Annotated in this window: 111 protein-coding genes and 3 pseudogenes (2 of these 114 cut by a window edge); 70 read left to right on the top strand and 44 right to left on the bottom strand. The window is 69.1% G+C overall.

Annotation, left to right across the window (positions count from 1 at the left end; translation table 11 throughout):
• The 4 genes in view from kdpB to ACFXI3_RS09360 are tightly spaced (at most 5 nt apart) and all read left to right on the top strand, a layout consistent with a single transcriptional unit that may run on beyond the window.
• A protein-coding gene (kdpB, locus tag ACFXI3_RS09375; RefSeq protein WP_378399161.1) for a potassium-transporting ATPase subunit KdpB crosses the window boundary here: on the top strand, positions 1 to 517 show its 3' end. The gene continues 1,577 nt to the left of window position 1, outside the view; the window shows 517 of its 2,094 coding nt (coding positions 1,578-2,094); its start codon lies beyond the left edge, outside the window; the stop codon is at positions 515 to 517.
• Position 518: 1 nt separating this feature from the next.
• Positions 519 to 1,130: a potassium-transporting ATPase subunit C gene (locus ACFXI3_RS09370; RefSeq protein ID WP_378399160.1), complete on the top strand. Its 612-nt coding sequence runs from the start codon at positions 519 to 521 to the stop codon at positions 1,128 to 1,130.
• 5 nt (positions 1,131 to 1,135) lie between these two features.
• A complete protein-coding gene (locus ACFXI3_RS09365) occupies positions 1,136 to 3,694 on the top strand; it encodes a DUF4118 domain-containing protein (RefSeq protein WP_378399159.1) in 2,559 nt (852 codons plus the stop codon).
• Complete coding sequence (locus ACFXI3_RS09360; RefSeq protein WP_378399158.1) at positions 3,691 to 4,389, top strand: response regulator; 699 nt, start codon at positions 3,691 to 3,693, stop codon at positions 4,387 to 4,389. Before ACFXI3_RS09365 ends, ACFXI3_RS09360 begins: the two co-directional genes overlap by 4 nt.
• 22 nt (positions 4,390 to 4,411) lie before the next feature.
• Here ACFXI3_RS09360 and ACFXI3_RS09355 read toward each other — a convergent pair whose 3' ends face one another.
• Positions 4,412 to 5,524 (bottom strand): helix-turn-helix domain-containing protein, encoded by a 1,113-nt coding sequence (locus ACFXI3_RS09355; RefSeq protein ID WP_378399157.1) that lies wholly within the window; start codon positions 5,522 to 5,524, stop codon positions 4,412 to 4,414.
• Positions 5,525 to 5,602: 78 nt separating this feature from the next.
• Here ACFXI3_RS09355 and ACFXI3_RS09350 point away from each other — a divergent pair, with 78 nt between their 5' ends.
• Both ACFXI3_RS09350 and ACFXI3_RS09345 read left to right on the top strand, forming a co-directional pair.
• The gene (locus tag ACFXI3_RS09350; RefSeq protein ID WP_378399156.1) at positions 5,603 to 6,094 is read left to right on the top strand and encodes a glycine-rich domain-containing protein; all 492 of its coding nucleotides are present in this window, start codon (positions 5,603 to 5,605) and stop codon (positions 6,092 to 6,094) included.
• A complete protein-coding gene (locus tag ACFXI3_RS09345) occupies positions 6,091 to 6,972 on the top strand; it encodes a phosphotransferase family protein (protein WP_378399155.1) in 882 nt (293 codons plus the stop codon). Before ACFXI3_RS09350 ends, ACFXI3_RS09345 begins: the two co-directional genes overlap by 4 nt.
• A gap of 100 nt (positions 6,973 to 7,072) precedes the next feature.
• Here ACFXI3_RS09345 and ACFXI3_RS09340 read toward each other — a convergent pair whose 3' ends face one another.
• On the bottom strand, positions 7,073 to 7,756 hold the full coding sequence (locus ACFXI3_RS09340; RefSeq protein WP_378399154.1) for a hypothetical protein: 684 nt from the start codon (positions 7,754 to 7,756) through the stop codon (positions 7,073 to 7,075).
• Positions 7,757 to 7,915: 159 nt separating this feature from the next.
• Here ACFXI3_RS09340 and ACFXI3_RS09335 point away from each other — a divergent pair, with 159 nt between their 5' ends.
• The 5 genes from ACFXI3_RS09335 (at position 7,916) to ACFXI3_RS09315 (ending at position 13,817) form a co-directional block, all read left to right on the top strand.
• Positions 7,916 to 8,212 (top strand): acylphosphatase, encoded by a 297-nt coding sequence (locus tag ACFXI3_RS09335; protein WP_378399153.1) that lies wholly within the window; start codon positions 7,916 to 7,918, stop codon positions 8,210 to 8,212.
• Positions 8,213 to 8,391: 179 nt separating this feature from the next.
• Positions 8,392 to 11,994, top strand: a complete 3,603-nt coding sequence (gene smc, locus ACFXI3_RS09330; RefSeq protein WP_378399168.1) for a chromosome segregation protein SMC — start codon at positions 8,392 to 8,394, stop codon at positions 11,992 to 11,994.
• Between the two features lie 137 nt (positions 11,995 to 12,131).
• On the top strand, positions 12,132 to 12,680 hold the full coding sequence (locus ACFXI3_RS09325) for a hypothetical protein (RefSeq protein ID WP_378399152.1): 549 nt from the start codon (positions 12,132 to 12,134) through the stop codon (positions 12,678 to 12,680).
• A 168-nt stretch (positions 12,681 to 12,848) separates the two neighbouring features.
• The gene (locus ACFXI3_RS09320; RefSeq protein ID WP_344285964.1) at positions 12,849 to 13,190 is read left to right on the top strand and encodes a beta/gamma crystallin domain-containing protein; all 342 of its coding nucleotides are present in this window, start codon (positions 12,849 to 12,851) and stop codon (positions 13,188 to 13,190) included.
• Positions 13,191 to 13,328: 138 nt separating this feature from the next.
• Positions 13,329 to 13,817, top strand: coding sequence for a hypothetical protein (locus tag ACFXI3_RS09315; protein WP_344285965.1), 489 nt, complete (start codon positions 13,329 to 13,331; stop codon positions 13,815 to 13,817).
• A 50-nt stretch (positions 13,818 to 13,867) separates the two neighbouring features.
• Here ACFXI3_RS09315 and ACFXI3_RS09310 read toward each other — a convergent pair whose 3' ends face one another.
• Both ACFXI3_RS09310 and ACFXI3_RS09305 read right to left on the bottom strand, forming a co-directional pair.
• Positions 13,868 to 15,433: a sodium:solute symporter gene (locus tag ACFXI3_RS09310; protein ID WP_378399151.1), complete on the bottom strand. Its 1,566-nt coding sequence runs from the start codon at positions 15,431 to 15,433 to the stop codon at positions 13,868 to 13,870.
• A 9-nt stretch (positions 15,434 to 15,442) separates the two neighbouring features.
• A complete protein-coding gene (locus tag ACFXI3_RS09305; RefSeq protein WP_378399150.1) occupies positions 15,443 to 16,657 on the bottom strand; it encodes an anhydro-N-acetylmuramic acid kinase in 1,215 nt (404 codons plus the stop codon).
• Between the two features lie 140 nt (positions 16,658 to 16,797).
• On the opposite strand from ACFXI3_RS09305, the gene ftsY reads away from it, so the two are divergent.
• The 4 genes from ftsY (at position 16,798) to ACFXI3_RS09285 (ending at position 19,794) form a co-directional block, all read left to right on the top strand.
• Positions 16,798 to 18,153, top strand: coding sequence for a signal recognition particle-docking protein FtsY (gene ftsY / locus ACFXI3_RS09300; RefSeq protein WP_344285968.1), 1,356 nt, complete (start codon positions 16,798 to 16,800; stop codon positions 18,151 to 18,153).
• Positions 18,154 to 18,243: 90 nt separating this feature from the next.
• Positions 18,244 to 18,987: a hypothetical protein gene (locus tag ACFXI3_RS09295; protein ID WP_378399149.1), complete on the top strand. Its 744-nt coding sequence runs from the start codon at positions 18,244 to 18,246 to the stop codon at positions 18,985 to 18,987.
• A 10-nt stretch (positions 18,988 to 18,997) separates the two neighbouring features.
• Entirely contained in the window at positions 18,998 to 19,312 is a 315-nt protein-coding gene (locus ACFXI3_RS09290; protein ID WP_378399148.1) for a DUF4333 domain-containing protein, read from the top strand.
• Positions 19,309 to 19,794, top strand: a complete 486-nt coding sequence (locus tag ACFXI3_RS09285) for a GNAT family N-acetyltransferase (RefSeq protein ID WP_378399147.1) — start codon at positions 19,309 to 19,311, stop codon at positions 19,792 to 19,794. Before ACFXI3_RS09290 ends, ACFXI3_RS09285 begins: the two co-directional genes overlap by 4 nt.
• Here the strand turns inward: ACFXI3_RS09285 and ACFXI3_RS09280 are convergent.
• Positions 19,787 to 20,551: an IclR family transcriptional regulator gene (locus ACFXI3_RS09280; RefSeq protein WP_377870299.1), complete on the bottom strand. Its 765-nt coding sequence runs from the start codon at positions 20,549 to 20,551 to the stop codon at positions 19,787 to 19,789. The genes ACFXI3_RS09285 and ACFXI3_RS09280 overlap by 8 nt on opposite strands.
• 108 nt (positions 20,552 to 20,659) lie before the next feature.
• Between ACFXI3_RS09280 and aceB the strand changes: the two genes are divergently transcribed.
• Both aceB and ACFXI3_RS09270 read left to right on the top strand, forming a co-directional pair.
• Positions 20,660 to 22,234 (top strand): malate synthase A, encoded by a 1,575-nt coding sequence (gene aceB, locus ACFXI3_RS09275; RefSeq protein ID WP_378399146.1) that lies wholly within the window; start codon positions 20,660 to 20,662, stop codon positions 22,232 to 22,234.
• Positions 22,234 to 23,430, top strand: a complete 1,197-nt coding sequence (locus tag ACFXI3_RS09270; RefSeq protein WP_378399145.1) for a DUF6986 family protein — start codon at positions 22,234 to 22,236, stop codon at positions 23,428 to 23,430. Before aceB ends, ACFXI3_RS09270 begins: the two co-directional genes overlap by 1 nt.
• A 19-nt stretch (positions 23,431 to 23,449) precedes the next feature.
• On the opposite strand, the gene ACFXI3_RS09265 is transcribed toward ACFXI3_RS09270, so the two are convergent.
• Positions 23,450 to 23,869 (bottom strand): nuclear transport factor 2 family protein, encoded by a 420-nt coding sequence (locus tag ACFXI3_RS09265; RefSeq protein WP_378399144.1) that lies wholly within the window; start codon positions 23,867 to 23,869, stop codon positions 23,450 to 23,452.
• A 133-nt stretch (positions 23,870 to 24,002) separates the two neighbouring features.
• On the opposite strand from ACFXI3_RS09265, the gene htpG reads away from it, so the two are divergent.
• Positions 24,003 to 25,889, top strand: coding sequence for a molecular chaperone HtpG (htpG, locus tag ACFXI3_RS09260; protein ID WP_378399143.1), 1,887 nt, complete (start codon positions 24,003 to 24,005; stop codon positions 25,887 to 25,889).
• Positions 25,890 to 25,958: 69 nt separating this feature from the next.
• Positions 25,959 to 27,299, top strand: a complete 1,341-nt coding sequence (locus tag ACFXI3_RS09255; protein ID WP_378399141.1) for an 8-oxoguanine deaminase — start codon at positions 25,959 to 25,961, stop codon at positions 27,297 to 27,299.
• A gap of 33 nt (positions 27,300 to 27,332) precedes the next feature.
• On the opposite strand, the gene ACFXI3_RS09250 is transcribed toward ACFXI3_RS09255, so the two are convergent.
• The gene (locus tag ACFXI3_RS09250; protein WP_370939487.1) at positions 27,333 to 27,797 is read right to left on the bottom strand and encodes a ricin-type beta-trefoil lectin domain protein; all 465 of its coding nucleotides are present in this window, start codon (positions 27,795 to 27,797) and stop codon (positions 27,333 to 27,335) included.
• Between the two features lie 83 nt (positions 27,798 to 27,880).
• A complete protein-coding gene (locus ACFXI3_RS09245) occupies positions 27,881 to 29,275 on the bottom strand; it encodes an FtsW/RodA/SpoVE family cell cycle protein (protein WP_378399139.1) in 1,395 nt (464 codons plus the stop codon).
• Between the two features lie 161 nt (positions 29,276 to 29,436).
• Between ACFXI3_RS09245 and ACFXI3_RS09240 the strand changes: the two genes are divergently transcribed.
• The gene (locus tag ACFXI3_RS09240) at positions 29,437 to 30,123 is read left to right on the top strand and encodes a DUF998 domain-containing protein (protein WP_378399137.1); all 687 of its coding nucleotides are present in this window, start codon (positions 29,437 to 29,439) and stop codon (positions 30,121 to 30,123) included.
• Here the strand turns inward: ACFXI3_RS09240 and tatB are convergent, their stop codons facing one another.
• From tatB to ACFXI3_RS09205, 7 genes are all read right to left on the bottom strand, one after another.
• Positions 30,124 to 30,480, bottom strand: coding sequence for a Sec-independent protein translocase protein TatB (gene tatB / locus ACFXI3_RS09235; RefSeq protein ID WP_344285981.1), 357 nt, complete (start codon positions 30,478 to 30,480; stop codon positions 30,124 to 30,126). It abuts the gene before it with no gap.
• Between the two features lie 36 nt (positions 30,481 to 30,516).
• Entirely contained in the window at positions 30,517 to 31,125 is a 609-nt protein-coding gene (locus tag ACFXI3_RS09230; protein WP_378399135.1) for a TetR/AcrR family transcriptional regulator, read from the bottom strand.
• Positions 31,122 to 32,468, bottom strand: coding sequence for a nucleobase:cation symporter-2 family protein (locus ACFXI3_RS09225; protein ID WP_378399133.1), 1,347 nt, complete (start codon positions 32,466 to 32,468; stop codon positions 31,122 to 31,124). Before ACFXI3_RS09225 ends, ACFXI3_RS09230 begins: the two co-directional genes overlap by 4 nt.
• Positions 32,469 to 32,493: 25 nt before the next feature.
• Positions 32,494 to 33,384 (bottom strand): factor-independent urate hydroxylase, encoded by an 891-nt coding sequence (gene pucL / locus ACFXI3_RS09220; RefSeq protein ID WP_344285984.1) that lies wholly within the window; start codon positions 33,382 to 33,384, stop codon positions 32,494 to 32,496.
• Between the two features lies 1 nt (position 33,385).
• Complete coding sequence (uraH, locus tag ACFXI3_RS09215; protein WP_378399130.1) at positions 33,386 to 33,703, bottom strand: hydroxyisourate hydrolase; 318 nt, start codon at positions 33,701 to 33,703, stop codon at positions 33,386 to 33,388.
• A gap of 82 nt (positions 33,704 to 33,785) precedes the next feature.
• Positions 33,786 to 34,271 carry a 2-oxo-4-hydroxy-4-carboxy-5-ureidoimidazoline decarboxylase gene (uraD, locus tag ACFXI3_RS09210; RefSeq protein WP_378399128.1) on the bottom strand — a complete coding sequence of 162 codons (486 nt, stop codon included), beginning with the start codon at positions 34,269 to 34,271 and terminating at the stop codon, positions 33,786 to 33,788.
• 92 nt (positions 34,272 to 34,363) lie between these two features.
• Positions 34,364 to 34,840, bottom strand: a complete 477-nt coding sequence (locus ACFXI3_RS09205) for a helix-turn-helix domain-containing protein (protein ID WP_344285986.1) — start codon at positions 34,838 to 34,840, stop codon at positions 34,364 to 34,366.
• 108 nt (positions 34,841 to 34,948) lie between these two features.
• Here ACFXI3_RS09205 and allB point away from each other — a divergent pair, with 108 nt between their 5' ends.
• Positions 34,949 to 36,277 carry an allantoinase AllB gene (allB, locus tag ACFXI3_RS09200; RefSeq protein ID WP_378399126.1) on the top strand — a complete coding sequence of 443 codons (1,329 nt, stop codon included), beginning with the start codon at positions 34,949 to 34,951 and terminating at the stop codon, positions 36,275 to 36,277.
• Between the two features lie 4 nt (positions 36,278 to 36,281).
• Positions 36,282 to 37,301, top strand: a complete 1,020-nt coding sequence (alc, locus tag ACFXI3_RS09195) for an allantoicase (protein WP_378399125.1) — start codon at positions 36,282 to 36,284, stop codon at positions 37,299 to 37,301.
• A gap of 72 nt (positions 37,302 to 37,373) precedes the next feature.
• On the opposite strand, the gene ACFXI3_RS09190 is transcribed toward alc, so the two are convergent.
• The 3 genes from ACFXI3_RS09190 to ACFXI3_RS09180 form a co-directional block, all read right to left on the bottom strand.
• A complete protein-coding gene (locus tag ACFXI3_RS09190) occupies positions 37,374 to 39,425 on the bottom strand; it encodes a hypothetical protein (protein ID WP_378399124.1) in 2,052 nt (683 codons plus the stop codon).
• Positions 39,422 to 39,754 (bottom strand): type VII secretion target, encoded by a 333-nt coding sequence (locus ACFXI3_RS09185; protein ID WP_344285990.1) that lies wholly within the window; start codon positions 39,752 to 39,754, stop codon positions 39,422 to 39,424. The genes ACFXI3_RS09190 and ACFXI3_RS09185 overlap by 4 nt, the downstream gene beginning before the upstream one ends.
• Positions 39,755 to 39,890: 136 nt before the next feature.
• Positions 39,891 to 40,067: a hypothetical protein gene (locus ACFXI3_RS09180; protein ID WP_167441866.1), complete on the bottom strand. Its 177-nt coding sequence runs from the start codon at positions 40,065 to 40,067 to the stop codon at positions 39,891 to 39,893.
• A 70-nt stretch (positions 40,068 to 40,137) separates the two neighbouring features.
• Here ACFXI3_RS09180 and ACFXI3_RS09175 point away from each other — a divergent pair, with 70 nt between their 5' ends.
• The 3 genes from ACFXI3_RS09175 to ACFXI3_RS09165 are packed head-to-tail and all read left to right on the top strand — an operon-like array spanning position 40,138 to position 41,448.
• Positions 40,138 to 40,302 carry a ribbon-helix-helix protein, CopG family gene (locus ACFXI3_RS09175; RefSeq protein ID WP_344285991.1) on the top strand — a complete coding sequence of 55 codons (165 nt, stop codon included), beginning with the start codon at positions 40,138 to 40,140 and terminating at the stop codon, positions 40,300 to 40,302.
• A gap of 1 nt (position 40,303) precedes the next feature.
• Positions 40,304 to 40,630 (top strand): VOC family protein, encoded by a 327-nt coding sequence (locus ACFXI3_RS09170; RefSeq protein WP_344285992.1) that lies wholly within the window; start codon positions 40,304 to 40,306, stop codon positions 40,628 to 40,630.
• A complete protein-coding gene (locus tag ACFXI3_RS09165) occupies positions 40,627 to 41,448 on the top strand; it encodes a class I SAM-dependent methyltransferase (RefSeq protein ID WP_344285993.1) in 822 nt (273 codons plus the stop codon). Before ACFXI3_RS09170 ends, ACFXI3_RS09165 begins: the two co-directional genes overlap by 4 nt.
• On the opposite strand, the gene ACFXI3_RS09160 is transcribed toward ACFXI3_RS09165, so the two are convergent.
• From ACFXI3_RS09160 to ACFXI3_RS09140, 5 genes and pseudogenes are all read right to left on the bottom strand, one after another.
• Positions 41,441 to 41,812 (bottom strand): DUF6228 family protein, encoded by a 372-nt coding sequence (locus tag ACFXI3_RS09160; protein WP_378399122.1) that lies wholly within the window; start codon positions 41,810 to 41,812, stop codon positions 41,441 to 41,443. The two genes, ACFXI3_RS09165 and ACFXI3_RS09160, sit on opposite strands and share 8 nt — an antisense overlap.
• Before the next feature lie 5 nt (positions 41,813 to 41,817).
• Entirely contained in the window at positions 41,818 to 42,294 is a 477-nt protein-coding gene (locus tag ACFXI3_RS09155; RefSeq protein WP_378399120.1) for a CoA-binding protein, read from the bottom strand.
• Positions 42,291 to 43,577 (bottom strand): O-acetylhomoserine aminocarboxypropyltransferase/cysteine synthase family protein, encoded by a 1,287-nt coding sequence (locus tag ACFXI3_RS09150; protein WP_378399118.1) that lies wholly within the window; start codon positions 43,575 to 43,577, stop codon positions 42,291 to 42,293. The genes ACFXI3_RS09155 and ACFXI3_RS09150 overlap by 4 nt, the downstream gene beginning before the upstream one ends.
• 35 nt (positions 43,578 to 43,612) lie before the next feature.
• A pseudogene (locus ACFXI3_RS09145) lies at positions 43,613 to 43,897 on the bottom strand (GNAT family N-acetyltransferase); the annotation flags it as partial.
• A gap of 31 nt (positions 43,898 to 43,928) precedes the next feature.
• Positions 43,929 to 44,762, bottom strand: a complete 834-nt coding sequence (locus ACFXI3_RS09140) for a putative RNA methyltransferase (RefSeq protein WP_378399116.1) — start codon at positions 44,760 to 44,762, stop codon at positions 43,929 to 43,931.
• A 174-nt stretch (positions 44,763 to 44,936) separates the two neighbouring features.
• Here ACFXI3_RS09140 and ACFXI3_RS09135 point away from each other — a divergent pair, with 174 nt between their 5' ends.
• The 4 genes from ACFXI3_RS09135 (at position 44,937) to ACFXI3_RS09120 (ending at position 49,515) form a co-directional block, all read left to right on the top strand.
• A complete protein-coding gene (locus ACFXI3_RS09135; RefSeq protein ID WP_344285998.1) occupies positions 44,937 to 46,304 on the top strand; it encodes an ammonium transporter in 1,368 nt (455 codons plus the stop codon).
• Positions 46,301 to 46,639 (top strand): P-II family nitrogen regulator, encoded by a 339-nt coding sequence (locus ACFXI3_RS09130; protein ID WP_043827775.1) that lies wholly within the window; start codon positions 46,301 to 46,303, stop codon positions 46,637 to 46,639. Before ACFXI3_RS09135 ends, ACFXI3_RS09130 begins: the two co-directional genes overlap by 4 nt.
• Positions 46,640 to 46,642: 3 nt before the next feature.
• A complete protein-coding gene (locus ACFXI3_RS09125; RefSeq protein WP_378399114.1) occupies positions 46,643 to 48,952 on the top strand; it encodes a [protein-PII] uridylyltransferase in 2,310 nt (769 codons plus the stop codon).
• A 185-nt stretch (positions 48,953 to 49,137) separates the two neighbouring features.
• Complete coding sequence (locus ACFXI3_RS09120) at positions 49,138 to 49,515, top strand: hypothetical protein (RefSeq protein ID WP_378399112.1); 378 nt, start codon at positions 49,138 to 49,140, stop codon at positions 49,513 to 49,515.
• Between the two features lie 199 nt (positions 49,516 to 49,714).
• Here the strand turns inward: ACFXI3_RS09120 and ACFXI3_RS09115 are convergent, their stop codons facing one another.
• Positions 49,715 to 50,167 (bottom strand): MarR family transcriptional regulator, encoded by a 453-nt coding sequence (locus ACFXI3_RS09115; RefSeq protein WP_344286001.1) that lies wholly within the window; start codon positions 50,165 to 50,167, stop codon positions 49,715 to 49,717.
• Between the two features lie 9 nt (positions 50,168 to 50,176).
• Positions 50,177 to 51,970: an ABC transporter ATP-binding protein gene (locus ACFXI3_RS09110; protein WP_378399110.1), complete on the bottom strand. Its 1,794-nt coding sequence runs from the start codon at positions 51,968 to 51,970 to the stop codon at positions 50,177 to 50,179.
• Positions 51,971 to 52,179: 209 nt separating this feature from the next.
• On the opposite strand from ACFXI3_RS09110, the gene ffh reads away from it, so the two are divergent.
• The 19 genes from ffh (at position 52,180) to ACFXI3_RS09015 (ending at position 68,118) form a co-directional block, all read left to right on the top strand.
• Positions 52,180 to 53,724 (top strand): signal recognition particle protein, encoded by a 1,545-nt coding sequence (gene ffh, locus ACFXI3_RS09105; protein ID WP_378399108.1) that lies wholly within the window; start codon positions 52,180 to 52,182, stop codon positions 53,722 to 53,724.
• Positions 53,721 to 54,794 (top strand): amidohydrolase family protein, encoded by a 1,074-nt coding sequence (locus tag ACFXI3_RS09100; protein ID WP_378399106.1) that lies wholly within the window; start codon positions 53,721 to 53,723, stop codon positions 54,792 to 54,794. Before ffh ends, ACFXI3_RS09100 begins: the two co-directional genes overlap by 4 nt.
• A gap of 126 nt (positions 54,795 to 54,920) precedes the next feature.
• The gene (locus tag ACFXI3_RS09095) at positions 54,921 to 55,643 is read left to right on the top strand and encodes a CPBP family intramembrane glutamic endopeptidase (RefSeq protein WP_344286005.1); all 723 of its coding nucleotides are present in this window, start codon (positions 54,921 to 54,923) and stop codon (positions 55,641 to 55,643) included.
• A 104-nt stretch (positions 55,644 to 55,747) separates the two neighbouring features.
• Complete coding sequence (locus ACFXI3_RS09090) at positions 55,748 to 56,539, top strand: type II CAAX endopeptidase family protein (protein WP_344286006.1); 792 nt, start codon at positions 55,748 to 55,750, stop codon at positions 56,537 to 56,539.
• Positions 56,540 to 56,729: 190 nt separating this feature from the next.
• The gene (gene rpsP, locus ACFXI3_RS09085; RefSeq protein WP_344286007.1) at positions 56,730 to 57,176 is read left to right on the top strand and encodes a 30S ribosomal protein S16; all 447 of its coding nucleotides are present in this window, start codon (positions 56,730 to 56,732) and stop codon (positions 57,174 to 57,176) included.
• Complete coding sequence (locus tag ACFXI3_RS09080) at positions 57,173 to 57,412, top strand: RNA-binding protein (protein WP_003103110.1); 240 nt, start codon at positions 57,173 to 57,175, stop codon at positions 57,410 to 57,412. The genes rpsP and ACFXI3_RS09080 overlap by 4 nt, the downstream gene beginning before the upstream one ends.
• Before the next feature lie 25 nt (positions 57,413 to 57,437).
• Entirely contained in the window at positions 57,438 to 57,953 is a 516-nt protein-coding gene (gene rimM, locus ACFXI3_RS09075; protein ID WP_344286008.1) for a ribosome maturation factor RimM, read from the top strand.
• A gap of 10 nt (positions 57,954 to 57,963) precedes the next feature.
• Positions 57,964 to 58,671 (top strand): hypothetical protein, encoded by a 708-nt coding sequence (locus ACFXI3_RS09070; protein WP_378399103.1) that lies wholly within the window; start codon positions 57,964 to 57,966, stop codon positions 58,669 to 58,671.
• A gap of 4 nt (positions 58,672 to 58,675) precedes the next feature.
• A complete protein-coding gene (gene trmD / locus ACFXI3_RS09065) occupies positions 58,676 to 59,422 on the top strand; it encodes a tRNA (guanosine(37)-N1)-methyltransferase TrmD (protein WP_378399101.1) in 747 nt (248 codons plus the stop codon).
• A 196-nt stretch (positions 59,423 to 59,618) separates the two neighbouring features.
• Complete coding sequence (gene rplS / locus ACFXI3_RS09060) at positions 59,619 to 59,987, top strand: 50S ribosomal protein L19 (RefSeq protein WP_067589193.1); 369 nt, start codon at positions 59,619 to 59,621, stop codon at positions 59,985 to 59,987.
• A gap of 31 nt (positions 59,988 to 60,018) precedes the next feature.
• On the top strand, positions 60,019 to 60,945 hold the full coding sequence (gene lepB, locus ACFXI3_RS09055; RefSeq protein WP_378399099.1) for a signal peptidase I: 927 nt from the start codon (positions 60,019 to 60,021) through the stop codon (positions 60,943 to 60,945).
• Positions 60,946 to 61,037: 92 nt separating this feature from the next.
• Positions 61,038 to 61,826 carry a ribonuclease HII gene (locus ACFXI3_RS09050; protein ID WP_344286109.1) on the top strand — a complete coding sequence of 263 codons (789 nt, stop codon included), beginning with the start codon at positions 61,038 to 61,040 and terminating at the stop codon, positions 61,824 to 61,826.
• A complete protein-coding gene (locus tag ACFXI3_RS09045) occupies positions 61,823 to 62,146 on the top strand; it encodes a DUF2469 domain-containing protein (RefSeq protein WP_003096226.1) in 324 nt (107 codons plus the stop codon). Before ACFXI3_RS09050 ends, ACFXI3_RS09045 begins: the two co-directional genes overlap by 4 nt.
• A gap of 241 nt (positions 62,147 to 62,387) precedes the next feature.
• On the top strand, positions 62,388 to 62,768 hold the full coding sequence (locus ACFXI3_RS09040; RefSeq protein ID WP_378399167.1) for a YraN family protein: 381 nt from the start codon (positions 62,388 to 62,390) through the stop codon (positions 62,766 to 62,768).
• The gene (locus tag ACFXI3_RS09035; protein ID WP_378399097.1) at positions 62,768 to 64,279 is read left to right on the top strand and encodes a YifB family Mg chelatase-like AAA ATPase; all 1,512 of its coding nucleotides are present in this window, start codon (positions 62,768 to 62,770) and stop codon (positions 64,277 to 64,279) included. Before ACFXI3_RS09040 ends, ACFXI3_RS09035 begins: the two co-directional genes overlap by 1 nt.
• Positions 64,280 to 64,707: 428 nt before the next feature.
• Positions 64,708 to 64,923: a hypothetical protein gene (locus ACFXI3_RS09030; RefSeq protein ID WP_378399096.1), complete on the top strand. Its 216-nt coding sequence runs from the start codon at positions 64,708 to 64,710 to the stop codon at positions 64,921 to 64,923.
• A complete protein-coding gene (dprA, locus tag ACFXI3_RS09025) occupies positions 64,920 to 66,089 on the top strand; it encodes a DNA-processing protein DprA (RefSeq protein WP_344286014.1) in 1,170 nt (389 codons plus the stop codon). Before ACFXI3_RS09030 ends, dprA begins: the two co-directional genes overlap by 4 nt.
• A gap of 51 nt (positions 66,090 to 66,140) precedes the next feature.
• Positions 66,141 to 67,160 (top strand): tyrosine recombinase XerC, encoded by a 1,020-nt coding sequence (locus tag ACFXI3_RS09020; protein WP_377926109.1) that lies wholly within the window; start codon positions 66,141 to 66,143, stop codon positions 67,158 to 67,160.
• Positions 67,161 to 67,269: 109 nt separating this feature from the next.
• Complete coding sequence (locus tag ACFXI3_RS09015) at positions 67,270 to 68,118, top strand: FliA/WhiG family RNA polymerase sigma factor (RefSeq protein WP_377926111.1); 849 nt, start codon at positions 67,270 to 67,272, stop codon at positions 68,116 to 68,118.
• Between the two features lie 645 nt (positions 68,119 to 68,763).
• On the opposite strand, the gene ACFXI3_RS09010 is transcribed toward ACFXI3_RS09015, so the two are convergent.
• Positions 68,764 to 69,261, bottom strand: coding sequence for a murein hydrolase activator EnvC family protein (locus ACFXI3_RS09010; protein ID WP_378399094.1), 498 nt, complete (start codon positions 69,259 to 69,261; stop codon positions 68,764 to 68,766).
• Positions 69,262 to 69,604: 343 nt separating this feature from the next.
• Here ACFXI3_RS09010 and ACFXI3_RS09005 point away from each other — a divergent pair, with 343 nt between their 5' ends.
• The 6 genes from ACFXI3_RS09005 (at position 69,605) to ACFXI3_RS08980 (ending at position 74,947) form a co-directional block, all read left to right on the top strand.
• Complete coding sequence (locus ACFXI3_RS09005; protein ID WP_378399093.1) at positions 69,605 to 70,291, top strand: hypothetical protein; 687 nt, start codon at positions 69,605 to 69,607, stop codon at positions 70,289 to 70,291.
• A 242-nt stretch (positions 70,292 to 70,533) separates the two neighbouring features.
• Complete coding sequence (gene rpsB / locus ACFXI3_RS09000; protein ID WP_344286016.1) at positions 70,534 to 71,436, top strand: 30S ribosomal protein S2; 903 nt, start codon at positions 70,534 to 70,536, stop codon at positions 71,434 to 71,436.
• A gap of 82 nt (positions 71,437 to 71,518) precedes the next feature.
• Complete coding sequence (gene tsf / locus ACFXI3_RS08995; protein ID WP_344286017.1) at positions 71,519 to 72,334, top strand: translation elongation factor Ts; 816 nt, start codon at positions 71,519 to 71,521, stop codon at positions 72,332 to 72,334.
• 96 nt (positions 72,335 to 72,430) lie between these two features.
• Entirely contained in the window at positions 72,431 to 73,177 is a 747-nt protein-coding gene (pyrH, locus tag ACFXI3_RS08990; RefSeq protein ID WP_344286018.1) for a UMP kinase, read from the top strand.
• Positions 73,178 to 73,226: 49 nt separating this feature from the next.
• Entirely contained in the window at positions 73,227 to 73,784 is a 558-nt protein-coding gene (gene frr, locus ACFXI3_RS08985) for a ribosome recycling factor (RefSeq protein ID WP_344286019.1), read from the top strand.
• A gap of 281 nt (positions 73,785 to 74,065) precedes the next feature.
• A complete protein-coding gene (locus tag ACFXI3_RS08980; RefSeq protein ID WP_378399166.1) occupies positions 74,066 to 74,947 on the top strand; it encodes a phosphatidate cytidylyltransferase in 882 nt (293 codons plus the stop codon).
• 4 nt (positions 74,948 to 74,951) lie between these two features.
• On the opposite strand, the gene ACFXI3_RS08975 is transcribed toward ACFXI3_RS08980, so the two are convergent.
• Positions 74,952 to 75,794, bottom strand: coding sequence for a VOC family protein (locus ACFXI3_RS08975; protein ID WP_344286020.1), 843 nt, complete (start codon positions 75,792 to 75,794; stop codon positions 74,952 to 74,954).
• A 102-nt stretch (positions 75,795 to 75,896) separates the two neighbouring features.
• Here ACFXI3_RS08975 and ACFXI3_RS08970 point away from each other — a divergent pair, with 102 nt between their 5' ends.
• Complete coding sequence (locus tag ACFXI3_RS08970; protein WP_378399091.1) at positions 75,897 to 76,721, top strand: class I SAM-dependent methyltransferase; 825 nt, start codon at positions 75,897 to 75,899, stop codon at positions 76,719 to 76,721.
• On the opposite strand, the gene ACFXI3_RS08965 is transcribed toward ACFXI3_RS08970, so the two are convergent.
• The gene (locus ACFXI3_RS08965; protein ID WP_344286022.1) at positions 76,655 to 77,326 is read right to left on the bottom strand and encodes a PadR family transcriptional regulator; all 672 of its coding nucleotides are present in this window, start codon (positions 77,324 to 77,326) and stop codon (positions 76,655 to 76,657) included. The two genes, ACFXI3_RS08970 and ACFXI3_RS08965, sit on opposite strands and share 67 nt — an antisense overlap.
• 195 nt (positions 77,327 to 77,521) lie before the next feature.
• On the opposite strand from ACFXI3_RS08965, the gene ACFXI3_RS08960 reads away from it, so the two are divergent.
• Complete coding sequence (locus tag ACFXI3_RS08960; protein ID WP_344286023.1) at positions 77,522 to 79,174, top strand: glutamate--tRNA ligase family protein; 1,653 nt, start codon at positions 77,522 to 77,524, stop codon at positions 79,172 to 79,174.
• Between the two features lie 43 nt (positions 79,175 to 79,217).
• Here ACFXI3_RS08960 and ACFXI3_RS08955 read toward each other — a convergent pair whose 3' ends face one another.
• Together ACFXI3_RS08955 and ACFXI3_RS08950 are read right to left on the bottom strand one after the other, a co-directional pair.
• Positions 79,218 to 79,862 (bottom strand): response regulator, encoded by a 645-nt coding sequence (locus ACFXI3_RS08955; RefSeq protein ID WP_378399089.1) that lies wholly within the window; start codon positions 79,860 to 79,862, stop codon positions 79,218 to 79,220.
• Complete coding sequence (locus tag ACFXI3_RS08950) at positions 79,847 to 81,091, bottom strand: sensor histidine kinase (RefSeq protein ID WP_378399087.1); 1,245 nt, start codon at positions 81,089 to 81,091, stop codon at positions 79,847 to 79,849. Before ACFXI3_RS08950 ends, ACFXI3_RS08955 begins: the two co-directional genes overlap by 16 nt.
• Before the next feature lie 182 nt (positions 81,092 to 81,273).
• On the opposite strand from ACFXI3_RS08950, the gene ACFXI3_RS08945 reads away from it, so the two are divergent.
• The gene (locus tag ACFXI3_RS08945) at positions 81,274 to 81,675 is read left to right on the top strand and encodes a hypothetical protein (RefSeq protein WP_344286026.1); all 402 of its coding nucleotides are present in this window, start codon (positions 81,274 to 81,276) and stop codon (positions 81,673 to 81,675) included.
• Here ACFXI3_RS08945 and ACFXI3_RS08940 read toward each other — a convergent pair.
• Positions 81,659 to 84,010: a penicillin acylase family protein gene (locus ACFXI3_RS08940; RefSeq protein ID WP_378399085.1), complete on the bottom strand. Its 2,352-nt coding sequence runs from the start codon at positions 84,008 to 84,010 to the stop codon at positions 81,659 to 81,661. The two genes, ACFXI3_RS08945 and ACFXI3_RS08940, sit on opposite strands and share 17 nt — an antisense overlap.
• A gap of 176 nt (positions 84,011 to 84,186) precedes the next feature.
• Between ACFXI3_RS08940 and ACFXI3_RS08935 the strand changes: the two genes are divergently transcribed.
• The gene (locus ACFXI3_RS08935; protein WP_378399083.1) at positions 84,187 to 84,708 is read left to right on the top strand and encodes a DUF3558 family protein; all 522 of its coding nucleotides are present in this window, start codon (positions 84,187 to 84,189) and stop codon (positions 84,706 to 84,708) included.
• A 1-nt stretch (position 84,709) separates the two neighbouring features.
• Here ACFXI3_RS08935 and ACFXI3_RS08930 read toward each other — a convergent pair whose 3' ends face one another.
• Entirely contained in the window at positions 84,710 to 85,966 is a 1,257-nt protein-coding gene (locus ACFXI3_RS08930; protein ID WP_378399081.1) for an aspartate aminotransferase family protein, read from the bottom strand.
• An 87-nt stretch (positions 85,967 to 86,053) separates the two neighbouring features.
• On the opposite strand from ACFXI3_RS08930, the gene ACFXI3_RS08925 reads away from it, so the two are divergent.
• Positions 86,054 to 86,956, top strand: coding sequence for a LysR family transcriptional regulator (locus tag ACFXI3_RS08925; protein ID WP_378399079.1), 903 nt, complete (start codon positions 86,054 to 86,056; stop codon positions 86,954 to 86,956).
• Between the two features lie 39 nt (positions 86,957 to 86,995).
• On the opposite strand, the gene ACFXI3_RS08920 is transcribed toward ACFXI3_RS08925, so the two are convergent.
• Complete coding sequence (locus ACFXI3_RS08920) at positions 86,996 to 87,949, bottom strand: NAD(P)H-dependent flavin oxidoreductase (RefSeq protein ID WP_378399077.1); 954 nt, start codon at positions 87,947 to 87,949, stop codon at positions 86,996 to 86,998.
• A gap of 47 nt (positions 87,950 to 87,996) precedes the next feature.
• Here ACFXI3_RS08920 and ACFXI3_RS08915 point away from each other — a divergent pair, with 47 nt between their 5' ends.
• Positions 87,997 to 88,332, top strand: coding sequence for a winged helix-turn-helix transcriptional regulator (locus ACFXI3_RS08915; RefSeq protein WP_378399075.1), 336 nt, complete (start codon positions 87,997 to 87,999; stop codon positions 88,330 to 88,332).
• 40 nt (positions 88,333 to 88,372) lie between these two features.
• On the opposite strand, the gene ACFXI3_RS08910 is transcribed toward ACFXI3_RS08915, so the two are convergent.
• Together ACFXI3_RS08910 and ACFXI3_RS08905 are read right to left on the bottom strand one after the other, a co-directional pair.
• Positions 88,373 to 89,137, bottom strand: coding sequence for an LPXTG cell wall anchor domain-containing protein (locus ACFXI3_RS08910; protein WP_378399073.1), 765 nt, complete (start codon positions 89,135 to 89,137; stop codon positions 88,373 to 88,375).
• Positions 89,138 to 89,141: 4 nt separating this feature from the next.
• The gene (locus tag ACFXI3_RS08905) at positions 89,142 to 89,717 is read right to left on the bottom strand and encodes a papain-like cysteine protease family protein (protein ID WP_378399072.1); all 576 of its coding nucleotides are present in this window, start codon (positions 89,715 to 89,717) and stop codon (positions 89,142 to 89,144) included.
• 400 nt (positions 89,718 to 90,117) lie between these two features.
• On the opposite strand from ACFXI3_RS08905, the gene rlmN reads away from it, so the two are divergent.
• From rlmN to ACFXI3_RS08875, 6 genes and pseudogenes are all read left to right on the top strand, one after another.
• Positions 90,118 to 91,224 (top strand): 23S rRNA (adenine(2503)-C(2))-methyltransferase RlmN, encoded by a 1,107-nt coding sequence (gene rlmN / locus ACFXI3_RS08900; protein WP_116200044.1) that lies wholly within the window; start codon positions 90,118 to 90,120, stop codon positions 91,222 to 91,224.
• A 28-nt stretch (positions 91,225 to 91,252) separates the two neighbouring features.
• Positions 91,253 to 91,531, top strand: a complete 279-nt coding sequence (locus tag ACFXI3_RS08895) for a hypothetical protein (protein WP_344286034.1) — start codon at positions 91,253 to 91,255, stop codon at positions 91,529 to 91,531.
• Entirely contained in the window at positions 91,516 to 91,695 is a 180-nt protein-coding gene (locus tag ACFXI3_RS08890; protein WP_378399070.1) for a hypothetical protein, read from the top strand. Before ACFXI3_RS08895 ends, ACFXI3_RS08890 begins: the two co-directional genes overlap by 16 nt.
• Positions 91,696 to 92,045: 350 nt before the next feature.
• Entirely contained in the window at positions 92,046 to 92,585 is a 540-nt protein-coding gene (locus tag ACFXI3_RS08885) for an RHS repeat-associated core domain-containing protein (RefSeq protein WP_378399165.1), read from the top strand.
• Between the two features lie 203 nt (positions 92,586 to 92,788).
• The gene (locus tag ACFXI3_RS08880; protein WP_378399068.1) at positions 92,789 to 93,334 is read left to right on the top strand and encodes a hypothetical protein; all 546 of its coding nucleotides are present in this window, start codon (positions 92,789 to 92,791) and stop codon (positions 93,332 to 93,334) included.
• A 47-nt stretch (positions 93,335 to 93,381) separates the two neighbouring features.
• Positions 93,382 to 93,527: pseudogene (locus tag ACFXI3_RS08875) on the top strand (23S rRNA (adenine(2503)-C(2))-methyltransferase RlmN); the annotation flags it as partial.
• A 741-nt stretch (positions 93,528 to 94,268) separates the two neighbouring features.
• Here the strand turns inward: ACFXI3_RS08875 and ACFXI3_RS08870 are convergent.
• The 4 genes from ACFXI3_RS08870 to ACFXI3_RS08855 form a co-directional block, all read right to left on the bottom strand.
• Positions 94,269 to 96,329: an AbfB domain-containing protein gene (locus ACFXI3_RS08870; protein WP_378399066.1), complete on the bottom strand. Its 2,061-nt coding sequence runs from the start codon at positions 96,327 to 96,329 to the stop codon at positions 94,269 to 94,271.
• 11 nt (positions 96,330 to 96,340) lie between these two features.
• Complete coding sequence (locus ACFXI3_RS08865) at positions 96,341 to 96,625, bottom strand: hypothetical protein (protein ID WP_378399065.1); 285 nt, start codon at positions 96,623 to 96,625, stop codon at positions 96,341 to 96,343.
• Between the two features lie 132 nt (positions 96,626 to 96,757).
• A complete protein-coding gene (locus tag ACFXI3_RS08860; RefSeq protein WP_378399063.1) occupies positions 96,758 to 100,429 on the bottom strand; it encodes an ALF repeat-containing protein in 3,672 nt (1,223 codons plus the stop codon).
• 80 nt (positions 100,430 to 100,509) lie between these two features.
• On the bottom strand, positions 100,510 to 101,565 hold the full coding sequence (locus tag ACFXI3_RS08855; RefSeq protein WP_378399061.1) for a hypothetical protein: 1,056 nt from the start codon (positions 101,563 to 101,565) through the stop codon (positions 100,510 to 100,512).
• Between the two features lie 636 nt (positions 101,566 to 102,201).
• Here ACFXI3_RS08855 and ACFXI3_RS08850 point away from each other — a divergent pair.
• Positions 102,202 to 102,315: pseudogene (locus ACFXI3_RS08850) on the top strand (23S rRNA (adenine(2503)-C(2))-methyltransferase RlmN); the annotation flags it as partial.
• A 334-nt stretch (positions 102,316 to 102,649) separates the two neighbouring features.
• Here ACFXI3_RS08850 and murJ read toward each other — a convergent pair.
• From murJ to ACFXI3_RS08835, 3 genes are all read right to left on the bottom strand, one after another.
• Complete coding sequence (murJ, locus tag ACFXI3_RS08845; protein ID WP_378399164.1) at positions 102,650 to 104,476, bottom strand: murein biosynthesis integral membrane protein MurJ; 1,827 nt, start codon at positions 104,474 to 104,476, stop codon at positions 102,650 to 102,652.
• A gap of 380 nt (positions 104,477 to 104,856) precedes the next feature.
• Complete coding sequence (locus ACFXI3_RS08840; RefSeq protein ID WP_378399059.1) at positions 104,857 to 105,465, bottom strand: TIGR03086 family metal-binding protein; 609 nt, start codon at positions 105,463 to 105,465, stop codon at positions 104,857 to 104,859.
• Positions 105,466 to 105,520: 55 nt separating this feature from the next.
• Positions 105,521 to 106,402, bottom strand: coding sequence for an alpha/beta fold hydrolase (locus ACFXI3_RS08835; RefSeq protein ID WP_378399057.1), 882 nt, complete (start codon positions 106,400 to 106,402; stop codon positions 105,521 to 105,523).
• A gap of 81 nt (positions 106,403 to 106,483) precedes the next feature.
• Between ACFXI3_RS08835 and ACFXI3_RS08830 the strand changes: the two genes are divergently transcribed.
• On the top strand, positions 106,484 to 107,059 hold the full coding sequence (locus ACFXI3_RS08830; protein WP_378399055.1) for a TetR/AcrR family transcriptional regulator: 576 nt from the start codon (positions 106,484 to 106,486) through the stop codon (positions 107,057 to 107,059).
• Between the two features lie 14 nt (positions 107,060 to 107,073).
• Here ACFXI3_RS08830 and ACFXI3_RS08825 read toward each other — a convergent pair whose 3' ends face one another.
• The gene (locus ACFXI3_RS08825) at positions 107,074 to 107,385 is read right to left on the bottom strand and encodes an ArsR/SmtB family transcription factor (protein WP_378399053.1); all 312 of its coding nucleotides are present in this window, start codon (positions 107,383 to 107,385) and stop codon (positions 107,074 to 107,076) included.
• 121 nt (positions 107,386 to 107,506) lie between these two features.
• Here ACFXI3_RS08825 and ACFXI3_RS08820 point away from each other — a divergent pair, with 121 nt between their 5' ends.
• Entirely contained in the window at positions 107,507 to 108,649 is a 1,143-nt protein-coding gene (locus ACFXI3_RS08820) for an FAD-dependent monooxygenase (RefSeq protein WP_378399051.1), read from the top strand.
• Between the two features lie 8 nt (positions 108,650 to 108,657).
• On the opposite strand, the gene ACFXI3_RS08815 is transcribed toward ACFXI3_RS08820, so the two are convergent.
• Complete coding sequence (locus ACFXI3_RS08815) at positions 108,658 to 110,829, bottom strand: molybdopterin-dependent oxidoreductase (RefSeq protein ID WP_378399049.1); 2,172 nt, start codon at positions 110,827 to 110,829, stop codon at positions 108,658 to 108,660.
• A gap of 81 nt (positions 110,830 to 110,910) precedes the next feature.
• Here ACFXI3_RS08815 and ACFXI3_RS08810 point away from each other — a divergent pair, with 81 nt between their 5' ends.
• Positions 110,911 to 111,148: the 5' portion of an HD domain-containing phosphohydrolase gene (locus ACFXI3_RS08810; RefSeq protein ID WP_378399047.1), read on the top strand. It continues 1,298 nt past the right edge of the window; 238 of the gene's 1,536 nt are visible here — the first part of the coding sequence; its start codon is at positions 110,911 to 110,913; its stop codon lies beyond the right edge, outside the window.

Below are 111,148 nucleotides of genomic sequence, written 5' to 3'. Positions count from 1 at the left end.
CGTCGCGATGACCGGCGACGGCACGAACGACGCGCCCGCGCTCGCGCAGTCCGACGTCGGCGTAGCGATGAACACCGGGACCATGGCGGCCAAGGAGGCCGGCAACATGGTCGACCTCGACTCGAACCCGACCAAGCTGATCGAGATCGTCGGGATCGGCAAGCAGCTGCTGATCACCCGCGGCGCGCTCACCACGTTCAGCGTGGCGAACGACCTGGCGAAGTACTTCGCCATCCTGCCGGCGATGTTCACCGGCATCTTCGCCCAGCTCGGCGCGCTGAACATCATGCACCTGGCGACGCCGAAGTCGGCGATCCTCTCCGCGGTCGTCTTCAACGCGCTGATCATCGTCGCGCTGATCCCGCTCGCCCTGCGCGGCGTCCGGTACCGGCCGTCGTCGGCGTCCGCGCTGCTGCGTCGCAACCTGCTCGTCTACGGCCTCGGCGGGATCGTCAGCCCGTTCCTCGGGATCTGGGTGATCGACCTGATCGTGCGCCACATTCCAGGGATTGGCTGACATGAACGTTTTGCTCAAGCAGACCTGGGCGGGCCTGCGCCTGCTCCTCGCGATGACCGTGCTGCTCGGCATCGTCTACCCGCTGGGCGTGTGGGCGGTGTCCCGCATCCCCGGCCTCCAGGGGCACGCCGAGGGTTCGGTGGTGACGCAGAACGGCCAGGCGGTCGGCTCGTCGCTGATCGGGATCGACCCGGTGCCCGCCGACGCCGCGCACGACCCGTGGTTCCACAACCGGCCCTCCGCCGGCTCGAAGGACGTGCTCGGGCCGGGCGACCCGTCGACGTCGGGGCCGTCCAACAAGGGGCCGTACAACGAGGATCTGACCAAGGCCATCGCGCAGCGGCGGGCCCTGATCGCCCAGCGCGAGGGCGTCACCCCGGCGGAGGTGCCCGCGGACGCGGTGACCGCCTCGGGTTCGGGGCTCGACCCGGCGATCAGCGTCGCGTACGCCGATCTGCAGGTGCTTCGCGTGGCCCGCAACACCGGGCTGAGCGAGGAGAAGGTGCGGCAGATGGTCGCGGACAACACGATCGGCAACGGGATCGGCGTGCCGGGCGTGAATGTGCTCCGGCTCAACCTTGCCGTGCATTCGGCCGCTCCTGGAGCACACTGAACACTGTGAGCACCTCTGACACACCCGCGAAGCCGCGCCGAGGAGAACTGCGGATCTATCTCGGCGCGGCTCCGGGGGTCGGCAAGACCTTCGCCATGCTCGGCGAAGCGCGCCGTCGCCTCGACCGCGGCACCGACGTGGTCGTCGGCCTGGTCGAGACGCACGGCCGCAAGAAGACCGCCGATCTGCTCGACGGGCTGGACGTCGTGCCGCGGCGCACGGTCAGCCACCGCGGGCACGAGTTCGCCGAAATGGACCTCGACGCGGTGCTCGCCCGCGCGCCCGAGGTCGTCGTCGTGGACGAGCTGGCGCACACGAACGTGCCCGGCGGACGGCACGAGAAACGCTGGCAGGACATCGACGAGCTGCTCGAAGCGGGCATCGACGTGCTGTCCACGGTCAACGTCCAGCACCTGCAGAGCCTCAACGACGTCGTCGAGCGGATCACCGGCGTCACCCAGCAGGAAACCGTGCCGGACGAGGTCGTGCGGCGCGCGGAGCAGCTGGAGCTCGTGGACATCACGCCGGAGGCGCTGCGGCGGCGGCTCGCGCACGGCAACGTCTACCCGGCCGAGCGCATCGACGCCGCGCTGGGCAACTACTTCCGGCCTGGCAACCTCACCGCGTTGCGTGAGCTGGCGCTGCTGTGGGTGGCCGACCAGGTCGACGTCGCGCTGCAGCGGTACCGCGCTGAGCAGAAGATCACCGACACGTGGGAGACGCGCGAACGGGTGGTCGTGTCGATCACCGGCGGTCCGGAAAGCGAGACGCTGATCCGCCGCGCCAGCCGGATCGCCAACCGGGCGGGCGCGGAGCTGCAGGTCGTGCACATCCTGCGCGGCGACGGTCTCGCCGGGCTCGGGCCGACCGCGATGGCCCGCTGCCGCACTTTGGCCGAGGAGGTCGGCGCGACCTTCCATGCGGTGGTCGGCGACGACGTGCCGACAGCGTTGCTCGACTTCGCGCGTGGGGTCAACGCGACTCAGCTGGTGATCGGCACGTCGCGGCGTTCTCGGGTCGCGCGGCTTTTCGACGAGGGCATCGGCGCGACGGTGATCCAGCAGTCCGGGCCGATCGATGTGCACATGGTCACGCACTCCTACGCCGGCGGACGGCTGCGGGCGCGGCTGGGCACGAGCCCGCTGGCGCCGTCGCGGCTCGTGATGGGCTGGGTGCTGAGCATCCTGCTGCCGGTCGTCGCCACCGGTCTCGGTGTGCTGCTGCGGGACGCGGTCGAGTTTTCCACCGACGTGATCCTCTTCGTGCTGTCGACGGTCATCGTCGCTTTGGTGGGCGGGCTCGGACCGGCTCTGGTGGCGTCGATTTTCGGTGCTGGGCTGTTGAATTTCTTCTTCACGCCGCCGCTGTACACGCTGGATGTGCACAGTCCGCAGAACGTCGTGACGCTGATCGCGATGATCGTGGTGGCGGTGATGGTGGCTCTGGTCGTCGCTTCCGCCGCCCGGCGGGGTGTCGCGGCGGCTCGGGCGCGGACGGAGGCGTCGCTGCTGGCTTCGTATGCGCGGACCGTGCTGACCAATCCGAATCCGATCGAGCGGTTGCTGGAGAAGGTGCGGGAGAACTTCGGTCTCACTTCCGTGACGCTGCTGGAGAAACGCAACGGCAAGTGGGACAAGGTCGCTTTGTCCGGGGGTGAGCCTTGTGCTGATCCGGATGAGGCCGATGTGGACATTGCGGTGACCGCCGATGTGCACCTGACGCTGCGCGGCCGCGCCTTGCCCGCCGCAGATCGTCGGGTGCTGGAAGCTGTTGCAGGACAAGCTTTGCTCGCCCTGCGGCAACAACGGATGGCCGCAGCCGCAGCAGCCGCCGAACGCAAGGCTGAGGCAACCGAACTGCGCACGACGCTGCTGTCCGCGGTCGGACATGACCTGCGGACGCCGCTCACGTCCATCAAGGCGGCGATCGGCAGCCTGCGCGCGCCGGATCTTTCTTTGTCCGATGAGGACACTGAGGAACTGATGGAAGCTGTCGAACTTTCGGCGGACCGGCTCGCCGGACTGATCGACAACCTGCTCGACTCTTCCCGGCTGGCGACTGGTGCGGTCACCCCGCATCTGCGTCCAGTCGGCTACGACGAGGTCGTCGCACATGCCTTGTCCAATGTGGATAACACGCAAGGCGTTCAGGTATTCGTGGATGCGCGGTTGCCTTCTGTGCAAGCGGATCCGGGCTTGCTGGAACGAGTGATCGCGAACGTCCTCGACAATGCTCTCCGACACGGCGGCGGCGACGTTTCGGCGCGGGCGAGCGCGCATTCGGAGTTCGTGGAACTGCGAATCGTCGACCACGGCAAGGGATTGCGGAAGGGCGCCGCGGAGTCCGCGTTCGCGCCGTTCCAACGACTGGGCGGAGACCGCGACTCGACGCCGGGCGTGGGTCTTGGGTTGTCGGTCGCGAAGGGGTTCACCGAGGCGATGGGCGGTACGGTTCGCGCCGAGGACACTCCAGGCGGAGGGTTGACGGTGGTGATCTCGCTGCCGGCCTGTACCGGCCGGGAATTGGTGGATGCTGAATCGGCTGAGGAGGGCGTGGCGCGATGACTGCCGACCCAACGGCGACGGTGCTGGTCGTCGACGATGAACCGCAGATCGTGCGGGCGCTGCGGATCAACCTCAACGCGCGCGGGTACAAGGTGATCACCGCACACGACGGCACCGCCGCGCTGAAAGCAGTCGCCGAGACGAAGCCCGACGTGGTGGTGCTCGATCTCGGCCTGCCTGATCTCGACGGCACCGAGGTGATCGCGGGCCTGCGCGGCTGGACCACGGTGCCGATCATCGTGCTGTCCGCACGCGGCGACTCGGCGGACAAGGTGCAGGCGCTCGACGCGGGTGCCGACGATTACGTGACCAAACCGTTCGGAATGGACGAACTGCTGGCGCGATTGCGGGCCGCGGTGCGACGTTCGTCGGTGGTGGGCACGGACGGCGCGGAAGCCGTGGTGGACACCGGATCGTTCACGATCGATTTGGCGGCGAAGAAGGTGCTGCGCGAGGGCCGCGAGGTGCACCTGACGAAGACGGAATGGGGAGTGCTGGAACTGCTGGTCCGCAACCGGGGCCGGTTGGTGGCGCAGAAGCAGCTGCTGCACGAGGTGTGGGGACCGTCGTATGAGACGGAATCCCATTATCTGCGGGTGTATCTGGCGCAGTTGCGGCGGAAGCTGGAGCCGGAGCCTTCTCGGCCGCGGCATTTGCTGACTGAGCCGGGGATGGGGTATCGCTTCGAGATCTGATCTCTGGCCGAAAGCCGTTTCGTTAGAAGACGAGCTGCTCGATCTCCTCGACGCGCCGGGTGAGCCGGAGAGAATTTATTCCGGTCGAGGAGGCTCGGGCTTCCTGGATGACTTCCCGTGCGGCGTCCAGGAAGCCCGCTCGGGCGTAGGATTCGGCTAGCCAGGTTTGATACAAGGCGACTTCACGCGCGTGGGTGGCTTCGTACCTGCCGATAGCCCGGGTGAGCAGCGGAGCGGCCTCTGCGGGCTGCCCGATTTCGATGAAGCAGCGACCGGCCATGACGTCGATCTCGTCGCGGTTCAGCCAGTAAACCCATTCCGGCTCCTTGACCCCGGCGGAACGCGCTTCGTAGGCGTCGTCCACGGCGTCCAGCGTCCTCCGCGCGGCCACGGAGTCTCGAGCCTTGGCGTACGCCCAAGCCACGCGTTCCAGCAGCAATGCCCTGGCAACGGGCGTCGCGCGCTCTGCGCCCTTGACAGCAGTCTTCGCCAGCAAGGCCGCGTCTACGGGGTTGCCGACGTTTGTCATCTGGTACGCGAGCGAGGAAAGAAGCTGACCGGCAAGCGTCTGGTCGTCCGCGTCTCGCGCGGCCGAGACGCCACGCAGGTACACGCGCTGCGCTTCCTGACAGTGCCCCGCGTCGCTGGCGACCCAGCCGACAAGCTGAGAGAGTTCGCCGATCGCGACCAGGAGCCTTTTTCCGATGCCCTCGGAATAGCTCCCGAATTTCACGATCTCCGTTGTGCCCGCCAATTCCCGGTGCACGATCGGAAGGAGATCCCCTCCGCCGACGGTGTCGTCCAGGCAGCGCAGATCGATCACCCGTCGTTCGATCTCGGAGGTCAGGCTTTCGCCGACCCGCCGTCCGGATGCCTGGTGCATAGCTGCGGGCGTGTCCGCCACCAGCCATTCGTGTGCCACCCGAAGAGGGTCCTGTGGCGGGCCGTAGAGAGCGTCCGCCGAAACGTTGAGCGCGCGCGAATACGCCGTCACATGCTCTGGCCGCACGGTCCGTTTGCCGTTCTCCAGAAGGCTCAAGTACGGCTTGGTGTAATGGGTCTTGACGGCCATAGCGGACAGGCTGACCCCGGCGGCCTCGCGCGCCGCCCGCAATCGCTGCCCTAGCTCGACCATGCCCGACCGCCACGCTTGCAAACCCTGGTAAACAGCAGCTCTATTCCCATCACGGCGTGTGACGGTCAGGCTACCGGAATGACGATCGCCATTGAAGAACTCGCCGGGCAGGGCCTTGTTTCCGAGGAACTGTTCACCCGGCTCGTGAACCGGATCTCCCGGGAGCACGACATGCGGCGCGAGTTCGCCGCGCGCATCATGGATCAGGCACTCGCGTACCTCGGGACCTGTTCCGCGGCGTCCGAGCCGCTGTCTCCGAGCGAGCCCGTCGACATCGGGTGGCACACGTTCATCCTTTACACCCGGGAGTACGCCGAGTTCTGCGAGCGGGTGGCAGGCCGGTTCATCCACCACGAACCCGCCGACACCGGAGCCATCCCGATCACGAGGACTCCGGAGGACTCGATGAGCGTGACCGTAAAGGCTCTGCGCGACGCCGGGTACGCCGTCGATCTCGAGCTGTGGACCGCGTCAGTGAAGTGCAACCAGTGCCGGGAAGGGTGTACGCACTCCGGTGGCGACACAGGATGCCACCAGTACCAGGTAAGCGCTGGTACGGTCCCCGCGTGAGGGAGCGATTCGCCTGGGGAGACCTGCCTGCGGCCGTCCAAGACGCGGTTCAGGCACACCTTGGCCAGGTCGCTGTCGTGCGCGAGATCGAGCAGGGGCAGAACTGCAATGCCGCTCTGGTGCTGAGCTGCGATCAGGGAGACGTCTTCCTGAAAGGCGTCCGAGGAATCAGCCCGCACATGCGGTGGCTCCGGAACGAGTCCGAGGCCGGAGATCTCGCCCCTGGCATAGCCCCGGCAACCCGCTTCAGCGAAGACATCGAGGCGGACGCCGCCTGGTTCGTCGTCGGGTTCGAGTACGTCAACGGTCGTCCGGCAGACCTGTCTCCGGGCGCTGACGACCTGGCGAGTGTCGCCACGACAGTCGCCAGGATCAACGGGCTTCCCGGTGCCGCTGCGCAGCCCCTCGGCAAACGCTGGGCGCCGGCCGACTGGTGGACGAAACTCGCCGCCGAGGCCCCGGACAAGGTCCTTGGTTTCGACATCGACGAGCTGACCGGCTGGTGCCGCGAAACTCCCAGCCTCGTCGAGGGGACCGCTCTGCTCCACACCGATCTCCACGAGCATCAGTTCATGATCGACGACGATTCGTCGTCGGTCCGCGTGATCGATTGGGGGCGGCCTGCTTCGGGTGCGGCGTGGGTCGACGCGGCCTTCTTGGTCGTGCGGCTCATCGCGGCGGGCCACACGGCGGGCGAAGCGGAGGAGTGGGCGTCCACGGTGCCGTCGTGGTCCACGCGCACGGACAAGGCAGTTACTGCATTTGCTTGCTATGTAGCGGGATTGTGGGGCTATCGAGCCGCGACCACGCCGTTTCCCGGAGCGACCAGGCTCGCTGCCGCGGCAAGGCAGTATGCCCAGTACCGGCTGGCGAGCTAGACCGGGCGTTGTCCCAACGCACAAAGCCCCCGCCGGTGAGAGCGGGGGCTTTGTTGTGCAGATCAAAAAGGGCTCTCGCAGAGCGAGCCCTTCACGGACCTCAGCGGGTGGTGGAACTCGTCGGGTTGGAGTCCGAAGTGGACGCGCTCGGCGACGAGGACGATGACGGCTGACCGCCGGTGGAGCTGCTGCCGGAGCTGGGCGGCGGGCTGTTCGGAGGCGACGAGGGGGTGCTCGGCGGGGTGGACGGCGTCGTCGAGGCCGTGGAGCTGGTCGGCGGTTTCGGTGTCGTCGGGTGGCTGGTCGGCGGGTCGCTGCGGTCCGAAGTCGTGCCCGGCACCGGCTGCCCGCCGCCAGGCTGCCCGCCGGGCTGACCGGCGTTCGGCGGAGGAGTGATCACGCTCGTAGTCGGCTTCCCGTCCGGACCCACGGCGACCACCGTGGTCGGCGTCGGCGGGGCGGTCTGGCCGGGCGTCGGCGAGCCGGGGACGGTCATCGGGCCGCCGGGGACGGCGTTGCCCGGGACGACGACCTGCGAGCTGCCCTGCAGTCCGCCCTGGCCGCCGCCGGTGCTGTTCGTCGCGGTGTCGGTGACCGAGCCGGGGCCGGCTAGTTCGGCGACCGCGGCGAAGGCCGTGGCCACCACGAGGCCGCTGACGCCCAGGATGGCGTAGCCGGAGCGGCTCAGCCGTCCGCTCGCGCCCTTCGGCGGAGCGGTGGGGGCAGCGCTCACCGCGATCTCGGGCGACGCTGAGCTTGGTTCAGGCCCGTCGGGACGGGACATGCAGGCTCCTTAGAAGGGTCAACGCTCAAGTCGAGGGGCGGCACGGGGGAGCGGGGCTCCGGCCCCGGATGCCAGGCGGGAGGTTATCACTGCTCAGGACCCGTTCGCGCGACCGAGGGACAGGGCCGTCACGGTCCGCAGCCGGGGGCGTGCGGCAGGATGGGGCCGGTGAACGAGCAGGAATCGCCCGTCCGGCTGGCCGCCTGGGTGCACGGGCAGGTGCAAGGCGTCGGTTTTCGCTGGTGGACCCGGATCCGGGCGCTCGAACTCGGGCTGACCGGATTCGCCAGGAACCTCCCCGACGGCCGTGTCGAGGTGGTCGCGGAGGGTAGCCAGAACAACTGTGGGCAACTGCTGGCGGCGTTGCGCTCCGGAACCTCACCCGGACGAGTGGATCAGGTAGTTGAACGCTGGACCGCCGCGAAAGGCGGGCTCGAAGGATTCCTCGAACGCTGAGCCGGGTGGGGCGGTTGCGGCTGATGGGGTGCTTGGGGTTGCCGGGGCGGTCGAACCTGTGCTAGGCGCGCCCGGGCGGCCTGGCCTCCCACTGCGCCCGACGACCCCCGGGTAGCCTGTCCCGAACCGGGGGAACCGGTAGCCATCCAGTACCCGTGGCCAAGAGGGGTCGGCAGCACGTGCACCTGAAAAGCCTGACGCTCAAGGGCTTCAAGTCCTTCGCCTCGGCGACCACGCTGCGCTTCGAACCCGGCATCACCTGCGTGGTCGGCCCGAACGGCTCCGGAAAGTCGAACGTCCTCGACGCGCTGCGCTGGGTCATGGGCACCCAGGGCGCGAAGGACCTGCGCGGCGGCAAGATGGAAGACGTCATCTTCGCCGGCACCGCGGGCCGCGCGCCGCTCGGCCGCGCCGAGGTCACGCTCACCATCGACAACGCCGACGGCGCGCTGCCGATCGAGTACGCCGAGGTCTCCATCACCCGCCGGATGTTCCGCGACGGCGCGAGCGAGTACGAGATCAACGGCGACCGCTGCCGCCTGATGGATGTCCAGGAACTGCTGTCGGACTCCGGCATCGGCCGCGAGATGCACGTCATCGTCGGCCAGGGCCAGCTTTCGGCGATCCTGGAATCGAAGCCCGAGGAGCGGCGCGCGTTCATCGAGGAGGCCGCCGGCGTCCTCAAGCACCGCAAGCGCAAAGAGCAGACCCTGCGCAAGCTCAACAACATGCAGGGCAACCTGGACCGGCTCACCGACCTCACCACCGAGCTGCGCCGCCAGCTGAAACCGCTGGGCAAGCAGGCCGAGATCGCGCGCAAGGCCCAGTCAGTGCAGTCCGACCTGCGCGACGCCCGGCTCCGGCTGTTCGCCGACGACCTGGTCACCCAGCGCGAATCCATCCAGCGCGACGAGGCTGACGAACGCACTGCCCGGCAGCGCCGTGCGGAAGTCGAGCAGGCGCTGGAAATCGTGTCCGCTGAGGAAACCGAGCTGGAGGCTTCGCTCGCCGAGGACGCGCCGCGACTGCAGATCGCGCAGGAGACTTGGTACAAGCTGTCTGCGCTCACCGAACGGCTGCGCGGCACCGTGCGGCTGGCGGTGGAGCGGCAGCGGCACCTTTCTTCGGACGTCTCAGCGCCGACTGGCGGCCGCGACCCGGAGGAGCTGCTTGCCGAGGCCGAGCAGGCCGCGGAGCGCGAGCAGGAGCTGACCGAAGCGGTCATGGAGGCTCGCGAACTTCTCGCGGAAACCGTGCTGCGCCGGGAAGATCTCGAACAGCGAGTGCAGGCCGCGGAGCGCGCGCACTGGGCCGCGGTCCGGGCGATCGCCGACCGCCGTGAGGGCATGGCGAAGCTGACCGGTCAGGTCGAAGCGCTGCGCAGCAAGAACGGCGCGACCGCGGAAGAAGTCGACCGGTTGACGGTCGGTCTGCAGGAGGCTGCCGAGCGCGCCGAGATCGCGGTCGAGGAGCTGGAAGAAGCCAAAGCCGTTGGCGGCACGGAGGAATCCGACGACGCCGACCTGCAGCAGCGCCACGACCGCGCGGTGGAGGCGAACAACGCCGCCAAGGCCCGCGTCGAAGAACTGGTGAAGGCCGAGCGCGGTTCCGAGCGGGAGATCGCGTCGGAGAAGGCGCGCGTCGAGGCGCTGTCGATGGGGCTCAAGCGCAAGGATGGCGCGGGCGCGCTGCTGGGTGCGTCGGCGGAATTGCCGGGCCTGCTCGGTTCGGTCGCCGCGCTGCTCACCGTGCAGCCGGGCCACGAGGTCGCGCTGGCCGCCGCGCTCGGGCCGGTGGCCGACGCGGTCGCGGTGTCCGGCGGCGAGAACGCGCTGTCCGCGCTGAAGTACTTGAAGGACACCGATTCCGGTCGCGCCGGGATCGTGCCGGTCAGCGCCGGGTCCACTGTGGACACCAGCTCGTGGCCGACGCTGCCCTACGGCGCGCGCTGGGCCCGCGAGGTCGTCAACGCGCCGGAGCAGCTGCGGCCCGCGGTCGAGAAGGCGCTGGACCGGCTCGCGCTGGTGCCGGATCTGGACGCCGCGCGGCAGCTCGTGGCCCAGCACCCGCAGGTGCGCGCGGTCACCGCTGAGGGCGATGTCTTCGGGGCCGACTGGATCGCCGGTGGTTCCGCCGCCCGCGAGAGCGTGATCGAGGTCCAGGCGGCGGTCGACGAGGCGCAGGAACGCTTGCGCACGGCCGAACGCGCGCTGGAGCAGTACTCCGCCGAACTGGAAGGCGCGCGCGCCGAGCAGCAGTCTCGCCGCGAAGAGGTCGGCCAGGCGAAGGACGCGCTCGGCGAAGCCAAGGTGCGCAAGGCCCGTTCGTCCGAGCGGCTCAACCGGTTGCAGCAGGCGGCCCGCTCCGCGCAGGCCGAGGTCGAACGGCTCACTCAGCAGCGCGCGAAGGTCGAGCAGAGCCGCGAGCAGGCGCTGGAACAGCTGGCGGAGTTGGAAGAACGGCTCGCCGCGGTCGCCGAGCAGCCGGTCGAGGACGACCCGGACACCGCCGAGCGCGACGAGGCCGCCGAGCAGCTCGCCGTGGTACGGCAGGAAGAAGTCGAAGCACGGCTCGCGCAGCGCACCGCCGAGGAACGCGCGCGCAGCATCGCCGGGCGAGCGGAATCGTTGCGCCGTGCGGCTTACGCGGAGCAGCAGGCCCGCGAGCGCGCGGCCAAGGCTAGGGAAGCGCGCGAGCGGGGCGCGGAAATCGCGAACGCGGTCGTCAACGCCGGTGAGTTCGCCTTGGAGCGCATCGAGATCTCGGTGCAGCGCGCGGCCGCCGAACGCGACGAAGCCCAGGCACAGCGCCAAAGCCGCGAAACCGCGCTCACCGCGGTGCGCGCGAAGGTGCGCGAGCTGTCCGGCGAGCTGGAGAAGCTGACCGACGCCGTGCATCGCGACGAGGTGTTGCGCGCCGAGCAGAAGCTGCGGCTGGAGACGCTGGAAGCCAAGATCGCCGAGGACTTCGGCATCGGTCTCGCGGACCTGGTCGAGGAGTACGGCCCGAACGTGCCGGTTCCGCCGAGCGCGGGCGAGATGGCCGAGTACGAGGCGGCCAAGGAACGCGGCGAGGACGTCACGCAGCCGCCGCCGATGCCGTTCGACCGCGACACCCAGGCCCGCCGCGCCAAGCGCGCGGAGAAGGACCTGACCCTGCTGGGCAAGGTGAACCCGCTGGCGCTGGAGGAATTCGCGGCGCTGGAGGAGCGGTACAAGTTCCTCTCCACCCAGCTGGAAGACCTCAAGGACACCCGCAAGGACCTCGAGGCCGTCATCAAGCAGGTCGACGAGAAGATCCTGGAGGTCTTCGCCTCGGCCTACACCGACGTGGCGCGCGAGTTCGAGACCGTCTTCGGCGTGCTGTTCCCCGGCGGCGAGGGCCGGATGGTGCTCACCGAGCCGAACGACCTGCTCGCCACCGGCGTCGACGTCGAGGCGCGTCCGCCGGGCAAGAAGGTCAAGCGGCTGTCGCTGCTGTCCGGCGGCGAGAAGTCGCTGGTGGCGGTCGGCATGCTGGTCGCGATCTTCCGCGCCCGCCCTTCGCCCTTCTACGTGATGGACGAGGTCGAAGCGGCGCTGGACGACACCAACATGCGCCGGCTGATCGGCCTGCTGGAGCAGCTGCGCGATTCGTCGCAGCTGATCATCATCACGCACCAGAAGCCGACCATGGAGATCGCCGACGCGCTGTACGGCGTGAGCATGCAGGGCGACGGCATCACCAAGGTGATCTCGCAGCGGCTGCGCGCGGCGGACGAGGAACCGGTCCCGGCTTCCTGAACGGGGTTGCGCCGTCCGGGGCGATCCTGCCCGAACGGGCAGGCCTGACCGGGCAGTCGTCCGAACGGCCAACTGCCGCCGTGCCCGCACGTCTTCAGGGGTGTTCGAAAGCAACACATCCTGGAGGGGATTCGACAATGCGCACCATGGTGGCCCGCACCCTGATTTCCGGTTCGATGCTCGGCGTTGCGCTGGCAGTCGCCGCGTGCGGCGGCGGTTCGCAGACCGGACAGGCCGCGGCGGTGCAGAGTTCGCTCTCCGCCGCGCCGACCGCTTCGTCGGTGGCAGCACCGAGTTCCTCGGCCACGCCCTCGCCGTCCACTCAGGCGCAGGCCCCGACGCACGCGAGCAAGCCCAAGCCGCACCCGACCCCGGCCACGCAGCAGCCCAGCGACCGCCTGCCGGGCAAGGGCGAACTCGGCAACGGCGCGGACTGCGGGCCGATCGACGGCCCCGGCGGCAAGGTCGACGTGGTGACCGAGGCGATGCCGGCCGGAACCGTCGGCTGCACCGAGGCGATCGACGTGATGTCCGACTACCTCGCCCAGGCCCCGACCAAGGCACAGGGCACCGGCCGCTTCCTCGACGTCGACGGCTGGAACTGCGGCTACGACGGCGGAAACGGCGGCAGCAAGCAGATTTTCTGCGGCAGCAAGGGTCTTTCGTTCCACGGCAAGGTCGTCTGAGCGAGGTCCGTTTCTCTCGCACCCCGGGTACGAAAGGGTAGAAGCGGACGCGACGGGTGTCCGGGCGAGGCCCGCTGCTGGCACGGTCGATCTCGTCCGGCGGCGCGGTCGCCCCGCGAGCCGGGCTCACCTTCAAGGCAGCACTGGGAGAAAGGTTCCACAGCGATCATGCCTTCACTCGTCAAGAGACTCGCGATCGGCGGCGCCGCGGCGCTCGCGCTGGCCGTCACCGTTCCGGCCGGTCAGGCGTTCGCCACCGACCGGGTCGCCTGCAACGGCCGCACCGACTTCGTCCAGCTGCGCCTCGCGGGCGGAAACCCGTGGGACGGCAGCGATGTCGCCTGCTTCGCCAATTCCGGCGCGGTGTACGTGGATCTGGGCGGCGTCGCCCGGGTCGACTCCGGCAACAACTCGGTCACCCTGTACTGGGACGGTGGCCAGGCCAGTCTCGGCCACTGGCAGGGCGCCGACCTGAACTTCGTGCACGTGCGGCAGGTCGTCATCCACTGACGGATTTCTCGCGACGGCCCGGCTTCCCTGCGGAAACCGGGCCGTTTCGCTGACACTCGCCGCCACACTGCCGTCCCGGGTGTCACCGATTAGGGTGATCTTGGCCGATCGGCGGCTGCATCCGGGAGGACGGTGTTCATGCGGTTCACGCGCAAGATGGTTGCCGCGGCGTCGATTCTCTCGCTGGGCGTGCTGGTCTCGGCGTGCGACGGGAGCGCTGACCCGGCCGGTGCCGTCTCCTCCCCGCCGTCGGTCCCGCTCACGGTCACGTCCGCGCAGTCGAGCGCCCCGGCCGCGTCCCCGGGCAAGACGTCCAGCCCCGGCAAGTCCGCGAGCAGCGGTCCGGACACCGGCGAAACGGTCGGCCCGCCGGTCGATTGCGGTCCGATCGACGCACCGAACGGAAAGGTGGGCCTGATCGCCACGGAGACCAAGGCGGGCCGTCCTGGCTGCACTGAAGCGATCGACGTGATCACCCAGTACTTCCAGGACGCGCCCAAGAAAGCCGAGGGCACCGCGCACGTGCTGAACGTGAGCGGCTGGCGGTGCATGGCCGACACCGGCGCGCAGGGCAGCGGGCGGATCGGCTGCGACAAGGACGGCCTGGTCTTCTATACCCAGCCGTAAGCGCACTCTCGCCGGGTCCCCTCGGGAACCCGGCGAGAGAAAAGCGCTTGCTACGCGGGGGTTTCCGCGGGTTCTTCGACCTTCTCGACGTTCGGGTCCACCCCACGCCGCCGCAGCGACAACAGGCCGCCCACGACGAGCGTGATCAGCACGCCGGCGAAGGTGTACCAGTAGGTCGCCAGCGGCACGAGCGTCTTCGTCGCCGCGCCGAAGTGGATGTGCACCTCGGTCGTCGCCTTGTCGAATTTCACGAACAGGATCAGGAACGCCATCCCGACCACCGAGCAGGCGAAGGCGATCACCGCGTCGGACTGGCGGGCCTTGCGCACCAGCAGCCCGAGGAAGAACGAGCCGAGCAGCGCGCCGTAGGTGTAGCCGACGATCCCGAGGCCCTGCTGGATCACCGGGTCCTTCGAGTTCGTGAACATCGAGGCGAACACGGCGAACACCGCCGCCCAGATGAGTGTCCACATGCGACCGTGCCGGAGCAGCTTCGCGTCCTCGATCGACTTGTGCGTGAACCGCTGGTAGAGGTCGGCGATGGTGGAGGTGGACAGCGCGTTGAGCGCGGACGCGAGCGCGCCCATGGTCGAGGCGAGGATGCCGGCGATCAGCAGCCCGGCCAGCCCGACCGGAAGGTCGTTGACGATGAAGTTGGAGAACACGTCGTCGCCGGACATCTTCCCGGCCGCGACCGCGGTGGCCGTCGAGCCGGTCTTGCCGCCGGTGTAGACCCACAGCATCGCGCCGACGAGCAGGAACAGCGCGAACTGGACGAACACCACGATCGACGAGCCGATCAGCGCGCGCTGGCCGTCGCGCAGGTTCCGGCACGACAGCAGGCGCCCGACGATCAGCTGGTCCGCGCCGTGCGAAGCCATCGACAGGAACGCGCCGCCGACCACCGCGCAGAGGAACGCGTACGGGTTGGTGAGCAGGTTCGACGCGAAGTCGGTGAGCTGGAACCGGCCCTGGCTCGAAGCGATCTGCGTCCAGCCGGACGGCAGCTTCGTGGACAGGAAGATCACCGCGCCGATCGCGCCGAGGATGTAGAGCGACCACTGGATGACGTCGACCCAGATCACCGACTTGATGCCGCCGACGAACGCGTAGATCACGGTGAGCAAGGTCAGCAGGACGACGATGTGCCAGTACTCGGTGTGGATGCCGTAGTGGCCGAGGATCGCCTTGATCGGGATCGCCCCGGCGAACAGCCGCAGCCCCTCGGCGAGCAGCCGGGTCACCACGAAGGTGACCGACGCGGTGCCCTGAAGGCCGCGCCCGAAGCGGCGGCCGAGGAATTCGTACGCGCTCACGTAGTTGCCGCGGAAATAGCGCGGCAGGAGCACGAACGCGGCGATCACGCGGCCGATGATGTAGCCGAAAGCCACTTCCAGGAACAGGAAGGCGCTGCCGAACACGAGCCCGGGCGTGGAGATCACGGTCAGCGTGGACGTCTCGGTGGCCACCACCGAGAGCGTGACCGCCCACCACGGCATGCTGCGCTCGCCGACGAAGTAGTCGTTCGCGGACTTCTGTCTGCGCCCGATCAGCACGCCGATGACCGGCATCGCCGCGAGGTACACGATGACGATCACCAGATCGACTGGATTCATGGGGTTCTCCTACCGTGATTGCCCGGATTCCGCGACCCGGAGCCGGGTCGCGGCGCCCCCCAGCGGGGCGGGGAGATTCAGGGGAGCCGCACCCGGCGTCAGCGCGCCGAGCAGGCGGGGACCGCTCGCGCCGGTGGCCGAGGGCAGCGTCGCCGGGACGCCGCACCAGCTCAGCCAGCCGAGCAACGCGGTCAGATAAGCCTCTTTGCCGGAACCGGGGAGGCCGAGGTCGTCGCTGGTGCGGAGCGCGCCGTCGGGCAGGAGCCGGGCGAGCGCGGCCATCGTGGCGGGGTTCGCGACGCCGCCGCCGGACGCGACGACGGTCGCGACGCCGTGCCGCCGGCATTCCGCGGCGACCGTCGCGGCGGTCAGCTCGGTGAGCGTGGCCAGCAGATCCTCCGGGGACAACGGCGGCAGTCCGGACAGGGCCGCGTCAAGGTATCCGCCGTGGAAGTGCTCCTTGCCAGTGGATTTCGGGGGAGCGGCGGCGAAATAGGGGTCGGCCAGCAACCGGTCGAGCAGGTCTTCCCGGACTGAACCGGCGAGCGCGAGCCGTCCGTCGACGTCGGCGGACAGCTTGCCGTCGCTGACGTGCGCGGCGGCGAGATCGAGCAACGCGTTGGCCGGGCCGGTGTCGTACGCGAGCACCTTGTCGGACTGCGTGACGACGGTGATGTTCGCGATGCCGCCGAGGTTGAGCGCGGCCACCGGGCGTCCGGTTTCTTCGGCGAGGCCGCGCAGCCACATCGCGTCGAGCGTGCTCGCCAGCGGCGCGCCCTGGCCGCCCGCGGTGATGTCGCGGATGCGGAGGTCGGCGATCACCGGCACTCCGGTGCGCTCGGCGATCCACGCCGGCTGGCCGAGCTGGAGCGTGCCGAGCGCGACGCCGTTTTCGACCCAGTGGTAGACGGTCTGGCCGAGCGAGGCGATCACGTCCACCGGCCCGTACGCGGCGATCCCGCGCGCGGCCGCGTCCGCGAACGCCTGGCCGACCCGGGTGTCGAGGACGGTCAGCTGCCGCGCGCTGCTCGGCCGCGGCGGGAGGGCGTCGAGGAGATCCGCGCGGAGGTCGGGGGGATAAGGCACGTCGAGCTCGCCGAGCGGGGTGAGGACGACTGTCCCGTTGTCGTCGCGGATTTCGGCGACCGCGACGTCGATCCCGTCCACGGACGTGCCCGACAGCAGCCCGAGGACGCGGAAACAGTGGCCGGCGGGGGTGGTCATCCGATGTGGTCTAGTCAACGCCGAAGGGGTGGCGCAAGACGCTTCGTGGAGTCTTGGCCGAATCGGAACCGTTCGCGTTACTCGTTGGCCTCCAGGTGGGGTGTCCCGTGGCTTGTGCACGCGGATGACAGGATGGTGGCGTGTCGAGCACCTGGTTCTGGATCGTTGTCGTCGCCGTCGTCGTCCTGGTCGCCGTTCTGGTGTCCGGGCTGCTCATCGCGCGCAAGCGGCGGATCAGCATGGCCGAGCGGCGCGAGGTCGAGGAGAAGCCGAAGGGCGGCGGGTATGCCGCGAGCGGCGGGATCTCCTTCGCTTCCGGCGGGACGGCCGTCGAGGCCAAACCCGAGCCTTCGCCGGAGCCTGCTCCTTCGCCGGAGCCGGTGGTCGAGCACCCGGTGGAGGACCGCCCGGAGGTCGACGGCCAGCCCGCGGTCGGCGACGACGCCGCGGTCCCGCGAGACTCCGACCAGCGCACGGTGCGCGACGTCAAGCTCCCCGAGCCGGTCGAAGAAGAGGCCCCCGAGGCCGTCGTTCCGGGAACCGTCGAGCCGATCGAGGAGATCGAGTCTCCGGCCGGCCGCCTGGAGCGCCTGCGCGGCCGTCTGGCGAAGTCCCGTTCGGTGTTCGGGCAGAGCCTGCTGGGCCTTCTCGGCGGCGGTGACCTCGACGAAGACTCTTGGCAGGACGTAGAGGACACGCTGCTGCTGGCAGACCTCGGCGCCGCCACGACGACCCAGATCGTGGACCGCCTGCGCGACGAACTGAACCGCCGCGCGGTGCGCACGTCGGACGAGGCGCGCGAACTGCTGCACGAGGTGCTGACCGCGGCGCTGTCGACGGACGCCGAGCGCGCGGTCCGCGCCCTGCCGCACGAGGTAGACGGCAAGAAGCAGCCCGCGGTGGTCCTCGTGGCCGGCGTGAACGGCACCGGCAAGACCACGACGACCGGCAAACTCGCGCGAGTCCTGGTGGCCCAAGGCGGAACCGTCGTCCTCGGCGCGGCCGACACCTTCCGCGCCGCAGCCGCCGACCAGCTCCAGACGTGGGGCGAACGGGTAGGCGCGTCCGTCGTCCGAGGCAAGGAAGGCGCAGACCCGGCGGCGGTCGCGTTCGACGCGGTCAAGCAGGGCATCAGCGAGGGCGTGGACACGGTCCTGATCGACACCGCGGGCCGCCTGCACACGAAGACCGGCCTGATGGACGAACTCGGCAAGGTGAAGCGGGTCGTCGAGAAGCAGGCGCGGGTGGACGAGGTGCTGCTCGTGCTGGACGCCACGACCGGACAGAACGGCCTCGCGCAGGCGCGGGTGTTCGGCGAGGTCATCGACGTGACGGGGATCGTCCTGACGAAGCTGGACGGCACCGCGAAGGGCGGGATCGTGTTCCAGGTCCAGCGAGAGCTGGGGGTGCCGGTGAAGCTGGTCGGATTGGGTGAAGGGCCGGACGACTTGGCGCCGTTCGAGCCTGGTGCGTTCGTGGACGCTTTGCTGGGCTGATTCCCCTGGCCGGGTGAATAAGGGTTAAAGCGGACATCTCTCGCAGCGCGGCCTGCCACGGTAGGCGCAGGCACAGCTGTGAGGGGTGGAATGAGCGTCGCGCTGATCTTGGCGATCGTCATCGGCGGGACGTTGCTCATGGCCGGGGCGCTCGTCTGGTTCCTGGTCTGGAACAGCCGTTCTTTCAAGCGCGACCAGGAACAGGCCATGGCCCGGCTGCGGGAGGAGATCCAGCGGCGCGGGTGGCGGTACGAGGAGCGCAACGACGCCTACTGCGCCTATTTCGACGAGGGCGATCGCTACATCGAGCGGAACGCGGTGGAGCAGGTGATGAACCCGCTCGGCCCGTACTTGAACCGGCGGGAAATCTACGAGGCTCGCCAGATCGTCACCGGGACTCATCGCGGCAGGCCGTTCCTCGCCGGGACTTTCCGGGCGCGTACGCCGTTGCAAGGCGAGAACTACACGCTGGGCGTGATCTGGGTGCGCGGCCCGGGAACCGGCCCGGCCTTGCAGATCAGCCGGGTCGCCGAGTTGTCCAGCCGGGTCAACGCGCACCTCGGGCAGGGCGACGTGCAGACCGGCGACGCCGAGTTCGACCTCCGGTACGAAGTGCGCAGCGGGAACGCTGATTTCGCCCGCGCCGTGCTGAATCCGGTCGTCACGGCGTTCCTCAAAACCGATCCGCGCAAGTTTCGAGGGTTCACGCTGGTGGGCGGGAAGCTCGACTTCTTCGACCAGGTCAGCGATCACCGGGATCCGCGGTTTCTGCTGCCCGCCCTCGACCTGCGCTGCGACCTTCTCGACCGCATCCCGAATTCCGTCTGGCACTAGGAGAAAACCCATGCACCGCCCGATTTTTCTCGCCGCCTGTGCGCTCGTCCTCACCGGTTGTTCCGTGAGCGTGGGCGTGGGCGGGGACAAGCAGGTCTCGAAGGAGAACTTCGAAAAAGGCATCTCCGACGCGCTGCAGCAGTCCATCGGCAAGCGGCCGGACACCGTCGCCTGCCCGGGGCCGATCAAGGCCGTCGAGGGGGAGTCGATGCGCTGCGTCCTCACCGCCGGTGGACAGAAAGTCGGGCTCACGGCCAAAATCAGTGCGGTGAACGGCACCGATGTGAAGTACAACGTCCAGGTCGATCAGAAACCGATGAATTGACCGGCGTCACCCTCCGCCTGCTCGGCGAAGCAGATCGAACCAGGGTCCACGAGATCCTCTCCACTCCCGAAGTAGCGCAGTGGTGGGGCGAAGCCGACGAGGAAACCGACGGCCTGCTCTCGAAAGAAGGCGACCAGCACGCCTACGCCATCGAGTACGAGGGCCAGACCGTCGGCGTGATCCAGAGCTGGGAAGAGCTCGATCACCGCTACCGGCACGCCGGAATCGATCTTGCCGTGCACCCGGACCACTACGGGCTCGGGCTCGGCGCGGAGGCGATCCGGATCCTCGCCCAGCGGCTGTTCGACCAGGGCCACCACCGGCTCACCATCGATCCGGCGGCGGCCAACGTCCGCGCGATTCACGTGTACGAGAAGCTCGGCTTCCGGCGCGTCGGGATCCTCCGCGATTACGAGCAGGGACCCGACGGGACCTGGCACGACGGGCTGCTGCTGGACCTCCTCAAGGGTGAACTCAGGTAACCGGCAGCTGCTGCGAAAGCCGGTCCGCGATCTTCTGCACCACTGGCGCGATGTGGCTCACCGCGTCCGCCGTCAGGCGTCCGGACGGGCCGGAGACCGACACCGCCGCGGGCACCGGTGCGCCGGGGATCGCGACGGCGATGCAGCGCACCCCGAGTTCCTGTTCCGCCTCGTCCAGCGCGTAACCCTGTCCGGCGATCTTCTTCAGCTCCACCGCCAGCGCGTCCGCGTCCGTGAACGTGTGCTCGGTGTACGCGGGCATGCCGGTGCGTTCCAGCAGCGACGCGACCTCGTCGGCGGGCAGTTCCGCCAGCATCGCCTTGCCCACGCCGGTGCCGTGCGGCAGCAAACGCCGGCCGACCTCGGTGAACATGCGCATCGAGTGCTTCGAGGGCACCTGTGCGACATACACCACCTCGTCGCGTTCCAGCACCGCCAGGTTCGCCGTTTCGCCGACCTCCTCGACCAGCTCCACCAGCAGCGGCCGCGCCCACGCGCCGAACTGCATGCTCGCGTTCTCGCCCAGCCGGATCAGCCGGGCGCCGAGCGCGTAGTGCCGGTTGGTGTTCTGCCGGACGTAGCCCAGCGACACCAGCGTGCGGATCAGCCGGTGGATCGTCGGCATCGGCAGCCCGGACAGGGTCGCCAGCTCCGACAGACTGGCCTCGCCGCCGGTGTCCGCCAGGTGCTCCAGCAGCTCGAACGCGCGCTGCAGGGACTGGACGCCGCCGTCTCGTCCGCTCTTCTCAGCCGCCACCAGTGGTCCTCCTCACAGACCCGATTGATGTTCCGCTATGCAGAAACTATAGTCCGTCAGGTAAAAACCGTAGGGACGTTATCCAAAGCACTACTCGGGGTGTTGCGCATGTCTGAGGTCCAGGTTCTCGGCGGGTCCGTCGAGCGTGGGGACGAGATTCTGACGCCGGAAGCCCTCGCTTTCGTAGCGGGCTTGCACGACGAGTACGCCGCGCGGCGCGACGAACTCCTCGTCGCGCGGGGCAAGCGGCGCGAGGAGGCCCGCACCACCGGCCGCCTCGATTTCCTCGCCGAGACCAAGCAGGTCCGCGAGAGCGACTGGCAGGTGGCCGGCGCCCCGGCCGCGCTGCGCGACCGCCGCGTGGAGATCACCGGTCCGACCGATCGCAAGATGACCATCAACGCCCTCAACTCCGGCGCCAAGGTGTGGCTCGCCGACTTCGAGGACGCCAACACGCCGCACTGGGCGAACGTCGTGGGCGGCCAGGTCAACCTGTCCGACGCGATCCGCGGCACGATCACGCTCGACCAGAACGGCAAGCACTACGAGCTGAAGCCGGACGTCGAGCACGCCACCATCGTGGTCCGCCCGCGCGGCTGGCACCTCGACGAGCGGAACCTGACCTTCGGCGGCCGCAAGGGCGTCGGCGCGCTGGTCGACTTCGGCCTGTACTTCTTCCACAACGCGCAAGAGCTGCTCAACCGCGGCAAGGGCCCGTACTTCTACCTGCCGAAGATGGAAAGCCACCTCGAAGCGCGGCTGTGGAACGACGTGTTCACCCACGCGGAGAAGGCGCTCGGCATCCCGCACGGCACCGTCCGCGCGACCGTGCTGATCGAGACCATCCCGGCCGCGTTCGAGATGGAAGAGATCCTCTACGAACTGCGCGAGCACGCCTCGGGCCTCAACGCGGGGCGCTGGGACTACCTGTTCAGCGTCATCAAGTACTTCCGCGACGCGGGCGAGAAGTTCGTGCTGCCGGACCGCAACTCGGTCACCATGACCGCGCCGTTCATGCGTGCCTACACCGAACTGCTGGTGCGCACCTGCCACAAGCGCGGCGCGTTCGCGATCGGCGGCATGGCCGCGTTCATCCCGAGCAAGGACCCGGAAGCCAACAAGGGCGCCTTCGACAAGGTGCACGCCGACAAGTCGCGGGAGGCCGGGGACGGCTTCGACGGTTCGTGGGTCGCGCACCCGGGCATGGTCGCACTCTGCAAGGAAGAGTTCGACAAGGTCCTCGGCGACAACCCGAACCAGCTCGAGCGCACCCGCGACGAGGTGAGCGTGACCGCCGACCAGCTGCTGGACGTCGCCTCGACGCCGGGCAGCGCCACCGCGGCCGGTCTGCGCGCGGCGGTCGACGTCGGCATCCGCTACCTGGCCTCGTGGCTGGGCGGCAACGGCGCGGCGGCGATCCACAACCTGATGGAGGACGCCGCCACTGCCGAGATTTCGCGGTCGCAGGTGTGGCAGTGGGTCAAGAACGGCACGCAGCTGGACAACGGCGAGACGGTCACCGCGGAGCTGGTGCGCGGCGTCGTGGCCGACGTCCGGGGCGAGCTGTCGGCCGAGGTCTCCGACGATCTGCTGAAGCCCGCGGTCGAGCTGTTCGAGCAGGTCGCGCTGGCCGACGAGTTCCCGGACTTCCTGACCCTGCCGGCGTACGAGCACATCCAGTAATGGGCGGCGGACGGCTCGCCGAGGACGTCTACACCGCCGCCGACGCGCGGTTGGCCGAGGCCGACGCGCGCGTGGCGGCGCGGTATCCCGGCGAGTCTCCGGGCCGTCGTCCGGTGCACACGGTGTACGTGCCGGCGTCGCAGTACCGCACGCGCCTGGTCGCCGATTGGGGCAAACAGGCGATGCGGGTCTTCGTCGAACACGGCGACCTGCTGAACCTCGACCCGGCGGTGGCCGAGCGCGTCCGCGAGAAGCTCCTCACCGAGCCGATCGAGGACCTCCGCATCGACTTCGAGGACGGCTACGGCCATCCCGGCGACGAAGCGGAGGACGCGGCCGCGGAGGCCGCCGGGCGGACGCTCGCGACCACCGGCGGTACTCCGTTCGTCGGAATCCGGTTCAAGAGCTTCGAAGCCGCGACGCGACGACGGGGCATCCGGACGCTCGATTTGTTCCTGTCCGGCTTGCTGTCCGAAGGATCGCTGCCGGACGGATTCGTGGTGACGCTGCCGAAGGTCACCGCGGTCGAACAGGTCGAAGTCGCCGCGGAAGTGTTGGGGCGGCTGGAAACCGCGTACGGACTGGCGGACCGCGCGCTGCGCTTCGAAGTGCAGATCGAGACCGCGCAGTCGATCCTTTCGACCGATGGCACGGTCGCGGTGGCGCAGATCATCCAGGCGGCGGACGGCCGGTGCTCCGGGCTGCATTACGGGACCTACGACTACAGCGCGGGTCTCGGCATCAGCGCGGCGTACCAGAGTATGGCGCACCCCGCGGCCGACTTCGCGAAGCAGTTGATGCAGGTCGCGGCTGCCGGAACGGGCGTGCGGCTGTCCGACGGTTCGACCAACCGGCTCCCGGTGGGCGACGACCTGCCGGGAGCCTGGGCCGAACACCTGCGCCTGGTGCGGCGGTCGCTGGAGAACGGCTTCTACCAGGGCTGGGACCTGCATCCGCACCAGTTGCCGACCCGGTATGCGGCGACGTACGCCTTCTACCGCGAGGGTGCCCCGGCGGCGGCCAAGCGGTTGCAGGACTACGCGTCGAAGACGGCCGGGGGAGTGCTGGACGAACCCGCGACGGCGGAGGCGTTGGCCCGGTATCTGCTCGGCGGGTACAACTGCGGGGCCTTGGCGGAGTCGGAGTTGCCTTTTGAACCGGCGCGGCTGGACGCGTACGCGCGGCGGCAAGCCTGAACGATCGCGAGTGCCTGCGCTACTCGGCGCAGGCACTCGCGATCGCCGCGGTGTCCCAGTAAAACGGCCGCACCTCGGCGATCCGCCCGTCCTCGATCCGGAGCGCCTGCAGGATCGGGAACTCCAGCTCCCGTCCGGTCGCCCGCGCCCGGGCACGGACCTGGGTGAGCACCACCGACGTCGCGCCGAGGGCGAGGAACTCCTGCTCGCCGATCTCGAACGACTCCCAGATCCGGCTCATCTCGAGGAAGAACTTCTCCAGCCCGGTGTGGCCGTGCCAGTCGCCGCCGAACGGCAGTCCGTCGGCCTGGTGAAGTACGACATCCTCGGCGAAATACGGGGCCAGCGGAGCAAAAGAGGCCGAACCGGGGCCGCCCGCGGCGAAATACTCGGCTTCGGCTCGGTACATGCCGTTGAGCACGGCAGCGGGATCAGTCACGGCCGCCAGCCTGGCCGGGCTCCGACGGTTCCGCTGGCGGCAATCGGACTTCACGGTCTCCGCACGTTTTGTCGTACGCGCTCGGTAGACTTCAACCCGGTCTTTTGAGGGCGGGAAAGGAAACACGAAAGCCATGGCTGAGGAAACCGGGACGGTCGAGACGCTGGAGTTCCAGTCCGAGGCGCGCCAGCTGCTGCAGCTGATGATCCACTCGATCTACTCGAACAAGGACATCTTCCTGCGCGAGTTGGTCTCCAACGCCTCCGACGCGCTGGACAAGCTGCGGCTGGAGACGTATCGCGACAAGGATCTGCGGGCCGAGACCGACAACCTGCACATCGAGATCCTTCTCGACTCCGACGCGCGCACCCTCACCGTGCGCGACAACGGCATCGGCATGAGCCGGGACGACGTCGTCAACCTGATCGGCACCATCGCGAAATCCGGCACCGCCGACTTCCTGCGCAAGCTGAAGGAGTCGAAAGAGTCCGCCGGCCAGGACCTGATCGGGCAGTTCGGCGTCGGCTTCTACTCCAGCTTCATGGTCGCCGACAAGGTCACGCTGGTGACCCGGCGCGCGGGCTCCGACGAGGGCGTCCGCTGGGAGTCCACCGGCGAGGGCACCTACACGATCGAATCCCTCTCCGACGCCCCGCAGGGCACCTCGGTGACGCTGCACCTCAAGCCCGCCGACGACGAGGACCACCTCTACGACTACACGTCGCCGTGGAAGGTCCGCGAGATCGTCAAGCGCTACTCGGACTTCATCACCTGGCCGGTGCAGATGGCCAAAGAAACGAAGGAAGACGAAGAGGGCGGTCTCGAGACCGTCAACTCGATGAAGGCGCTCTGGGCGCGTTCGAAGGACGAGGTCTCCGACGAGGAGTACCACGAGTTCTACAAGCACATCAGCCACGACTGGACCGATCCGCTCGAGACGGTCCGGATGCAGGCCGAGGGCACCTTCGAGTACCAGGCGCTGTTGTTCCTGCCCTCGCGCGCGCCGGTGGACCTGTTCATGCGGGACGCGAAGCGCGGCGTGCAGCTGTACGTCAAGCGCGTGTTCATCATGGACGACTGCGAAGCGCTGATGCCGAACTACCTGCGCTTCGTGAAGGGTGTCGTCGACGCGGCGGATCTGTCGCTGAACGTGTCGCGCGAAATCCTGCAGCAGGACCGGCAGATCCGCGCGATCCGGCGGCGGCTGGAGAAGAAGATCCTCTCGACGGTCAAGACGATGATGACCGAGGAGGCCGAGAAGTACTCGACGTTCTGGCAGGAGTTCGGCCGCGCGGTCAAGGAAGGCCTGATCGACGACCCGGAGAACCGGGAGCAGATCCTCGAGATCTCGTCGTTCGACTCGACGCACCACGCGGAGAAGCCGACCTCGCTGCGCGACTACGTGTCGCGGATGAAGGACGGCCAGGAGCACATCTACTACCTGACCGGCGATTCGCGCACCGTCATCGAGAACTCGCCGCACCTGGAAGCGTTCCGCGCCAAGGGGTACGAGGTGCTGATCCTCACCGACCCGGTGGACGAGATGTGGACCGAGTCGGCGAGCGGCTTCGACGGCAAGACGTTCCAGTCGATCGCGAAGGGCGAGGTCGACCTCGGCGACGAGACGTCCGAAGAGAAGAAGGCCGAGTACGAGGACTTGCTGAAGTGGATGTCGGCGACGCTGACCGACACCGTCAAGGAGGTCCGGCTGTCCTCGCGGCTGACGACGTCGCCGTCCTGCATCGTCGGCGACGCGGGCGACATGACGCCGACGCTGGAGAAGATGTACCGGGCGATGGGGCAGGAACTGCCGCCGGTGAAGCGGGTTCTGGAGCTGAACCCGGAGCACGCGCTGGTGACCGGCCTGCGCAAGGCGTTCGCCGAGCACCCGGAGGACACGTCGCTGGCCGAGACGGCGGAGCTGCTGCACGGCATGGCGCTGCTCGCCGAGGGCGGGGAGCTGAAGGACCCGAGCCGGTTCCTGAACCTGGTGGCGGATCGCGCGGCCAAGGCGTTGTGACGGGATTCGTGAGTGGCTGCATCGGTTTCGGGGTAGCCACTCACGAACTCTTCCGGAGGTGAGTGTCGCATGAGGACAGTCGTCGAGAACGCCGCGATCGCGACGGTCAGCGGTCCCGAGTACCGCGACGGACACGTCGTGATCGAGGACGACCGCATCGCGGCCGTCGGCGACGGAGCGTTCACCGGCGAGGCCGACGAACGCGTCGACGCCGCTGGCTGCCTCGTCACGCCGGGCCTCGTGAACACGCACCATCATCTTTACCAATGGGCCACCCGCGGCCTCGCCGCCGACCACACGCTGTTCGAGTGGCTGGTCGCGCTGTATCCGGTGTGGGCCAAGCTGGACGCGGAGATCACGCACGCCGCGGGCTCCGCCGGAATGGCGCGGCTCGCCCTGACCGGCTGCACCACGGTCGCCGACCACCACTACGTTTTCCCGCGCGACGGCGGCGATCAGGTAGCCGCGCTCGCCGCCGCGCGGGAGCGGATCGGCCTGCGGCTGCACCTGGTCCGCGGCTCGATGGACCGCGGCGAATCGGACGGCGGCCTGCCGCCGGACAGCCTGGTCGAGACCGCTGAAGCCGCCCTCCTCGGCACCGAAGCCGCGATCGACCGCTACCACGACGCCTCGCCGGGCGCGCACCTGCAGATCGCGGCGGGCCCGTGCTCGCCGTTCAGCGTCACCGAGCGGCTGATGGCCGAGTCGGCCGAACTGGCCCGCCGCAAGGGCGTCCGGCTGCACACGCATCTGGCCGAAACCCAGGACGAGGAACAGCAATGCCTCGCCGAAACCGGTCTCACCCCCGCTGAATACGCGGACAAACTGGGCTGGCTGGCACCGGACGTCTGGCTCGCGCACACCGTCCACCTCGCGCCGGACGCGATCCGCCGTTTCGGCGCGACTGCTACGGGTTCCGCGCATTGCCCGACCTCGAACGGCAGGCTGGGCACCGGAATCGCTCCCGTGCGGGACTTGCTCGACGCCGGTGCTCCGGTCGGATTGGGCGTTGACGGCGCGGCTTCCAGCGAATCCGGCGGCTTGGCGGAGGAGTTGCATCAGGCGTTGCTGCAGGCCCGGCAACGCGGCGGGCCGACGGGGTTGACCACGCGAGAAGCGTTGTGGCTAGGCACGATGGGCGGCGCGCGCTGCCTCGGCCGGGAGCGTGACATGGGCTCGGTGGAGGTCGGGAAGCTCGCGGATCTGGCGGTGTGGGACTTGAACGGCCTCAATTACGCGGGGATCGACGATCCGGTCGCGGCGTTGGTGCTGGCCGCGCCGCCGCCGCTGCGGAAGCTGTTCGTGGGCGGGAAAGCGGTGGTGGACCGCGGGCAGCTCAAGACGGCTGACGAGTCGTCGATCGCGGCAGAACTGGCGAAGGCGAGCGCTCGGCTGCGGGAAGACCGGTAGGCCGCCCTCCCGGGCGACCCACCGGTTCCAGCGTCAGGCTCGTTCCACGGTCCACAGCGCGGTCGGCGCGTGGCAGATCCGCACCCCGACCGCTTCGGGGCTGCCGCCGCTGTTGTTCAGGCAGAGCCCGGTCTGCACGTTCTTGAAGTACTTGTTCGTCGTGGACGAGGTCGTCCAGTCAGTGGTGTTGGACGAGCAGGTCGTGGTGAACACGGCCGTTCTGCTCGCGGCGAGGCAGGCGTTGGTCTCCAGGTTCCGGAACTTGCCCGGGGCGTAGTTCGTCCACGCCTGGTTCCGCCCCTCGTTGCACGTGAGCGTGTAGACATCGCCCTTGGTGTTGCTGTCCAGGCAGGCGCTGGTTCCCGCGCGATGGATGAAGAAGTTCGCGATGGCGGTGCCGGATTGTTCCCCCGCGGAGGCGGTTCCGGACAAGGCGGCAGTCAGCATTGCCGCGGCCGCGCCGGCTCCGGCGAGCCGCAGCATTCCCCTCGATGACATGTCAGTCCTTTCGCAGTCGATGACCGGACGGGAGAGACGCTGTCGGGCGGCGTCCCCAAGCCGTCCCCGTCCTGTCATCTGGCTCACTGCGGCCGTCTGACCAGCACTGTTCCCGCCTCAGCCAGCGGCGCCCGCACCGCTTGCACCGGATCGGTCGCGCTCGGCTTGCGCGCCGCGTCCGAGATCCGCAGCAGCAGCGCGACCAGGATGTAGTTCGCGAGCAGCGACGAGCCGCCCTTCGACAGGAACGGCGCGGTGATCCCGGTTTCCGGGATCAGCTTCGTCACCCCGCCCACGACCACGAAAATCTGCATCACCACGGTGAACGCGAGCCCGCCGCCGAGGAGTTTGCCGAAGCTGTCGCGGACGGCCAGCGCGTGCCGCATCCCGCGCAGCGCGATCAGCAGGTACAGCATCAGCACCGCGGCCAGTCCGAGAAAGCCCAGCTCCTCGCCGATGCTGGCGGTGATGAAGTCGGTGTTCGCCTCCGGCACGATGTCCGGCCTGCCCGCGCCGAGGCCGGTTCCGCCCATGCCGCCGGTGCCGAGGCCGAACAATCCTTGCGCGACCTGGTACCCGCCGCCGGCCTGGTCGTAGGTGGCGAGCGGGTCCATCCAGTTCGCGACCCGCTGCCGCACGTGGTTGAACAGGAAGTACGCCAGCACGCACCCGCCGGCGAACACCGTCAGCCCGGCGTACACCCAGATCACCCGCTCGGTCGCGAGGTAGATCATCACCAGCACGATCCCGAAGAACAGCAGCGAGGCGCCGAGTTCCTTCTCGAACGCCAGCACCGCCACACAGCCGAGCGCGGCGAGGATGATCGGCCCGAGGTCGCGCGCCCGCGGCAGTTCGACGCCGAGCACCTTCCGCCCGGCCACGCGGAACAACTCCCGTTTCGCCACCAGGGTGGTCGCGGCGAAGACGATCAGCAGCAGCTTCGCGAATTCGCCCGGCTGGAGCGACAGCGGACCGATCCTGATCCACACCTTCGCGCCGCCCGCTTCCGACAGCGACGCCGGCAGCAGCGCGGGCAGCAGCACCGCGACGATCCCGGCCAGCCCGGCGAGATAGCCGTAGCGGGTCAGCACGCGGTGGTCGCGCACGAACCCGAGCACGGCCAGGAACAGCACCAGCGCCACGACCGTCCACAGCACCTGCTGTCCGGCGACGGCCGAGTACACCTTGCCGCGCTGCACCGCCTGTTCGGCGAGCCCGAGGTCGATCCGGTGGATCACCACCAGGCCAAGGCCGTTCAGCAGCACGGTGCACGGCAGGATCAGCGGATCCGCGTACGGGGCCCAGCGCCGCACCGCGAGGTGCGCCACCACCGCGACCGCGGTGAACGACGCGCCGTAGCCGACGATCGAGAAGGTGATCTGCCCCAAGGCGTTCGCGTCCACGAGCAGGAACGCGAACCAGACGATCGCCACCGCGAGCAGAAGCAGCCGCAATTCCGTACCGCGCGCGGCAGGCATGAATTTCCCGTCTTTAGCAAGCAGTGAACGGCCGCGAGGGTAGTCACGATTTCTGGCAGGACGCTGAGAATGCGCGGCAATTCGGCCAGACTGTCCGAAAGTGACGAGCGCGCGGCCAGGATATGCTGCGGTAAAGCGGACGGGCGAGCGGAGAACCAGCAGTGGCGACAGAACTGACCCCGGTGCCGATCCAGGCTCCGGCGCCAGCCCCGTCGGCGACAGGAACGAAACTCGCGCTCGGCGCGGCGGTAGCCGCGGTGCTGGTCGCGGCCGCGTTCCTGGTGGTGCTGCACGTCGACCGCTACTGGGGGCCGATCGACCCGGTCAGCGCGATGCTCAGCGACTACGCCTGGACTCCCGGCTGGTGGATGTGGGCGGCGGCGATGCTGCTGACGTCGGCCAGTTCGGTGGTGGTGGCGCTGGTCCTGCGCCGCCGGGGGATTCTGTCCGGGCCGCTGACGGTCGTCGCGGTGGTCGCCTGGTGCGCCGGGCTCGCGGCGGTGGCGTTGTTCACGAAGGACCCGCAGGGAAATGCGGTGACCTGGGTCGGCAAAGTGCATCTGGGCGCGACCGGGATCAGTTGTGTGAGTTTGCCGTTAGCCGGCTGGCTGCTCGGCTGGGCGCACCGGAATTCGCCGCAATGGCGGGGTTACGCGCGCTGGTCGCGCATTTTGGCGCTGACCGCCGTGCCGTTCTTTCTGCCGTTTCTCATTCCGTTCGCGGCTAATGTCGCATTCGGGCAGCATCTGCCGACCGTCGCCACCGGGCTCGTGGAACGGCTGATGGCGGTGCTGGAGCTGGTCGAACTGCTCGTGCTGGCCGGATGGGCGTGGCGCGCGGCGGAATGATCAGGTGGCGTCGGGGTCGACCGGCGGCCGTTCGTTGGCCCGCAACGGAACCGCCACCGGAGCAGGAGGGGGCGCCGGGCTGGCGGCCGGGGGAGTGTCGTCGAGCAAATACCTCGTCACGGCGGCCCGGGGATTGCCGATCCGCAGAGACTGCAGTTCCTGCAACGGTTTCCGCAGCTCCTGGTACTCCGGGCCGAGCTCGGATTCCAGCTGGGCCTTGGTGCCCGCGGCGAACCCGCGGGCCCGTTTCACGGTCTGCGCGACCCAGCGCGCGGCCTCGGGCAGCCGTTCCGGGCCGAGGATGAACAACCCGGCGAGCAACAGAATCACGATGTGGTCGATGCTGAGACCGAACACCGGCCACCTCCCGCGGACCCGGATGTTGGTTCCAGCTTAGCCGTCCCCGGTGCGGCGTTTCCCGTCGTCACCCAGTTCGGTCAGCAGCCGTCGCGCTACGTCGACCACCGCCGCGCCCGCGACCGCCATCGGTTCAGTCGTGCGCATGGAACGGCACAACACAAACGCGCCCTCCAGGCTGGTCACCAAGGCGAGCGTGAGCGTGCGGGCGTGCTCCTCGGGAAGGCCGAAGGCGGAGAAACCCTTGGTGCCCGCTTTGGTCCACGCTTCGAACACGTCCGCGGTGGCCTTGCGCAGGGGTTCGTTCGTGGTCGCCACTTCGAGCGCGACGGTCGCGATCGGGCAGCCCTCGACGTAGTCGGTGTCGAGCAGTGTGGTGACCGCGCCCGCGAAGAAGGTTTCGAGGCCGGTGATCAGGTCCGGCGCCGGGGTGATGAAGACCTCGAACAGCTGTGCGTATTGCATCCCCGAGGTGCGTACCACTTCTTCGCCCAGCTGCTCCTTGCCGCCGGGGAAGAAGTGGTACACCGACCCGAAGGGCGCGCCGGCCTTCTCGACAATCTGCTTCATGCCGGTGCCTGCGTACCCGCCTTGCCGGAACAACTCCGCCCCGGCGGCGAGGATGCGGTCCTTGGTGCCTGTCACGCCACCGAGGATAGCTCCTTGACAGTAGAGCGTTCTATCAAGCGCGGCCGGAGCACCAGGTTGAGCACCACCGCGGTCACGCAGCCCGCGCTGATCCCGGAGTTGAGCACGACCTGCAGCGCCGCCGGGAACCCGGAGTAGAAGTCCGGCATCGCGATCGGGATCAGCCCGACGCCGAGCGACGCGGCGACGATCGCGACGTTGATCGGATGCTCGAACGACGCCTTCGCGAGCGTCCGGATGCCGCTCACCGCGACGCTGCCGAACAGCACCAGCCCGGCCCCGCCGAGCACCGGCTGCGGCACCAGCGCGACGATCCCGCCGGTCATCGGGAACACGCCCAGCAGCACGAGCACCACGCCGCTGGCCGCGACCACGTACCGGCTCACCATGCGGGTGAGCGACACGAGCCCGATGTTCTGCGCGAACGCCGTGCAGGCGAACCCGCCGAAGATCGTGCCGACGGCGGTGGAAAGCCCGTCCGCGCGCAGGCCGTCGGCCAGTACCCGGCTGGTGGTCGGCCGGTCCACGATCTCGCCGAGTGCCAGCAGGTCGGCGGTGCTTTCCGCCATCACTACGAGCATCACGATGAGCATCGAGACGATCGCCGCCACGTCGAACGTCGGCGTGCCGAAGTGGAACGGCGTCACGATGCCGAACACCGGGGCCTGCCGGAGCGTCGACGTGTCGACTTGGCCGAGCGGCCACGCCACGGCGGTGCCCGCGACCAGGCCGAGCAGCAGCGCGATCCGGCTCCAGAACCCGGTCAGGAACCGGGTGAAGACGAGCACCGCGACCAGCGTGATCCCGGCCAGCACGAGCCCGCTGGGCTTGGCCGACTTGTGCTGCGCGGCGATCCACTGCACGGCGACCGGCAGCAGGGAGATCCCGATGAGCGTGATGACCGTCCCCGTCACCACCGGCGGGAAAAACCGCGTCAGCTTGGAGAAAAACGGTGCGGCGAGCACTACGAACACGCCGCCGGCGAGCGTGGCGCCGTACACGACGCCCAACGCGTTGCCGTCGCGATGCTGCGCCGCGATGGACAGAATTGGCGCTACGGCGGCGAAAGTGACGCCGTTGACCAGCGGCAGTCTCGCGCCGAAGCGCCAGAAGCCGAGGGTCTGCAACAGGGTGGCCAGCCCCGCGGTGAACAGCGCCGCGCTGATCAACAGCGTGAGCTGGCCGGGGGAGAGGCCGACGGCCGCGCCGATGACGAGCGGTGGCGCCACCACTCCGGCGTACATGGCCGCGACGTGCTGGATTCCTCCGAGGATCAACTGCGGCAGCGGAGGCCGCACGTCCACGGGGTGCCGAGAAGGTCGTTCCTGTGTAACTGACATGCGCTCTCCCGGAGGGGACTCGGGGCTAGAGCACGGCGTCGGTCCAGGCCGGGCCGGGCTCTTCGGCTTCGTCGCGGACCACCGTGCCTTCGATGAGGCCGTACGGTCGGTCGGCGGCGTAGAACACCTCGTTGTGGTTCTCGAGGCCGAAGGGGCTTAGATCGACGAGGAAATGGTGCTTGTTGGGCAGAGAGAACCGGATCTCGGCTACTTCCGGCCGTGCCCGCAGCACGGCTTCGCCCATCGCGTACAGGGTCTGCTGCAGCGAAAGACTGTGCTTGGTGGCGAACGTCTCCAGGAGCGTCTGCCGGATCTCCCGATGGCTCTTGGCCCAGTCGATCCCGGTGAATCCCTCGTAACGCCAGCGCGCGGTGACGGCGGTGGCGAGAATGCGGTCGTCGGTTTCGACGAGCGTGGTGTATTCGTCTTTCGGGTAACCGTGGAATTCGGACCCGGTGGACTTGAGGACCACGAGACCGTCCACTCCGGACACCACCCAGGCGCGGTCGGCGTGCACGGTGACGGTGGTGGTGCGGCGTTCGCCGCCGGAGCTGCTGAACGAGTGGTCGTGCGGCGCGCCGTCCACCGTGATGCGGTCCCACTCCTGCTCTTCGACGGAGACCCGCGCGCCGGTGATCTTCTCCTGCGTGTCCACGAAGCGCCTGCCGAGCCGGAGGGCGAAGTCTTCGATCTCGCCGACGTCCTGCTGCTTGGCGAAGGCGTACATCGTGTTCTTCTGTGTGTCGGTGGCCAGCACGGCGGAGTTGTCGCCGGTCAGGTGCGTGGCCGACAGGTCGCCGCGCAGCGCCGAGGACACCGTGAGGTCGCGCAGGTGGTGCACGCCGCCGGTGCGCCGGACGGTGACGAGGCGGACCTCCGCCTTGCCGTACTGGTTGGGGCCCAACGAGATTCCCATGTCAGCTCCCGCGATAGGTGGAATAGGCGAACGGGCTCAGCAACACCGGCACGTGGTGGTGCGACGTGCCGTCGACGATCCGGAAAGCGATCGTGACGTCGGGGAAGAACGCCTCCGGGCCGAGGTAGCTCTCGGTGTCGAAGATCAGCCGGTACACCCCGGGGGCGAGCGTGTCCGGGCCGAGGTCGCGGATGCGGCCGTCGTCGTCGGTCGCGCCTTCGGCGAGCAGCGAGCCGTCCTGGCGCTCGAAGCGCACGGCGATCCCGGCGGCGGGCTTACCCGTGGCGGTGTCGAGAACGTGCGTTGTTACGAGGCTCATGCCGTCGCCTCCTTGACGAGTTTCACGCTGTCTGTCTGGGAGGCGACGGCATGAATATCCATGATTCGCTTGCAAGCGGCGCTCATGCTGTTACCGCTTTCGCGAGGCGCAGTTGCGCGATCTTGGCCAGCTCCGCGCCAGCGACGTCGAGTTCGGTGTCCGGGTCGTTGCCGAGCCGGGACCGCAGGTTCGCGAGCAGTTCCTCGCCGCTGCGGCCGCTGGCGCACACCAGGAACACATGGCCGAAACGTTCTTCGTACTCGGCGTTGGCGGCGGCGAATTCGTCCGCATTGTCCACTCCGGACTGCTCCGAACGCGACCAATCGGCGTCGCTGCCCTTGCTGGTGGGGCGTTCCCCGATTCTCGGGTGCGCGGCGATCGCGTCGCGGATCTCGTTGCGCTGTAACGGGGTTGCGCTGTCGGCGCTCTTGCTCAGCGCGGCGAAATCGGCGTACGGGCGGCCGTCGAGCACCGTGTCGACCCAACGCGGCACGGCCAGGCAGGCGGTGAGCGTCGGCCGGAGTTCGGCGGCGGATGCGGAGTTGAACTCGGCGAGTGCGAGCGGCAACGGAATCTCCTCCGGGGAGGTGGTGTTCCGCTGACCGTACGGCCGGGTCGAGCGTGCGTCAACACTTTGTTGAATCGCGGCTCACGGCTCTTTCAGTCGGCTTCCCGGTTGAGGTAGTTGTAGACCGTGAACCGCGTGACGCCCAGTTCCTCAGCGACCGCCGAAACCGATTTCCGCAGGTTGAAGGCCCCTCGCTCGCGCAGCAGGCGCACCGCGCGCTGCTTTTCCGGGCGGTCGAGTTCGCGGAGTTTCGAACCGAGTTCGCGTTCCACGTCGGCGATCAATCGCGACAGCGCGCTGTTGAGTTCGACCGCCGGAACGGTGTCGGAATCGTCGGTCCGGCGCAGTTGCAGCGTCACCCTGGTGGCCCCGCCTTCGAGGGCGGCGCGGGCGATGGACGGCAAGGCGGCGAACAGTTCGTCGGCGGACCCGCGGGCCAGGGTGCCGAGCGGGCCGAAGTCGGTGTCGAGCCCGGCCGCGTCGGCGGCGTCGCGGGCGCGGACGGCGTGCTCGGGCGGTGCGCCCTCGCCGCGGAACGGCTCGCTGGTGAACTCGGCTTCCAACTCCACCCGGTGACCGTAACGTGGGAGGGACGGCGTTGACGAGCCGGGAAGGACGTGTCTAATCTCGGTGAGCGAAAGACTCTTTCCGTAACGTGGAACTGGAGGGTGCCGTCGATGGACCTCGTGGTGCGGGCCGCGCGTGCGGTGACCCCCGCCGGTCTCGGGCCGGCGACGATCGGCGTGCGGGACGGCCGGATCGCCGCGGTCGAACCCGGTGTCGTCGAGATGGCCGGTGCGCGGGTCGTTGACCTGGGCGAAGACGAGGTGCTGCTGCCCGGACTCGTGGACACCCACGTCCACGTCAACGACCCTGGTCGCGCCGAGTGGGAGGGCTTCGAGACCGCGACGCGCGCGGCCGCGGCCGGCGGCGTCACGACGATCGTGGACATGCCGCTCAACAGCCTGCCGCCGACGGTCGACGTGGCCGCGCTGGAGGTCAAGCGCAAGGCGGCGAGCGGCCGGGTGCACGTGGACGTCGGGTTCTGGGGCGGCGCGATTCCCGGCAACGAAGGCGATCTGCGCGGTCTGCACGACGAGGGCGTCTTCGGCTTCAAATGCTTCCTGCTGCACTCCGGCGTCGACGAATTCCCTCCGCTCGACGCCGCCGGTCTGGAATCCGCGCTGCGCGAGCTGAAGTCCTTCGACGCGCAGATGATCGTGCACGCGGAGGATTCCGAAGCGATCGACGCGGCTCCCGATCCGCACGGCGAGAAGTACCACGACTTCCTCGGTTCCCGCCCGCGCGGTGCGGAAAACCTGGCCATCACGCACGTGATCGAAGCGGCCCGGCGCACCGGCGCCCGCGCGCACGTCCTGCACCTGTCCTCTTCGGACGCTTTGCCGCTGATCGCCAGTGCGCGCCGTGAGGGAGTCGCGCTGTCGGTGGAGACTTGCCCGCACTACCTGTCGTTCGTCGCGGAGGAAATCCGGGACGGGGCAACGCAATTCAAGTGCTGCCCGCCGATTCGCGAGGCTGCGAACCGGGAATTGCTGTGGCAGGGTTTGGCGGACGGCACGATCGACACGATCGTCAGCGACCATTCGCCGTGCACGCCGGAGCTGAAACGCTTTGACACCGGCGATTTCGGTCTCGCCTGGGGCGGAATCTCCAGCCTGCAGCTCGGCCTGCCCGCGATCTGGACGCAGGCCCGCCAGCGTGGCTTCAGTCTCGTCGACGTGGTGCGGTGGATGGCCGAGCGTCCGGCCGCGCAGGTGGGGATGACGCGCAAGGGCAAGCTGGAAGTGGGCGGGGACGCCGATTTCTGCGTCTTCGCGCCTGACGAAGCCTTCGTCGTGGACGTCGCGAAGCTCGCGCACCGCAACCCGGTGAGCGCGTACGACCAGCGTCCGCTGGCCGGCGTCGTGCGCGGCACCTGGCTGCGCGGCGAGCCGGTGACCGGCGACGAGCCGAAGGGGACTTTGCTGACCCGGGGCAATTGCTGAAGAGATGGAGGAGCACGTGTCCGACCGTCCGGAGTGGACTACCCAGCCCGATCTGGCCTCGCGCCTGTTCGGGGGCACCGTAATGTGGGCGAGCGACGAACTGTTCGCCGAAAAGGAAAACCTGGTCAACCCGTGGCGGCCGGCGCACCGCGCCGAAACGTTCGGCCCGAAGGGCCAGGTGTACGACGGCTGGGAGACCCGGCGGCACCGCGAACCCGGCGACGATCACGCCCTGGTCCGCCTCGGCCTCGGCGGCGTGGTGTCCGGCGTGGTGGTGGACACGGCGTTCTTCAAGGGCAACTACCCGCCCTTCGTGTCCGTGGCGGCGACTTCCGTCCCCGGCTACCCGAGCGCGGCGGAACTGCAGGACGCCGACTGGGACGTCCTGGTCGACCACGAACCGGCGGTCGGCGACTCGGAGAACTACTACAAGGTGACGTCCCCGCGTCGCTACACCCACGTACGCCTCACCCAGCACCCCGACGGCGGCGTCGCGCGACTGCGGGTACACGGTTCGCCGGTCCCCGACCCTTCGTTGCTGGACCCACGCTCGCTGGACCTGGCGGCCTTGGAAAACGGCGCGGTCGTCACCGGATGCAGCGACATGTTCTATTCGTCGCCGAACAACATGCTGTCGCCGGGCCTCGCCGCACACCAGGCGGAAGGCTGGGAAACCGCCCGCCGCCGCGACGACGGCAACGACTGGGCAACGGTGCGGCTGGCGGGCGCGGGCTTGATCCGGTTCGTGGAACTGGACACCAGCAACCTCAAGGGAAACGCGCCCGGCTGGGCCTCGGTGAGCGGCCGCGTCGACGAGGGCGAGTGGGTGGAGTTGTTGCCGCGCACCAGGTTGCAGCCCGACACCCGCCACCGCTTCGCCCTGGCTGACGACGGCCCCGAGGTAACCGAAGTCCGGCTGGACATCTATCCCGACGGCGGCCTCGCCCGGCTGCGCCTCTTCGGCGAACTGAGCAAACGCGGCCGCGAAGCCGTGACCGCGAGGTTCGCCGAGACGTCCGACTGAGTTTCGGTCCGTGAAGGGCCCCTTGAGGGAATCTGATTCCCTCAAGGGGCCCTTCACGGCTTTTGGCCGGGGTTACTCCGCGTTGCTTCCTTCAGCGGCGGGGTCCGGATGCTCCTTGCGCCACTCCTCGTCGGAGGCCTTCCAGGATTCCTCGGCCTGCATGTGGATGTCGGTGATCGCCTTGTCGAAGTTGACCGCGTCCTTGCCCATCCAGCCGACGAAGTTCTTGCTGCTCTTCGCGTCGGCCAGCCCCTTCATGAAGGGGTACAGGTTCGGGTGCGTCTTGAAGTACTCGTCCGGGCCCTTGACGATGTCTTTCCAGACGTTCTTGCCCCCGGTGTACTTCTGGACCTCGGGACGGTTGCACAGGTTCTCCAGCCAGCCTTCGTGCTTCTTCATCCAGCCGAAGTCGTGCACCTTGAACGGCGACTGCGGTCCGGAGGGCCGCCCGGTCCCGCCTTCGTTGCCCTGAGCGTTCCCGTGCTCGCCGCCGCCCTGGTTGCCTTCTTGGTGGTTGTTGCCGCCGGCGTTGTCGTCGTGGTGGTTGCCACCGGGGTTGTCGTGGTTGCCGCCGCCCGCGTTGTCCTCGTGGTTCGTGTTGTTGCCCGGCTGGTCGTCGTGATGGTTGTTGCCGCCAGGCGTGTCTTCGTGCGGGGTGTTGTTGCCGCCGGGGGTGTCCTCGTGGTGGTTGTTGCCACCCGGCGTGTTTTCGTGGTTGCCGCCCCCGCCCGGGGTGTCCTCGTGGTGGTTGTTCCCGCCGGGGGTGTTGTCGTGGCCGGTGTTGCCGCCTGGCGTGTTGTCGTGGTTGCCGCTGCCGCCCGGGGTGTCCTCGTGGTGGTTGTTTCCGCCCGGGGTGTCGTGCGGGCGGTTGGGCGGCGGGTTGAAGTGCTGGTCCGCGGCGAGCCAGGTGTCGAACGGATCGTCCTCGTGCGGCTGGTTGTTCGGCCGCTCCTCGTGCGGGTTGTTGTTCCCGCCCGGCGCGTCTTCGTGATGGTTGTTCCCACCAGGAGTGTCTTCGTGGTGGTTGTTCCCACCCGGGTTGTCTTCGTGGTGGTTGTTGCCGCCGGGGGCGTCGTCGTGCGGGGTGTTGTTCCCGCCGGGGGTGTCCTCGTGATGGTTGTTCCCACCCGGCTGATCCTCGTGGTGGTTGTTGCCACCAGGGGTGTCCTCGTGCGGGTTGTTGTTGCCCGGCGGGTCTTCGTGGTGGTTATTGCCGCCAGGAGTGTCCTCGTGCGGAGTGTTGTTCCCGCCGTGGCCGCCCTGCCCACCGCCGCCCCCGCCGCCGTGGCCTCCGGAACCGCCGGGGTTGAGGTCGGTCATCTCGTGGTTGTTGCCGCCGCCGTGCGTCCCGCCGCCACCGCCGCGCGAGGGCTTGACCTTCTCGGCCAGCTGGGCCAGCCTGCTCGCGGTCCGCCCGCCCAGGCCGACCACGCGCGCGATCTTGGACGCCATCGTCAGCGCCAGCGAGATCCCCGACCGGATCACGTTGCCCACCCCGACCACGATCGACGCGCCGAACGTGAACGCCGCCATCGCGAGCGCGATCAGCATGGTCGCGATGACGTCGCCGAGGAACGTCGTGATCAGGTCGCGGATCAGCGAGCGCACCACGGAAACCAGGGCCATCGTCGTCTTGACCACGTAGCCCGCGGCGTCGACCGCGTGCCCGGCGCTGTCGATCTGGCCGCGCCGGTCGCCGATGTTCTTCTTGAACGCCTCGGCGCCGTCGCCCTGCCAGTTGGCGACCGTCTTCTGCAGCGTGGTGTCCAGGTCCTTCGCCGCGTTGCGCAGATTCTCGGCGGTCTTGTGCAGTTCCTCGGCCATCTTGTTGATCGCCTCGGGTTTGCCGGCGAGCTTGTCGAGGCCCTCTTTGAGGAACGAGATGTGCTCGATCAGCCAGCCGAGCCCGGCGGCGATCAGCTTGCCGAACGGGTCCATGACGAACGCGGCGGTGTCCGCGATCGCGCCGACGATCGACACGCCGATCTCGACGCCGACCGCGGCCGCGTCGCCGCCGTGCAGGTTCTGGATCTCCTGGATCGACGAGACGACGCTGTGCCAGCTGTCCGCGACGCCCGCGCCGGTGGTGCTGTTCTTGTCGGTGATGGGTTCGACGCCGGTCATTTCACCTGCTCCGGCTTGAACTTGTCGAACGCCTTCGCGAGGTCCTGGTCGCCCTTGCTGTACTGCTCGCTGGCCTGGCGCGTCTTGTCCGCGCTGTCGGTCACGTCTTTCGCGACGCCGTGCAGATTGTCGGAGACGACCTTCAACGCGATCCGCGCGGGAATGGCGAGCACCTGTGCCAGCACGACGCCGAACGCGTCGATGTCCCCGCCGTTGGCGTCGTCGACCGCCTTCGCGGAGTCGGTCACCGTGGGCACAGTGGTCTTGTCCATGTACTCGCTGAATTTGTGCAACTCGTCCGTGTGGACGGTGAAGCCGTTCCCTGCCACCAACACTCCTTCGCCTGCCGCGATCGCGCCGCGCCGAGTAGAGCAGCGGCGGCTGAACCGCAGGCGACGTCCGTGCGGAGGAAGGGTGAACGAGAGAGCTTCCTGCCCGAGCGTGCGGGCCGGATTGCCCGGAGGATCAGCCCCGCGCGCTCGGCCGGTTCAGGTAGGCGGAGAAGGACGACAGCAGAGCCGCGACGCCGACGATCGCGGTGACCCACCACGGGCCGCCGGTCACCAGGTTGAACACGAACGCGGCAGCCATCAGGACGGCGGCGATGATGTTCCTGATCTGCAGCCCGGAGGGTTTCGCCATGCCTCCACCTTCTCATGGCGGCGGCGGGCGGGGCTTGCCCGCCGCTGGCTAGATTGCTAGCATCCTAGGCATGGCCGGTGAAGAGGTCAAACAATTCAACGTCTACCTGCCGGTCGAGCTGATCAAGCAGGTGAAGTACCGGGCGATCGAGAACGAGCAGTCGCTGTCCGCGCTGGTCACCGCGGCTTTGCGGGCTTACCTCGACACCCCGGCCGAGCAACGAGAGGACGGCTGACGTGAGCGACGGCATCACCATGCTTTTCATGGAGACGCACAACTGGGGCAAGACCGCGAAGTTCCTGCAGCGCGTGGGGTTCAGCCTCGATTTCGAGACCGACCACAACTCGGGCCAGCTGTCGAACGGCGACGGCGTGCCGGTGTTCGTCGCCGAGGTCCCCGAAAGCCAGGAGACGCGCACGAGCGTGGTGGTGGCGGTGCCGGACGAGTCGGTCGACGCGGGGCTCGACGTCGTCACCCCCTTCGAGGACACCCATTACGGCACGCGCGAGATGACCGTGCGGGACCCGGACGGCCGAGCCTGGATCCTGCGGGCCCCGAAGTGAGCGAACCGGACCACACGGCGGTGCGCGTCGCGTTGTGGCGCGCGCTGCACGTGCTCGCCGATCCGCCGCCGCACGCGCTGGTCGACGAGATCGGCCTCCGGCTGGCGGATCCCGGCCCGGACTGGCGGTCCCGGCCGGACATGGACCTCGATTTCACCCAGCGGTTCCGCGCGGGAATCGCGCTGCGCAGCCGGTTCGTCGAGGATCTGGTGCGCGAACGCGGGGTCTCGCAGTACGTCCTGCTCGGCGCCGGGCTGGACACGTTCGCGCAGCGGGAGCCGGAGCTGGGCGTGCGGGTGTTCGAGATCGACCAGCCGGGCACGCAGGAGTGGAAGCGGGAACGGCTGGCCGCGCTGGGCCTGCCCGCGCCGCACCGGTTCGTGCCGGTCGATTTCGAATCCGGCGATCAATGGCCGGAACGCTTGGCCGCCAACGGTTTCGAGCTGGCGAAGCCTGCCGTGGTGGCGTCGACGGGCGTCAGCATGTACCTGACCCGAGAGGCGAACGCCGCGACGTTGCGCGCGCTCGCCGGGTTCGCGCCGGGCACCGTGGTGGCGATGACGTTCCAGATGCCGGAGGAGTACCTGGACGGACCCGACCGCGCGGCGCGAGCAGCGGCGATGAAGGGCGCGAAGGCCGCCGGGACGCCGTTCGTGAGCTTCTTCGCGCCGGACGAGATGCTGGATCTCGCGCGGGAGTGCGGTTTTGCGGAGGTCCAGCACGTCAGTGCGGTCGAGCTGAACAAGCGGTATCTGTCCGGCCGGTCGGACGGGTTGGAGACGGCGGGGGAGGAGTTCCTGGTGGCGACGGTCAGCTGAACTCGGGTTCGCTGTACTCGACCGGAAACCCTTCGGCGGTAAGGAAAGCGTGCAGCTGGGCGGCCAGATCGTCCTTCTCCGCGCCAGCCTCGATCGAGGTCGTGACCGTGGCTTCCCATTCGCCGTAGACGGAGTGCCGCCACGGCCGGATCGTCCACGCCAGCTCGACGCGGCCGCCGGAGTGGTAGGTCGCGGAGACGAGCAGGTCCCGGTCGGCGTTGACCCAGCGTCGCTCGCCTTCCCAGCCGAGGAAGTCGAGACCGTCGAGGAAACGAGCGAGGCCGCGGCCCGTCACGAAGTTGGTGACGCCCTCCAGCCGGGCGTCGAGGCCAGGTGCCTGGACGTGCACGGTGAAGAACAGCACCCGGTTTACGGTGCCGTTTGCCGCCGGGAACTGATCACCCCGGTGTTGAACCCGGCCAGATGCAACCCGCCCGCGAACCGCGCGTGCTCGATCTTCACGCAACGGTTCATCACCACGTCCAGCCCTGCCTCGCGGGCGCGGTCCGCCGCCGGTTCGTGCCACAACCCCAGCTGCAGCCACAACGTCCGCGCTCCGGCTTCGATGACCTCCTCGGCCACCCCGGGGAGGTCATCGTGCTTGCGAAACACACTCACCAGGTCCAGCTCGCCGGGCACGTCCGCCAGCGACGGATACACCGGCCGCCCCAGCAACGTGTCGAGCCGCGGGTTCACGAAGTTGACCTCGTACCGCGTCGAAGACAGCAGATACGTCGCCACGAAGTAGCTAGGCCGCGCCGGATTCGCCGACGCGCCCACGACAGTCACCGATTTCGTGCGCCCCAGCAGCCGCCGCCGTTCGACCGCGCCGACGTCGTAACTCATGCGTTCACCGCCTTGTCGAGGGCCTGGTCGAGATCCCACAGCAGGTCCTCGACGTCCTCCAGCCCGACCGACAGCCGGATCAAGTCCGCGCCCACGCCCGCCGCGGCGAGCTGGTCCTCGGACAGTTGCGCGTGCGTCGTCGACGCGGGATGGATCACCAACGTCCGCGCGTCGCCGACGTTCGCCAAGTGCGACAACAGCTCCACCGACTCCACGAATTTCTCGCCCGCCGCGCGCCCGCCCTTCACCCCGAACGAAAACACCGCGCCCGGCCCCTGCGGCAGATACCGCGCGGCCCGCTCGTGATCCGGATGATCCGGCAGCCTCGCGTACGACACCCACGCGACCCGCGGGTCCGCGTTCAAGTACTCGGCGATCGCCCGCGCGTTGACGACGTGCGCGTCCATCCGCTGCGGCAACGTTTCCACGCCCTGCAGCAGCAAAAACGCCGAATGCGGCGACAGCACCGCGCCGATGTCGCGCAACTGCTCCGCGCGCAGCCGCGTGCAAAACGCGTACTCGCCGAAGTTCTCCCAGTACTTGAGCCCGCCGTAACTGTCGACAGTCTCGGTCATCCGGGGGAAGTTTCCGTTGCCCCAGTTGAAAGTACCGGCTTCGACGACGACCCCGCCGAGCGTCGTGCCGTGTCCGCCGAGGAACTTGGTGGCCGAGTGCAGGACGATGTCCGCGCCGTGCTCGATCGGGCGGCAGAGGTATGGCGTGGCGAGAGTCGCGTCGACCACCAGCGGGATGTCGTGCGAATGCGCGAGATCAGCCAGCCCGGCGAGGTCCGCGATCGCGCCGCTCGGGTTGCCGATCACCTCGGTGTAGATCAGCTTCGTGCGGTCGGTGACCGCTTTGGCGTACTCCTCGGTGTCGCCGTGCACGAACGTCGTCTCGACGCCGAACCGCGCGAGCGTGCCGGTGAGCTGCGTGACCGTCCCGCCATACAGCCCGGCTGCCGACACGATGTGGTCGCCGGACTCCGCGAGCGCCGAGAAGGTGAGGAACTCCGCCGCCTGCCCGCTGGCCGTCGCGACCCCGCCGATGGCCCCTTCGAGACTCGCGATGCGCTCCTCGAACGCCGCAACGGTCGGGTTGCCGATCCGGCTGTAGACGTTCCCGTACTTCTGCAGCGCGAACAGGTTGGCCGCGTCGGCCGCGTCCTCGAACACGAAGCTGGTCGTCTGGTAAATCGGCACCGCACGGGCCCCGGTGGCGGGGTCGGGAGTGCCGCCGGCGTGCAGGGCGCGGGTGCGGAAGCCCCAGGTACGTTCGCTCATCGACCGCCACGCTAACCCAGCCCCGCCGCTGGCGGCTATTCCTCCCGGAGTGTGATCGGGCGGGCGCGCCAGACCACCGCGAGTGCCGGATCACCGGCGGGGTCCGGCTCGATCCGCTCGACTGCGAAACCTTCCCGTTCGTAGAACGCCGCGGCCCGCTCGTTGGCGGCGAAGTGTTCGATGCGCAGTTGGTCGACGCCTTCCGGCAGGTGGCCGGCGAGAGCGTCGAGGAGTCGTGGGCCCACCCCGTGGCCGCGGTGCTCCGGGTCCAGGTAGAGCTTGTAGACGACGTGGTCCGACCCGCACTGTCCGACGCCGACGACGCGCCCGGTTCGGCCAGGCGTACTCGGGTCACTGCACGTCGTCTCGCTTCCGCCAAGTGCTCACCGAAACCGCCAGCGTCACCTCTCGGCCCGTCGCAGCGTCGAGCCGCTCCCGTCGCCCGTCCCGGTCCAGATGGAAGCCCGCGGGCCCCATCGCCACGACATCCCGCACCTGCGCCGCGCTGAACGCCTGAGTCCGCACCACCTCAACCCCGGACTCCCGCACGAACAACCCGCCCAGTGCGGCTTCGAGTCGTTCTTCCTTCCGAGAGTCGACCGCGAGCACCAGATCGCCCAGCTCCGCGAGATGTCCCGGCAACGGCGAAGCCACCACGACCTTTCCGCCCGGCGCGAGCACCCGGTGGAACTCAGCGGCGTTCCGCGGCGAGAACACGTCCAGCACCACCGACGCCACCCCGTCGCCCACCGGCCACGGCTCCCACAGGTTCCACACGGCCGCGCCCAGTCGCGCGTGCGCCCGCGCGGCCCGCCGCAACGCGATGGCCGAGACGTCCAGCGCGAGGCCGACCGCGTCCGGCGCGTCGTCCAGCACCCGCGAGAGGTAATAGCCAGGCCCGGCGCCGGCGTCGATGATCAATCCAGGAGCAGAACCGGCGGCAGCGACCGCTTCGGCCAGCGGCGCGTACGCCCCGGATGACAAGAACGCCGCCCGCGCGTCCACCATCGGGGCGGTGTCGGCCGTCCCCGCCGGGATGCGCGCGTGCAGGAGGTTGACGTAACCCTGCCGGGCCAGATCGAACGAATGCCGCCGCTCGCAGCGCAGCGTCCGGCCGTCCAGCGCGACCGGCTCCGCGCACACCGAACAGCGCAGCGCTTCGATCACCCGGTTAGGTAATGACATAGCGTAATTCGACCATGACGTTGCCTAACCGGACACTTCGCCCCCGGTCCCCGGAAACGTCCCCGTAACAACCACCACGCCGGAGTTCACGAGCGGGAAACGTGAATCGAAGCCCCGCGAAACACCCGGGGCCAACACTTCCTCAGCAGTTGCCCACGGCACGGGAGGACGATTGTGCTGAACGCCGGAGACACCGCCTGGGTGCTGATCAGCGCCGCGCTGGTCATGCTCATGACCCCGGGCCTCGCGTTCTTTTACGGCGGCATGGTCCGCGCGAAGAGCGTTTTGAACATGTTGATGATGAACTTCATCGCACTCGCCATAGTCGGGGTGCTGTGGGTGCTCTTCGGGTTCTCGCTGTCCTTCGGCAACGACGCTTTCGGCGGCCTGGTCGGGAACTTCGACTACGCCGGCCTGTCGGACGCGTTCGGCAAGCTCGTCGGCCTGGCGAGCGAGGGGCCGCCCGCGGTTCCGTGGCCGGGTCCCGACGCGTTGCCGTTGCTCGCGTTCTGCATGTTCCAATTGATGTTCGCGATCATCACCCCGGCGCTGATTTCCGGCGCTATCGCGGATCGCGCGAAGTTCTGGGGCTGGACGCTTTTCGTGACAATCTGGGTGATTGTCGTGTATTTCCCGGTCGCGCACTGGGTGTTCTCGTTCGACGGATTCACCGGCAAGGACGCGGTGGGCGGCTGGATCGCCAACCAGCTCAAGGCGCTCGACTTCGCGGGCGGCACGGCGGTGCACATCAACGCCGGCGCCGCGGGTCTCGCCCTCGCGCTGGTGCTCGGCAAGCGCAAGGGCTGGCCGAAGGACACCGGCCGTCCGCACAACGTCCCGTTCGTGCTGCTCGGCGCGTCGCTGTTGTGGTTCGGCTGGTACGGCTTCAACGCCGGTTCGGCCCTCGGCGCGAACGACCTCGCGGGCGTCGCGTTCACCAACACCACCGTCGCGACCGCGGCCGCGGTGCTCGGCTGGCTGGTCGTGGAACAGCTGAAGTTCGGGAAGCCGACCACGCTCGGCGCGGCTTCCGGCGCGGTCGCCGGTCTGGTCGCCATCACGCCCGCCTGCGGTTTCGTGAGCCCGCTCGGCTCGATCGCGATCGGCCTGATCGCCGGAGTGCTGTGCGCGCTGGCCATCTCGCTGAAGTTCCGCTTCGGCTTCGACGACTCCCTCGACGTCGTCGGCGTGCACCTCGTCGGCGGTCTCGTCGGCACCATCCTGATCGGGTTCTTCGCCACCAAGAGCGTGAACTCGGCGGGCGCGGACGGCCTGTTCTACGGCGGCGGCTTCAAGCAGCTGGGCATCCAGGTGGTCGCCGCGCTTGCGGTATTGGGCTACTCGTTCATCATGACCTTGATCATCGGCTTCGCGATCAAGAAGGCGGGCGGATTCCGCGTCAGCACTGAGCACGAGGTCAGCGGCATCGACGAGGGCCAGCACGCGGAGAGCGCCTACGACTTCACCGGCATGGGCGGCCTCGGCCACTCGGCGACGTTCCCGGTCAAGCCCGTCACGAAACTCGAGGAGACCAAGGCATGAAGCTCATCACCGCGATCGTCAAGCCGTTCACGCTCGACGACGTCCGCTCCTCGCTGGAGCAGCTGGGCGTGCTCGGGATGACGGTGAGCGAGGTCCAGGGCTACGGCAGGCAGAAGGGCCACACCGAGGTCTACCGGGGGGCCGAGTACTCGGTGGATTTCGTGGCCAAGCTGAAGATCGAGGTCGTGGTGGACGACGTCGTCGTCGAGAAGGTCCTCGACGCGGTCACCACCGCCGCGCACACCGGGAAAATCGGCGACGGGAAGGTCTGGGTGACGCCGGTGGAGACGGTGATCCGCGTCCGCACCGGTGAACGCGGCACGGACGCGCTGTAGCCGATGACCGACGGGGGAGAACTCGCCCGAGCCACTGCGCTGCTTCTCGAAGGACGGCACGGAGCACCCGCACTGCGGGCGTCGCTGGTCGATCTCTACGAGTTCTGGCTCGGGAAAGGAGCGACGGCGGCCGGCGTCGACACCGCGGACCCAGGTGTCGCGCTGGTCGCCGTAGGGGGGCTGGGGCGGCGCGAACTGGTGCCGTACTCGGATCTCGATCTAGTGTTGCTGCACAACGGAAACGGTGAGATCGGAAAGATCGCCGACGCCCTGTGGTACCCGCTGTGGGACGCGCGAGTCGGCCTCGACCACTCAGTCCGAACCCCTGGCGAGGCCCTGAAAGTCGCCGCGGAAGACCTGCGCACCGCGCTAGGTCTCCTCGACGCCCGGCACCTGGCCGGCGACCCAGCCCTCAGCGAACGCCTGGCGTCCGCCGCCCGCGACCAGTGGCGGCGCACCGCCCGCAAACGCCTGCCGGAGCTCGCTGAATCCGTCCACACCCGGTGGCGGCGCAGCGGCGAGATCGCCCAATCCGCCGAACCAGACCTCAAACACGGCCGCGGCGGCCTCCGCGATTTCGGCGTACTGGAAGCCCTCGCCGCGGGCCAGCTCACCGCACGCCCGGGCGAGGAACTGTTGGCAGCCAAGCAACTCCTGCTGGACGTCCGCACCGAACTGCGCCGCGAGTCACGTCGCGAACGAGACATCCTCGGTGCCGCCGACGCCGACGTCGTCGCGCACGAACTGGAACTCGGCGACCGATTCACCCTGGCCCGCAAGCTTTCCGGCGCGGGACGGACCATCGCCTACGCCGTCGACGTCGCCCTTCGGTCCACTGTGGAGCAACCACGCCCACGCTTCGGCAGACGCCCCGTCCGCCGCCCGCTGGCCGAGGGCGTCGTCCTGCACGGCGACGAGGTCGCACTGGCCCGAGACGCGCTCCCGGCCCGAGACCCGGCCCTCCTGCTGCGCGCCGCAGCTGCCTCCGCCCGCACCCGAAAACCCATCTCACCAGGCACTCTGCGCACCCTCGCCGAATCCGCACCCGAACTCCGCGAACCCTGGCCGGACGACGCCCGCAACGCGCTGGTCGAACTGCTGGGCGCGGGGGAGGGCCTGGTCGACGCAGTCGAAGCCCTCGACCGCACCGGCTTGTGGTCCCGGCTGTTCCCCGAATGGGGTGCCGTACGCGACCTGCCACCGCGCTCCCCGGTACACCAGTGGACAGTCGACCGGCACCTAGTCCAGGCATGCGTCGAAGCAGCGAAACTCACCACCACCGTGTCGCGGCCGGACCTGCTGCTGATCGGCGCGCTCCTGCACGACATCGGCAAGGGCCGAGAGGCCGACCATTCGGAACTGGGCGCGAAAATCTCCGCCTCGGTAGCGCGACGACTGGGCCTGCCGCCCGCGGATGTCGCGACCGTCTCCGCCATGGTCCGCCACCACCTGCTGCTCCCGCACACCGCGACCAGACGCGACATCGGCGATCCCGCGACCATCTCGCGCGTGGTGAAAACCCTGGACGGCGACGTCGTCCTGCTGGAACTCCTGCACGCCCTGACCCGCGCCGATTCGCTGGCCACCGGCCCCGGCGTCTGGACCGACTGGAAGGACCGCCTCCTGGCCGAACTGGTCAGCGGCTGCGAGGAAGCGGTGCACGGCAAGGGTTTCACCCCGCCCGAGCCGTTGGACGACGACCAACGCGAACTAGTCGCCGAGGCCGCCCGCACAGGCACTGGCCAAATCCGGATCTCCGCACACGGCAAGGTCGTCACCGTCCTGCTGGCCGTACCTGCGGACCGCGAACTGCTGGCCCCCGCGGCCGGAGTCCTGGCCCTGAACTCGTTGGAGGTCCACTCCGCCGTCCTGCGCGAACATTCCGGCCGCGGCCGAGCAGGCGTCTTCACCGCGTCGCCGAAGTTCGGCTCCCTGCCAGACCCCGCACTGCTGCGCGAACAGTTCGCCCGCGCGGTCGCCGGAACGATGCCTTTGACTCAACGCCTGGCCGCAAAGGAACGGGACTACGCCACTTCGTCACCAGCCGTGGTCAAGCCAGTAGTCCGATGGTTCGACGACGAAACAAGCGGCCCCGACGCAGTCGTGCTGGAACTACGCGCCGCCGACCGCATCGGCCTCCTGTTCCGCGTGGCCAGTGCCCTGCGCCGCGCCGAAGCAGACGTCCACTGGGCAAAAGCCGCAACCCTGGGCGGCGCGGTAGTGGACTCCTTCGCCCTCTCGCCCCGTTCCGGCCACGTCACTCCACAGTGGCGAACCACCATCACCGACGCCGTCCTGACCGCAGTCTCCTGAAGGTCCGTGAAGGGCTCCTTGAAGGAATCAGATTCCCTCAAGGAGCCCTTCACGGACAGCTGGCCAGGGCATGCAGACCCGGCCGGATTGCGCCATCCGGGCTCACCCATCCGGGGTGTCGGAAGCGACAAAGCCGATTCCGGTGGCAGGATGGCAGGTCCGACCGAGGGGGCGAGGTGAACGCGGTGCGAGGTCACGAGAACCTGCCCGAGCTTTCGCTGCCTCCGACAGTCGTCGCCGGACACCTCCGTACCTGCGCCGAAGAACTCTCCGCCCTCCTGCGAGGCGACGGATCAGCGGCCACCCTCGGCGAACTATCCGAAGTGGTCACCCAGCTGGTCGCAGGCCAACACGCCCTCTCCCACGCCTTGGCAGGTCTCGCCGGCCGCATGGACGTCCGCAACCCCGCGCTGGCGACAGTCTCGCCGTCCGAAGTGGAAGTCCTCACCGAAGTCCTCCAAGCCGCCGCCTGCGCCGTGAGCTGCTCGGCCGAGGAACTCGCCGACGCCGAACCGCTTTTCGAGTTCACCAGCGACTCCGCAGGACCCGATACCCGCGTTTGAGTAGTCCTACTCAGCCCGGATTGAGGGACTTCACGCTGCCGCGCGCCCGTCCCCGGACGGCAGACTTCTCCCCAACGCCGGGCGGTCGAGGGGGAACCGCTCCGCGTGCCCGCGGCGGAAGGCCTCCTGGGGAGGTGAGCTCTTCCGCCACAGTTCCGGGGACGGCCGTGGGGAGCGGCCGCCCCGGAACTCCCCGGGCTCAGGAATCCGCGATCCGCGCCAGCAGCCCGGCCGCGAGCCGGAGCAGTTCCTGTTCGGTGGGGCTCAGCGTCCGTTCGAGGGCCGCAGCCAGCCACGTCTCCCGCGCGATCGAGTACTGGCGCAGCTCCCGCAGCCCGGCCGGGGTGAGGTCGATCAGCGACCGCCGCCCGTCCGCCGGATCCGGGGTGCGCGTGATCAGCTCGCGTTCGGCCAGCGAGGCCAGGATCCGCGTCAGCGACTGCGGATGGATCCGTTCGGCCTCGGCCAGCTCGCCCGGCGTGTGCGTGCCGCCCCGGTACAGCCGCGAAAGCACCGCCAGCACGGCCGGTCCCGGAGCGGGCGCCCCCGCCTCGAAGCGCATCCGCCAGTTCAGCCGCCCGACGCCCTCGCGCACCGTCCGGGCCAGCGTCGCCAGCTCATCGGCCCGGTCCGCGTCGGGTTCGGTCTCCATAGGCCCAGATTAGGCGGTTTCCCCTCGCACCAACGCGGCATACCTCCCGTCCGCCGCCAGCAACTCCGCGTGCGTTCCCCGTTCGACGATCCTCCCCGCGTCCAGCACCGCGATCTGATCCGCATGCTCCACAGTGGACAGCCGATGCGCGATGGCGATCGTCGTGCGCCCGGCGGCGAGCCGGTCCAGTTCCGCCTGCACCGCCCGCTCCGTGCGGTTGTCCAGCGAACTCGTCGCCTCGTCCAGGATCAGCACCGGCGGATTGCGCAACAGGATCCGCGCGATCGCCATCCGCTGCTTCTCCCCGCCGGAAAACCGGTACCCGCGTTCCCCGACAACGGTGTCGTACCCCTCCGGCAGCGCGGCCAGCGTGTCGTGAATGTGCGCGGCCTTCGCCGCGGTCTCCAGCTCCTCGTCGGTCGCGTCCGGCTTCGCGAACCGCAGGTTCTCCCGTACTGACGCGTGGAACAGATACGTCTCCTGCGAAACCAGCCCAACCCCAGCGGCCAGCGACGCGAGCGTCACGTCCCGTACGTCCGTCCCGTCCACGCACACCTTTCCCTCAGTCACCTCGTACAACCGAGCGACCAGATAGGCGAGCGTCGTCTTCCCGGAACCCGTCGACCCGACCAACGCCGTCGTGGTCCCCGCAGGCACGTCGAGATCGATGTCGCGCAACGTCCACGGACCCTCGTCGTCGTAGCGGAACGACACCCCGCGCATCGAAACCGCTCCGCCGCGAAGGACCAGCTCACGCGCGCCCGGCCGGTCGCCGATCTCCACCGGCAGATCGAGCACCTCGAAGATCCGCCCGAACAACGCCTTCGCCGACGCGACGTTCTGTCCCACGGTCTGCATCGCCGTCGCTGGCGCGAGCAGCCGGTTCAACATGCTGGTGAACGCGACGACAGTGCCCAGCGAGATCGGTGCCGCACCGCCCGCGAGCTCCAGCCCGGCGGCCCAGTAGACCAGCGCCGGGACGATCGTCAGGCTCATCGACCGTGCCGCCCGCTGCCACCGTCCGGCCAGCGCGGCACTGCGCTCCAGCGCCGCGACCTCGCGCGATTCCTCGGCGAACCGGTCGCGCATCAGCTTCGCGTTGCCCATCGTCTTCGCCAGCAGCACGCCGGTGACCGACAGCGATTCCTCGACGATCGTGGTCAGCCGGGCCATCCGCCGGGTCCGGCCGCGGGCGAGCTTCCGCTGCTTGCCGCCGAGCCGCAGCGTGAACAGCAGGAACAACGGCACGACGACCAGCGACAACAGCGCCAGCTGCCAGTCCATGACCAGAATCGCCACCGCGATCGCCAGCGCCGTGGTGCCGTTCTGCACGATCGACGCGGCGGTCCCGGTCACGACGTTGTCCACGCCGCCGATGTCGTTGAAGACCCGCGACAGCACCTCGCCGGTCTTGGTCCGGGTGTAGAAGCCCAGCGACATCCGCTGCAGATGGCTGTACACGGACACCCGCAGCTCGTTCATCACCCGCTGGCCGATGGTGTTGGACAGCCCGGTGGTCCGCACGCTCAGCGCCGCGGACCCGAGCGCGGCGGCGATCATCCCCATCGCTAGCAGGCTCACCAGCAGGGCGTCGCGGTGCGGCAGCGCGGTGTCCAGCATCTCCCGCAGCAGGAACGGCGAGGCGGCGCCCAGCCCGGCCTGCACGACCAGCAGCACGCACAGCCCGGTCAGCGCCCGCCGGTGCGGCCCGAACAGGCCGGCGATGCGGCGGAACGGCGCCTGTTCTTCCTCGTCTCCTGCCGGTTCGGCGAGCGTCGGACGCCGGGCAGTAGCTGATGTCATACGCCTATGTTTACTTAATTTCCCAGCCGGTGCGAGCGGTTTTCGCATGGTTGAGCTATTGCTGCTTCGTCAGTTACTACGCGCATGCGTATTACCCTTCCCGTACCCGTGAAGGCCGGGCGGCCGGGGCGGCTACCCTCGGAAGATGCCGGGGGTGCCGAGCACCGCCCGGCACGCGAACTTTCGACCCAGCTGGAGCGTGCACCCCCGTGTTCGACACCCTCTCCGATCGGCTCACCTCGGCCCTGCAGTCGCTCTCGCGCAAGGGCCGGCTGTCCGACGCCGACATCGACGCCACCGCGCGCGAGATCCGCATCGCGCTGCTGGAAGCGGACGTCGCGCTCCCGGTGGTCAAGGCGTTCATCGCGAAGATCAAGGACCGGGCGAAGGGCGCCGAGGTCTCCCAGGCGCTGAACCCGGCGCAGCAGGTCGTCAAGATCGTCAACGAGGAGCTCGTCGGCATCCTCGGCGGCGAGACGCGGCGGCTGAACCTGGCGAAGAACCCGCCGTCCGTGATCATGCTCGCTGGTCTCCAGGGTGCTGGTAAGACGACGCTGGCGGGCAAGCTGGCGATGTGGCTGAAGAAGCAGGGCCACGCGCCGATGCTGGTCGCCTGCGACCTCCAGCGGCCGAACGCGGTCAACCAGCTGCAGATCGTCGGCGAGCGCGCGGGCGTCACCACGTTCGCGCCGGAGCCGGGCAACGGCGTCGGCGACCCGGTCGACGTCGCCCGCCGCGCGATCGAAGAGGCCAAGCACGCGCAGTACGACATCGTCGTGGTCGACACCGCGGGTCGGCTCGGTGTCGATGAAGAGCTGATGAAGCAGGCCAGTGATATCAGGGCAGCCATCCGCCCCGATGAGGTCCTGTTCGTGGTCGACGCGATGATCGGTCAGGACGCGGTCACCACCGCCGAGGCGTTCCGCGACGGCGTCGGCTTCACCGGCGTGGTGCTCACGAAGCTCGACGGCGACGCCCGCGGTGGCGCCGCGCTGTCCGTCCGCGAGGTCACCGGCCAGCCGATCCTCTTCGCGTCCAACGGCGAGAAGCTCGAGGACTTCGACACGTTCCACCCGGACCGGATGGCCTCGCGCATCCTGGGCATGGGCGACGTGCTGACCCTGATCGAGCAGGCCGAACAGCACTTCGACCAGGAGCAGGCCGAACAGGCCGCGCAGAAGCTCACCAGCGGGCAGCTCACGCTGGAGGACTTCCTCGAGCAGATGCTCGCCGTGCGCAAGATGGGCCCGATCGGCAACCTGCTCGGCATGCTGCCCGGCGCGGGCCAGATGAAAGACCAGCTCGCCTCGGTCGACGACAAGCAGCTCGACCGGCTGCAGGCGATCATCCGCGGCATGACGCCCGCCGAGCGCGCCGACCCGAAGATCATCAACGGCTCGCGCAGGCTGCGCATCGCGAACGGCTCCGGCGTGACCGTCCGCGAGGTCAACGACCTGGTCAACCGCTTCTTCGAGGCGCGCAAGATGATGGCGCAGATGGCCGGCCGGTTCGGCTTCGGCGGCGGAGGCGGCGGGAGCAAGAACCGCAAGGGCAAGAAGGGGAAGAAGGGCAAGGGACGCGGCCCCACACAGCCGAAGATGCGCGGCGGGATGCCCGGCGGCATGCCGATGCTTCCCCCCGGCGGCGGCATGCCCGGCGGAATGCCGGACCTGTCCCAGCTCGGCGGCATGAACGACGTGCCCGGCTTCGACCCGTCCAAGTTCAAGCTGCCGAAGGACCCGAAGAACAATTGAGCCCGCTGCACCTTTCCGGCACCGTCCTGCCCGACGGCGAACCGCGTGACCTCTGGATCCAGGACGGAAAGCTGTCGTTCGAGCCGGTTCCCGGCGCGGAAACGCTGTCCGCCGGCGGATTCGTGGTCCCGGGCCTCGTCGACGCGCACTGCCACCCGGGCCTCGGCCCGAGCGGCGGGCTGTCGGTGGAGGAGGCGGCGGAGCAAGCCGCGACCGACCGCGACGCGGGCACCCTGCTGATCCGCGACTGCGGCCTGCCGCTCGACGTCCGGCCGCTGCAATCGCGCGCGGACCTGCCCACGATCATCCGCTGCGGACGCCACCTGGCGCTGCCCAAGCGGTACATCCCCGGGTTCGCGATCGAGTTGGACGACCCGGCGCTGCTGCCCGAAGCGGTCGCCGAACAGGCCCGCGACGGCGACGGCTGGGTCAAGCTCGTCGGCGACTGGATCGACCGCGGCGAAGGCGACCTCGCGCCGCTGTGGCCGGACGACGTGCTCGCCGAAGCCATCCGCATCGCCCACGACCTCGGCGCACGCGTCACCGCGCACGTGTTCGGCGAAGCCGCGTTGCCGGGCCTGATCGGCGCGGGCATCGACTGTCTGGAACACGGCACCGCGCTGTCGCCAGACCAGCTGGCCGAACTCGCGCGCCGCGACGTCGCGTTGGTGCCCACGCTCATCAACATCGAGAACTTCCCCGGCATCGCGGACAAGGCAGGCAAGTACCCGACGTACGCGGCCCACATGCGCGCGCTGCACGCAGGCGTCGGCGAGATGGTGTCCTCGGCGGTTGAAGCGGGCGTACGCGTCTTCGCGGGCACGGACGCGGGCGGCATGGTCGAGCACGGCCGTATCGCCGACGAGGTCGAAGCGCTCCACCGCGCCGGGATGACGCGTACGCAGGCGCTCGCGAGCGCGTCCTGGGAAGCGCGCGAATGGCTCGGCCACCCCGGCATCGAGCACGGCGCCCCGGCGGACCTGATCGTCTACGCCGACGACCCGCGCGAGGATCTCGCCGCACTGCACCACCCGACCCACATCGTCTTGGGCGGCACGGTCTTCCACTGACCGCACCAATGCCACATTGGGTGCGTCAGGCGCGGTTGAAGTCCGTGAGCAGTGAGCAACGGCGACGTGTGTGCGCGACGCGACCCCGCCTCGATGCGCCACAGCACAGGCACATAGCGTGAACCCGTGGCCGAAGACGGTGGGGGAAAGCGAATTCTGGGCGCCCATTGGGCCTTTGCCGCGTTCTTCTTCGGAGTCGCCGGCTACTACCTCGTCACCCTCCTCACCGCGGCCGCGTTCAATCGCCACGTCGGCGACGACGACCCGGTCGAGGCGTACGCGGGACCGTTGCTGCTGCTGGCCTTCCTGCCGAATCTGGTCCTCGGCCTCGGCCCGGCGATCGCCTCCCTGCGCTACGGCTCCGGCCTCGAACGCGACTTCGGGCTCCGCACGCGCGGCCGCGACCTTCGCATCGGCCTCGCCTGCGGCCTGCTCGCGCTCGTCGTCGGCTTCGTGCTGAACGCCGCCGAAATCGCCGTCTTCGGCGGCGACGAGGTGTCCGACAGCCCGCTCACCGACCTGCCCGACGTGTCCGGCGGCAGCCCGGTCTGGCTCGTCACCACCGCGCTCGTGCTGGTGATCGCCGTCCCGCTCACCGAGGAACTGCTGCTGCGCGGGGCGCTCTGGAACGCACTGGCGCACTACAAGATCCCGCCGTGGGTGGTGCTCGTGCTCACCTCGCTGGTGTTCGCGCTGCTGCACGGCGAGACCACGCGCACGATCGCGCTGTTCGGCCAAGGCCTCGTCCTCGGGCTGGCGCGGCATTACTCCGGCCGGACCTCGGCGAGCGTGCTCGCGCACGCGGCCAACAACCTGCCGCCCGCCGTCCTGCTCTTCACCGGGCACTGAGCGCGGGCGGACCTGGAGTGAACCGGTGACCGGTCGAGTACTGTGCGAAACCATTTCGGCCGCTAGGCTCGACCGGTGAGCAGAGCGAGCACGGGGAGGCGGGCGTGACCACATCACAGCCCCGTGAACCCCTCTCCAGTGCGCTCTCCCCGGAGGACTTCGTGGCCGAACCGACCGCGTTCCCGGCGCATCGCTGGGGATTCGGGGCGTTCCTGCTGGTCGAGGCCGTTCTGCTGGCCTCGGCCGCGTTCATCGGCGCGCTCGCCGGGCCGACGGCGCCGGGCAGGCCGCTGCCGATCAGCACGGTGCTGCTCGGCACGATGCTGCCCACCATGATCGCCGCCGGCGTCGCGGTGCTGGTCACCGTCGTCCGCGGCAACGGCCCGAAGCTCGACCTGCGGCTCGAATGGCGCTGGGCGGACGTCTGGACCGGGCTCAAATTCGGCATGCTCGGCCTCGTGCTCACCTCGCTGAGCGCCTACGTGTGGACCGAGCTGGTCGGCTCGGCGGACGCGACCTCGGCGATCAGCGCGCTGGTCGACGACCGCAAGATGTCCGTGCCCGCCGCCGCGGTGATGTTCGGCTACCTGTGGCTGCTCGGGCCGATCTGCGAGGAGATCATCTACCGCGGCCTGCTCTGGGGCGCGGTGGAGCGGCTGCAGTGGCGCAGCGAGCGGTGGGGGCGCTTCGCCGCGTTCCTGCTGTCCACCGCCGTTTTCGCGGCCAGCCACCTGGAACCGTTGCGCACCACGCTGCTGCTGGTGATCTCCATCCCGATCGGGCTGGCCCGGCTGTCCACCGGAAGGCTGGCCGGCAGCATCGTCGCGCACGCGGTCAACAACTTCCTGCCCGCGGTCGCGATCCTGCTCGGAGCGCTCGGGCTCGCGTCGTTCTGACGCTGGTCGCGCACGCGTAACCGGGGCCTTGTGCGGGCTCGGCGACGGGCATCTGGCAGAATGTTCGCTTGCCCGCTTCCGCCGGACCCTCTCGCCGTGTGGAAGCTCCTGACCTCCGGGTGCCGCGAGCCTGTCCCCACGGGTTCCGCGCGCGCCCTGCACCACACAGCACTGAGGAGTACCCACACCCGTGGCCGTCAAGATCAAGCTGCAGCGCCTCGGCAAGATCCGTGCGCCGTACTACCGCATCATCATCGCCGACGCGCGCACCCGCCGGGACGGCAAGGCCATCGAGACGATCGGCAAGTACCACCCGAAGGAAGAGCCGAGCTTCATCGAGGTCGACACCGAGCGGGCGCAGTACTGGCTGGGCGTCGGCGCGCAGCCGACCGAGCCGGTCCAGCGCATCCTCGAGATCACCGGCGACTGGCAGAAGTTCAAGGGCCTGCCGGGCGCCGAGGGCACCCTGAAGGTGGCCGAGCCGAAGCCGTCCAAGCAGGACCTGTTCAACGCGGCGCTGGCCGCGGCGGGCGAGGAGCCCTCCACCGAGGCCACCACGCCGAAGAAGAAGTCGGCCCCGAAGAAGGCCGACAAGGCCGAGGCCGGCGAAGCGGCTGAGGGCGAGAAGTCCGAGTGAGCTTCCTCGCCGACTCCCTCGAGCACCTGGTGCGCGGGATCGTCGACAACCCGGACGAGGTCCGGGTCGAGCTGCTGACCACGCGTCGTGGCCGCACGCTCGAGGTGCACGTCCACCCCGACGATCTCGGCAAGGTGATCGGCCGGGGCGGGCGCACCGCGACCGCTCTGCGCACCGTGATGGGCGGCATCGGCGGCCGCGGCGTCCGTGTGGACGTCGTCGACACCGATCGCTGACCCGGATCCTCGGAAACGGTCAGGTATGGACGTCGTAGTCGGCCGTATCGCGAAGGCGCACGGCATCCGCGGGGAGCTCGCGGTCGACGTGCGCACGGATTCGCCGCAGCAGCGGTTCGCGATCGGTGCGGTCGTCACGACGAAGCTGCGCGACGGCAGCACGAGAGAACTCACCATCGCAGCCGCCCGCGAACACAGCGGGCGGCTGCTGGTGCGTTTCGAGCAGGTGCTCACCCGCGATGTCGCGGAAACCCTGCGCGGGGCCCTGCTTCTGGCGGACACCGACACTCTGCCGCCCACCGGCGACCCGGACGAGTTCTACGACCACGAGCTGGCCGGCCTGAGCGCCGAGCTGGCCGACGGGACGGTCGTCGGCAAGGTCGTCGAAGTGGTCCACTCGCCGGCCGGCGAACTGCTCGAACTCGATCACGACGGGCGCTCGGTGTTGGTACCTTTCGTCCGCGCCATCGTTCCGGTGGTGGATGTCGCGGGGGGCCGGGTCGTGCTCGATCCGCCCGAAGGCCTCCTCGACGCTGACTGAGGGGGAGTTCGTGAAGTTCTGGACGAAGGCTGTCTTCGCAGCCGTTCTGGCCACCGCTTTCGCCGCGCCGCCCGCGCAGGCCGCTTCGCCGGTGTACGGCGACTTTTCGCTGATGTTCCAGCGCAGCGCCGGCCAGTACGCGCCGCCGGGGGAGAAGGCGTTCCAGTGGGCGTGGTCGCCGCAGTCGGCCACCGAATCGCAGATCACCTGGGGCGACCCGGTCACGTGGCCGCCGGCGACCGCTGAGCACTTCGTCCGCTCGGGCGACTGGGTGCTGCTCGACGGCTGGGACGGCAACGGCTCGTACTACTCGCAGCGGGTCACCGAAGAGTCGGCGTGCGACGGCGCCACGTGCACGCCGATCGCCTCCGACGGCGGCCGCCAGCACTACGTGCGCTGGACCGTGCCGTCCACCGATTACCGGCTCGTCGCGCGCGGCACGATCACCGAGCAGAGCTCGGGCAAGGTCGTCCACTTCGAACATCTGCAGACCTGGGGCGCGCCCGCTCCGTGCTCGAACGCCCGCTTCGGGGCGCGCACCTGCGTCACGCAGACCGAGACGTGGTCGGACGACAACGGGCTGCCCGCCGGGTCGCCGATCCGCCAGACCCTGCACCGCAGCATCAAGATCGCGCAGGGGCTCGGCATGGCCTTCGCGATCGACCAGGACGTCCCGAGCCCGTGGCACGCCGAGGCCACCGAGTACTGGAACTGGTAACCGCTTGCGCATCGACGTCGTCACCATTTTCCCCGAGTACCTGGACCCGCTGCGCGCCGCGCTGCTGGGCCGGGCGATCGACCGCGGCCTCATCGAGGTCGGCGTGCACGACCTGCGCGACTGGACCCACGACGTCCACCGCGCGGTCGACGACGCCCCGTACGGCGGCGGTCCCGGCATGGTCATGAAGCCGCAGATCTGGGGCCCGGCCCTGGACGACGTGTGCGGCGAAGGGACCCGGCTCGTGGTCCCGACCCCGGCGGGCAAGCCGTTCACCCAGGAGCTCGCGCACGCCTACGCCGAGGAAAAGCACCTGGTGTTCGCCTGCGGCCGCTACGAGGGCATCGACCAGCGGGTGGTGGACGACGCGGCCCGCCGGATGCCGGTCGACGAGGTCTCGATCGGCGACTACGTGCTGGTCGGCGGCGAGGCCGCGGTGCTGGTGATCGTCGAGGCCGTGGTCCGGCTGCTGCCGGGCGTGCTCGGCAACGCGCGCTCGGCGGCCGAGGACTCGTTCTCCGACGGCCTGCTCGAAGGCCCCAGCTACACCCGCCCGGAGGTGTGGCGCGACCTGGCGGTGCCGGACGTGCTGCGCTCGGGCAACCACGCGCTCATCGACCGCTGGCGGCGCGACCAGGCGCTCGAACGCACCGCGCTGCGGCGGCCGGATCTGCTCGCCCAGCTGCCCGAGGGCAGCCTGGACAAGCGGGACCGGCAGGTGCTCGACGGGCTGGACGACCAGCCCGGATAGGCCCCGTGCGAGGTCTCCGGGGGCCTCTGCCATAATGGATTGGTTGGCGTGACGCGTCATCTTTTGCTTTGGCCGCTGGCCGGGGCAAAAGCCGCGATGCCAGCCGTGAATGCCATCAGCCCCGGGCTAGTCGCAGTGAACTCCACTGCGCGCTCAAGCTGTACGTAAGCCACACGAATACGAGGACGGACCACCGATGAACACCCTGGACGCGCTGGACGCGCAGTCACTGCGTTCCGACATCCCGGCCTTCCGCCCCGGCGACACGCTCAAGGTGCACGTCCGCGTCATCGAGGGCAACCGCGAGCGCAACCAGGTCTTCCAGGGCGTCGTGATCCGCCGGCACGGCGGCGGCGTCCGGGAGACCTTCACCGTCCGCAAGGTCTCGTTCGGCGTCGGCGTCGAGCGCACCTTCCCGGTGCACTCGCCGAACGTGGCCGAGATCGAGGTCTTCAAGCGCGGCGACGTGCGCCGGGCGAAGCTGTACTACCTGCGCGAGCTGCGCGGCAAGAAGGCCAAGATCAAGGAGCGCCGCGAGAACCGCGAGACCACCTCTGCCCGCTGAGTGGCGAGTCGGTTACCGGTAGCCTGGCGACGTGGTCGAACCTGTGTCGCGGAACGCCGATGAGGACGGCCCCGAACGCCCGGAGGAGGACCAGGAACGGTCCGGCGGGCGTCGGGGGTCGCACCGGCGAGGCAAGTCCTCGAAAAAGCGGTCGTTCTGGAAGGAACTGCCGATCCTGATCGTGATCGCCCTGGTGCTCACGATCGTGATCCAGGCGTTCCTGGCGAAGGTCTACATGATCCCCTCGGGATCGATGGAGGCCACGCTGCACGGCTGCCCCGGCTGCACCGGCGACCGGATCCTGGTCGACCGCGTCACCTACGACTTCACCGACCCCTCCCCGGGGGACGTGATCGTGTTCAAGGGCCCGCCCGCGTGGACCGAGAACGAGATCGCGCCGCAGGAGTCGAGCAACATCGTCGTGCGCGCGCTGCGCGGCCTCGGTTCGCTGGTCGGCTTCGCGCCGCCGGACGAGCGGGACTTCGTCAAGCGCGTCATCGCCACCGGCGGCCAGACCGTCCAGTGCTGCGACGACCGCAACCGGGTGATCGTCGACGGCAAGGCCCTCGACGAGCCCTACATCCACTGGGCAGACGACCACCACCGCGTGCAGGAGTCGTTCGCCCCGGTGAAGGTCCCGCAGGGCGCGCTCTGGGTGATGGGCGACAACCGCAACGACTCCGCCGATTCGCGCTACCAGGGCGGCGGCGGGCCCAATGGTGCTGTTCCCGTGGATGACGTCATCGGCAAGGCCCGCGTCATCGTGCTGCCGCCGAGCCGCTGGGGCGGCATCTCGGACCACAATCCGCAGGAGAACGCCCAGCCGGTCGCGCTCGGCGCGCCCGCGTGGCAGCAAGGGCTGCCGCTCGGCATCGGCTTCGCCACCGCGGTGCCGACGCTCTTCGTCGGACGCCGGTTGAAGGCAGGCCTCCGCAAGGCGGCCGGCCGGAGACGGTAAGCGGTGCGCTCCGTCCGCGACTTCCGGGTGGTGCTTCGGTGACTCTCCCTCCTCCCCGCACTCCGGCGGAACCGCTGCGTCCGCCGCGCGCTGTGGTGCGCGGCGAGCTGTTCTGGGGTCTGCAAGGCGCTCTCGAACGACGCGGCCTCGGCCCGGTCGCCGGCGTCGACGAAGCTGGCGCCGGAGCCTGCGCGGGCCCGCTCGTGGTGGCTTCCTGCGTGCTCCGTCCTGGCGACGGCGCGCGACTGCCCGAGCTGACCGATTCGAAGATGCTCACCGCGAAGGCCCGGGACCGGGTGTACGACCGGGTCCTGCAGCGCGCTCTCGACTACTCGGTGATCGTCATCCCCTCCGAGCAGGTGGACCTGCTCGGCATCCGGGTGATGAACTTGGAAGGCATGCGCCGTGCCGTCGCCGGCCTGCGCACCCATCCCGGGTACGTCCTCACCGACGGCTTCCCGATTCCCGGCATCCCCGCGCCGAATGTCGCGGTGATCAAGGGAGACCGCAGCGTCGCGAGCATCGCGGCGGCGTCGGTTCTGGCGAAGGTGACGAGGGACCGGATCATGGCCGGCCTGCACGAAGAGTTGCCGGCGTACGGCTTCGACGTGCACAAGGGCTACAGCACCTCGGACCATCTGGCTGCGCTGAGTGAGCACGGCCCGAGCCCGGTGCACCGCTGGTCCTACACGAATGTCGCCACCGTTGCCCTCGCGCACGGACTCACTGCCCCGCATCCGGTCGTGCTCACCTACGCTGCACTGGAGAATGCCCTGGAAAAAGCGGGCGGGCCGGTCCGTGCCCCGGGCCGCTCGGTGGGTAAGAATGAACGCTCCGCCGCCGGAGCAGGACGAACGCGAGGAGGGGCGCGGATTTCATGAGCGCAGAGGATCTCGAGAAGTACGAGACCGAGATGGAGCTCTCGCTGTACCGCGAGTACCGCGACATAGTGGGCCAGTTCTCGTACGTGGTGGAGACCGAGCGGCGGTTCTACCTGGCCAACGCAGTGGACGTGCAGGTGCGCGACGGCGGCGGCGAGGTGTACTTCGAGGTGCGCATGTCGGACGCCTGGGTGTGGGACATGTACCGCCCCGCCCGGTTCGTGAAGCACGTCCGGGTCATCACCTTCAAGGACGTCAACGTCGAGGAACTCGACAAACCCGACCTGCGGCTCCCCGAGGACGGCCCGTTCTCGGGCTGACCCCCGCTCGCTTCGCCACGAGGCCACCCGGCACTGCCCGGGTGGCCTTCGTCGTCTCCGCCCCCTGCACACCGCCCCGACAATTCGCTCTGGCTTCGGGGCCTCGGACCGGCTTTGATCCACAACCCCCCGGTTATCCACAGCCGGGAGAAATCCCTCTGGCGCGGGTTCCGGTCACGTTGCGATGGTGAAAGCACACGCACCGTGACCGACGGTGCTCACGCTGTCCGAGGGGGACACCATGAACGACGGCCCGCACCCCGGCGCGCAGTGGCGCCGGACGTTCGGCCGCTGGGGCGAGGACCTCGCCGCCCGGCACCTGCAGGCCGCCGGCATGGTCCTGCTCAGCCGGAACTGGCACTGCCGGGAAGGCGAGCTCGATCTGGTCCTGTCCGAAGGCGACCGGGTGATCTTCTGCGAGGTCAAAACCCGCTCCAGCACCGAATACGGCACCCCCGCCGAGTCGGTGACGCCGGAGAAGATCGACCGGGTCCACCGAGCCGCCATGCGCTGGCTGAAGGAACATCGAGTCGGCTGGTGCCGCATCCGGTACGACGTGGTGACCGTCTACGCCCCGGACGGCGAAGAGCCGGTCGTACGGCACCTGGTGGGAGCTTTCTGATGCCCCACGCCAAAACCTGGTCCGTCGCGTTGCTGGGCATCGAAGGCCGAGTAGTGGAAATCGAAGCCGATCTAGGCGGCGGCCTGAGCCGAGTCACGTTGGTCGGCCTGCCCGACGCCGGCCTGCGCGAGGCAAAAGACCGAGTCCGCTCCGCGGTCCGCAACTCCGGCCAGTCCTGGCCGGACGGCAAAATCACGCTAGCCCTGTCTCCCGCCAACCTGCCCAAAATGGGTTCCGGCTACGACCTGGGCATCGCCGCCGCGGTCCTGGCCGCGATCGGCGCCGTCCCCGCCCGGAAACTCCTGCACACCATCCTCCTGGGAGAACTGGCCCTGGACGGCAGAATCCGCCCCGTACGCGGCGTCCTCCCCGGCCTTCTGGCCGCCAAAGCCGCCGGCCACGAACGCGCCGTGGTACCGATGGAATCCCTGGTAGAAGCGGCCCTGGTAGACGGCCTGGAAGTCTCCGGCGTAACCCGCCTGGCCGAACTCATCGCCTGGCTGAAAGACGAAGGCGACTTACAACCGCCCGCGGCCCCGGTCGCCGCCGCTCCCGCGGCAATCCCCGACCTGGCCGACGTAGTAGGCCAACCGGAAGCCCGATGGGCACTGGAAGTCGCGGCAGCGGGCGGCCACCACCTCCTGCTCACCGGCCCGCCCGGAGTCGGCAAAAGCATGCTGGCCAGACGCCTCCCCGGCCTGCTCCCGGATCTGTCGCCGGGCGAGTCCCTGGAAGTAACCGCCATCCACTCAGTAGACGGCTCCCTGTCCAAGTCCTCGCCCCTCGTCACCGTCCCGCCCTTCGTCGCCCCGCACCACTCGATCAGCCCACCCGCCCTCATCGGCGGCGGCACCGGCCTGGCCGCCCCCGGCGCCATCAGCCGAGCCCACCGAGGCGTGCTTTTCCTGGACGAGGCCTGCGAATTCGGCAACCAACGCCTCGACTCGCTCCGCACCGTCCTGGAAGAAGGCGAAGTCCGCATCGCCCGAGCCAAAGGCGTCGTCCGCTATCCCGCCCGGTTCCAGCTAGTCCTGGCCACCAACTCCTGCCCCTGCGCCCCGCCGAGAGAAACCGACTGCACCTGCTCAGCAACCACCCGCCGCCGCTACCTCTCCAGACTTTCCGGCCCCCTCCTGGACCGAGTAGACCTCCGCGTCCGCCTGCGCCCGCTCACCGCGATCTCCGCCCACCAATCCACCACCCCCGAACCGTCCTCGACAGTCCGAGCCCGAGTCCTGGCCGCCCGAGACCGCGCACAACACCGCTGGCACGAACACGGCTGGCACTCCAACACGGAGGTGCCAGGCCCCGTCCTGCGCCGAGATTTCGCCCTGCCCCCGCCCGCCACCGCAGTCCTGGACCGAGCCCTGGACCGAGGCCTCCTGACCGCGAGAGGAGCCGACAGATGCCTGCGCATCGCCTGGACCCTGGCCGACCTGGCCGCCCTGCCCCAACCAGACACCGACCACGTCACAGCGGCCCTGGACTTCCGAGAACGCAAAACCGGCTAGCCCAGGTCGGAAGCCATCCCGCACGACGATCCCGATCTCGCGAAAGGCTCGGCCCCCGGGCAAGCGCCCGTGCTCCTGCGCACGGCGATCGGGTCCTGGCCGGACGGCATCTCGCCGCTCGATCCGGGTCGGCGGCCGACGCTGACCGGACCGCGCGTGACAGCTCCCGACCAGTCCGCCGCCCGCTCGCCAAGGCCCGGCCGGATGTCCCACCGCGGACGGGCAAACCCGCCCGTCCTGCTGCGCATGGCGATCGGGTCCTCGCCGGACGGCATCTCGCCGCTCGATCCGGGTCGGCGATCGACGCTGACCGGGCCGCGTGCGACAGCGCCCGACCGGTCTGCCGCCCGTTCGCCATAGCCCGGCCAGATGTCCCGCCCCGGACAGGCAAACCCGCCCGTCCGAACCTTCGACGAAAGGAACCATCCGTGTCCAACCGAGCCATCCCGTCCGCCGCCCCGCGGACCCGGCACCGCAGGCCGAAGACGCCGCAGCACAAGATCGTCCGGCATCTTCACCCGGTGCGGCGCAGGGAAGTCCGCCCCGAGCACGACCCGGTCCGGGTGCGAGAACGGTTGGCGCTGCATCGCCACCTCGCCGTCGTCCGCTCCGAGAACCCTGGCTGCCGAAGAGGTGCGGCGTGAGCGTTGCGGTCGAGGACCAGACTGCGGCGACCGATTCCGAACGGCTCGCCCGCGCGTATCTGCTCGGCGTCGCCGAACCGCCGGCGCCCCACCTGCTGGAGTTCGTCGGCGAACACGGCCCGGTCGTGGCAGCCGAGCGGGTCCAGGCCGGAGACTGTCCCGAGCAGGTTCTCCGCGAAACGGCAGCACGGCGGGAATCCACGATCGCGGAACAAGATCTCGAGGCGGCAGCCAAAGCCGGTGCCCGGCTCGTGGTTCCCGAAGACCACGAATGGCCAGCGTGGCCGCTGCTCTCGCTAGCTGTAGCGACCGGAAACGGCGTGAAGCACGTAGCCGCGCCGCTCGGGCTGTGGGTCCGTGGCAGCGCGAGCTTGGCCGAAGCCGCTGATCGGGCAGTGGCGGTTGTCGGCGCCCGGATGGCCACGGACTACGGCGTGCACAACGCGCTCGAGATCGGCCACGCGTTGGCAACTCGACAAGTACCGGTCTTCTCCGGCGCAGCCCTGGGCATCGACGCCGCCGCCCATCGCGGTGCGCTCAGCGGTGGCGGAGTCACGGTCGCGTTGCTCGGATGTGCAGTCGACTATTCCTATCCCGCAGGCAACGTCGCCCTGTTGGACCGCATCGCCGACGGCGGCGCGCTCGTCAGCGAGTACGCACCGAAGACACCGCCCGCGCGCCATCGATTTCTGGTGCGCAACCGCCTTATCGCAGGTCTCACCGACGGCACAGTCGTTGTGGAAGCCGGAATCCGCAGCGGCGCACGCAACACCGCCACCATCGCGGGCGCGCTCGGCAAGGTCGTGATGGCGTTGCCGGGATCAGTGCATTCGGGCAGTTCGGCCGGGTGCCATGCGCTGATCCGGGACTGCAAGGCCACGTTGGTCACCTCGGTCGACGAGGTGCTCGAAACCGTCGGCAGGTTCGGCACAACGGCTCCCGCGGCCGAGTCGAGCCGACGGCCCACCGACAATCTCGGCCCAGAGGCGTCGCGGGTTTACGACGCGCTGCTTCCGCGTGCCGGGCGGGCTCCGGAGGAGGTCGCGGAAAGCGCCGGAGTGCCGGTTTCCCGAGTTCGCGCCTTGTTGCCGGAACTGGAAATCGACGGCTTCGCGGTGCGCGGCGACACCGGCTGGCGGCAGATCGTCCGAACGGCCAACCGATGATGGGCGTGGCGATGCTTGACCAATGGCGATGGTTCGCGCAGCGTAATCGGCATGCCCTCAGCGAGTGCACGCAAGGACGCGGTCCCGCGTCCCGGTGGACACCGGAAACACCCGCCACGACCCGATCTTCGTGCTCTTCGCGCCGAATTGCCGGAGTCAGCCGAGTCGGTGGTGGCCGGTTACGAACGGCATCTGTCGTTGGAGCGTGGGCTGTCGCCGCACACCGTGCGCGCGTACGTCGGCGACGTCGTTTCGCTGTTGGCGTTCGTGACCGTGGGGGAGGGAGACCGTCCCGCGCGGCGCTTTGAGGACTTGGACGTCACGCAGCTGCGCGCGTGGCTCGCGGGGCAGCGCTCGGACGGCGCCGGGCGCACCACCCTCGCGCGCCGCGCCGCGGCCGCGCGCACGTTCACCGCTTGGGCGCACCGCACCGAGTTGCTGAAGTCGGACCCGGGCGGTCGGCTGGCCGCGCCGCGCGCGCACCGGACCCTGCCCGGCGTGCTCCGCGCCGAACAGGCCGACGCGCTCATGGACGCCTCCGCGAAAGGGGCAGCCGAACGGGATCCGGTCGCTCTGCGTGACCGCGCATTGGTCGAGTTGTTGTACGCAACCGGCATTCGGGTGTCGGAGCTGTGCGGACTGGACGTCGGCAGCGTGGACTTTTCCCGTCGCGTGGTTTCGGTGGTGGGCAAGGGAGACAAGGAGCGGACGGTGCCGTTCGGCGTCCCGGCGGCGGAGGCGCTGACCGCGTGGCTGGAGGACGGACGGCCCGCGCTGGCTGGGGAAACGCCGGGGCCGGCGCTTTTCCTGGGCGTTCGCGGCAAGCGCCTGGACCCGCGCGCCGCGCGCCGAGTGGTGCACGAGGCGGTGGCCGCGGTGCCGGGTGCAACGGACATGGGGCCGCACGGCCTAAGGCATTCCGCCGCGACGCATCTGCTCGAAGGAGGTGCCGATCTCAGGAGCGTTCAGGAACTGCTTGGTCACGCTACGCTGGCCACGACCCAGCTCTACACTCATGTGACCGTCGATCGGCTGAAGGCGATCCATGACCGAGCACACCCGCGGGCCTGAAGAGGCCGGCGGTGGCTCGGCCGGGGACGGCAGGGCCGGACCGCCGGCGCACGCGCATCCGCACGAGCACGGAGACCACACTGAGCAGCACGCCGAGAACGACCGTGCGATGACTTCCACGTCGCAGGTCACGGAGGCCGGGACCGACCGTCCCGGCGTGCAGGACGCCGTCAACGGGGACGGTCGTCCTGGTCAGGACGTCGATGCGGGGATCCAGGCGCTGTGGCAGCAGTTCGCCGACAAACCGGACCAGACGTCGCGCGACCGGCTCGTGCTGCACTACGCGCCGCTGGTCAAGTACGTCGCGGGCCGGGTCGGCACCGGCCTGCCGACGCACGTAGACGTCGGCGACCTCGTGCAGTCTGGAATATTCGGATTGGTCGACGCGATCGAGAAGTTCGACCCGGAACGCGGGCTGCGCTTCGAGACGTATGCGATGCAACGCATCCGCGGCGCGATCCTGGACGACCTGCGCTCCCAGGACTGGGTCCCCCGCGCGGTGCGCAGCAAGGCGAAGGAAACCGCCCGCGCCCTGGAACGCCTCGGCGCCCGCCTGCACCGAACCCCGACCGACGCCGAACTCGCCGGCGAAATGGGCATCAGCCTCGACGACCTGCGCGATTTCTACGGCCAGCTCCGCCTGACCAGCGTGGTGGCGCTGGAAGATCTCGTCGCGGCGGGCAAAGACGCCGGCTCGCTGGTCGACACCCTCCCCGACGACGGCGCGGTGGACCCGGTGGCCGTCCTGGTGGACCAGGACAACCGCCGCCAGCTCGCGGAAGCCATCGCGCAGCTCACCGACCGGGACAAGATCGTGGTCAGCCTCTATTACTTCGAAAGCCTGACCCTGGCGGAAATCGGCAAGGTCCTGGGCGTCACGGAGTCCCGCGTGAGCCAGCTCCACACCCGCGCGGTGATGCGGCTGCGCGCCAAGCTGATGGAACAGCCCAGCGGCTGACCCCGGCCCCTTGGCCGCGGAGCGGCCGGACAGCAACGGCCCGGCTGCTGGGCCGCCTCGGCTTGCCGCAGCCACAGTTTGCTGCAGCCGTGGTTTGCAGCTGCTCCGGTTGATCGCGGCCGTGGTTTGTGCCGCTCCGGCTTGTCGCAGCCATGCTTTGCCTCTGCCCCGGCTTGCTGCCGCCACGGCTTGCCTCCGCCATGGTTTGCCGTGGCCACGCCGTGCCGTGGCCAGGTTTGCCATGCCGACATGGCATGCCGGTGCCGTGCCGTGGCCGCGACGTGCCTGCTGCCGGGCGAGTGAGGTCGGTAGCGGTGGTGGTTTGGGCTGTTGGCCTCCTTCGAGTCGCGCCTTGTGGGCGGAATGGGTTGCCAGGCCGGGAAACTTGGTCGGTGGGTTGCCTTCGAGGCCGCCTGTCGCGGTCGAGGCGGGCGGTAGCGGGTGGCGTAGTGGTCTGTTGGCCTCCTTCGGGTCGGGCGGTGATCGAGTATGCGGGCTCGTGAGCCCTCGCGACGAGCGGTTTGCGGTAGTCGGGCTGGAGCTGCTCGCTGCGAATCGCCAGGGTTAGTGCGTTGAATCAGCTCGTTTCTGAGGCTGGATTTCTGCTGTCGCGCCGATTCCGGGCGAGGGCGGGGCGAAGTGGTGTCACGGGCCTTCTGCCCATGGCTTGAGCCGGACTTGGCTGGGAGTGCCGACCAAGGCGAGCGGGTCGATGTATTCCGTGCCGCGGCGGGTGCCCCAGTGCAGGCAGACGGCCGTTGGGCAGCCGGGGTGGCCTGGTGTCGCGGTCCCCAAGGGCTGGCCGCGGTAGATCTGGTCTCCGGGGGCGACTGTCGGGGTGAGGGGGAGGTAGGTCGTGTGCAGGCCGCCGTCGTGGTCTAGGGCGACTACTCCTTGGCCTGCTACTTGACCGGCGAACACCACTACGCCCTTGTCCGCGGCTAGTACTTGTTGTCCGGCGGCGGCTTCCAGGTCTACGCCTCGGTGGCCTGGGCCGAACGGGGTCGCGGGTGGTTCGAAGTTGCCGGTGACGTGGGGGCGGGGCGTCAGGGGCCAGGCCAGGCGGCCGGGTTGTTCTGGGGCGGGCTGCTGGGGCTGGGCGTCGGCTCGGTTGTTGAGCAGGGCTGCTGAGCCTGCGGACAAGGTCAAGACTGTCGCCACGATTAGCCACGTACGGGTGGTGTTTCGGTGGCTGCGCGGGGCGAACAGCGGGACTTCGCTGACGGCTCCGGCCAGGCGCAGCGGTGGGTGGCCCCAGCTGAAATCGCAGGGCAGGGAGATTCGGATCCTCGGCAGGAGCGTTGGTGCGGTTCGGGGGCGGGGTGGGCGGAGGAGCCTGCGGGAGGAGAACAGGGCGTAGCGGGTGACTGTGCCTGCGGCGGACTTCGCGCGAGCCCAAGCACGGCGGATTCTCCGCGGTCTGGCGGGTGTTCTGCGGTGACGGCCGCTCCGGGGGAGTGGATGCGCTGAGGTGGCGGGCGGGACTGTGTCGTCTGGGCTCAGCAGCGCGGCGGCCGCGGGTGGGTGCTGGGCGAGCAGGGCGGTCGTTGCCAGGACTACTGGGTGCGGCATCTCGGCCGCCGACGCCGAGGACGGATACACCGCCGACGCCGACGACGGAGACGCCGACGCCGACGCCGAGGACGGGGACGCCGACGCTGAGGACGGAGACGCCGACGCTGGAGACGGGGACGGCGATGGGGACGGCGACGGCACTGGCAGCTGCGGTGACGACGGGGGCGAACTGAGCGGCGGCGGATTGAGCGGTGGCGAACTGAGCGGTGGCGAACTGAGCTGGGACGAACTGAGCTGGGACGGATTGAGCTGGGACGGATTGAGCGGTGAGGGATTGAGCGGCGACGAACTGAGCCGCGAACCGGACTGGCTGCTCGCTTCCCGGTCCGGGCGGGGAAAAGGCGAGGGTGTCGAGCCGGGAGCACTCCGGTTGGCGCGAGAATCGGCAGGTCGGGCAGAAGCGGCAACGGCGGAAAAAGGTCGCGTAGTGGTCATGCCTCCATGGTCATCCACCGGCCGACCGGAACCGGCCTTTCGGTGGCAGTTGTCCACAGGCGGACACAGTTGTGGACAACCCCGGGCCGGGCGAAGGCTGCCCGCAGGGGCGGGCCTGGTGGCGGGGAGTAGAATCAATCCCGCAGTCCACTCGCTGGGCTGACTTCGCGTGCACGTGCGCGCGTCCCCGGACGGGCCGCTTCGGCGGGAACCCGGACGGAGGGGCGCACGGTGTCCGGCGGTCCCTGGGGTTTCGCGTTGCCGAACCCGCGGGTCCGGGCATCGGCTACGGCACCAGGGCCCACGACCTCCCGGTCGCGGGCGACTAACCGGAACAGCGCCTCCGCGGGCGGATCGAAACCGACAGCGGGAGCGCGCGAGTACAGAGAAGGTGTGATTCCGGCAATGGCCGTCGTCACCATGAAGCAGCTGCTCGACAGCGGCGTGCACTTCGGGCACCAGACCCGTCGGTGGAACCCGAAGATGAAGCGCTACATCTTCACCGAGCGCAACGGCATCTACATCATCGACCTGCAGCAGACGCTGACGTACATCGACCGTGCGTTCGAGTTCATCAAGGAAACCGTCGCGCACGGCGGCACCATCATGTTCGTCGGCACGAAGAAGCAGGCGCAGGAAGCGATCGCCAACGAGGCCGCGCGCGTGGGCATGCCCTACGTGAACCAGCGCTGGCTCGGCGGCATGCTGACCAACTTCCAGACCGTCCACAAGCGCCTTCTCCGCCTGAAGGAGCTCGAGGCCCAGGAGCAGACCGGCGGTTTCACCGGACTGACCAAGCGCGAAATCCTCACGCTGACCCGCGAGAAGGACAAGCTCGAGAAGACCCTGGGCGGCATCCGGGACATGGCCAAGGTGCCGTCCGCGGTGTGGATCGTCGACACCAAGAAGGAGCACATCGCCGTCGGCGAGGCTCGCAAGCTCAACATCCCGGTCGTCGCGATCCTCGACACCAACTGCGACCCGGACGAGGTCGACTACCCGATCCCGGGCAACGACGACGCGATCCGTTCCGCCGCGCTGCTGACGAAGGTCGTCGCCGAGGCCGCCGCCGCGGGCCTGATGGCCCGCTCCGGCCGCAACGGCGCCTCGGCCGACGCGAAGCCGGAGACCGGTGCTTCGGACGAGCCGCTGGCCGAGTGGGAGAAGGAGCTCCTCGCGGGCTCGGAGACCGCCGCCGCCGACGCGACCGAGGCCGCCGCCGCGACCGAGACGGCTGCCGCGGCGGAGGCCCCCGCGGCCGCCGAGACCGCGGAAGCGAACGGCGAGCAGGCTCCGGCCAACTCCTGATCCACCCCGTCCGGGCGGTCCGCGCAGGGCTGCCCGGACGGCGCTCACCGCACACGTACCTGAAACGGACGGATTCAACACGATGGCGAACTACACCGCCGCTGACGTGAAGCGCCTGCGCGAGATGACCGGCGCGGGCATGATGGACTGCAAGAAGGCCCTCGAGGAGAACGACGGCGACTTCGAGAAGGCTGTCGAGTTCCTGCGCATCAAGGGCGCCAAGGACGTCGGCAAGCGCGCCGAGCGCGCGACCGCCGAGGGCCTGGTCGCCGGCGACGGCGGCGTCATGATCGAGCTCGACTCGGAGACCGACTTCGTCGCCAAGAACGACGAGTTCCAGCAGCTCGCGGCGAAGATCGTCGAGGCCGCGAAGGCGCTGAAGTCCAGCGACGTCGAGGCCCTCAAGGCCGCCGACCTGGACGGCAAGCCGGTCAACGAGGTCGTGCAGGAGCTGTCGGCCCGCATCGGCGAGAAGCTCGAGCTGCGCCGCGTGGTGTCGTTCGAGGGCAAGACCGCGACCTACCTGCACCGCCGCGGCTCCGACCTCCCGCCGGCCGTCGGCGTGCTGGTCGAGTTCACCGGCGACGACACCGACGCCGCCCGCGGCGCCGCGATGCAGGTCGCCGCGCTGCGCGCGAAGTACCTGACCCGCGAGGAGGTGCCGGCCGAGATCATCGAGAACGAGCGCCGCATCGCCGAGCAGACCGCCCGCGAGGAAGGCAAGCCCGAGCAGGCGCTGCCGAAGATCATCGAGGGCAAGGTCAACGCGTACTACAAGGACAACGTGCTGCTCGAGCAGCCGTCGGTCAAGGACAACAAGAAGACCGTCAAGGCCCTGCTCGACGAGGCGGGCGTGACCCTGACCCGGTTCGCCCGGTTCGAGGTCGGCCAGGCCTGAGCGAGGCACTGGGACTAGGTTCTGGCACTGTGCCCCGTCTCCGCGCATCGGGGACGGGGCACAGTCGGGTCTACCGAGGGGCAGGAGGCGACAGACATGGGTGAGGACCGGGTCGAGGGCGGGTACCGCCGGGTGCTGCTGAAACTGGGCGGCGAGATGTTCGGCGGCGGCGCGGTGGGCGTCGACCCCGACGTCGTGCACTCCGTCGCCCAGCAGATCGCCGACGTCGCGCGCACGGGAGTGCAGATCGCGGTGGTGATCGGCGGCGGCAACTATTTCCGCGGCGCGGAGCTCTCCCAGCGCGGCATGGACCGCGACCGCGCCGACTACATGGCGATGCTCGGCACTGTGATGAACTGCCTGGCGCTGCAGGACTTCTTGGAAAAGGAAGGCCTCCCGACCCGCGTGCAGACCGCGATCACGATGGGCCAGGTCGCCGAGCCCTACATCCCGCGCCGCGCGGAACGGCATCTCGAGAAGGGCCGCGTCGTGATCTTCGGCGCCGGCGTCGGCATGCCGTACTTCTCCACCGACACCGCCGCCGCGCAGCGCGCGCTCGAACTCGGCTGCGAAGCCGTGCTGATGGCGAAGGCCGTGGACGGCGTCTACACCGCGGACCCGAAGACCGACCCGGACGCGAAGATGTTCACCGACATCACCCACCGCGAGGTGCTCGAGCGCGGCCTCAAGGTCGCCGACGCCACCGCGTTCAGCCTCTGCATGGACAACCGGATGCCGATCATCGTGTTCAACCTGCTCACCGAGGGCAACATCGCCCGCGCGGTGGGCGGTGAGAGGATCGGCACGCTGGTCTCCACCCCCGCCGACGAGGCGTCCGCCTAGACCTGCTGGGATCAAGCTCAGGTCCGACAACACAACACCGGGAGTAGCCGTGATCGACGAGACCCTCCTCGACGCCGAGGAGAAGATGGAAAAAGCGGTGTCCGTCGCGAAGGAAGACCTCACGTCGGTGCGCACCGGGCGGGCCAACCCGTCGATGTTCTCCCGCATCGTCGTCGAGTACTACGGTGCGCCGACCCCGCTGAACCAGCTGGCCAGCGTCAACGTGCCGGAAGCCCGGATGGCGTTGATCAAGCCTTACGACCAGACGCAGCTGAACGCCATCGAGAAGGCGATCCGCGAGTCCGACCTCGGCGTCAACCCGAGCAACGACGGCAACGTCATCCGCATCGTCATCCCGCAGCTCACCGAGGAGCGGCGCAAGGAGATGGTGAAGGTCGCGAAGGGCAAGGGCGAGGACGCCCGCGTCTCGATCCGCAGCATCCGCCGCAAGGCCAAGGAAGAACTCGACCGCATCGCCAAGGACGGCGAAGCGGGCGAGGACGAGGTCGCGCGCGCCGAGAAGGAGCTGCAGAACCTCACCGACACCTACGTGCACCAGGTCGACGAGCTGGTGAAACACAAGGAAGCCGAGCTGCTCGAGGTCTGATGAGCCAGGTGAGCGAGGAACGCGACGAGCGGGTGAGCGACATCCCGCCACCGGACCCGGCCGCCGAGCCGGACCCGGTGTCGCGGCCGGAACCGGCTCCGGAAAACCCTGCCGTGCGGCGGAAAACGGACTCCGCGGCGGCTTCGCGCGCGGAATCCGGTGCCGCGTCGGGGAAGCAGGCGGAAACCGGAGACGAGTCGGCGAAGGGTGCGAAAGGCGTTCCCGCGGACGGGCCGGCCAAGGGGGCGAAAGCCGCGCGCAAGGGCGCGTCGGCGAAGGGCCTGAACGGCGATCCTGTTCCGGACGGGGGCGAACTCGCGGACGACGCGAAAGCCGAGCCGGAGAAGAAGGCGTCCCGGGCCGGGCGCAACCTTCCCGCGGCGATCGGCGTCGGGCTGCTGCTCGGGGCCGCGATCATCGTTTCCCTGGTCACCGTCCGGTTCCTCTTCATCGGGGTCATCGCCGCCGCGATCGCGGTCGGCACGTTCGAGTTCTCCGGCGTGCTGCGCCGCGTCGCGGACACCAAGGTCGCGCTGATCCCGGTGCTCGTCGGCGGGCAGGCGATGATCTGGCTGGCCTGGCCGTTCGGCCGGGAAGGCGCGCTCACCGCGTTCGTGCTCACCGTTCTCGCCTGTCTGCTGTGGCGCTTGCCCGGCGGCGCCAAGGGCTACGTGCGCGACGTCGGCGCTTCCGTTTTCGCCGCCGCGTACCTGCCGTTGTTCGGCGCGTTCGCGGCCATGCTCGTGCCGCCGCACGACGGTGTCGGCCGGGTTCTCACCTTCCTGATCGGCGTGGTCGCTTCCGACACCGGCGGCTACATCGCCGGCGTGCTCGGCGGCAAACACCCGATGGCGCCCACGATCAGCCCGAAGAAGTCCTGGGAGGGCTTCGCCGGTTCGATGATCGCGGGCATCGCCGCGGGCGTGCTCACGATCAGCCTGATGCTGGACGGCCACGCCTGGCAGGGCGTCATCTTCGGCGCTGCCATCGTGCTCACCGCGACACTCGGCGATCTCGTCGAATCGCTCATCAAACGCGACCTCGGCATCAAGGACATGGGCACGCTGCTGCCCGGCCACGGCGGCATCATGGACCGCCTCGACTCGCTGCTGCCCTCGGCCGTCGTGTCGTGGCTGCTGCTGTCGGCCTTCGTTCCTGCCTGAGTTCTCAGTCGTCGTACGGGTCGTCGACCTCGGCGCGGCCCACGTCTTCCAGCACCCGCGAGTGGTCGATCACCGCGAACACCGCGCCGTCCGGATCGGCGAGGATCGCGGTGCGGCCGAACGGCGTGTCGTACGGCTCGATCACCACCGAACCGCCCAGCATCAGCGCCTCGCCTGCCGTCGCGTCCGCTCCGCGCGCGGGGTCGATTTCGAAGTACACGAGCCAGTGCGGGGGAGTGTCCCGGCGGTATTCGGGACCCATCACATAGCGGTACAGCACCGCCGTGTGCTCAATGGAATATTCGGCATAGTCAACGCTTTCCCCGTCGCCGACCTGACGGCTCGAGTAGTTGAACAGCTTGGTGTAGAAGTGGTCCGCGGCCACGCCGTCGTGCGTGTTGAGGTCCGCGCCGCTGAACGTGTTGGGCACGCCGCCCGCGAACTGCCAGTCCGGCGGCGCTTCCCAGAACACCACCGGCGCGCCGCACGCGTCGATCGCGTGCACGATGCTGCCGCGGTCGGGAATCGCGACCGGTCCGAGCGTCACCTGTCCGCCGAGGTGCTCGACCCATTCGGCTGCGCTCGCCGTGTGCGGCACCGCGAGCTGCATCGTCCAGCCGGGCGCGCTGCGGGCGCCTGCTTGGTATAGACCACCGGCGGCGACCCCGTCGCACGAGGCGATGGAGTACCGGCCGGTCGGCGACGCGGGATCGCGCCGGGTTTCGTATTCCCAGCCGAAAAGGCGGGAGTAGAAGTCTTGGGTGCGGGCTTCGTCGTGGCACGCCACCTCGACCCAGCAGGGCAATCCTGCCGGGATCGTCCGGGCGCCTGGCCAGCCGATCGACATTGCGTGTCTCCTCCCCGATGAGGGAGAAGTGTATTCGGCGGGGCGGGGTTCTACGCTCTGAGCGGGAAAGCCGTCGGCGTCCCGTGACCGGAGAGGAGTGTTGTGCGCTGGTTCTTCCGCGGTCCGGCGGCGTCCGGAGAAGTCGTTCCCAGCCCGAACATTTGGTACTACCAGGACGTCTACGACGTCGAAAACCGGGCGCAGGACGCGGACGGCGAGATCTGGCGCGTACTGCGCGAAGAGTCCGATTGGACCGGCCGCGACGTTCTCGATCTCGGCTGCGGTGACGGATACCACTTGCCGGTCTTCGCCGCCGACGCGCGTTCGGTGCTCGGAATCGAACCGCACCCGCCGCTCGCGCGGGACGCGGAGCGACGGGTGCGGGACCTGGAGAACGTGCGGGTTCGCGTGGGACGGGCGCAGCGGTTGCCGGTGGACGACGCCAGTGTGGACGTCGTGCACGCGCGCACCGCGTATTTCTTCGGCCCTGGCTGCGAACCCGGATTGCGCGAAGCGGAACGGGTGCTGCGGCCCGGAGGATCGATCGTGATCGTCGACCTCGACGTGACCAGTGAGCCGTACGGCGGGTGGATGCGAGCAGATTTGCCGCATTACGACCCGCCTGCGGTGGAACGCTTCTTCGCCGCGCACGGCTTCAACTGCCGGCGCGTACGCACGCGTTGGCGCTTCGCGGACTTCGCCGCGGCGGAATCAGTACTGAAGATCGAGTTCAGCGCGAAGGTCGCGCAGCGGGCGATCGCCGACACGCGGCAGCTGAACCCGGGGCCGGGCGAAGTGACGCTGCCGGTGGGCTATCGCGTGCATTGCCGCGTCAAGCCCACCGGCCTCGTCCTGCCCGGTCACTCGGCTGCCTCTCCGGACTCGGCGGAATCGTCCGAGTCTTCGACCTCGCCGAGGATCGAGTAGATCGACCGGCGTGCCTCGTTAAGCACGTCTACCGCGCGGGCCTGCTGGTTCTCGCTGCCCGCGCGCATCACCTGCACGACAGCCGCGGCGAGCGTCGCGCCTGCCTTGCGCAGGTCGTGCTCGACCGGTTCGACGTCGTCGGTGAAGTGCTCCCACGGCGGCGTGCCGGTCTGCTGCTCGGCGGTGGTGCGGCCCTCGTCGGTGAGCTCGAAGAGCTTCTTCCCGCTCTCGTCGCGGCTCACGACCAGGCCTTCGTCGGCCAGCATCTGCAGGGTCGGGTAGATCGAGCCGGGGCTGGGTTTCCAGAGCCCGCCGCTGCGCTCGCCGATCTCGCGGATGATCTCGTACCCGTGCCGCGGCTGTTCCGCGAGCAGGGTGAGGATCGCCGCCCGCACGTCGCCGCGCCGGCCGCGCCGGGAGCCCCGGCGTCCGCCGCCCGGACCGTGGCCGCGTCGTCCGCGCCCGCCGGGCCCGAAGGCGAACTCGCCGAATTCCCGGCCCCAGGGGCCGAAAGAGGACCGTCCGTGCTCTTCGTGTTCTCCGTGTTCGTGATGTCCGCCGGGGAAGGAGCGTCCGCCGGGGAACGGGTGTCGTCGTCGGTTCATGGTCTTGTTTTCCTTTCTCGAACTGTTGCGACACGTTCACGATATATCGGAAACGGTCGGTTGGCAACCGTGCCGACAACCGCACCGACAACCGGACCGGCAACCCGGGGACCTGAGCGACCGGCGGAGACGGCGGTCGGCGATACTCGAAGCACTAGCGAAAACACCCGAACGACCTGGGAGACCCGACCTCCGATGCTGGACCGTGCGGTCATCGACGCCCTGTTCCCCGCGGATCTGCCCGAGCCTGAGCACTGGGAACAGCGCTATCCGGCCCGGCAGCTGCCCGACGGCGCGAAGGTGACCCGGTTCGGCCCGTCGCCGACCGGCTTCGTGCACATCGGCGGCATCTACGTCGCGACGATCGACCAGGACGTCGCGCGCCGTTCCGAGGGCCGCTACCTCGTGCGCGTCGAGGACACCGACCAGTCGCGCGAAGTCGAGGGCGCGCTGGAGCAGTTCGAGCGCGGCTTCGCGTACTTCGGGCTGCAGGCCGACGAGGACGCGGTGCGCGGCGGCGAGTACGGCCCGTACCGGCAGTCCGAGCGCGAGCAGATCTACCTCACCTACGTACGGCACCTTCTGCGCGAAGGCCGGGCGTACATCGACTTCGCGACGAAGGACGAACTGGCGTCCATCACCGCACGGCAGCAGGCCACGAAGCTCCCGACGGGCTACTACGGCTCGTGGGCGATCTGGCGCGACGCCGACGCGGCCGACGTACAGGCGAAGCTCGACGCGGGCGAGCCGTGGGTGGTCCGCTTCCGCGCGCCGGACGACACGGGGCAGCGCGTGCGCTTCACCGACGCGATCCGCGGCACCATCGAGGCCGAGGCCAACCGCAACGACGTGGTGATCCTCAAGAGCTCCGACCAGAGCCCGCGGCTGCCGACCTACCACTTCGCGCACGCGGTCGACGACCACCTGATGCGCGTCAACCTGGTGATCCGCGGCGACGAGTGGATCTCGTCGGTGCCGACGCACCAGCAGCTCTTCGACGCGCTCGGGTTCGAGCCGATCCAGTACGCGCACATCGCGCCGCTGATGAAGCAGGAGGGCGGCAGCAAGCGGAAGCTGTCCAAGCGCAAGGACCCGGAAGCCTCCGTCGACTTCTACCTCGAAGCCGGCTACCCGGTTCCGGCGGTGCTGTACTACCTGCGCGGCCTGGCGAACGGACGGCTCGCCGAGATGCCGCTCGCCGAAGCACTCGACGCGCCGATCAACCTCGACGAGTGCGGCGTCGCGGGCCCGCTCGTGGACCTGGTGAAGCTGGACGACCTTGCCGCTGACTACGTCGCGACGCTGTCCGGCGAGGAGATCCTCGCGTCGGTGCTGGAGTGGGCCGAGCGCTTCGACCCGGAGCTGAAGGCGGTCCTGGAGTCCTCGCGGGAGCTGGCGCTGCGCGCGCTGGCGGTGGAGCGCGAAGGCGTCGAGAACCCGCGCAAGGACCTGAAGAAGTGGAGCGAGTTCCGCGCCGTCTACGGGTTCTTCTTCCCGCAGCTGCACCAGGCGGCGACCGGTCCCGAGGACGAGCGGATCGCGGCGCTGGGCGTTCCGGCGGACGTCGTGCGCGCGGTGGCGTCGGACTTCGTGTCGGCGTACCAGCAGCTCGACGACGGCCAGGAGTGGTTCCAGCAGATCCGCGACGTCGCGGCGAAGCACGGCTTCGCCAAGAACGCCAAGGAACTCAAGAAGGACCCGGACGCGTACCCGGGTTCGATCCGCGAGGCGTCGCAGATCATCCGGATCGCGATCACCGGGTCGACGCGCAGCCCGGATCTGCACTCGATCACGCAGGCGCTGGGCGCGGAGGAAACGTTGCGGCGCTTCGGGAATCTGGTCAACTGACCCCGTCGTGAGTGCTGATCGCGGTTCTAGCCGTGATCAGCACTCACGAGTTGAGGTACGTCAGCACGGCCAGGACCCGGCGGTTGCCGGTCTCGTCGTCGGTGATGCCGAGCTTGCCGAACAGCGACGTCGTGTACTTGCTGATCGCGCTTTCGCTCAGGAACAGCCGCCCGGCGATCGCGGTGTTCGACAGCCCTTCCGCCATCAGCTCCAGCACCGAACGCTCCCGCTCAGTCAGCGTGCCGAGCCGTTGATCCGGCGATCCGCTCGTGAGCAGCTTCGAGATCACCGCCGGGTCCATCGCGGTGCCGCCGGCCGCGACACGTTCGAGGGCGTCGATGAACTGCTCAGCCTCGAAAACGCTGTCCTTCAACAGGTATCCGACGCCGCTGGCCCCGCCGACCAGGAGTTCGCGGGCGTAGAGCTGCTCGACGTGCTGCGACAGGATCAGCACCGGCAACCCGGGCGTCTCACGTCGCGCGGCGAGCACCGCGCGCAGGCCTTCGTCGGTTTGCGTCGGCGGCATCCGGACGTCGACCACGGCCACGTCCGGCCGGTGTTCCCGCAGCACGGCGACGGTTTCCGGACCGGTCGTCGCGGTCGCCACCACCTCGTGGCCGTAGGCCTGCAGGAGCCGGACCAATCCGTCCCGCAGCAGGTAGAGGTCCTCGGCTACGACGATGCGCATGGCACCATCATCCACGCTCGGGTCGGCCCGCCTTCGGGGCTGGTGATCTCCAGCGTGCCGTCGAAGACCGCGAGCCGGCGGCGCAGCCCGCCGAGCCCGCCTTCCGGGTGGATTTCGGCCCCGCCGCGGCCGTCGTCCTCGACCTCCGCGCGCAGCTGATTCCCTTCCTGCAGAAGGGAAACCTGGATGTGCGACGCGCGCGAGTGCTTCACCGCGTTGGCGAGCAGTTCGGCGATCCCGAAGTACAGCGCGGATTCGATCGGCGGGTCGAGCGGCTGCGGCAGATCGGTCTCGACCGTCACGTCGAGCGGCAGGTCCATCGCCATCGCGCGGACAGCGTCGGCGAGGCCGCGTTCGTTCAGCACCGGCGGGCTGATGCCGCGGACCAGCTCGCGCAATTCCGTGAGCGACGTGGCCGCGCCGGCCCGGGCGTCGCGCAGCAATTCCTTGGCTTGCTCCGGATTGGTCTCCATCAGCTTCTCCGCGGTCGCCAGCGCGAGGCCGAGCGCGACCAGCCGGGCTTGCGCGCCGTCGTGCAGATCCCGTTCGATGCGGCGGATTTCCGCGGCTTGCGCGATGGTCGTGTCCGCGCGCAAGGCGGTGAGAGTGTCGACGCGGTCGGCTAGCTCCATCGTCGCGGACGCGCCCAGGAACCGCGTCGCGACCGGGATGACGCTTCGCCACGCGTACGGCGCGGTCGCAATCGTGAACAGCAGGCCGGACAGGTATCCGGTGGGAAGGGCCGTCAGCGCCAGGACCGCCGCGACGACGCCGAGCAGCGGCACGAGCGCGACCAGGCCGAACGAGACCGGCGCGAGGAGGGCGAACCGCAGGTCCCGCCAGGTCGCCGGGTCGTAGCGCCAGTTCTTCATCCGCTGCTCGCGCCGGGCGTCCTCCCGGGAGCGGGAGTAGGAGTGGCCGTTCCACCAGTAACCGGTCGAGAGCTGGGTGATCGGCGGCAGTTCGCGGTATCCGGGCGGGAGCACGATCCCGGTCCAGTTCGCGACCATGGTCCGGGTCATCCGGCACACCGGCTTCGCCAGCAGCAGCGTCCCGATCGCCGCCCAGACGAACGGCGCGATCCACGACCACGCGCTGCCGCCCCACAGCTGCCACAGGCCCACCGCGGCCGCCCACACCACCGGTACCAGCAGGGCCACGCCCGCGGCTTGGGCGGCGCGGACGAATCCCACCCCGCAGTCGCGCATCCAGGACCGTAGCTGTCGCATCGTTTCTTCCCCCTGTCCATCCGGCTTCGGGGTCCACTGTGCACCACGAAACGCCGGATTCCCGCCGTCGCGGGACAGGAGTGGGTCCAGGCCCACCCCCTTGTGCGGCCAGGCCCATACCGGGCCGGGCCGCAGCTTTCTAGCGTTGCTGGCACAACGGGAAACCACAAGGGAGAACAGCAATGCAGACCATCGAACGCCCCGCCGCCGCCCAGCGTCCCTTCGGCCTCGTGAAGGGGTTCGTCGTGGCTTACGGAGTGGCGGGCGCCGCCGTCTTCGGGACGATCGTCGCCCTGGCGGCCTCCACCGGCACGGCGACCAGCTTCATGTGGACGCGGTCCGCCCTGGTGCCGGTCAGCGCCGTGATCGTGTACTGGCTGGTCTCGCTCGCGGCGAAGGGGTCGAACCGGGCTTATCAGCGGGCGCGGCTCGTCTCGATCGTCGCTCCGGTCGCTCTCGTCGGCGTCGACCTCATTCCGGGCGCGTGCCCGTTCTGGTTCCTGCTGCTGCAGACGGCCTGCGCCGTGCTGCTGGCCTGCGCGGCGGTCCCTCTTGTCCGGCTGCGCGCTAGCTTCCCGAAGTGAACCTCGGGACCAGCCGGATCCGGGTGTCGAGGTTCCGTTCGACCGCCGCGCGGCTCGAGAGCAGGGGGAACGAGCCGCCGGACGCCCACAGGTCGTTCAGATCGCGGTAGTGCGGGCTGCGCGGATCGCCGGACTGGCCGGGCGCGTTGATCGCCCGCGACGCGTCCCAGTCGCCGACGTCGAGCGCCATCTTGAAGGTCGCGCCGATGATCTGCTGGTAGGTGAGCGGATGGAAGAACGACGGGTGGACGGTCTGGTAGTCGCCGCCGACCGGGGTCGGGCCGACGTTCGGGCCGCCCGCCGGATGCGCGAACTCCTGGTACTGCAGCGATCCCCAGCGCCATTTCGCCGGGTCTCCGCCGAGTTTTCCGGCGACGTCGCGGAAAGCGAGCGGGAGCGTGTCGAGGATCAGCTTGTCGCGCTTGGCCGCGCCGCCCGGGCCGAACCACGCGTCGGGGTCGGCGAAGGACGCGAGCACGAGGCTGAAGTCCGGATTGATGGTGCGGGACAGGACGTCCGCGGCGGCTTGCGGGAGCATCGTGTGCGCCCAGCCGCCGTGGAGGTACTTCAGCAGCCACGTTTCGTACAGCGCGGCCGGGGCGGAATCCACCGAGGCGACACCGTCGAAACCGCGCAGCAGATCGAGTGCCTTCGCGGTGTCCGGATCGGTGGACGACAGGTTCCGCAGGAACGGGGTGAGCCGCGTGGCCAGCAAGGACTTTTCGTCCCGCTGGATGGCGAGCGAATCGGCGACGCGGGCGCGCGGCGCGGACTTGATCAGCTCGTCGATCCGCTCCTTGCGATACGGCAGCTGCCACTCGTAGTTGGACACCACGGGGAAGCCGGGCGGAAGGTTGTAGTCGTTGGCGGAGGCGAAGAATCCGGCCGGCGGGTTGTGCTGCCACGGGAGTTCGGAGTTGGCGTGGAAGCCGTTCCATTCGTAGCGGCCGTCTCCGGGGACGGGCAGCAGGCCGTCGTATCCGGTCCCGGTGCGGCGCGGGGTCAGCGCGCCGGGGACGTAGCCGATGTCGCCGTGGACGTCTGCGTAGACGAGGTTCGATCCGGGTGCGCCCCAGTTGCGCATTCCGGAGGTGAACTCGGTGAAGTCGCGGGCACGCTGGTAGTTCAGGCTGCCGAGGTAGGCCGCACTGCCCGGCTCGGTCCACGCGGTGCGGACGGCGAACGCCCGGTTCGCCGCTTCGTCGACCTTCACGATCGGGCCGTGCCGGGTGAACGACAGCTCGCGGGTGACCGGCTGGCCGCCCAGCACCGGAATGGTTTCGGTGACCTTGGTGATCGGCTCCCAGCCGTCGCGGTAGCGGTACCGGCTGTGGTCGGCGGGGTCGAGTTCGTAGACGTAGAGGTCGGTCTGGTCGACCGGCAGGTTCGTCAGTCCGAACGCGACGGAATCGTTGTGCCCGATGGCGATGCCCGGGTTCCACGGCTCGCCGGCTCCGGTGAGATTCAGGCCGGGGGCGGAAAGCTGGGCGACATAACGACCGGACGGCAACGCGTCGGCGCCTCGGTGCGGGTCGTTGGCGAGGATCGGGCGTCCGGTGGCGGTGCGGTCCGGGCCGATCGCCCACGAGTTGCTGCCGCTGGTGGCGTCGGCGATGTCCTTCGGCCCGGCGACGCCCTTCGGGAACGTGACGGCCGCGGTTGCCTTGTTGTACACGGAAAGCACGTCGCCGGGGACTGAACAGGGATCGAGACCTTCGGGCACCGCGGCCTCGTGATCGGGGTGCAGGCCGCGGAGGTACTTGCTCGCGTTCGGCCCGGCCTGGCACACCATCTGCGCGCGGGCGACCTCCCACATCAGGTTGTCGCCGATCGCGTGCGTGCGGATCCGGACGACGTCCTCGGGCTGCCAGCGCGACGGCTGGTAGCCGAGCTTGCCGAACTCCGGCGGGGCCGCTTCCGGATGCTTGGCGAGCCAGTCGACGTAGGAATTGATCCCCTCGGCGAACCGGGTGGCGGCGAGCTTGGCTTCGGGACCGTAGGCGGCCCATTCCTTTTTCATGTCGCCGCGGTAGAGGAAGAGCCGGGCCGCGCGGTCCTGGTCCACATAGGACTCGCCGAGGACCTCGCTGAGCAACCCGAGCCCCCGGCGGCGCCAGGTGTCGAGCTGGAAGAGCCGGTCGCGGGCGACGGTGAATCCCTGCGCGTAGAACAGGTCCGAGGTGTTGGCCGCGTAGATGTGCGGGACGCCCCATTTGTCGACGAGCAGGTCGACCGGGCGGGAAAGGCCGTTGAGAGCGATGGCGGGGCTCGCGGCGGCTGGGGTGGTGCCGAGCAGCGTCAGAACGAGTATCAGGACGGTAGCTTTGGACCGCATTTCCCCACCCCCGGCAGCAGCGTTGACCCCGCGCACGCTAATCGCGGCGGCCGCGGGGACCCACCCCTGAACCGGGACGAGTAGGGGGAACCGGACGCCGTGAGCGGTCGTCCAAGGTGCCGCTAGGGAGCTTCTTCAGTACTGTCCCGGCTCAGACCGAACCCGTGGGGGATGCGATGCGACGTGTGGTGGCGACGACTGCTGCGGTACTGGCCGGTGGGCTGGGGCTGGCGGCCTGCGGCAGCAGCACCGAGGGCGGCGACAAGAATGTGGTGACCGCTGAAAGCAGCGCCGCACCGGACGCCAAGACTGGCACCCCGCTCGCGAACACTGATCCGTGCAGCCTGCTCAAGCCCGCTGACGTGCCCGAGCTCAGCAGCCAGGACAGCAGTGCCGCGCCCAAGGCCGACGGCCGCCGGTGCGAGGGCCCCGGCTACAGCGTCACCATCTCGGAGGTCGATGCCGACGGCTATGCCGTCCAGTTCGAGGGCTCGATGGTCAAGCCGATCTCCGACATCGCCGGGTACAAGGCGGGCACTATGGACACCCGCGGCTCTTGGCAGAACAGCTGCGCCGTCATTCTCGCCGTGACGACCAACGAGCTGGTCTTTGCCGCCGTGCAGGACAAAGGCTCGGGGGACACCTGCGACGTTGCCAAGAAGGCGGCGACGGCCATCGCGGGCCGCATTCCCCGCTGAGCTACGAGACGTCCCCGATCGCTTCGTCCAGAATGGACAGACCGAGGTCGATCTCGCTGTCCGAGGCCGTCAGCGGCGGCGCGATCCGGAACACCCCGCCCATCCCGGGCAGCTGCACGATGTTCATGTGCAGCCCGAGTTCGAGGCATCGCTGCGTCACGCGGGCGCCGAGCTTGTCCGCGTCCGGGCCGCCGCCGCTCAGCTCCAGTCCGGCGAGCAGTCCCCGGCCGCGGATTTCGCCGACCGACTCGTGCCGCGCCGCGATTTCGTCCAGGCCGGTGCGCAGCCGGTCGCCGAGCCGGCGGGCGCGTTCGTCGAGGCGGTCGCGGATCAGCACGTCCAGCACGGTGTTCCCGACTGCGGCGGGAAGCGGGTCCGAGACGTGCGTGGTGAAGAACAGGTACCCGCGTTCGTGGGCTTCCTGCTCGATTTCCGCGCTCGTCAGCACGGCGGCGAGCGGCAGACCGGCACCGAGGGTTTTGGACACCGTGAGGATGTCCGGGACGACGCCGTCGTGCTCGAAGGCGTACCAGGTTCCGGTGCGGCACAACCCGGTCTGTGCTTCGTCGAGGATCAGCAGCATGCCGCGTTCCCGGCATTTCCGGTGCAGCGCCTGGAAATACCCCGGCGGCGGCACGAGGATCCCGCCGGAGCTGAGGATCGGCTCCACCAGGCACGCGGCGAGACTGCCGACCGACTGCGCGTCGATCAGGTCGAACGCGAGGTCCAGTTGGCGCTCCCAGTCCGCGCCGGGAACCGGGATGGCGAAGTTGCCGGGCGCGCCGGGGCCGTAGCCCTTGCGGCCCGCGCTGTAGGTGGCGCTCGCCGCGGCCTGCGTCATGCCGTGCCAGGACCGGGCGAACGAGACGACCTCGTGCTTGCCGGTCACCAGCTTGGCCATCCGCAGCGCGGCCTCGTTGGACTCGGCGCCGGTGGTGAGCAGCAGCGCCTTCTCCAGCGGGTCTGGCAGCGTCTCGGCGAGCCGCCGCGCGAGGTCGACGACCGGGCGGCTCAGCATCCCGCTGAACAGGTGGTCGAGCTTGGCGGCCTGCTTCCGGACGGTCTCGACGATCTCCGGATGCGCGTGCCCGAGGATCGCGCTCATCTGCCCGGACGTGAAATCGAGGATCTTCCGCCCGCCTTCGGCGAAGACGAAGCTGCCCTCGGCGCGGTCGATGATCTCGCCGGTGAACGAACCGGGGCCGGCGTAGCGGACGAGGTGCCGGTCGACGTCGGACCAGAAGGTGTCGGTGCCCATGGCTTCGACGGTAGAGCCGTGCCGAGCGCCGCGTCCATCTCACAGTTTCCGCTTGCCTGTGCGATGGCATCGAACAACGATGGGGTCATGTTGAACCCGTGGCGGCTGCGTCTCCTGAGCCGCCTTGCCGTGCTCGGCACTGTTCGCGGGGTCGCGCAGGACGTGAATCTCAGCGCCTCCACGGTGTCGCATCAGCTCGCGGTGCTGGAGACCGAAACCCGCACCCGGCTGCTGGAACGCACCGGCCGTCGCGTCCGGCTGACGCCCGCCGGGGAGAAGCTGGCCCGGCAGGCGCGCGCGATCCTCGACCATCTCGACGCGGTCGAGGCCGAACTGCGCGGCGACGAACCGGCCGGGCTGGTGCGGATCGGCGCGTTCCAGAGCGCGATCCACACCTTCGCCGTGCCCGCCGCGACCCGGCTCGCGCAGACCTATCCGCGGCTGGAAACCGAGGTGGCGGAACGGGAACCGCACGAAAGCGTCCCCGCGCTCCGGGCGGGCGACAGCGACGTCGTCATCACCACCACCGATTTCGCCGACCTGCCGCTCGGTCCCGACCTCGAGATCATCCGGCTGGCGACCGACCCGATCGTGCTGGTCACCGCGCTCGACCGGCCGGAGCCGCCCGGGCCGGCGGTGCTCGCGGACTACGCCGGCGAACCGTGGGCGCTCGACATTCCCCCGTCCTACATGGCGAATCTGACGCTGCGGCTCTGTCGCGAATCGGGGTTCGAGCCGCGCGCGGTGTGCCGGTTCAGCAATTACCTGATGACGCTGCAGCACGTCGAGGCCGGGCTGTCGATCGCGTTGCTGCCCGGGCTGGCGGTGGATCCGCGGTACCGGGTCGCGACGAAACCGCTGGCGACGCCGGTGACGCGCACGATCGTCGCGGTCACCCGGCGAGGTTCGCCACGGCGGGCGGCGGTGAACGCGGTGCTGGACGCGCTGCGGCAGCCGGTCGAGCTTCCGGCGGCGGTGGAACAGGCTTAGGCCACCCGAAGCGAACGTCGACCCGACGCTCGCGGAACGCTAACCGACCAGGTCCGCCATGATTTCCGCCGCCGGGGCTGTGTTTCGGACCAATCCCGCGGCTTGCCCGGCGTAGTGCGCCAGCGCTTCGAGGTCTCCGGTCATGCCCGGCACGGGAATCATGTCGTCGTAGCGCCGCCAAGGGTTTCCGGTCGCATCCGTCGCCACGACGTCGCCCTCGCCGGGGCGTTCCGTGCGCGGTTCGCCTACCGCTTCCCATTGTGTCAGCGTCGAATTGCGCAAGACGCGGTGCGGCGCGTCGGGCCAGCCGCCGTCGAAGCAACGAGTGTGGACCGCGTCCTCGAGTTCCGCGGCGAGCACGGCTTCGCGGTAGGAATCGTGGGTCGCGGCTTCGGCCGCGGTCAGGAAGCGGGTGCCCAGCCAGCCGCCTTGCGCGCCGAGGGCCAGCACTGCGGCGAGCCCGCGACGGTCGGCGATTCCGCCTGCTGCGAGTACGGGAATCGGCGCGACCGCGTCCACGACAGCGGGCACCAGCACGAGCGTCGAGGCTTGGCCGCGCACGTGTCCGCCCGCTTCCCAGCCTTGGGCGACTACGACATCGACGCCTGCCTCAGCCGCTTGCCGGGCTTCGGCGACGGAACCCGCGGTGTGGATCAGCTGCGCGTCCTTGACCCGCGCGGCGATTTTGGCGGGGTCGCCCCAGAAGGTCGAGATGATCGGGACGTCCTCGGCGAGGCAGGCGTCGAGGACGTCGTCGATCGGGAAGTCGAGCACGAGGTTGACCGCGAACGGCCGGTCCGTGCGGCGGCGTACCTCGCGGATCCGGCGGACGGCCTCGTCCGGGTCGGTCCAGGTGAGCGCGAGAGTCCCGAGGCCGCCCGCGTTCGAGACCGCCGCGGCGAGCGCGGACGTCGCCGCCGAACCGATCGGGGCCTGCGCGATCGGCACGTCGATGCCGAGCGTGGCGCAGACCCGCTTCGGAAATCGAATCATGGCGGCCGATGTTAGTGTTTCGGAAATCGAAGCACAAGGAGATTCGGATGGCGACGCCGAAGCCGGGACAGCCGGTCCGGGGCTCCACGACCGGCCGTCCGCTGATGGCCGCGCTCGACCTCTTCGGGCGGCGGTGGTGCCTGCGGATCGTGTGGGAATTGCAGGTCGACACCCTGGGCTTTCGCGCGCTGCGGCAACGGTGCGACGGGATGTCTTCGAGCGTTCTGCGGCAACGCCTGGTCGAACTCGCCGACGCCGGTTTGGTGCGGCAGACCGACGAATCGCACTACGCGCTGACGGCGCTGGGCCGGGAGGCGTTCGAGGCGCTGCGGCCGCTCGTGTCGTGGGCGGATCGGTGGGCCGAGGCTCTCGACGACGACTGATCGCGGCAGGGGCGCGGCGGGCGCGCCCCTGCCGGGGTGATCACTTGCCGTGCTGGGAACGGCGGCGCAGGAAGAACGCGCCGCCCGCGGCTGCCACGGCCGCCCCGCCGATGGCGAGCGCGGTGGCCGGGTTGCCGTCCGAGCCGGTGTTCGGGGCGGGAACGGCGTAGCCGCCGCCCGCGCCGGTCTTGTCATAGGTCGAGCCGGGCAGCTTGTCGCCGTAGCGCTTGTGCAGTTCGGCGCGGTAGGCGGCGAGGGTGACCCTCGTGCCTGCCGGGACGCCGGAGACCGCGCCGTCGAGGACCGTCACGGTGTTGCCGTTGACCGAGTACCAGGCGTTGACCTGCGGTTCGTGCAGCAGATAACCGCCGTGCGCGGCCGCCGCGTGCGCCTGCTCGTCGTTGCCGGAGGCGACGTTGATGACCTGCCAGCCGGCTTTGCTCGGCTGTGCCCAGACGGTCGCTTCCCGGCCGTCGGCAAGGCGGGCCGGAGACGCGACGTAGGCGAGTGCGGCGGGGACGTCGGACTCGCCGTTGATGAAGGCCGCGGTCGGTTCGTAGACCGGGATCTGGGTCTGGGCATCGGCGGCGGCGCGGCTGGCGTGCGCTGCCGCCGGTGCCGCGCCGGGGAACTTCGTGTGCGCGAGCCGGGCGGCGGTACCGGGGCTGGCCAGCAGCCCGGAGATCGCGGCGGTGTCCGAAGGGGACGGGCCGGTCGGCTCCGCGGCGGACGCGGGGTTCGCGGCGAAGACGGCGGCGGCGATGGCTCCGGAAAGGACTGTGGTGCGGAGGATGGTTCGCAGCATCGTCTCAGCCCACCATTCCGTAGACGGTGTGGGTCCAGTCGAATTGGTTGTTGGACACGTAGGAGCTGTAGTTCATCGAGTTGTAGCGGTTGTTCGACGGCCACGGATCGCCGTATTCGACGATGCTGCCGCCGTTCGAGTCGTCGTAGCCGTAGAGAACGTGCATGTGGCCGCCGCCGGAGGTCCAGCCGATCCGGGTGCCGATCGGCTGCCCGGCGTCGATCTGGTTCTTGATGCCGGAGAAGGAAAGCCGGTAGCCGTTGGAATTGTAGGAGCCGACGTTGCGGAACCCGAGGTAGCTGAAAACTCTCTGCTGGTCGCTGAGGTAGCCCTGGTTGTTGGCGCAGTCGCTGCCGGACTCGTTGTGCGCGATCTGGCAGAACCGGGTCTGGGTCAGGGAATAGCCCCAGAACGAGGCGATGGTGTTGCCGCTGGCGTCCCAGCACCACTGGTCTTTCTGCTGGGCCTGCATCGAGATGTTCGTTTCGCCTGCGTCGGCCGCGGCGGGAACGGCGAGCGCGGCCGAGGCGACCGCCGCGGCCACCGCGATTCCGCGCAGAATGGAAGAGGGCACTTTCACGGGATCCTCCAAAGGGGAAGACCGGCCGGGCCGGGGAATTACCGGACCGGTGGGGAAGGGTGAGGCGCACAGAACGGTACGCGCGCTACGAACGCGGCCACTACCGACTAACGGCGGTATTCCGTCGCCGATTCGCGGCGGCGGATATTTCTACGCCGGTCGATTTGTTTGTGCCGCGCCAAAGCGTGCCCGGCGTCGATTGTAGGGGAATTCATCCCGGAAAGCATTCGGCAATCCGACCTTCGTAGGGTGTTTTTCCGTTGATCCGGCGCCGTCGTTCGTCGGACGCCATTCCGCCGGACCGGCCGGACCGCGCCAGTGCCCGGCGCTGCCCCGCTTCGCCCGCCGCGCCGGAGGGGGAGCGGCGCGGGTTTCGCGCGTATGAGACACTTGATCGGTCATGACTGCCCTCCCTCTTGTTTTCGACGCGCCCAAGCGCGGCCTGCCGCCGCGCCATCTCGCCGACCTCACGGTGGCCGAGCGAGCCGAGGCCGTGGTCGAACTGGGGGAGAAGGCGTTCCGCGCCAAGCAGTTGTCGAACCACTACTTCTCGCGGCTCACCGTCGACCCGGCGGAGATGACCGACATCCCGGCCGCCTCGCGCGACAAGCTCGTGGCCGACCTGATGCCGCCGCTGCTCACCGAGGTGCGCGCACTGGCCGCGGACGGCGGCGCGACCCGCAAGACCCTGTGGCGCGCGCACGACGGGACGCTGCTGGAGAGCGTGCTCATGCGCTACCCGGACCGCGCGACGCTGTGCATCTCGAGCCAGGCCGGCTGCGGCATGGCGTGCCCCTTCTGCGCGACCGGCCAGGGCGGCCTCGACCGCAACCTCTCGACCGCGGAGATCGTGGACCAGGTCCGAGACGCCGCCGCAGTCATGCGAGACGGCTCGATGCCCGGTGGACCCGGTCGGCTGTCGAACATCGTCTTCATGGGCATGGGCGAGCCGCTGGCGAACTACAAGCGCGTGGTGGCCGCGGTGCGGCGGATCACTGATCCGGCTCCGGGTGGTCTCGGTATCGGTCAGCGTTCGGTGACGGTGTCGACGGTGGGTTTGGCTCCGGCGATCCGGAAGCTGGCGGACGAGAAGATGCAGGTGCGGCTGGCGGTGTCGCTGCACACGCCGGACGATGAGCTGCGGGACACGCTGGTGCCGGTGAACAACCGGTGGTCGGTGGACGAGGTTCTCTCCGCTGCCCGGTACTACGCGGACACGTCGGGCCGCCGTGTCTCGATCGAGTACGCGCTCATCCGCGACATCAACGACCAGCCGTGGCGGGCCGAGCTGCTCGCGAAGCGGCTGCGGAAACACTTGGGCCAGTTGGTGCATGTGAACGTGATTCCGCTGAACCCGACGCCGGGTTCGAAGTGGGATGCGTCGCCGAAGCCGGTGGAGCGCGAATTCGTGCGGCTGGTGAATGCCGGTGGTGTCGCGTGCACGGTGCGGGATACCCGTGGTCAGGACATCGCGGCGGCCTGCGGACAGCTCGCCGCCGAAGGTTGAGCGAATAGTTCAGAGTGGAGTAGTTGTCTTGTTGTGTGCGCCGAGCCTGCTCGATCCGGCGGCTGAGGAACTGAAGCTGGCTGACGTCAACGGTCCGCAGACCGCGGTGGACGTGGCCCGCGCGGCTCGCGCCCTGCTGGGCGAGCGGTTCGATTCGGGAAGCTTCATGTACGTCCTGATGCGCGCCTTCGACGTCGAGTACACCTCCGCACGCGACGCCACGCGGTGGCACGAGTTCCACGGCGGCCCGCGGGCGTTGTCGGACGCTGATCTGGAGAAGCTGCTCGCTCCGTGGCTCGCCCGCTGATCATTCAGCCGGTCGTTCGGGAACTGCTTCGTGTCCATGTCGAGGGTGTGCTGGTGCGTCCTCGGCTGGCCGACGCGGCGCTCGATCTGTCAGCCGCCCCACAAATCGTGAAGCTTGTTTCCCTGCTGATCGAAGACGGCGAAGTCACCGTTAACCGATACTGACACGCCGCCCGGCCAGTAAATCACCTCGAGTGCGCGGATCCTCCTCGTCGAGCGACGCTGAGACATGTTCCCCGTCCGCCAAGTCGTAACACATACCGGTCGGCTCGAAGCACACCTGGCCGCCGTTGTCGCCGTATGCCCCGAACCGCACCGTAATCCTGTTCTCCGCCAAGAGAAATCCTTAACTCCGCCGCGTGGATGATCTCTTTCACCAACTGTACGCACGGAGGCGCGGAGGCGATTGCCCGCGACTCCTCTGGTGAAAGTTTCTCGAGCAGATCCCCTGACATTCAGGTCGGTCGGGTGATCTCTCCCGATGGAGCCACGAAGTCGACGATCTCGCCCGGTGAATCCATAGCGAACCGCGGGCGTACGGCCGTGTTGTGCACGAGCAGATCGGCCCGGTCCGCAGCTCCTACAGCTGGCTCGGACAGCACCAGCGACCATACGAGCACGCCGGAGCGTTGTCCGTGGTGCAGATGGGCGAGCTGCCCTACAGCCCGTTGTTCGCACGGTTCATGTGCGTGGACCCGGTTGATGGCGGCAGCGCCAACGACTACGACTACGTGAACGCCGACCCCATCAACGAAATGGACCTGACCGGCACGTGCTCGTGGAACCCGCGTTCGTGGGGCGGCTGCGCGAAGAAGGCGCTCAAGGCCACCAGCCGAGGCCTAGTCGCCGCCGGGAAATGGGCGTGGCGCAACAAATGGACGATCGCCAGCGGCGTAGGAGCGGGCGGCGTCCTCTGGGGCACCCAAACGGCACGGGACATTTACCGAAAGCAGTTCAGTCGGAAGAAAGCCATTGGGAACGGGTTGTTGACCCTGGGCGGGGGAGCTGCCGACCGATTGTTCGCCGGCGCTTGGCGAGCTCGCAATGTGGTCTAGCAGGGAAGAAATCCTTATTTACACCGCGGTGCGGGAGGGCATCACCGGGGACCGGTAGCCTGGGCAGGACCGCCCTTGTTTCCGCAGTGAGCTATTTCGTCTCAAATCGGTGGTTCTGAGCTGCCTGGAAAAACATGAGTGAACCCAGCTTGCCCGGGACGCGGATACGTGCCTGGCAGGCTGGGTTTGTTAAGGTGGTATTTGTGCGGCAAGGCGACGTCTTCGCGGTGATCCGGCGCAGGCCGACGATGGTACTGGGCTGGGTGGGCACTGCCGGCTTGGCAACGGCAGCGGTATGGCTGATCTTCAGCGTGCCGGACGACGCTGGCTTTTGGTATATGTTCCAGGGGTTGCTCGCACTGTGGTTGATCACCTGGTTCGTCTGGCTTTGCGGCACTAACCCAAAACTGGTGGTGGCGAAAAACGGGGCGGAAATCACGAACTACTTTTTCCGTTACTGGATTCCATGGGGTGCGGTGTCCCGAGTTGAAACCACTGACCAGACGGTCATGTGTTTGTTGGACGGACGCCGGATGAAACCCGCCGTCGGGGAATGGTCGCTGGAAGGCCGACGGCACGGCAACCCGGTGCAGCGGGAGATCGGCGAACGGGTCGCGCGGGCCAGAGAGTCGGCGCGGAAGAAACCGGAATCGGGCAACGACGTCCGGCGTCGACTCCATATCCATCCGATCCCGTGGTTGGCGGCGTTCGCGGTGCTCATCTTGTTCATGTGGTCGGTACGCTACTGACAGGGCCGCCAGGTTCCCGGCGGCTGGCGGAGGCTTGAACCGACGGCGGTCAGCTGGTGCACGTGAACGTGATTCCGCTGAACCCGACGCCGGGTTCGAAGTGGGACGCGTCGCTGACGCCCGTGGAGTGCGAGTTTGTACGGTGATGAACGCTGGCAGGGTTGCGTGCACCGTGCGGGATACTCGTGGCTAGGACATTGCGGCGGCGTGTGGCCAGCTCGCCGCTGAAGGTTGAGTTTCCGTTTCAGCGCTGGATAGTCGGGCAGGGCCACGGTGCTGTTGACTTTTCTTGCCCAGCTTGAGCGTGCCGTTCGGGAACGGGTGCCGGGACAGCGCGGCGTTGCGGAGACGGATGCCGGTGGCGGCAGCGGGGGCGAGAACCTCCCGGCATCGGTGCCGCCCGGCTGGCCGCCCTCGGCGTACTTGCGGAGCCTGCTCTCGTAACAATCGAAAACAGCCCGGTGATTGCCTTGGGCTCGGGCGAGCTCGCCAGCCAGGTATGGCGGTGACCACCGCGGTTCCTGTGCCCATGCCGCCGATGGCGGCGTCGCCGACGAGGCACCGGCACCCGATGGACCAGGTATCCAGGTCCGAACCGGCCGGCGTCAGGCCGGTTGCAGCCCACTGGAACGAACATCGACCGGCATCGCGTGCGGGAGTTCTCCTGGCAGGACGCCCAGGCTGGTTCCGCGATAGCGGGAGCCGGTAGGTCGCGAGGGCGGAGAGCGGACCGCTCAGGAGAACCGCGACGCCGCGGAGTTCGACAGTGCCTCAACTTCGGGGAGTCCGCGCCAGCCTCACCTCCTGTGCCGGGAGATGGCGGCTCGAATCGGATCCGAACCCGCGCGGGATCGATGCCAGACGGATATCCGGCCCAAGGAAAACCGGGACCACCTCGCGCGCGGCGAGATGGCCCCGGTTCTGTGCGGCCGGGTCAGACTCGGTAGTCCTTTGTCTGGCCGGTCGCCGGGTCGTGGTCGATGTTGCCGTTCTGGAAGGTGCTGCGGCGCAGCGTGCCGACCTGGACTTCGTCCGCGGTGGGGAAGCCGAGGTAGGACCGCTCCCAGCCGAGCTGTGCCCAGCGGTCGCGGATCGCGCCGTAGACCAGGTGCGCTCCGGTAAGGGGCGACCAATAGATCGAGCCGCCGTTCTGCACGTGCGTGTAGCTGCCCGCGACGTTCGGGGTGGGCGTGGTGTCGGTCGTCGGCAGCTGCCAGTGGTACTCGCCGACGCTCTTGTACTTCTCCAGCGCCGGGCCGGTGATCGCGTGCGCACCGGTCGCGGCACTCCAGTACATCCGGCCGTTGGCGTAGTCGCGGTAGCGCACGCCGCCGTTGAACGCGTCGTACACCTCGGGCGCGGCCGGGGCGCCCAGCACGGCTCGGACGGCGTCGTCGTTCTTCCAGCGCTTGGAGATCGGCGTGGTCACCTCCGGGTCCGGGTCCACCACGGACCAGGTGGTGTCCTCGGGGTACAGCCGGCTGGAGTTGTAGTTGGCGTCGTCGGTGCTGGTGGCCGAGTAGACCTGGCCGCCCCAGTGGCGCAGGAAGTGGCCGCGGTGCGCGTAGGACTCCAGCGAGATCCCGGGTCCGGACTTGCCGGGCTTGGAGCACCAGGTGGCGTCGTTCTTGAACGGGGTGCCGCCGTCGCTGGCGGCGAGCTTCACGACGTCGCCGTCGGTCCGCAGGAAGCTGCCCGCGAACTGTGCGGACTCCAGCGAGAAGCAGTTCGGATCGGCCATGCCGTCCTTGATCTTCCAGGTGGCGCCGGTCAGCTTCGAGGAGCCCTGGGTCCCGGGGTCGCCCCAGACGATGTAGGTGTTGCCGCCGTTGCTGGTGACATACGCGCCGCGGATGCCCGGCGTGGTCACCTCGAACGACTGGGTCTGCACGGAGTCCTGTCCGCTCTGCAGGAACGTCTCGACGTCCCGGTCGGAACCGGCGAGAGCGGCCGCGGCGGCCGCGACCAGGCGGGGACGCATGCCGCCGTTTTCGGCGCGGGCCTTGATCTCCCGCGCGACCCGCCGGTTCTCGGCGGCCTTCTTCTCGTTGTCGATCGCGGTGTCGCGATCGCGCGCGGCGTAGATCCCGGTGGCGATGTAGGCCTTCCAGTCCGCCGGGTTCGCGCTGTTCAGCGCGGTCTGGCCGGCGATGGCCACCTGCGATCCGGCGACGGCCTTCTCCAGCAGCTTGCGGATGAAGAAGTCGTCGGCGAGATCGAGCATCGAGTCGGTGGTGTCCAGCCCGACGACGGTGGCCGCGTTCTGGCGCGCGGCGCGGGCGATGAGCCGAGCCTTCTCGGCCTCGGTGCGGTCCTTGTCGGCGTTGACGGCGTCGATCTGGTCCTGCTGCTTCGCGGCGAGCAGGCCGCTGGAGAGGAAGATCTTCTGCTCCGGCTCGGGCGCGTCGAACGCCGCCAGCGCGGCGGCCTTCACCTTCGGGTAGCCGGTGACGAAGTGCCACAGCTCGAAGATGAAGTCGCGATAGCTGAGGTCGAGCTGCTGCGAGGTGACCGGCATGGCGACGAGCGCGGCCGCACTCTGCTTCAGTTTGCGCGCCTGATCGCGCTCCTGCTGCCCGCGAGCGTAATTCTCGCGATCACGCCCGGCGAGATCCGTGATCCCGGACCGGATGAACAACGTCGACGCGGTGTCGCCGTCGCGATACGCCTGAAGCGCCGCGGCCTTGACCAACGGGAAGTGCGTGTCGTCCGCGGTGTCGAAGATCTTGAAGACGAAATCGCGGTCGCGCAGCACGAGCCAGCTGTTGTCGATGTCCAGCCCCAGCGACCGGATGGCGTTGACCTTCTCTTCCGGGGTCGCCTCGGGAAGCGCGGCCGCCGCGGGAGCGGGCGGAGCCTCCGGCAACGCCTGCACCGGCGGCGTCGGCGGCGGAGTCGCGGCCGAAGCGATCGGTGCTCCCAACCCGATGAGCAGGGTCGCCGCGGTTGCGGCGACTGCTGTCCGGCTCAGCAGGCCGGGTCTTTTCTTGTTCATCGCAGACACTCTCATTCCCCCGTGGATTCCTTACGTCCTGCCGCGACCTGAGCGGCGAAAACAGCCAAAGCCGGTTCTTCGCGTTCGATCAGCGCGTCCTTGTGCCCGGGATCGTCGGCGAGCTGGGGATAACCCCAGATCGCCTGCGTCCCGGATCCGCCCTCGTCCCGGGTGGCGAACCGCCAGTCAGCGGGAAGCTCCCCGTCCACCACTTCGAACAGCTCCACCGGAAGCCAGTCCGGCCGCCCGGAATCGGACTCGACCAGCACAATAAGACCGAGCTTGTATACGGCCATCCCGTAAACGCGATATTCTTTTCCAGTTGAAATCAAGAACTTCGAAGAGTTCGTGAAATACAGGCCACGCTTCGGCTCGCCGATCTCCTCGCCGCGATTAAATAAGCACCTGACAATCACCGGAGCGCCTCGTCATCTGTCTTTGTACTTGAAATCATCCACGGCGCCACTGATCTTGTTTCGAACGTAATGAACTTCAACACCGTTTACTTCCATTTTCATCTTTACCCAGCCCTCCGCGTCCGGCCAGCGTTCGTCCTGCATTTTGATGGGGATTTCGACTCCCGTTTGCGGCTCGAGCCGGGCCTCGTCCATCGCGATCTGCTCGTTGATGCTATTCGAACTATAACGTCCGGTGTGTCCCCTGCCCAGGGGTTGCCGAATGCACGGGTCCGGGCTTGCTTTCTTCGCCTGCACGAGCATGCGTTCGCCCTGGATCGGGCAGGAGGGGAACTTCCTGAACCTCTCGGAGATATTCCGGATGAGGGCAAGGGCCCGCTTGCCCGCCTCGGAACCTTCGAGGAACTTCGTCAAGCCGGCGGCGATCTTGACGATCGCGGAACCCACTTCAGGAATCTTGGCGACCAGCACCAGCAGCGAGCCGACGTTCACCACGGTCCACAAGCAGGAAGAGACATCGGCCTCGGCGAAGCACTTCTTCGCGTCGGTGTACCCGATCACGTCGAGCAACACCTGGCCACCGTTTTCCAGGATGTATTCGATCACCCCTTTCTTCGCGGCGTCCGCGGCCTTCCGGTATTCCTCCTGCCCCTCCGGAGACATGTCCTTGAGGAACCGGGCCTCGTCCTCGGGCGAGAGCCCGGCGTCGCCGTCGCCCGCCTGCGCGGCCTGCTTGGCCCGCTCCGCCGTCTGCCGGTCGCGTTCCGCCTTCTCCGCACGGTCCGCCGCGTGGCCGGCGTCGACCGCGCTCTGCATCGCGTTTCGCGCTGCCTGGGCGACGTTGTCCGCGTGGGTCTTCGCTTCCGCTGCCGCTGATTCCGCCGCTGTCGCGTCAGATTCCGCCTTGCTCGCCGCTCCGCGGGCCGCCGCCGCGTCCGACTCCGCTCGTCCGGCCGCCGCGCGGGCCGCCGCTGCTTCTTGCTCCGCCGAAGATGCTGCCCGGCCCGCGATCGCCGCGTCGTTGTTCGCCGCGTTCGCTGCCGCGCGTGCCTTGACCGCGTCTTCGTGTGCCTGAGCGTCGGCCTGGGCCGCTCGTTCCGAAGCCGCGCGGGCCGCGGCACCGTCGACAGCCGCGTCCGCAGCGGACTGCTGAGCCTCTGCGGCCGACTTCGCCGCGGCGGCCGAGGAGCGCGCGGCTGCGGCTGAGGCGTCGTAAGCGGGCTTGACTTCGCCCGCGGCCCGATCGGCGGCCTCCTGCGCGAGCCGCGCGGCTTCCACCGCCTCGGTCGCGCGCTGCTGCGCAGCCGCGGCCTGCTCCGCCCCGACCGTCTTGGCCTGGTTCGCCACCAGCAGAACAAAATCGGCGTCGATGTCGCCGCCGCTGAATGGCGCGACGACCTGGATCGCGGTGTTCGCCGGGTCAGTGATCGCCTTCGACGACGCATTCGCCGCCGATGCGGCCTGCACCGCCAAGCCCGCCTGTGTTGCCGCCGACACCGATTCCGCCGCTGCCGCGTCTGCTTCGGCCTTCGTGCGTGCCGCCGACCGCGCCGCCTGGATGGCCTCGTCAGACGCCCGCTCCGCCAGGGTCACCGCGTTGCGTGCGGCTTCGGCAGCCTGCGCCTCGGAGAAGGTCGCGTCGGACGCCGCAGAATCGGCCTTCAACCGGGCCGCGTGCGTTGCCGCCGCTTCGGCCTCGGCTTGGTTGGCCGCTGCGTTCGCGCGGGCCGCCGCGGCGGCCGCCTGTTGTGCCGCGGCCCGAGCCCGCGCCGCGTGCGCACCGGCTTCGGTTGCCGCCGCACGGGCCCCCGCTGCCGCACCGGTCGCGACGTTCGCCGCGCCTCGCGCTGCTCCCGCTGCGGTACGGGCGGTGATCGCCGCGCCCGCGGCCTCGTTCGCCGCGTCCCGCGCGGGCTGCTCGTACTGGCCGCCCCGGGCGGCCGCGGCCATCGCCGCCGTCGCGTCTCTCCGGGCCTCGGCCGCGCGCTGGGCGCATTCTGCTTGGAACGCCCGGTCCCGGGCATCCGCCGCGTTCTTCTCCTCCCCGCGCGCCTTCGTGTCGAGATCCGCAGCCCGGCCGTTCGCGCCGTCGGCGACACCTCGGGCGGCCGCGGCGATCCCGGCCTGCCGGTCTGCCTCGGCTCGCGCTGAATGCGCGGCCGCTGCCTGCTGATCGGCCCGAGCCCGGGCGGCTGCTGCCGCCGCACGTTCACGCTCGGCCGTCGCACGTGCGGCTGCCGCGTTGGCGGCCTCCCGCTCCGCGGTGACCCGAGCGTTGCGGGTCCGCTCGGCGGCAGCCCAGGCCTGCGCCTCGGCGGTTTCCGCGGCCTGCCGCGCGGTCTTCGTGCGGGCAGCGGCGTCCTTGGCTGCCTCCGCCTGCACCCGTGCGGCCTCGGCGATCTGCGCTGCGGCCTTCGCGTGGTCCTCGGCGTGCATCCGCCATTGGCGCGCTTCTTCCGCGTGCCGCTCGGCCTTCTCCTGCGCGTTGCGTGCCTGATCGGTGAACGCCGTCGCGTCGATCGCGTGCTGCGCGGTCTCCGACGCACTCACCGCGGCCTGCGCGGCGTCCGCCATGCCAGTGGCCATCTGCGCCCACTGCGTGCCGTAGGTCAGCCCGGTCTCCACCAGGATGTTCGCCTGCACCTGGGCCGACGCTGACGCCTGCCGGGCCTCGGTCGCGGCCTGCTGGGCGTAGCCGAGCTGACGGGCGACCTCGGCCTTCTGCCGGTCGAAAGCGTCCGCCGGGTGCTGGCCGCCCGCGGTGTTCGCGGCGAGGATCTGCGCGGCCTTGCGCGCCTCGTTCCCGGCCGAGATCAGCGCGTTGGCCGACTTCTCCAAGGCACGGACGCCGTTTCCGTGCGCCACCAGCAGATCGCGCCGAGCCTGTGCCGCGCGGGCGGCCTTGCGTGCGAGGTCCGACAGCTCTTCGGCCGCCTTGTTGCGCGCCTCTTCGTCCTTGATCTGCTGTTCCCGCGCGTCCGCGTCGATCTTGGCCGCTGCCAGGTAGCCGGTCTTGAGGAACTCCGCGATCGCCGCGTCCCCACCGTCCAAAGCGGACTGCGCGGCCCGCTGGACGGCCGGACCCGCCGCCCCCGCCAGCATCTGCACCCGGGCGCGGGAGCGGTCGCGCACTTCCTGCGCGCCCTTGGTCGCGTCGGCGTCGCGCTGGTTCGCGATGTCCTTGCCGTAGGCCAGGAACAACTTCCGGTCGTACGCGCTGCCCGCGAGCACTCGCTCGACCTCTGCCTTGAGATACGGGCCACCGGTGCCGCGCAGCGCCTGCACCTCGGCCAATTCCCGCCGCGCGGTCTCGTCCTTGCGGGCCTGGGCCCGTGCCTTGGCCTCGTCGATCCCCTTGTTGAGGAACTCCATGATCGCCGCGTTGCCGCCCGCCGCGAGCGCGGCCGCGGCGGCGTCGCGGACTTCCTGGTCTTCGGCCAGTTCGGCGTTGTCCACCACGATCTGGCGGAACCGCGGATCACCCCAGTCCGGCACCCCCGAGGATCCGTCCCACTCCCGGTACGGATCCTCGGGCATCGGCCGCGCCGGACCGCTGTCGGCCGGTTGACCGGCGGCGGCAGCCGCTGGCCGGGCAGCCGCGGCTGACGCGGCACCGGGCTGGACCAGTCCGACGAACACCGCGAACGCGAGGAAGACCACCAAGAGTCTTCGGGCGTGTTTCACCAGATCCCCCTGTCGTCGGCAATTCCGGGCATGCCGAAAGCGCACGGAAAAATGAAAGAAAAAGCGGAAAGAAAAGAAATTCAGGCGGCGCTGACGCGCTGCTCGCCGTCACGGGCCTGCTGCAGCAACGCGGTCCAGTACTGGGCCTGCTGCGCGGCGGCCTTGCCTTCCTCGGTCCACGCGGACTGGTTCGCCTGCGCGGGCTGGACGATCGCGGCCCAGTTCGGCCCGCTCGCCGCGTTCGCCGCGGCGAGCACCGCGGCCCAGTTGGCGGCCTGGCGATCAGCGAGGAGTTTGGCCTCTCCCCAGTACGACCGGGCGGGCCCGGTCTGCTCGCCGACCGCCTGCCACGCCCGCACCGCGGCCGCCTTGGCCTTCTCGGCGAGATCGCCCGAGGCGTCGCGCGCGGCCTGCTCGGCAGCCGCCGCGTCGCGCAGCAACCCGGCCAGCGCGGCCCGCCAGCGCATCTCGTCGTCGGCGCTGCGCAGCCGATGCGTGTCCAGGTCGAGCTTGGCCCCGAACGCCCAGCCGTCGGCGAAGAAATCGACTACGTCGCGGTCGGTCGAACCGACACGGACGGCGTAAGCGGCACTCACCCGGACCTGCTCACCAGGGTCGTTGGCGGCGAGGTCGCGGACGAACTGCCGATCTGCTTCGGCCAGCGCCTTCGCTTGGTCGCCCTTGGCTTCGCGCACCGCGCTGTCCCGCTGTTTGGCCGCGGCGAAGCCGCCATTCGCGAAACGCTCGCGATCCGCGTCGTCACGGCTGTCGACGGCGTACTGAGCGGCAGCGTGCACTTCCGGCGAGAATTCGGCCGGATAGGCGGCCAGCACGCGCCGGGCGAAATCGCTGTTGCGCGCGTTCTTCTGTGCGGACAACTGGACGGCGTAGTCGTAACCCGACGCGGTGAACTGCTGGATTGCCGCCTCCGGCGCGCTGGACAGCAGCGCCTGCCAAGCAGCGACCCGCACGATGGATCGCGGGTCGTGCAGCGCCAGGTACTGCACCCAAGCCTTGTCCGCGTTGAAATCCTGAACGCTGACCGCGGCGGCTGACGCCGCCGGTGGCGCAACAGTCGAGCCGACCGCGACCGCCGCTGACAGGCAGACCGCAGAAATCAACGCGCGCTTGCGCATTCGGTTTTCCCTCCCCGTACCCGCAAGCAGAATCGCCGATGCGGATAAAGCAAAGGTAATGGCACAGTCATCGGCAGGCCAGTGAGATGATCGTCACCGGCCAAAGATCCGGCAACGGGTAACAGGTGCCCGCGAACCTGCGATCAGCAGGAGTTTCACGGCCGACAGGTCTAGACCTCACCTGCCAAACGGAGCAGCGCTTGTGACGGGTGGGATTGTGGCGGCACGGTGCCGTTACCGTCAGATTCACCTGTTCGGCCCAGAGTCAAATCCGCTGACCTACGCCGTGCGAGAGCGGGAGCTGCGCCCCGCCTCGTCCCTCTCAAGCCATTTCGCCGTACACCTGGCACGTAACCGGCGTGACGATTTCTCGTGCCAGTTGAATTCAAAAACGCACTGCACAAATCCACAGGTTGACCCTCCGGCGAGTCCCGCCCGCAAGATGGCGGCCGGCAGAGTGGTCGTCATAAGGGGTCCCTGCCGACTCGCTCGTTGTCGGAGTGGATCGCTTTCGGCGACGCCCGACCTGAACAAGAGTGAGGTTGGAAGGCCTTGCACGGTCGCTGTGCCCGGACCCCAGTGCTCCTGACGATGTCCTGAGCTGCTGGTTTCGTGGAGGGCGACAGTTGTAAAAGGGTAGGCATGGGCGAGCCGCTGGCGAACTGCAAGCGTGTGGTGGCCGCGGTGCGTCGGATTACTGAGCCTGCGCCTTCGGGTTTGGGGATTGGCCAGCGTTCGGTGACGGTGTCGGCGGCGCTGTCGGAGAACATGCGCGCGCAGAGCACATTGACGATCGCCTGCCGCTGGTCCGGGCTGTTCTGGCCGAGACGTTCCAGCGCGTCCAGTCGGTTGTCGGCGGCCACCTGCTCCTGGAGTGCGTGCGTCCGGGCCGCCGCGACTTGGTCAAGCTCCTTTTGCTTCAAGGCGATTTCGGCGCTCCGCTGACGACGGGCGGCTAGCAGCAGCGCCGCCACGAGCCACACCGCGACCGTGATTCCCAGAACCACGATCACGGCGGAAGCGAACCAGATCATCCGGATCGACAGGACCCGGTAAGCGACCGTCCCAGGCTCGGGTTTCGCGATCACTCGGCGTGTCGTCGCCGGCCTTTCACCAAGCGGGTGAACCTCTTCGTCGCGGGCGCGAGTTCCTCGACCTTCAGCGCCGCGAGCACGCCGAACGACACCGCGAGTCCGACGAGGCCCTGCAGGATCAGCTTGACCCACACGGTTGCCCGGCCCCCGCCGCCCGGCACGAGCCAGCCGGCGGCGACGGCCGCGGCGACGCCGAGTCCGCTCGCGACGACCGTGAACAGGATGACCCCGAGCACTCGCTTGCTGCGCAGGTTGCCGAGGCGCACCCACAACCAGACCTGGCCCATGATCGCGCCGACGACGAACGTCAGGGAGTTCACCAGCATGGCGCCCAGGACGATGTCGCGCGCGTCCAGCAGCACCGGGCACAGATACAGCAGCGGAATCTTCACCGCGGTCATCACGACCATGATCAGCGTCGGGGTGCGCGCGTCCTTCATCGCGTAGAAGACCCGCAGCTGCAACATGACCAGCGCGTAAGGCAGCAGCCCGAACGACGAGATCGCCAGTGCCTCGCCGAGCCGGCCCGCCTCGGCCGCGGAGTTCGCGCCGCCGCTGAACAAGGCGACCCCGATCGACCCGCCCACCACCGTCAGCACGGCGGCGATCGGCACCAGCATCACGGTGGAGATGCGCGACCCGTAGGAAAGATCGGCCACGACCTTGCGCACATCGCCGTCCGCGGCGTTGCGGGACAGCCGCGGCATGATCGCGGTCAGCAGGGACACCCCGATCACGCCGTAGGGCAGCTGGAACAGCAGCCAGGCGTTGGAATAGATGGTCACCCCGCCCGCGTCGCCGCTGGTCAGCACCCGGGTGTTGACGGTGAGGCCGACCTGGCTGACCGCGACGTAGCCGAGGATCCACAAAGCGAGGCCGCCGAACTCCTTCATCCGCTTGTCGACGCCCCAGCGCCACTTGAAGCGGAACCCCGTCCGCAGCAACGGCGGGACCAGCAGCGCCGCCTGCACGGCGATGCCCAGCGTGACGCCGATGCCGAGCACGAGCAGCTTCGGATCGCTCATGCGCACGGGATCGGTCGAGATCTTGCCCGGCATCAGCATGAACAAACCCAGGGTCGCGATGACGACGACGTTGTTCATCACCGGAGCCCACGCCGTCGGGCCGAAGATGTGCTTGGCGTTGAGGATCGCCGACAGCAGCGCGAACACGCCGTAGAAGAAGATCTCGGGCAGCAGCAGCCGGGCGAACGCGTTGGTCAGCGCGGAGTTGGCGTGTCCGCCCTGCTCCGTGTACAGCGAGGTCAGCGCTGGTGCCGCCGCCACCGCGATGACGGTGCCCACGGCCAGTACCGTCAGGCCGACCGTGAGCATTCGCTGCGTGTACGCCGCGCCGCCGTCGGGATCGTCCTGCGACCGCACCATCAACGGCACCACGACACTGCTGAGCACACCGCCGAGCAGCAGTTCGAAAACGACGTTCGGCAGCGTGTTGGCGATGTTGAACGAGTCGTTCTCGACGCCGGTGCCGACCGCCCACACGAGCATGAGCTTCCACAGGAAACCGGTGATACGGCTGACCAGCGAGGCGATCGCCATCTTCCCGCTGGACTTCGCGATCGACGGCGGCGCCGCCTTCGGCTCGACGCGCGGCACGTAGACGGTGGCGTCGAGATCCGGATCCGGCGCGCCGCGGGGCAGCCGCGGCAGCATCCGGGGGACGAGCGAGTCGTACGGCCGCAGCACGTCCGGGTCGGCGACCGGCCACCTCGAACTCGCGGGCACCCCGCCGACGCGCGGGATGAAGATCGTCGCGTCGGGATCGTTCGGCGCCAGCGGCGGCGCGCCGAACGGCATGCTGTCCTGCTGGCGCTCCTGCTGCCACGGCCGGACCAGCGGCCGCCGCTGCGGGGGAGGCGGCTGGCGCGGCGGCTGCTGGCCGCGCGGCGGGAGCCGCCTGCGATACCCGTTCGCCCCCGGCGGGATGCGGAGGGTCTGCTGGTCAGGGCTCGGCGGGCGCTCAGGCGGCGGGTGCTTGACCCGTTCGGCGGGACGCTCTGGCGGCCACTCCGGGTCGCGGTCCAACGTGTGCCCCATCGTCAACGGTCGATTCGAACCCCAGGGTAGTCAGCTCGCGCGCCCCGGTGGCTGATCCGGGGATAGATTTACGGTTCGGTAAGCACCACGAGAGCGGCCTTGCCCCGCTGAAGCGTGGGAGAAGCTTCTTGCTCCCCGGCTCACCGCTCGCTGAGTTGCCGCGGGTTGCGGCCCATCAGGTGCAGCAACCGGTCCTGCCGCGACGCTGATTCGCCGAGTGTCCCCGCAGCGGCGAAGAACCGGTGCGTCGTGTCGGCGGCGACGGGGGATTCCGCCAGCCCGGCGTAGATCGTCTCGAGGTTGTCGCTGATCCACGTGACCAACTCAGGATCGAGGCGGTCGTCGACGTCCAGGGCTCGGGCGAGATCCCACGCGTGGATGGCGGAATCCGTGGCGCGCACGGCCAGCGCTTGACGCCCGGACACCTGGCCCAGCGGATAGTCGAGCACCTGGTCGAGCGCGCCAGGGCGGCTGAAGGCGTCGGCGACTAGCCGCACCGACGCGGCGTACGCACCGAGTGGGTCGTTGCCCAAGGCGTCGGCGTCGCGCAGGCGCAGGAAATTCTCGCGGGTGCCGCCGGCGAGCAGGTCGACGTAGTTGAGATTTCCTCGGACCATGTGGTTGACGAGTTGACGGACGTTCCATTCCGCGCAGGGCGTCGGAGCGGTCCACTGTTCGGGGCGGACGGACCGCAGGCGCTGGTCGAATTCGGTGCTGGCAGCCAGAAATCGGCCGAGGACATTAGTCATGCCTGCCAGTCTTTCGCCACGAGGACGCGTCAGCTGGCGAAAATCCGACGTCGCGCTAGCGCTCGATGAACGCGGTCAGCGCCGCCACGACCGCGGCGGGTTGTTCGTCCGGAATGAAGTGTCCGGAATTCGGGATGACGACGCCGGTCGCGTTGTCCGCCCAGGGGCTGAGGGAAGCGGCCATGTCGGGGATCGAGCCGTGGGAGCTGGAGATTCCCAGGACCGGGACGGTCAGGTGCCGTCGTTCGAGAGCGACGTGATTCTTGCGCGCTGATTCCGCGGCATCGCGGTAGTAGGCGAGCGACGCCCGGAGCCCGCCCTCGGCGGCGAGAGCGGCGGCGTAGTGGTCGATTTCGGTGCTGTCGAAGGGGCTCAGCGCTTTGGCCTTCAAGAACCAGTCCACGTATTCGCGCTCGCGACCGGTGAGGAGGGTTTCGGGGAGATCGGGCACCAGGTGGAACGCGAAGTGCCAGGTTTTCCAAGCGCGGTCGGGGTCGGTGGGGATGGAGTCCGGGAGGGTGATTCCGGGGATGCCGGCGTCCAGCAGCGCGAGGCCGTGCAAGCGGTCTTCGTGCTTCAACGCCAGCGAGAAAGCGACCCAGGCGCCGATGTCGTGGGCGGCTAGCCAGTATTTCGGCACGTCGAGCGCAGTCAGCGCGGCTTGGATCCGCGAGGCGACGGTGTGCGTGTCGTAGCTGTCGTGGGGGCGGTCGGAGTGGCCTTGCCCGGGCAGATCGATCGCGATGACGCGGAAGCGTTCGGCGAGGCCCGGCATCGCTTTGCGCCAAGCCCACCAGGTCTGCGGGAATCCGGCGAGGAGGACGACGGCGGGGCCAGTCTGGGGACCGCCTTCCACGGCGTGGAGGCCGTCGACCCAGCGGTGTGTGAAGCCCGGCAGGTCATACAGCGGCAATTCGGGGATCGCGGCGGCAGTCATGGCTCAAGCGTAGCTCATCTTGAACCGAACAGTTCAAGATGAGCTACGCTGGGCGCGACGGCGCGAGAACGGGGTGCGTGGATGGCCGGGAAGAAGCAGTTCGACGTGGACGTCGCGCTCGACGCGGCGATGGTCCAGTTCTGGCGGGCCGGGTACACGGACACTTCTCTCGACGACCTCTCCAAGGCGACCGGGTTGAACCGCAGTTCCATCTACTCCTCATTGGGGGACAAGGATTCGCTCTATCTGCGCTGCTTGGATCGCTACGCCGCGCGTTACGGAGACCGGTACGACCACGCCTTGTCGAACGCGGTCGAGGATCCGCTGCGAGCGGTTCGGGAGTTCTTTGACGTCACCCTGCAACGCATTGCCGACCCCGAGGTGCCGGACGGATGCCTGGTCGCCCAGACCGCGATGGCGATACCGGTGTTGAGCCCGGATATCGCTGCGCGCGCGACCAAAGCTCTGGGCTTTCAGCAGGCGCGGCTGCGAAAAGCCTTGCGCGCCGCGAAGCTGGCCGACGCCGACGACTTCGCCGTTCACTTCGCGGCGGTCAACCAGTCGTTGGCTGTGATGAGCCGGGCGGGAGCGAGTCCGAAGCAGCTTCGCACGATAGTCGACATCAGTTTGGGCGCGCTTTCGCGGGCGCGGAATTAGGGTCCGCACGGGAGTCACGTGCCGCGGCGCTCGGCGGTCAGCAAGTCGAGCAGGCCGGGGAGCCGCCGGTTGATTTCCGTCCGGCGCAACCGGATTCCCTTGCGGTTTCCGTAATTGATCTCGTGGATCAGCCCGGCCTCGCGCAAAACCCGGAAGTGGTGCGTCTGCGTCTGCTTGGACACCGGGAGATCGAACGAGTTGCAGGTGCGCTCGCTGTCGCTCCCGTCCGCCGCCAGTTCCGCGATCACGGTGCGGCGGTGCTCGTCGGCGAGCGCGCGGAACACCGTGCCCAGATCGGCGGCATCGTCTTCGGGCAGAACTGACATCGCCTCACCTCTTTCAGGTACGTCTTGCATCGTACCTTACGGCCATGCTTGACTGAAGGTACGACGAGATTCGTACCTGAAACTGCGCTCGTCGCTTCCCTCCAACGAAAAGGTTGCGGCTATGACGCCTTCGCGTGTCCTGATCCACGGCGCTGGTATCGCCGGTCCCGCCCTCGCCTATTGGCTGGCCCGGCACGGGCATCGGCCGACGGTCGTCGAGCAGGCCAAAGAACTGCGATCCGGCGGCAGCGCCGTCGTCGTCAAGGAACCGGCGCTCACGGTCGCCAAGAGCATGGGCATCCTCCCGCAGTTGCGCGACATCGCCACGCGCGCGAGCGTCCTCTCGCTCCTCGATCCGGACGGGCGACAGCTCCTCCGGGTCCCGACGACGTCCCCGCAGTCGGTCGAAGTGACCCGCTCCGATCTGTCCGCGGTGCTCCACCGGGCAGCGCGCGACGACGCTGAGTTCCTCTTCGACGAGACGGTCACCAGCCTCCGGCAGGACCCATCAGGAGTCGAGGCCACCTTCCGCCGGTCGCCGCCCCGTCGATTCGACCTGGTCATCGGCGCGGACGGCGTCCACTCCCCGGTGCGCCGCATGGTCTTCGGGCCGGCGGAGCAGTTCACGACCGGCATGGGCATGTACAGCGCGACGGTGCCGCTGGAGCCCGATGCGCTCGATGACCCGGAGGCGGCGGTGATGCTGACCGCGCCCGGCCGGATGCTCACCATCCACCCGTCCCGGGGGAAGCCGCTCGCGATGTTCACCTTCCGCGGCGGGCGGGTGCCCGGCTACGACCGTCACGACACCGCGCTCCACAAGCGCCTGGTTGCCGAGGCGTACGCGGGAATCGGCTGGCGAGGCCCGGAACTGGTCGAGGCATACGTGAACCACCCCGCGCCCTTCTTCGACCCGCTCGCCAACGTGCGGATGGACAAGTGGTCGCACGGCCGCGTGGCATTGCTCGGCGACGCGGCCTCCGCAGTCGCCCTGCTCGGCGACGGGTCGAGCATGGCGATGGCCGGCGCGCACACGCTGGCCGAAGCGCTCGCGGCGCATCCCGGTGATCATGCGCGAGCCTTTCAGGCCTACGAGGCGAAGCACCGGCGGCACGTGGAGCCGAGGCACCGGCGCGTCGGCCTCGTCGCCACGCTGCTCGTTCCGCGAACTCGGTACGGACTGGCGCTGCGCAATACCGTCGGCCGGGCTGTCGGCCTCGCCACCCGGAATCCCTTGCCCGCCGAGCAGAACGGCCGGGTGTGAGCGAGTCGCTAGCCGTCTTTGGCGATCTCGCACAGGGAAGCGCGCAACGGCGAGCTGCCGCTGATCGGGTCGCTCGGGCCTTGGCTCAGCACGAGATTGAGGTTCGCGCTGCCGTCGCCGAAGGGCGGATAGCCGGGCTGGCCGAGCGCGTCGGCGGGCTGCCACCAGCCGTGTTGTCCGCACACGACGTTCGGGCGCAGGTTGACATTGAACTTCGCCTTCGCGCGGATGCTTCCCAACGGCGTCTCCAGCCGCACCCAGTCCCCGGCGTCGATCCCGCGGGCCGCGGCGGTTTCGGGGTGCAGTTCGACCGCGGGTTCGGGGGCGGATTTGCGCAGGCTGGCGATTTCCCGATGCTGGGTTTCGCAGAAGAACAGCGATTTCGCGCAGGTGAGGATCAGCGGGTACCGCGTCGCCAGGTCTGGTCGGGACAGCGGGCTGATCGACGGTTCGGTGAAGGTCGGCAGCGGCGGATATCCGTGTTCCAGCAACGGTTCCGAGTACAGTTCGACCAGACCGGACGGTGTCCGGAAGCCGCCTCGTTCGTACTTGCGGTAGATCGTGTTCAGCGGCAGCCGGATGCCTTCCGGTGCCGCGCGCAACTGGTCGAGCGTGAGGCCGCTGGGCGCGAGCTGATGGTGCCAGGCCGCTTCGATGTCGCCGTTGAAGAACTGCGGGCCGAGCCCGAGGGCGATGGCCAGGTCGAAGATGATCCGCAAGTCTGACCGGGCTTCGCCGCGCGCCGCGACCAACGGCTGTCGCAATTGGACAGTCGACTGCGCGGCCTGGCTTGTCTCGAAACCGATCCGCAGCGCTTCGGCTTCCCACGCGCTCGTCGCGGGCAGTGCGAGGTCCGCCTGCTCTGCCGTCGGGTTCAGGAACAAATCCGTGTGGACAAAGAAGTCCAGCGCGCGGAGCGCGTCCCGGCCCCGGGCGCTGTCGCCGTGCGCCATGACCAGGTTGCTGCCGAAGTTGACCAGCGCTCGGGCACGGTAGGGCACGCCGTCCAGGGCGGCGCGGTAGAAATCCTCGCCGGTGACGAATTCGAACTTCGCCGGGCCCAGCGGACGCTCCTGTACACCGATGGTCTTGGCGCGCTGCTCGGGCGACAGCAGTTCCCGGCCGTCGATCGGGTTGGCCGGCACGGGGGTGAACAGCACGTTCCCGCCGGGTGCGTCGATGCAGCCGGTGAGCGCGTAGAGCTGGCCGATGGCGCGTACGGTCTGGGTCGCGTTGCTGTGCTGCTCCAGACCGCTCCAGGTGTAGAACGCGACCGGGCGTTGTTCCCAGAGCAGCCGGGCCGTGGCGACGATCTGGCTGGCGGGCACGCCGGTGATCTCCTCAGCGGCCTCGGGCGGGTACTTCGCGCATTCCTCGCCGATCAGGTCCCAGACCCGGCGGGACGAGCCAACCGGCTTCGAAGCATTGGTCCACCGCTCGACGAATTCCTTGTCGTACCAATCGTTCTCGATCATCACGTGCGTGAGCGACAACGCCAGCGCGGCGTCCGTGCCGGGGCGCACCCGCAGCCATTGGTCGGCCTTGCTGGCCAGCCCGGCGCGCCGCGGATCGACCACGACGAGCTTGGCCCCGCGACGCAGCGCGGCGGTGGTCGCGGTGGCGTGCGCGAGCCGGGAGACGGACGGGTTGTAGCCCCAGTAGAGGACGCACTGCGTGTTCTCGAGATCGGGCAGGTAGGCGCCGGGGACCGGCTCGCCCCAGGTGTAGAGCGTGCCGAGGTGGCGGCCCCAGCCGCAGAGCTCCATGTAGACGGCGAAGTTGGGACTGCCGAAGGCGCGCCGGAGCCGGGTCAGCCACTCGATGGAGTCCGACATCGCCGACGTCGAGGGCGAGGCGGTGCCGAACACCACCGCTTCCGGGCCCGATTCCTCGGCGATCGCCGTCAGCCGGGACGCGATCGTCGCCAGCGCCTCGTCCCAGCCGACGCGCTCCCAGCCCGGGTCGGCCGCGCCCTTCGGAGCGGTCCGGCGGAGGGGATGCAGCAGCCGGTCCGGATGCGCGACGATCTCCGGCGCGGCCTTGCCTTTGACACAGATCGCGGCGCCGGTCGGATGGCCGGGCAGCGGGCGGAGCGCGAGCAGCCGCCCGTCCTCGACCGTCGCGGTCGCTCCGCACTTCGACACGCACAGCGGGCAGAACGTCGGGACTTCGGTCGCCATCGCGCACCTCCGGGCTCTGCCTGGGAGTCGGGGCTGCCTTGTCCGGCGTAACAACCGGCCTTTCACCGGCGACCTTTCGAGGTGAACAGAGCCGCGCCGGTGCGGTTGTCCGAATTGGTCGCCACCCTGTCGCTGGTGGCCGATCTCGGCATGGGCCGCCCGATGGAGCGCGTGCTGCGGCAGACCGTCATCGCCCTGCGCCTGGCCGACGCGGCAGGCGCCGACGACAGCGTGCGCGCGGCGGCTTACTACACGTCGCTGCTGACCTGGGTGGGTTGCGCCGCCGACACCAGCGAGCTGGCCGCGTTGTTCGGGGACG

Origin of the sequence: Amycolatopsis sp. NPDC059235, from assembly GCF_042754125.1 — a bacterium.
Lineage (GTDB): Bacteria > Actinomycetota > Actinomycetes > Mycobacteriales > Pseudonocardiaceae > Amycolatopsis > Amycolatopsis albidoflava.
This window is presented reverse-complemented; position numbering and strand designations above follow the sequence as displayed.

Excerpts from the sequence above, each read along its gene's own strand:
- ACFXI3_RS08950 (WP_378399087.1), bottom strand. The coding sequence starts at position 81,091 with ATGCGACAGCTACGGTCCTGGATGCGCGACTGCGGGGTGGGATTCGTC.
- htpG (WP_378399143.1), top strand. The coding sequence starts at position 24,003 with ATGGCTGAGGAAACCGGGACGGTCGAGACGCTGGAGTTCCAGTCCGAG.
- ACFXI3_RS09150 (WP_378399118.1), bottom strand. The coding sequence starts at position 43,577 with ATGAGCGAACGTACCTGGGGCTTCCGCACCCGCGCCCTGCACGCCGGC.
- ACFXI3_RS08815 (WP_378399049.1), bottom strand. The coding sequence starts at position 110,829 with ATGGCGACCGAAGTCCCGACGTTCTGCCCGCTGTGCGTGTCGAAGTGC.
- alc (WP_378399125.1), top strand. The coding sequence starts at position 36,282 with ATGGAGGAGCACGTGTCCGACCGTCCGGAGTGGACTACCCAGCCCGAT.
- ACFXI3_RS09140 (WP_378399116.1), bottom strand. The coding sequence starts at position 44,762 with ATGTCATTACCTAACCGGGTGATCGAAGCGCTGCGCTGTTCGGTGTGC.
- ACFXI3_RS09175 (WP_344285991.1), top strand. The coding sequence starts at position 40,138 with ATGGCCGGTGAAGAGGTCAAACAATTCAACGTCTACCTGCCGGTCGAG.
- ACFXI3_RS09315 (WP_344285965.1), top strand. The coding sequence starts at position 13,329 with ATGCGGTTCACGCGCAAGATGGTTGCCGCGGCGTCGATTCTCTCGCTG.
- ACFXI3_RS09040 (WP_378399167.1), top strand. The coding sequence starts at position 62,388 with ATGAACGACGGCCCGCACCCCGGCGCGCAGTGGCGCCGGACGTTCGGC.
- ACFXI3_RS08935 (WP_378399083.1), top strand. The coding sequence starts at position 84,187 with ATGCGACGTGTGGTGGCGACGACTGCTGCGGTACTGGCCGGTGGGCTG.
- ACFXI3_RS09225 (WP_378399133.1), bottom strand. The coding sequence starts at position 32,468 with ATGTCAGTTACACAGGAACGACCTTCTCGGCACCCCGTGGACGTGCGG.
- ACFXI3_RS08830 (WP_378399055.1), top strand. The coding sequence starts at position 106,484 with ATGGCCGGGAAGAAGCAGTTCGACGTGGACGTCGCGCTCGACGCGGCG.
- ACFXI3_RS09115 (WP_344286001.1), bottom strand. The coding sequence starts at position 50,167 with ATGGAGACCGAACCCGACGCGGACCGGGCCGATGAGCTGGCGACGCTG.
- ACFXI3_RS09155 (WP_378399120.1), bottom strand. The coding sequence starts at position 42,294 with ATGAGTTACGACGTCGGCGCGGTCGAACGGCGGCGGCTGCTGGGGCGC.
- ACFXI3_RS09320 (WP_344285964.1), top strand. The coding sequence starts at position 12,849 with ATGCCTTCACTCGTCAAGAGACTCGCGATCGGCGGCGCCGCGGCGCTC.
- pucL (WP_344285984.1), bottom strand. The coding sequence starts at position 33,384 with ATGGGAATCTCGTTGGGCCCCAACCAGTACGGCAAGGCGGAGGTCCGC.
- ACFXI3_RS09045 (WP_003096226.1), top strand. The coding sequence starts at position 61,823 with ATGAGCGCAGAGGATCTCGAGAAGTACGAGACCGAGATGGAGCTCTCG.
- murJ (WP_378399164.1), bottom strand. The coding sequence starts at position 104,476 with ATGCCGTTCGGCGCGCCGCCGCTGGCGCCGAACGATCCCGACGCGACG.
- ACFXI3_RS09110 (WP_378399110.1), bottom strand. The coding sequence starts at position 51,970 with ATGACATCAGCTACTGCCCGGCGTCCGACGCTCGCCGAACCGGCAGGA.
- ACFXI3_RS09245 (WP_378399139.1), bottom strand. The coding sequence starts at position 29,275 with ATGCCTGCCGCGCGCGGTACGGAATTGCGGCTGCTTCTGCTCGCGGTG.
- pyrH (WP_344286018.1), top strand. The coding sequence starts at position 72,431 with ATGGGTGAGGACCGGGTCGAGGGCGGGTACCGCCGGGTGCTGCTGAAA.
- ACFXI3_RS09035 (WP_378399097.1), top strand. The coding sequence starts at position 62,768 with ATGCCCCACGCCAAAACCTGGTCCGTCGCGTTGCTGGGCATCGAAGGC.
- ACFXI3_RS08865 (WP_378399065.1), bottom strand. The coding sequence starts at position 96,625 with ATGGCCGTATACAAGCTCGGTCTTATTGTGCTGGTCGAGTCCGATTCC.
- allB (WP_378399126.1), top strand. The coding sequence starts at position 34,949 with ATGGACCTCGTGGTGCGGGCCGCGCGTGCGGTGACCCCCGCCGGTCTC.
- ACFXI3_RS09255 (WP_378399141.1), top strand. The coding sequence starts at position 25,959 with ATGAGGACAGTCGTCGAGAACGCCGCGATCGCGACGGTCAGCGGTCCC.
- ACFXI3_RS08940 (WP_378399085.1), bottom strand. The coding sequence starts at position 84,010 with ATGCGGTCCAAAGCTACCGTCCTGATACTCGTTCTGACGCTGCTCGGC.
- rimM (WP_344286008.1), top strand. The coding sequence starts at position 57,438 with ATGGACGTCGTAGTCGGCCGTATCGCGAAGGCGCACGGCATCCGCGGG.
- ACFXI3_RS09125 (WP_378399114.1), top strand. The coding sequence starts at position 46,643 with ATGACCGACGGGGGAGAACTCGCCCGAGCCACTGCGCTGCTTCTCGAA.
- ACFXI3_RS09350 (WP_378399156.1), top strand. The coding sequence starts at position 5,603 with ATGACGATCGCCATTGAAGAACTCGCCGGGCAGGGCCTTGTTTCCGAG.
- rlmN (WP_116200044.1), top strand. The coding sequence starts at position 90,118 with ATGACTGCCCTCCCTCTTGTTTTCGACGCGCCCAAGCGCGGCCTGCCG.
- rplS (WP_067589193.1), top strand. The coding sequence starts at position 59,619 with ATGAACACCCTGGACGCGCTGGACGCGCAGTCACTGCGTTCCGACATC.
- ACFXI3_RS09360 (WP_378399158.1), top strand. The coding sequence starts at position 3,691 with ATGACTGCCGACCCAACGGCGACGGTGCTGGTCGTCGACGATGAACCG.
- ACFXI3_RS08825 (WP_378399053.1), bottom strand. The coding sequence starts at position 107,385 with ATGTCAGTTCTGCCCGAAGACGATGCCGCCGATCTGGGCACGGTGTTC.
- aceB (WP_378399146.1), top strand. The coding sequence starts at position 20,660 with ATGTCTGAGGTCCAGGTTCTCGGCGGGTCCGTCGAGCGTGGGGACGAG.
- ACFXI3_RS08840 (WP_378399059.1), bottom strand. The coding sequence starts at position 105,465 with ATGACTAATGTCCTCGGCCGATTTCTGGCTGCCAGCACCGAATTCGAC.
- ACFXI3_RS08870 (WP_378399066.1), bottom strand. The coding sequence starts at position 96,329 with ATGAACAAGAAAAGACCCGGCCTGCTGAGCCGGACAGCAGTCGCCGCA.
- ACFXI3_RS08855 (WP_378399061.1), bottom strand. The coding sequence starts at position 101,565 with ATGCGCAAGCGCGCGTTGATTTCTGCGGTCTGCCTGTCAGCGGCGGTC.
- ACFXI3_RS08835 (WP_378399057.1), bottom strand. The coding sequence starts at position 106,402 with ATGACTGCCGCCGCGATCCCCGAATTGCCGCTGTATGACCTGCCGGGC.
- ACFXI3_RS08820 (WP_378399051.1), top strand. The coding sequence starts at position 107,507 with ATGACGCCTTCGCGTGTCCTGATCCACGGCGCTGGTATCGCCGGTCCC.
- ACFXI3_RS08915 (WP_378399075.1), top strand. The coding sequence starts at position 87,997 with ATGGCGACGCCGAAGCCGGGACAGCCGGTCCGGGGCTCCACGACCGGC.
- ACFXI3_RS08955 (WP_378399089.1), bottom strand. The coding sequence starts at position 79,862 with ATGCGCATCGTCGTAGCCGAGGACCTCTACCTGCTGCGGGACGGATTG.
- ACFXI3_RS09355 (WP_378399157.1), bottom strand. The coding sequence starts at position 5,524 with ATGGTCGAGCTAGGGCAGCGATTGCGGGCGGCGCGCGAGGCCGCCGGG.
- ACFXI3_RS09295 (WP_378399149.1), top strand. The coding sequence starts at position 18,244 with ATGAGCGTCGCGCTGATCTTGGCGATCGTCATCGGCGGGACGTTGCTC.
- ACFXI3_RS09370 (WP_378399160.1), top strand. The coding sequence starts at position 519 with ATGAACGTTTTGCTCAAGCAGACCTGGGCGGGCCTGCGCCTGCTCCTC.
- ACFXI3_RS09335 (WP_378399153.1), top strand. The coding sequence starts at position 7,916 with ATGGGGCCGGTGAACGAGCAGGAATCGCCCGTCCGGCTGGCCGCCTGG.
- ACFXI3_RS09310 (WP_378399151.1), bottom strand. The coding sequence starts at position 15,433 with ATGAATCCAGTCGATCTGGTGATCGTCATCGTGTACCTCGCGGCGATG.
- ACFXI3_RS08975 (WP_344286020.1), bottom strand. The coding sequence starts at position 75,794 with ATGTCGATCGGCTGGCCAGGCGCCCGGACGATCCCGGCAGGATTGCCC.
- ACFXI3_RS08960 (WP_344286023.1), top strand. The coding sequence starts at position 77,522 with ATGCTGGACCGTGCGGTCATCGACGCCCTGTTCCCCGCGGATCTGCCC.
- ACFXI3_RS08965 (WP_344286022.1), bottom strand. The coding sequence starts at position 77,326 with ATGAACCGACGACGACACCCGTTCCCCGGCGGACGCTCCTTCCCCGGC.
- ACFXI3_RS09270 (WP_378399145.1), top strand. The coding sequence starts at position 22,234 with ATGGGCGGCGGACGGCTCGCCGAGGACGTCTACACCGCCGCCGACGCG.
- tsf (WP_344286017.1), top strand. The coding sequence starts at position 71,519 with ATGGCGAACTACACCGCCGCTGACGTGAAGCGCCTGCGCGAGATGACC.
- ACFXI3_RS09180 (WP_167441866.1), bottom strand. The coding sequence starts at position 40,067 with ATGGCGAAACCCTCCGGGCTGCAGATCAGGAACATCATCGCCGCCGTC.
- ACFXI3_RS09130 (WP_043827775.1), top strand. The coding sequence starts at position 46,301 with ATGAAGCTCATCACCGCGATCGTCAAGCCGTTCACGCTCGACGACGTC.
- ACFXI3_RS08910 (WP_378399073.1), bottom strand. The coding sequence starts at position 89,137 with ATGCTGCGAACCATCCTCCGCACCACAGTCCTTTCCGGAGCCATCGCC.
- ACFXI3_RS08925 (WP_378399079.1), top strand. The coding sequence starts at position 86,054 with ATGTTGAACCCGTGGCGGCTGCGTCTCCTGAGCCGCCTTGCCGTGCTC.
- rpsB (WP_344286016.1), top strand. The coding sequence starts at position 70,534 with ATGGCCGTCGTCACCATGAAGCAGCTGCTCGACAGCGGCGTGCACTTC.
- ACFXI3_RS08945 (WP_344286026.1), top strand. The coding sequence starts at position 81,274 with ATGCAGACCATCGAACGCCCCGCCGCCGCCCAGCGTCCCTTCGGCCTC.
- ACFXI3_RS09340 (WP_378399154.1), bottom strand. The coding sequence starts at position 7,756 with ATGTCCCGTCCCGACGGGCCTGAACCAAGCTCAGCGTCGCCCGAGATC.
- ACFXI3_RS09290 (WP_378399148.1), top strand. The coding sequence starts at position 18,998 with ATGCACCGCCCGATTTTTCTCGCCGCCTGTGCGCTCGTCCTCACCGGT.
- ACFXI3_RS09325 (WP_378399152.1), top strand. The coding sequence starts at position 12,132 with ATGCGCACCATGGTGGCCCGCACCCTGATTTCCGGTTCGATGCTCGGC.
- ACFXI3_RS08920 (WP_378399077.1), bottom strand. The coding sequence starts at position 87,949 with ATGATTCGATTTCCGAAGCGGGTCTGCGCCACGCTCGGCATCGACGTG.
- uraH (WP_378399130.1), bottom strand. The coding sequence starts at position 33,703 with ATGAGCCTCGTAACAACGCACGTTCTCGACACCGCCACGGGTAAGCCC.
- ACFXI3_RS09190 (WP_378399124.1), bottom strand. The coding sequence starts at position 39,425 with ATGACCGGCGTCGAACCCATCACCGACAAGAACAGCACCACCGGCGCG.
- ACFXI3_RS09305 (WP_378399150.1), bottom strand. The coding sequence starts at position 16,657 with ATGACCACCCCCGCCGGCCACTGTTTCCGCGTCCTCGGGCTGCTGTCG.
- ACFXI3_RS09020 (WP_377926109.1), top strand. The coding sequence starts at position 66,141 with ATGCCCTCAGCGAGTGCACGCAAGGACGCGGTCCCGCGTCCCGGTGGA.
- ACFXI3_RS08930 (WP_378399081.1), bottom strand. The coding sequence starts at position 85,966 with ATGGGCACCGACACCTTCTGGTCCGACGTCGACCGGCACCTCGTCCGC.
- ACFXI3_RS09015 (WP_377926111.1), top strand. The coding sequence starts at position 67,270 with ATGACTTCCACGTCGCAGGTCACGGAGGCCGGGACCGACCGTCCCGGC.
- ACFXI3_RS09250 (WP_370939487.1), bottom strand. The coding sequence starts at position 27,797 with ATGTCATCGAGGGGAATGCTGCGGCTCGCCGGAGCCGGCGCGGCCGCG.